105 protein-coding genes, 2 tRNA genes, 5 pseudogenes and 1 riboswitch (1 of these 113 only partly in view) are annotated in these 113,174 nt (G+C 68.6%); of the genes and pseudogenes, 50 read left to right on the top strand and 62 right to left on the bottom strand.

Features of this window, described 5'->3' with window-relative positions:
- The 4 genes in view from ACFYXB_RS06790 to ACFYXB_RS06775 are tightly spaced (at most 10 nt apart) and all read right to left on the bottom strand, a layout consistent with a single transcriptional unit that may run on beyond the window.
- A protein-coding gene (locus tag ACFYXB_RS06790) for an ABC transporter permease (RefSeq protein WP_351345905.1) crosses the window boundary here: on the bottom strand, nucleotides 1-536 show its 5' portion. Its footprint begins 184 nt before the window's first position; 536 of the gene's 720 nt are visible here — the first part of the coding sequence; its start codon is at nucleotides 534-536; its stop codon lies off the left edge, out of view.
- A 10-nt stretch (nucleotides 537-546) separates the two neighbouring features.
- Nucleotides 547-1,458, bottom strand: coding sequence for an ABC transporter ATP-binding protein (locus ACFYXB_RS06785; protein ID WP_389578466.1), 912 nt, complete (start codon nucleotides 1,456-1,458; stop codon nucleotides 547-549).
- A complete protein-coding gene (locus tag ACFYXB_RS06780) occupies nucleotides 1,455-2,363 on the bottom strand; it encodes an ABC transporter permease (RefSeq protein WP_351345911.1) in 909 nt (302 codons plus the stop codon). Before ACFYXB_RS06780 ends, ACFYXB_RS06785 begins: the two co-directional genes overlap by 4 nt.
- Nucleotides 2,353-3,327, bottom strand: a complete 975-nt coding sequence (locus ACFYXB_RS06775) for an ABC transporter ATP-binding protein (protein WP_389578463.1) — start codon at nucleotides 3,325-3,327, stop codon at nucleotides 2,353-2,355. The genes ACFYXB_RS06780 and ACFYXB_RS06775 overlap by 11 nt, the downstream gene beginning before the upstream one ends.
- Before the next feature lie 226 nt (nucleotides 3,328-3,553).
- Between ACFYXB_RS06775 and ACFYXB_RS06770 the strand changes: the two genes are divergently transcribed.
- The 5 genes from ACFYXB_RS06770 (at nucleotide 3,554) to ACFYXB_RS06750 (ending at nucleotide 8,963) form a co-directional block, all read left to right on the top strand.
- Nucleotides 3,554-4,396, top strand: a complete 843-nt coding sequence (locus ACFYXB_RS06770) for a M24 family metallopeptidase (RefSeq protein WP_389578461.1) — start codon at nucleotides 3,554-3,556, stop codon at nucleotides 4,394-4,396.
- A complete protein-coding gene (locus ACFYXB_RS06765; RefSeq protein WP_389578459.1) occupies nucleotides 4,393-6,153 on the top strand; it encodes an SDR family oxidoreductase in 1,761 nt (586 codons plus the stop codon). Before ACFYXB_RS06770 ends, ACFYXB_RS06765 begins: the two co-directional genes overlap by 4 nt.
- 271 nt (nucleotides 6,154-6,424) lie before the next feature.
- Nucleotides 6,425-6,973, top strand: a complete 549-nt coding sequence (locus ACFYXB_RS06760) for an RNA 2'-phosphotransferase (RefSeq protein WP_389578457.1) — start codon at nucleotides 6,425-6,427, stop codon at nucleotides 6,971-6,973.
- An 81-nt stretch (nucleotides 6,974-7,054) separates the two neighbouring features.
- Nucleotides 7,055-7,966 (top strand): LLM class flavin-dependent oxidoreductase, encoded by a 912-nt coding sequence (locus ACFYXB_RS06755; RefSeq protein WP_389578456.1) that lies wholly within the window; start codon nucleotides 7,055-7,057, stop codon nucleotides 7,964-7,966.
- Between the two features lie 70 nt (nucleotides 7,967-8,036).
- Nucleotides 8,037-8,963, top strand: a complete 927-nt coding sequence (locus ACFYXB_RS06750) for a Cof-type HAD-IIB family hydrolase (RefSeq protein ID WP_389578453.1) — start codon at nucleotides 8,037-8,039, stop codon at nucleotides 8,961-8,963.
- Nucleotides 8,964-8,978: 15 nt separating this feature from the next.
- On the opposite strand, the gene ACFYXB_RS06745 is transcribed toward ACFYXB_RS06750, so the two are convergent.
- From ACFYXB_RS06745 to hisC, 6 genes and pseudogenes are all read right to left on the bottom strand, one after another.
- Nucleotides 8,979-10,040 (bottom strand): peptidoglycan DD-metalloendopeptidase family protein, encoded by a 1,062-nt coding sequence (locus ACFYXB_RS06745; protein ID WP_389578450.1) that lies wholly within the window; start codon nucleotides 10,038-10,040, stop codon nucleotides 8,979-8,981.
- A 146-nt stretch (nucleotides 10,041-10,186) separates the two neighbouring features.
- Nucleotides 10,187-11,872, bottom strand: a pseudogene (locus ACFYXB_RS06740) (GAF domain-containing sensor histidine kinase).
- Between the two features lie 52 nt (nucleotides 11,873-11,924).
- Nucleotides 11,925-15,605: a thiol reductant ABC exporter subunit CydD gene (gene cydD, locus ACFYXB_RS06735; protein ID WP_389578665.1), complete on the bottom strand. Its 3,681-nt coding sequence runs from the start codon at nucleotides 15,603-15,605 to the stop codon at nucleotides 11,925-11,927.
- A 102-nt stretch (nucleotides 15,606-15,707) separates the two neighbouring features.
- Complete coding sequence (cydB, locus tag ACFYXB_RS06730) at nucleotides 15,708-16,715, bottom strand: cytochrome d ubiquinol oxidase subunit II (RefSeq protein WP_389578448.1); 1,008 nt, start codon at nucleotides 16,713-16,715, stop codon at nucleotides 15,708-15,710.
- Nucleotides 16,716-16,733: 18 nt separating this feature from the next.
- Nucleotides 16,734-18,242: a cytochrome ubiquinol oxidase subunit I gene (locus ACFYXB_RS06725; RefSeq protein ID WP_389578446.1), complete on the bottom strand. Its 1,509-nt coding sequence runs from the start codon at nucleotides 18,240-18,242 to the stop codon at nucleotides 16,734-16,736.
- A gap of 272 nt (nucleotides 18,243-18,514) precedes the next feature.
- Nucleotides 18,515-19,594 carry a histidinol-phosphate transaminase gene (hisC, locus tag ACFYXB_RS06720; protein WP_389578443.1) on the bottom strand — a complete coding sequence of 360 codons (1,080 nt, stop codon included), beginning with the start codon at nucleotides 19,592-19,594 and terminating at the stop codon, nucleotides 18,515-18,517.
- Nucleotides 19,595-20,035: 441 nt separating this feature from the next.
- Between hisC and ACFYXB_RS06715 the strand changes: the two genes are divergently transcribed.
- The 3 genes from ACFYXB_RS06715 (at nucleotide 20,036) to ACFYXB_RS06705 (ending at nucleotide 23,686) form a co-directional block, all read left to right on the top strand.
- Entirely contained in the window at nucleotides 20,036-21,148 is a 1,113-nt protein-coding gene (locus ACFYXB_RS06715) for a LacI family DNA-binding transcriptional regulator (protein WP_389578441.1), read from the top strand.
- A 413-nt stretch (nucleotides 21,149-21,561) separates the two neighbouring features.
- Nucleotides 21,562-22,638 (top strand): metallophosphoesterase, encoded by a 1,077-nt coding sequence (locus ACFYXB_RS06710; protein ID WP_389578438.1) that lies wholly within the window; start codon nucleotides 21,562-21,564, stop codon nucleotides 22,636-22,638.
- Nucleotides 22,639-22,819: 181 nt separating this feature from the next.
- Entirely contained in the window at nucleotides 22,820-23,686 is an 867-nt protein-coding gene (locus ACFYXB_RS06705) for a hypothetical protein (RefSeq protein ID WP_389578436.1), read from the top strand.
- Between the two features lie 113 nt (nucleotides 23,687-23,799).
- Here ACFYXB_RS06705 and ACFYXB_RS06700 read toward each other — a convergent pair whose 3' ends face one another.
- Nucleotides 23,800-24,699, bottom strand: coding sequence for a LysR family transcriptional regulator (locus tag ACFYXB_RS06700; RefSeq protein ID WP_389578435.1), 900 nt, complete (start codon nucleotides 24,697-24,699; stop codon nucleotides 23,800-23,802).
- Between the two features lie 161 nt (nucleotides 24,700-24,860).
- Between ACFYXB_RS06700 and ACFYXB_RS06695 the strand changes: the two genes are divergently transcribed.
- Nucleotides 24,861-25,247, top strand: a complete 387-nt coding sequence (locus tag ACFYXB_RS06695; protein WP_389578662.1) for a VOC family protein — start codon at nucleotides 24,861-24,863, stop codon at nucleotides 25,245-25,247.
- On the opposite strand, the gene ACFYXB_RS06690 is transcribed toward ACFYXB_RS06695, so the two are convergent.
- Together ACFYXB_RS06690 and thiC are read right to left on the bottom strand one after the other, a co-directional pair.
- Entirely contained in the window at nucleotides 25,184-25,423 is a 240-nt protein-coding gene (locus ACFYXB_RS06690) for a DUF4241 domain-containing protein (RefSeq protein ID WP_389578434.1), read from the bottom strand. The two genes, ACFYXB_RS06695 and ACFYXB_RS06690, sit on opposite strands and share 64 nt — an antisense overlap.
- A 50-nt stretch (nucleotides 25,424-25,473) precedes the next feature.
- Nucleotides 25,474-27,276, bottom strand: a complete 1,803-nt coding sequence (thiC, locus tag ACFYXB_RS06685) for a phosphomethylpyrimidine synthase ThiC (RefSeq protein ID WP_389578432.1) — start codon at nucleotides 27,274-27,276, stop codon at nucleotides 25,474-25,476.
- Nucleotides 27,269-27,446: riboswitch (TPP riboswitch) on the bottom strand. It overlaps the preceding gene by 8 nt.
- A gap of 71 nt (nucleotides 27,447-27,517) precedes the next feature.
- Between thiC and ACFYXB_RS06680 the strand changes: the two genes are divergently transcribed.
- A complete protein-coding gene (locus ACFYXB_RS06680) occupies nucleotides 27,518-28,966 on the top strand; it encodes a YibE/F family protein (protein ID WP_389578430.1) in 1,449 nt (482 codons plus the stop codon).
- 121 nt (nucleotides 28,967-29,087) lie between these two features.
- On the opposite strand, the gene ACFYXB_RS06675 is transcribed toward ACFYXB_RS06680, so the two are convergent.
- From ACFYXB_RS06675 to ACFYXB_RS06660, 4 genes are all read right to left on the bottom strand, one after another.
- Nucleotides 29,088-29,525 carry an SsgA family sporulation/cell division regulator gene (locus ACFYXB_RS06675; RefSeq protein WP_389578427.1) on the bottom strand — a complete coding sequence of 146 codons (438 nt, stop codon included), beginning with the start codon at nucleotides 29,523-29,525 and terminating at the stop codon, nucleotides 29,088-29,090.
- Between the two features lie 99 nt (nucleotides 29,526-29,624).
- Nucleotides 29,625-30,482: an IclR family transcriptional regulator gene (locus tag ACFYXB_RS06670; RefSeq protein ID WP_389578424.1), complete on the bottom strand. Its 858-nt coding sequence runs from the start codon at nucleotides 30,480-30,482 to the stop codon at nucleotides 29,625-29,627.
- Between the two features lie 195 nt (nucleotides 30,483-30,677).
- Nucleotides 30,678-30,890 carry a DUF5326 family protein gene (locus tag ACFYXB_RS06665; RefSeq protein ID WP_351345968.1) on the bottom strand — a complete coding sequence of 71 codons (213 nt, stop codon included), beginning with the start codon at nucleotides 30,888-30,890 and terminating at the stop codon, nucleotides 30,678-30,680.
- Nucleotides 30,891-31,021: 131 nt separating this feature from the next.
- The gene (locus ACFYXB_RS06660; protein WP_351345971.1) at nucleotides 31,022-31,339 is read right to left on the bottom strand and encodes a cupin domain-containing protein; all 318 of its coding nucleotides are present in this window, start codon (nucleotides 31,337-31,339) and stop codon (nucleotides 31,022-31,024) included.
- Nucleotides 31,340-31,399: 60 nt separating this feature from the next.
- Here ACFYXB_RS06660 and ACFYXB_RS06655 point away from each other — a divergent pair, with 60 nt between their 5' ends.
- From ACFYXB_RS06655 to ACFYXB_RS06635, 5 genes are all read left to right on the top strand, one after another.
- Nucleotides 31,400-31,780: a phage holin family protein gene (locus ACFYXB_RS06655; RefSeq protein ID WP_351345974.1), complete on the top strand. Its 381-nt coding sequence runs from the start codon at nucleotides 31,400-31,402 to the stop codon at nucleotides 31,778-31,780.
- Between the two features lie 7 nt (nucleotides 31,781-31,787).
- Nucleotides 31,788-32,279, top strand: coding sequence for a low molecular weight protein-tyrosine-phosphatase (locus ACFYXB_RS06650; RefSeq protein WP_389578420.1), 492 nt, complete (start codon nucleotides 31,788-31,790; stop codon nucleotides 32,277-32,279).
- Nucleotides 32,276-33,424, top strand: a complete 1,149-nt coding sequence (locus ACFYXB_RS06645; protein ID WP_389578417.1) for a cystathionine gamma-lyase — start codon at nucleotides 32,276-32,278, stop codon at nucleotides 33,422-33,424. Before ACFYXB_RS06650 ends, ACFYXB_RS06645 begins: the two co-directional genes overlap by 4 nt.
- 225 nt (nucleotides 33,425-33,649) lie before the next feature.
- Nucleotides 33,650-34,555 (top strand): LysR family transcriptional regulator, encoded by a 906-nt coding sequence (locus ACFYXB_RS06640; RefSeq protein WP_388500723.1) that lies wholly within the window; start codon nucleotides 33,650-33,652, stop codon nucleotides 34,553-34,555.
- Between the two features lie 87 nt (nucleotides 34,556-34,642).
- Nucleotides 34,643-35,125 carry an NUDIX hydrolase gene (locus tag ACFYXB_RS06635; RefSeq protein WP_351345986.1) on the top strand — a complete coding sequence of 161 codons (483 nt, stop codon included), beginning with the start codon at nucleotides 34,643-34,645 and terminating at the stop codon, nucleotides 35,123-35,125.
- Nucleotides 35,126-35,129: 4 nt separating this feature from the next.
- On the opposite strand, the gene ACFYXB_RS06630 is transcribed toward ACFYXB_RS06635, so the two are convergent.
- Together ACFYXB_RS06630 and ACFYXB_RS06625 are read right to left on the bottom strand one after the other, a co-directional pair.
- Nucleotides 35,130-36,848, bottom strand: coding sequence for a globin domain-containing protein (locus ACFYXB_RS06630; RefSeq protein WP_389578413.1), 1,719 nt, complete (start codon nucleotides 36,846-36,848; stop codon nucleotides 35,130-35,132).
- Between the two features lie 346 nt (nucleotides 36,849-37,194).
- A complete protein-coding gene (locus tag ACFYXB_RS06625) occupies nucleotides 37,195-37,827 on the bottom strand; it encodes an HAD family hydrolase (RefSeq protein ID WP_389578410.1) in 633 nt (210 codons plus the stop codon).
- A gap of 195 nt (nucleotides 37,828-38,022) precedes the next feature.
- Here ACFYXB_RS06625 and ACFYXB_RS06620 point away from each other — a divergent pair, with 195 nt between their 5' ends.
- A complete protein-coding gene (locus ACFYXB_RS06620; protein WP_389578407.1) occupies nucleotides 38,023-38,889 on the top strand; it encodes a GNAT family N-acetyltransferase in 867 nt (288 codons plus the stop codon).
- A 73-nt stretch (nucleotides 38,890-38,962) separates the two neighbouring features.
- Here ACFYXB_RS06620 and ACFYXB_RS06615 read toward each other — a convergent pair whose 3' ends face one another.
- Nucleotides 38,963-39,382: a heme-binding protein gene (locus ACFYXB_RS06615; protein WP_389578404.1), complete on the bottom strand. Its 420-nt coding sequence runs from the start codon at nucleotides 39,380-39,382 to the stop codon at nucleotides 38,963-38,965.
- 116 nt (nucleotides 39,383-39,498) lie between these two features.
- A complete protein-coding gene (locus ACFYXB_RS06610) occupies nucleotides 39,499-40,710 on the bottom strand; it encodes an MFS transporter (RefSeq protein ID WP_389578401.1) in 1,212 nt (403 codons plus the stop codon).
- 141 nt (nucleotides 40,711-40,851) lie between these two features.
- On the opposite strand from ACFYXB_RS06610, the gene ACFYXB_RS06605 reads away from it, so the two are divergent.
- Both ACFYXB_RS06605 and ACFYXB_RS06600 read left to right on the top strand, forming a co-directional pair.
- Nucleotides 40,852-41,310: a MarR family winged helix-turn-helix transcriptional regulator gene (locus ACFYXB_RS06605; RefSeq protein ID WP_389578398.1), complete on the top strand. Its 459-nt coding sequence runs from the start codon at nucleotides 40,852-40,854 to the stop codon at nucleotides 41,308-41,310.
- A 9-nt stretch (nucleotides 41,311-41,319) separates the two neighbouring features.
- Nucleotides 41,320-41,772 carry a GNAT family N-acetyltransferase gene (locus tag ACFYXB_RS06600; RefSeq protein WP_389578395.1) on the top strand — a complete coding sequence of 151 codons (453 nt, stop codon included), beginning with the start codon at nucleotides 41,320-41,322 and terminating at the stop codon, nucleotides 41,770-41,772.
- Between the two features lie 85 nt (nucleotides 41,773-41,857).
- Here the strand turns inward: ACFYXB_RS06600 and ACFYXB_RS06595 are convergent, their stop codons facing one another.
- From ACFYXB_RS06595 to ACFYXB_RS06585, 3 genes and pseudogenes are all read right to left on the bottom strand, one after another.
- On the bottom strand, nucleotides 41,858-43,243 hold the full coding sequence (locus ACFYXB_RS06595; protein ID WP_389578393.1) for a serine hydrolase domain-containing protein: 1,386 nt from the start codon (nucleotides 43,241-43,243) through the stop codon (nucleotides 41,858-41,860).
- Nucleotides 43,244-43,280: 37 nt separating this feature from the next.
- Nucleotides 43,281-43,957 (bottom strand): annotated as a pseudogene (locus ACFYXB_RS06590) (M15 family metallopeptidase).
- The gene (locus tag ACFYXB_RS06585) at nucleotides 43,954-44,592 is read right to left on the bottom strand and encodes a hypothetical protein (RefSeq protein ID WP_389578391.1); all 639 of its coding nucleotides are present in this window, start codon (nucleotides 44,590-44,592) and stop codon (nucleotides 43,954-43,956) included. The pseudogene ACFYXB_RS06590 and the gene ACFYXB_RS06585 overlap by 4 nt, the downstream one beginning before the upstream one ends.
- Before the next feature lie 63 nt (nucleotides 44,593-44,655).
- Here ACFYXB_RS06585 and ACFYXB_RS06580 point away from each other — a divergent pair, with 63 nt between their 5' ends.
- Entirely contained in the window at nucleotides 44,656-45,219 is a 564-nt protein-coding gene (locus tag ACFYXB_RS06580) for a dihydrofolate reductase family protein (protein ID WP_389578389.1), read from the top strand.
- A 191-nt stretch (nucleotides 45,220-45,410) separates the two neighbouring features.
- Here ACFYXB_RS06580 and dnaB read toward each other — a convergent pair whose 3' ends face one another.
- Entirely contained in the window at nucleotides 45,411-46,886 is a 1,476-nt protein-coding gene (gene dnaB / locus ACFYXB_RS06575; RefSeq protein WP_389578386.1) for a replicative DNA helicase, read from the bottom strand.
- Between the two features lie 459 nt (nucleotides 46,887-47,345).
- Here dnaB and ACFYXB_RS06570 point away from each other — a divergent pair, with 459 nt between their 5' ends.
- Complete coding sequence (locus ACFYXB_RS06570; protein ID WP_389578383.1) at nucleotides 47,346-48,683, top strand: MATE family efflux transporter; 1,338 nt, start codon at nucleotides 47,346-47,348, stop codon at nucleotides 48,681-48,683.
- Between the two features lie 137 nt (nucleotides 48,684-48,820).
- Here ACFYXB_RS06570 and rplI read toward each other — a convergent pair whose 3' ends face one another.
- The 4 genes from rplI to rpsF form a co-directional block, all read right to left on the bottom strand.
- A complete protein-coding gene (gene rplI / locus ACFYXB_RS06565) occupies nucleotides 48,821-49,267 on the bottom strand; it encodes a 50S ribosomal protein L9 (RefSeq protein WP_351346025.1) in 447 nt (148 codons plus the stop codon).
- Nucleotides 49,268-49,285: 18 nt separating this feature from the next.
- A complete protein-coding gene (gene rpsR / locus ACFYXB_RS06560; protein ID WP_003949403.1) occupies nucleotides 49,286-49,522 on the bottom strand; it encodes a 30S ribosomal protein S18 in 237 nt (78 codons plus the stop codon).
- Between the two features lie 82 nt (nucleotides 49,523-49,604).
- A complete protein-coding gene (locus ACFYXB_RS06555; RefSeq protein ID WP_389578379.1) occupies nucleotides 49,605-50,195 on the bottom strand; it encodes a single-stranded DNA-binding protein in 591 nt (196 codons plus the stop codon).
- 76 nt (nucleotides 50,196-50,271) lie between these two features.
- On the bottom strand, nucleotides 50,272-50,562 hold the full coding sequence (rpsF, locus tag ACFYXB_RS06550; RefSeq protein WP_111001138.1) for a 30S ribosomal protein S6: 291 nt from the start codon (nucleotides 50,560-50,562) through the stop codon (nucleotides 50,272-50,274).
- Nucleotides 50,563-50,826: 264 nt separating this feature from the next.
- On the opposite strand from rpsF, the gene ACFYXB_RS06545 reads away from it, so the two are divergent.
- The 3 genes from ACFYXB_RS06545 to ACFYXB_RS06535 all read left to right on the top strand — a co-directional run bounded on the left by ACFYXB_RS06545 (nucleotide 50,827) and on the right by ACFYXB_RS06535 (nucleotide 53,535).
- Nucleotides 50,827-51,138, top strand: coding sequence for a hypothetical protein (locus tag ACFYXB_RS06545; RefSeq protein ID WP_389578376.1), 312 nt, complete (start codon nucleotides 50,827-50,829; stop codon nucleotides 51,136-51,138).
- A gap of 178 nt (nucleotides 51,139-51,316) precedes the next feature.
- Nucleotides 51,317-52,438 (top strand): peptidoglycan bridge formation glycyltransferase FemX, encoded by a 1,122-nt coding sequence (gene femX / locus ACFYXB_RS06540; protein WP_351346036.1) that lies wholly within the window; start codon nucleotides 51,317-51,319, stop codon nucleotides 52,436-52,438.
- A 65-nt stretch (nucleotides 52,439-52,503) separates the two neighbouring features.
- The gene (locus ACFYXB_RS06535; protein WP_351346039.1) at nucleotides 52,504-53,535 is read left to right on the top strand and encodes an alanine racemase; all 1,032 of its coding nucleotides are present in this window, start codon (nucleotides 52,504-52,506) and stop codon (nucleotides 53,533-53,535) included.
- A gap of 112 nt (nucleotides 53,536-53,647) precedes the next feature.
- Here ACFYXB_RS06535 and ACFYXB_RS06530 read toward each other — a convergent pair whose 3' ends face one another.
- A complete protein-coding gene (locus tag ACFYXB_RS06530) occupies nucleotides 53,648-55,156 on the bottom strand; it encodes a glycosyltransferase family 87 protein (protein WP_389578373.1) in 1,509 nt (502 codons plus the stop codon).
- A gap of 341 nt (nucleotides 55,157-55,497) precedes the next feature.
- Nucleotides 55,498-58,185 carry a transglycosylase domain-containing protein gene (locus ACFYXB_RS06525; protein ID WP_389578371.1) on the bottom strand — a complete coding sequence of 896 codons (2,688 nt, stop codon included), beginning with the start codon at nucleotides 58,183-58,185 and terminating at the stop codon, nucleotides 55,498-55,500.
- A 364-nt stretch (nucleotides 58,186-58,549) separates the two neighbouring features.
- On the opposite strand from ACFYXB_RS06525, the gene ACFYXB_RS06520 reads away from it, so the two are divergent.
- The 4 genes from ACFYXB_RS06520 (at nucleotide 58,550) to ACFYXB_RS06505 (ending at nucleotide 62,365) form a co-directional block, all read left to right on the top strand.
- A complete protein-coding gene (locus ACFYXB_RS06520) occupies nucleotides 58,550-59,233 on the top strand; it encodes a PadR family transcriptional regulator (protein WP_389578369.1) in 684 nt (227 codons plus the stop codon).
- A 43-nt stretch (nucleotides 59,234-59,276) separates the two neighbouring features.
- A complete protein-coding gene (locus tag ACFYXB_RS06515; protein ID WP_389578366.1) occupies nucleotides 59,277-60,359 on the top strand; it encodes an inositol-3-phosphate synthase in 1,083 nt (360 codons plus the stop codon).
- A 117-nt stretch (nucleotides 60,360-60,476) separates the two neighbouring features.
- The gene (locus ACFYXB_RS06510; RefSeq protein WP_389578364.1) at nucleotides 60,477-61,754 is read left to right on the top strand and encodes an MFS transporter; all 1,278 of its coding nucleotides are present in this window, start codon (nucleotides 60,477-60,479) and stop codon (nucleotides 61,752-61,754) included.
- 101 nt (nucleotides 61,755-61,855) lie between these two features.
- Nucleotides 61,856-62,365: a DUF3824 domain-containing protein gene (locus ACFYXB_RS06505; protein ID WP_351346055.1), complete on the top strand. Its 510-nt coding sequence runs from the start codon at nucleotides 61,856-61,858 to the stop codon at nucleotides 62,363-62,365.
- A gap of 134 nt (nucleotides 62,366-62,499) precedes the next feature.
- On the opposite strand, the gene ACFYXB_RS06500 is transcribed toward ACFYXB_RS06505, so the two are convergent.
- Nucleotides 62,500-63,942 carry a CCA tRNA nucleotidyltransferase gene (locus ACFYXB_RS06500; protein WP_389578361.1) on the bottom strand — a complete coding sequence of 481 codons (1,443 nt, stop codon included), beginning with the start codon at nucleotides 63,940-63,942 and terminating at the stop codon, nucleotides 62,500-62,502.
- 252 nt (nucleotides 63,943-64,194) lie between these two features.
- Here ACFYXB_RS06500 and ACFYXB_RS06495 point away from each other — a divergent pair, with 252 nt between their 5' ends.
- The 7 genes from ACFYXB_RS06495 to trxA all read left to right on the top strand — a co-directional run bounded on the left by ACFYXB_RS06495 (nucleotide 64,195) and on the right by trxA (nucleotide 74,000).
- Nucleotides 64,195-66,558 carry a DUF6049 family protein gene (locus ACFYXB_RS06495; RefSeq protein ID WP_389578358.1) on the top strand — a complete coding sequence of 788 codons (2,364 nt, stop codon included), beginning with the start codon at nucleotides 64,195-64,197 and terminating at the stop codon, nucleotides 66,556-66,558.
- A gap of 46 nt (nucleotides 66,559-66,604) precedes the next feature.
- On the top strand, nucleotides 66,605-68,971 hold the full coding sequence (gene murJ / locus ACFYXB_RS06490) for a murein biosynthesis integral membrane protein MurJ (RefSeq protein WP_389578355.1): 2,367 nt from the start codon (nucleotides 66,605-66,607) through the stop codon (nucleotides 68,969-68,971).
- Nucleotides 68,972-69,089: 118 nt separating this feature from the next.
- The gene (locus ACFYXB_RS06485) at nucleotides 69,090-70,805 is read left to right on the top strand and encodes a protein kinase family protein (protein WP_389578353.1); all 1,716 of its coding nucleotides are present in this window, start codon (nucleotides 69,090-69,092) and stop codon (nucleotides 70,803-70,805) included.
- Nucleotides 70,806-70,831: 26 nt separating this feature from the next.
- Nucleotides 70,832-71,557 carry an RNA polymerase sigma factor SigM gene (gene sigM, locus ACFYXB_RS06480; RefSeq protein WP_389578350.1) on the top strand — a complete coding sequence of 242 codons (726 nt, stop codon included), beginning with the start codon at nucleotides 70,832-70,834 and terminating at the stop codon, nucleotides 71,555-71,557.
- Complete coding sequence (locus tag ACFYXB_RS06475; protein WP_389578347.1) at nucleotides 71,554-72,486, top strand: anti-sigma factor family protein; 933 nt, start codon at nucleotides 71,554-71,556, stop codon at nucleotides 72,484-72,486. The genes sigM and ACFYXB_RS06475 overlap by 4 nt, the downstream gene beginning before the upstream one ends.
- A 169-nt stretch (nucleotides 72,487-72,655) precedes the next feature.
- A complete protein-coding gene (trxB, locus tag ACFYXB_RS06470) occupies nucleotides 72,656-73,624 on the top strand; it encodes a thioredoxin-disulfide reductase (RefSeq protein ID WP_351346081.1) in 969 nt (322 codons plus the stop codon).
- Nucleotides 73,625-73,667: 43 nt separating this feature from the next.
- On the top strand, nucleotides 73,668-74,000 hold the full coding sequence (gene trxA / locus ACFYXB_RS06465) for a thioredoxin (protein ID WP_103545205.1): 333 nt from the start codon (nucleotides 73,668-73,670) through the stop codon (nucleotides 73,998-74,000).
- Nucleotides 74,001-74,107: 107 nt separating this feature from the next.
- Here trxA and ACFYXB_RS06460 read toward each other — a convergent pair whose 3' ends face one another.
- The 9 genes from ACFYXB_RS06460 to rpmH all read right to left on the bottom strand — a co-directional run bounded on the left by ACFYXB_RS06460 (nucleotide 74,108) and on the right by rpmH (nucleotide 81,156).
- A complete protein-coding gene (locus ACFYXB_RS06460) occupies nucleotides 74,108-74,725 on the bottom strand; it encodes a GNAT family N-acetyltransferase (RefSeq protein ID WP_351346085.1) in 618 nt (205 codons plus the stop codon).
- Between the two features lie 318 nt (nucleotides 74,726-75,043).
- Nucleotides 75,044-76,153 carry a ParB/RepB/Spo0J family partition protein gene (locus tag ACFYXB_RS06455; protein ID WP_389578342.1) on the bottom strand — a complete coding sequence of 370 codons (1,110 nt, stop codon included), beginning with the start codon at nucleotides 76,151-76,153 and terminating at the stop codon, nucleotides 75,044-75,046.
- Nucleotides 76,150-77,223 (bottom strand): ParA family protein, encoded by a 1,074-nt coding sequence (locus tag ACFYXB_RS06450; RefSeq protein ID WP_351346195.1) that lies wholly within the window; start codon nucleotides 77,221-77,223, stop codon nucleotides 76,150-76,152. The genes ACFYXB_RS06455 and ACFYXB_RS06450 overlap by 4 nt, the downstream gene beginning before the upstream one ends.
- 386 nt (nucleotides 77,224-77,609) lie before the next feature.
- On the bottom strand, nucleotides 77,610-78,326 hold the full coding sequence (rsmG, locus tag ACFYXB_RS06445) for a 16S rRNA (guanine(527)-N(7))-methyltransferase RsmG (RefSeq protein WP_351346091.1): 717 nt from the start codon (nucleotides 78,324-78,326) through the stop codon (nucleotides 77,610-77,612).
- 116 nt (nucleotides 78,327-78,442) lie between these two features.
- Entirely contained in the window at nucleotides 78,443-78,955 is a 513-nt protein-coding gene (locus ACFYXB_RS06440) for a R3H domain-containing nucleic acid-binding protein (RefSeq protein ID WP_351346094.1), read from the bottom strand.
- A 15-nt stretch (nucleotides 78,956-78,970) separates the two neighbouring features.
- The gene (yidC, locus tag ACFYXB_RS06435; RefSeq protein ID WP_389578338.1) at nucleotides 78,971-80,272 is read right to left on the bottom strand and encodes a membrane protein insertase YidC; all 1,302 of its coding nucleotides are present in this window, start codon (nucleotides 80,270-80,272) and stop codon (nucleotides 78,971-78,973) included.
- Between the two features lie 3 nt (nucleotides 80,273-80,275).
- The gene (yidD, locus tag ACFYXB_RS06430) at nucleotides 80,276-80,629 is read right to left on the bottom strand and encodes a membrane protein insertion efficiency factor YidD (RefSeq protein WP_351346100.1); all 354 of its coding nucleotides are present in this window, start codon (nucleotides 80,627-80,629) and stop codon (nucleotides 80,276-80,278) included.
- Nucleotides 80,626-80,997, bottom strand: coding sequence for a ribonuclease P protein component (rnpA, locus tag ACFYXB_RS06425; RefSeq protein ID WP_078630330.1), 372 nt, complete (start codon nucleotides 80,995-80,997; stop codon nucleotides 80,626-80,628). Before rnpA ends, yidD begins: the two co-directional genes overlap by 4 nt.
- Nucleotides 80,998-81,018: 21 nt before the next feature.
- Entirely contained in the window at nucleotides 81,019-81,156 is a 138-nt protein-coding gene (rpmH, locus tag ACFYXB_RS06420) for a 50S ribosomal protein L34 (RefSeq protein ID WP_003956500.1), read from the bottom strand.
- A 396-nt stretch (nucleotides 81,157-81,552) separates the two neighbouring features.
- Here rpmH and dnaA point away from each other — a divergent pair, with 396 nt between their 5' ends.
- From dnaA to ACFYXB_RS06375, 9 genes are all read left to right on the top strand, one after another.
- Nucleotides 81,553-83,478 carry a chromosomal replication initiator protein DnaA gene (gene dnaA / locus ACFYXB_RS06415; protein ID WP_389578335.1) on the top strand — a complete coding sequence of 642 codons (1,926 nt, stop codon included), beginning with the start codon at nucleotides 81,553-81,555 and terminating at the stop codon, nucleotides 83,476-83,478.
- A gap of 883 nt (nucleotides 83,479-84,361) precedes the next feature.
- Complete coding sequence (gene dnaN / locus ACFYXB_RS06410; RefSeq protein ID WP_388504823.1) at nucleotides 84,362-85,492, top strand: DNA polymerase III subunit beta; 1,131 nt, start codon at nucleotides 84,362-84,364, stop codon at nucleotides 85,490-85,492.
- A 142-nt stretch (nucleotides 85,493-85,634) separates the two neighbouring features.
- Nucleotides 85,635-86,510 (top strand): phosphogluconate dehydrogenase (NAD(+)-dependent, decarboxylating), encoded by an 876-nt coding sequence (gene gnd, locus ACFYXB_RS06405; protein WP_389578332.1) that lies wholly within the window; start codon nucleotides 85,635-85,637, stop codon nucleotides 86,508-86,510.
- Between the two features lie 54 nt (nucleotides 86,511-86,564).
- Entirely contained in the window at nucleotides 86,565-87,686 is a 1,122-nt protein-coding gene (gene recF, locus ACFYXB_RS06400) for a DNA replication/repair protein RecF (protein WP_351346112.1), read from the top strand.
- A complete protein-coding gene (locus ACFYXB_RS06395; RefSeq protein WP_389578328.1) occupies nucleotides 87,683-88,228 on the top strand; it encodes a DUF721 domain-containing protein in 546 nt (181 codons plus the stop codon). Before recF ends, ACFYXB_RS06395 begins: the two co-directional genes overlap by 4 nt.
- Nucleotides 88,229-88,602: 374 nt before the next feature.
- Nucleotides 88,603-90,663 carry a DNA topoisomerase (ATP-hydrolyzing) subunit B gene (gyrB, locus tag ACFYXB_RS06390; RefSeq protein ID WP_389578325.1) on the top strand — a complete coding sequence of 687 codons (2,061 nt, stop codon included), beginning with the start codon at nucleotides 88,603-88,605 and terminating at the stop codon, nucleotides 90,661-90,663.
- 42 nt (nucleotides 90,664-90,705) lie between these two features.
- Nucleotides 90,706-93,300, top strand: a complete 2,595-nt coding sequence (gene gyrA / locus ACFYXB_RS06385; protein ID WP_389578323.1) for a DNA gyrase subunit A — start codon at nucleotides 90,706-90,708, stop codon at nucleotides 93,298-93,300.
- An 18-nt stretch (nucleotides 93,301-93,318) separates the two neighbouring features.
- Nucleotides 93,319-94,101 (top strand): DUF3566 domain-containing protein, encoded by a 783-nt coding sequence (locus ACFYXB_RS06380; protein WP_351346122.1) that lies wholly within the window; start codon nucleotides 93,319-93,321, stop codon nucleotides 94,099-94,101.
- 124 nt (nucleotides 94,102-94,225) lie between these two features.
- Nucleotides 94,226-94,302, top strand: a tRNA-Ile gene (locus tag ACFYXB_RS06375).
- 55 nt (nucleotides 94,303-94,357) lie between these two features.
- On the opposite strand, the gene ACFYXB_RS06370 is transcribed toward ACFYXB_RS06375, so the two are convergent.
- Both ACFYXB_RS06370 and ACFYXB_RS06365 read right to left on the bottom strand, forming a co-directional pair.
- Nucleotides 94,358-94,753, bottom strand: coding sequence for a tyrosine-type recombinase/integrase (locus tag ACFYXB_RS06370; protein ID WP_389578320.1), 396 nt, complete (start codon nucleotides 94,751-94,753; stop codon nucleotides 94,358-94,360).
- A pseudogene (locus ACFYXB_RS06365) lies at nucleotides 94,750-94,932 on the bottom strand (DNA methylase); the annotation flags it as partial. The pseudogene ACFYXB_RS06365 and the gene ACFYXB_RS06370, both read right to left, overlap by 4 nt.
- A 346-nt stretch (nucleotides 94,933-95,278) precedes the next feature.
- Between ACFYXB_RS06365 and ACFYXB_RS06360 the strand changes: the two are divergent.
- Nucleotides 95,279-95,722 (top strand): hypothetical protein, encoded by a 444-nt coding sequence (locus ACFYXB_RS06360; protein ID WP_389578317.1) that lies wholly within the window; start codon nucleotides 95,279-95,281, stop codon nucleotides 95,720-95,722.
- A 693-nt stretch (nucleotides 95,723-96,415) separates the two neighbouring features.
- Here ACFYXB_RS06360 and ACFYXB_RS06355 read toward each other — a convergent pair.
- The 4 genes and pseudogenes from ACFYXB_RS06355 to ACFYXB_RS06340 all read right to left on the bottom strand — a co-directional run bounded on the left by ACFYXB_RS06355 (nucleotide 96,416) and on the right by ACFYXB_RS06340 (nucleotide 99,467).
- Complete coding sequence (locus tag ACFYXB_RS06355; RefSeq protein WP_351346134.1) at nucleotides 96,416-96,964, bottom strand: carbonic anhydrase; 549 nt, start codon at nucleotides 96,962-96,964, stop codon at nucleotides 96,416-96,418.
- A gap of 828 nt (nucleotides 96,965-97,792) precedes the next feature.
- Nucleotides 97,793-97,966: pseudogene (locus tag ACFYXB_RS06350) on the bottom strand (AzlD domain-containing protein); the annotation flags it as partial.
- A 793-nt stretch (nucleotides 97,967-98,759) separates the two neighbouring features.
- The gene (locus ACFYXB_RS06345) at nucleotides 98,760-98,930 is read right to left on the bottom strand and encodes a hypothetical protein (protein WP_389578683.1); all 171 of its coding nucleotides are present in this window, start codon (nucleotides 98,928-98,930) and stop codon (nucleotides 98,760-98,762) included.
- 210 nt (nucleotides 98,931-99,140) lie between these two features.
- Entirely contained in the window at nucleotides 99,141-99,467 is a 327-nt protein-coding gene (locus tag ACFYXB_RS06340) for a DUF6344 domain-containing protein (RefSeq protein WP_389578314.1), read from the bottom strand.
- A 348-nt stretch (nucleotides 99,468-99,815) separates the two neighbouring features.
- On the opposite strand from ACFYXB_RS06340, the gene ACFYXB_RS06335 reads away from it, so the two are divergent.
- On the top strand, nucleotides 99,816-99,944 hold the full coding sequence (locus ACFYXB_RS06335; protein WP_217788237.1) for a DLW-39 family protein: 129 nt from the start codon (nucleotides 99,816-99,818) through the stop codon (nucleotides 99,942-99,944).
- Nucleotides 99,945-100,153: 209 nt separating this feature from the next.
- The gene (locus tag ACFYXB_RS06330) at nucleotides 100,154-101,563 is read left to right on the top strand and encodes a hypothetical protein (protein ID WP_389578660.1); all 1,410 of its coding nucleotides are present in this window, start codon (nucleotides 100,154-100,156) and stop codon (nucleotides 101,561-101,563) included.
- Here ACFYXB_RS06330 and ACFYXB_RS06325 read toward each other — a convergent pair.
- Nucleotides 101,527-102,828 carry a protein kinase gene (locus ACFYXB_RS06325; protein WP_389578311.1) on the bottom strand — a complete coding sequence of 434 codons (1,302 nt, stop codon included), beginning with the start codon at nucleotides 102,826-102,828 and terminating at the stop codon, nucleotides 101,527-101,529. The genes ACFYXB_RS06330 and ACFYXB_RS06325 overlap by 37 nt on opposite strands.
- 176 nt (nucleotides 102,829-103,004) lie before the next feature.
- Nucleotides 103,005-103,553, bottom strand: coding sequence for a DNA-binding protein (locus ACFYXB_RS06320; RefSeq protein WP_389578310.1), 549 nt, complete (start codon nucleotides 103,551-103,553; stop codon nucleotides 103,005-103,007).
- Nucleotides 103,554-103,735: 182 nt separating this feature from the next.
- On the opposite strand from ACFYXB_RS06320, the gene ACFYXB_RS06315 reads away from it, so the two are divergent.
- Nucleotides 103,736-103,808: transfer RNA gene (locus tag ACFYXB_RS06315), tRNA-Ala, on the top strand.
- Between the two features lie 205 nt (nucleotides 103,809-104,013).
- Here the strand turns inward: ACFYXB_RS06315 and ACFYXB_RS06310 are convergent.
- Together ACFYXB_RS06310 and ACFYXB_RS06305 are read right to left on the bottom strand one after the other, a co-directional pair.
- A complete protein-coding gene (locus ACFYXB_RS06310) occupies nucleotides 104,014-104,151 on the bottom strand; it encodes a hypothetical protein (protein WP_389578308.1) in 138 nt (45 codons plus the stop codon).
- A gap of 334 nt (nucleotides 104,152-104,485) precedes the next feature.
- Nucleotides 104,486-105,037 (bottom strand): annotated as a pseudogene (locus tag ACFYXB_RS06305) (RHS repeat protein); the annotation flags it as partial.
- Nucleotides 105,038-105,428: 391 nt separating this feature from the next.
- On the opposite strand from ACFYXB_RS06305, the gene ACFYXB_RS06300 reads away from it, so the two are divergent.
- The gene (locus ACFYXB_RS06300; RefSeq protein ID WP_389578305.1) at nucleotides 105,429-105,602 is read left to right on the top strand and encodes a CsbD family protein; all 174 of its coding nucleotides are present in this window, start codon (nucleotides 105,429-105,431) and stop codon (nucleotides 105,600-105,602) included.
- A gap of 204 nt (nucleotides 105,603-105,806) precedes the next feature.
- On the opposite strand, the gene ACFYXB_RS06295 is transcribed toward ACFYXB_RS06300, so the two are convergent.
- A complete protein-coding gene (locus ACFYXB_RS06295) occupies nucleotides 105,807-105,980 on the bottom strand; it encodes a hypothetical protein (protein ID WP_351368266.1) in 174 nt (57 codons plus the stop codon).
- Between the two features lie 449 nt (nucleotides 105,981-106,429).
- Between ACFYXB_RS06295 and ACFYXB_RS06290 the strand changes: the two genes are divergently transcribed.
- Together ACFYXB_RS06290 and ACFYXB_RS06285 are read left to right on the top strand one after the other, a co-directional pair.
- Complete coding sequence (locus ACFYXB_RS06290) at nucleotides 106,430-107,218, top strand: histone protein (protein ID WP_389578303.1); 789 nt, start codon at nucleotides 106,430-106,432, stop codon at nucleotides 107,216-107,218.
- Nucleotides 107,219-107,222: 4 nt separating this feature from the next.
- Nucleotides 107,223-108,164, top strand: a complete 942-nt coding sequence (locus tag ACFYXB_RS06285) for an SRPBCC family protein (RefSeq protein WP_389578301.1) — start codon at nucleotides 107,223-107,225, stop codon at nucleotides 108,162-108,164.
- A 198-nt stretch (nucleotides 108,165-108,362) separates the two neighbouring features.
- On the opposite strand, the gene ACFYXB_RS06280 is transcribed toward ACFYXB_RS06285, so the two are convergent.
- The 10 genes from ACFYXB_RS06280 to ACFYXB_RS06235 all read right to left on the bottom strand — a co-directional run bounded on the left by ACFYXB_RS06280 (nucleotide 108,363) and on the right by ACFYXB_RS06235 (nucleotide 113,174).
- Nucleotides 108,363-108,620 carry a CDGSH iron-sulfur domain-containing protein gene (locus ACFYXB_RS06280; protein ID WP_389578298.1) on the bottom strand — a complete coding sequence of 86 codons (258 nt, stop codon included), beginning with the start codon at nucleotides 108,618-108,620 and terminating at the stop codon, nucleotides 108,363-108,365.
- Nucleotides 108,601-109,284 carry a HemK2/MTQ2 family protein methyltransferase gene (locus tag ACFYXB_RS06275; protein WP_389578295.1) on the bottom strand — a complete coding sequence of 228 codons (684 nt, stop codon included), beginning with the start codon at nucleotides 109,282-109,284 and terminating at the stop codon, nucleotides 108,601-108,603. The genes ACFYXB_RS06280 and ACFYXB_RS06275 overlap by 20 nt, the downstream gene beginning before the upstream one ends.
- Before the next feature lie 162 nt (nucleotides 109,285-109,446).
- Nucleotides 109,447-109,854 carry a gas vesicle protein K gene (locus ACFYXB_RS06270; protein WP_351365221.1) on the bottom strand — a complete coding sequence of 136 codons (408 nt, stop codon included), beginning with the start codon at nucleotides 109,852-109,854 and terminating at the stop codon, nucleotides 109,447-109,449.
- Nucleotides 109,844-110,086: a gas vesicle protein gene (locus tag ACFYXB_RS06265; protein WP_389578292.1), complete on the bottom strand. Its 243-nt coding sequence runs from the start codon at nucleotides 110,084-110,086 to the stop codon at nucleotides 109,844-109,846. Before ACFYXB_RS06265 ends, ACFYXB_RS06270 begins: the two co-directional genes overlap by 11 nt.
- Entirely contained in the window at nucleotides 110,083-110,883 is an 801-nt protein-coding gene (locus tag ACFYXB_RS06260; RefSeq protein ID WP_389578290.1) for a GvpL/GvpF family gas vesicle protein, read from the bottom strand. Before ACFYXB_RS06260 ends, ACFYXB_RS06265 begins: the two co-directional genes overlap by 4 nt.
- A 4-nt stretch (nucleotides 110,884-110,887) precedes the next feature.
- Nucleotides 110,888-111,295, bottom strand: a complete 408-nt coding sequence (locus tag ACFYXB_RS06255; RefSeq protein WP_389578289.1) for a gas vesicle protein — start codon at nucleotides 111,293-111,295, stop codon at nucleotides 110,888-110,890.
- Nucleotides 111,296-111,324: 29 nt separating this feature from the next.
- Nucleotides 111,325-111,576, bottom strand: coding sequence for a gas vesicle protein GvpG (locus ACFYXB_RS06250; RefSeq protein WP_389578287.1), 252 nt, complete (start codon nucleotides 111,574-111,576; stop codon nucleotides 111,325-111,327).
- Between the two features lie 12 nt (nucleotides 111,577-111,588).
- A complete protein-coding gene (locus ACFYXB_RS06245) occupies nucleotides 111,589-112,302 on the bottom strand; it encodes a GvpL/GvpF family gas vesicle protein (RefSeq protein ID WP_389578285.1) in 714 nt (237 codons plus the stop codon).
- A 21-nt stretch (nucleotides 112,303-112,323) separates the two neighbouring features.
- Nucleotides 112,324-112,794 (bottom strand): gas vesicle structural protein GvpA, encoded by a 471-nt coding sequence (locus tag ACFYXB_RS06240; RefSeq protein ID WP_389578283.1) that lies wholly within the window; start codon nucleotides 112,792-112,794, stop codon nucleotides 112,324-112,326.
- Between the two features lie 29 nt (nucleotides 112,795-112,823).
- Nucleotides 112,824-113,174: a gas vesicle protein gene (locus ACFYXB_RS06235; protein WP_389578281.1), complete on the bottom strand. Its 351-nt coding sequence runs from the start codon at nucleotides 113,172-113,174 to the stop codon at nucleotides 112,824-112,826.

Below are 113,174 nucleotides of genomic sequence, written 5' to 3'. Positions count from 1 at the left end.
CCCGGCACCAGGGAGCCGAACAGGGCCTCCCAGACGAGGGCGTAGACGAGTCCGAAGACCACCGCGTGCCGGGACACCGTGCCCAGGAGCAGGAAGACCGCCGCGTAAGCGATCGACGCGACCAGTGCCGCCACCGTGTACGCCACGGCGATCTGCTGGCCGTTGCCGTTCAGGATCAGGCCCGCGATCAGGGTCGGCACGGCCGAGAACACCATGGTCACCGCGATCGCCACGATCAGCTTGGTGAAGATGATCGTCGGCCGCTTCAGCGGCTTGGACAGCAGGTACACCACGGAGCCGTCGTCGATCTCCGGGCCGATCGCCCCGGTGCCGGCGATGACACCGATGATCGGCACCATGGTGGCGAGCGCGAGCCCGCCCAGCAGGTCGGACGCCGTCTGGTCGTCGGCCCCGGCGAGGCCGCGCACGACCACGGAGATGGCGATCAGCAGCAGGGGCAGTGCGCCGAGGATGAGGGCCCGGCGACGGCCGAGCAGGGCCCGGTAGGTGAGCCGGGCGACTGTGGGGTCGTACATCTTCGGCCTCCTACGCCGTGACCAGGTAAGAGAAGACGGACTCGAGGGACTCGTCGGACGGCGAGACCGTGTGCAGCCGGATGCCCTGGTCACGGGCGACTCTCGGCAGCAGGGCGGTGAAGCGGCCGAAGTCGACGGCCTGGATGCGCAGGGCGCCCTCCGTGAGGTCGACCTCGATACCGGACGTCGACGGGTCGGCGATCAGCGCGGCCGCGAGGGTGCGGTCGTCGCTGGAGCGCACCAGATAGCGGTGCGGCCGGTCGGTCATCAGGCGGCGGATCCTGCGGAAGTCTCCGCTGGCCGCGTGCCGGCCCGCGACGACGACCTCGATGTGCCGGGCGAGCTGCTCGACCTCTTCGAGGATGTGGGACGAGAACAGCACCGTGCGGCCCTCGTCTCCCATGCGCCGCAGCAACTCCATGAGCTGCATGCGCTGGCGCGGGTCCATGCCGTTGAAGGGCTCGTCGAGCAGGAGCAGCGAGGGGTCGTGGACGAGGGCGCTCGCCATCTTCACGCGCTGGCGCATGCCCTTGGAGTACGTGGAGATCTTCCGGTCCTGCGCGTACTCCATCTCGACCGTGGCGAGCGCTCGCCCGGCGGCCTTGGCGCCAAGCCCGTGCAACTCGGCGTTGGCGACGACGAATTCGCGGCCGGTGAGGAAGTCGTACATCGCCTCGCGCTCGGGGACGATGCCGATGTGCTTGTAGATCTCCTCGTTGCGCCACACCTGCTGTCCGTCGAGGGTGACGGTGCCGGTGGAGGGGGCCAGGAAGCCGCCCATCATGTTGATGAGGGTGGACTTTCCGGCGCCGTTGGGGCCGAGCAGGCCGGTGACGCCGGGGCCGATGGTCATGGTGATGTCGTTGACGGCGACCACGTTGCCGAACCAGCGGGAGACGTGGTCGATGGAGAGCGTGGTCACAGTCCCACCTTCCGGTAGCGGCGCAGCAGGAGGCCGTAGGCGGCGGCGATGAGGCCGAGGACGACGAGGACGTACACCACGCCCTCCCCGTGCGAGGGGCCGATCCCGCCGGGGTAGGCGGAGGTGGCGCCCAGGAACGCGGACTGCACGCCGTCGATGAGGGTGATCGGCGAGAACAGGCCGATCCAGGGGATGGCGTCGCCGCTGCCCTGGGCGTCGGCGATGGCCTGGAGGGTGGAGACCGCGCCGTAGGAGATGACGAGTACGGCGATCACGGCCGCGATGCCGAAGCCGCGGCGCGGGGTGGCGGCCGCGATGACCAGGCCGATCCCGGCGAACAGGAGGGACAGCAGCGCCACGGAGACCAGCCCCTGGGCGAATCCCTCGGTCTGGTCGGCGAAGTCGAGTTTGGCGAGCAGCGCGCCCACGTAGAGCACGAGCAGCGGGGCCGCGGTGAGGATGAACAGCGCGGAGGCCAGCGCCGCGAACTTGGCGCGTACGTAGTCGGCGGTCTCGATCGGCCGGGAGAAGTACAGCGGCACGGTCTTGAAGCGCAGGTCGCGCGAGACGGACTGGGGCGCCTGCGAGGCGACGTACAGGCTGATGACGGCCTGCATGATGATCGCGTAGCGCGTGTAGTCGACGGGCAGTTCCTTCGCCTTGGTGGCGACGGCGACGGCCACCATGATGGCCGCGGGCACGCACATCACGACGAACAGCAGCATCGGCAGCACCTTGGACTTCACCGAGCGGCCGAGGCCGTAGGCGCCGCGCAGGGACTGCGAGTAGAGGGAGCGGGTGGCGTAGGTGCGGCCGAGGCGGGGGCCGTCGTAGGTGCGGTAGCCGATGTTGTGGATACGGGACTGGTCACCCGTGGGCGCGGCTGCAGGGTGCTCAACTGCCATGGCCGACCGCCTCCTTCCGCTGCTCGTCGCGGTCCGCGTCGTTCTTGAAGACCTCGTAGATGTGGTGCCTGCGCTGCTCCATGCGTACGAGGCCGAGGCCGAGGTCGGCGACGACGTCGCGGACGAGGTCGTACGTCTGGTCGCCGGACGCGGTGAGCAGCAGGATGTGTCCGGCGCCGGGCAGCCCGCCGGCCTCGTCGTGGAGCTCCACCCCGCGCGCGTGCAGCGCGTCGCGCAACGCGCGCGTGCCGTCGGGGTGTTCGTCGGTGTCGGTGACCTCGACCGCGAGGGTGGTCGTGGTCTGGGTGAAGTCCCGGGTGGAGCTGGAGCGCAGGAGCTTGCCGCCGTCGACGACCACGACGTGGTCGCAGGTGCGCTCGAGTTCGCCCAGCAGATGGGAGGTGACCAGGACCGAGATGCCGAAGTCGGTGTGGATGCGGCGGATCAGGCCGAGCATGTCGTCGCGGCCGACCGGGTCGAGGCCGTTGGTCGGCTCGTCCAGGAAGACCAGCTGGGGGTCGTGGACGAGGGCCTGGGCCAGTTTCACGCGCTGCTTCATGCCGGTCGAGTAGCCGCCGATGGGGCGGTAGCGCTCCTCGTACAGGCCGACGTGGCGCAGCGTGTCCGCGGTGCGCTCGCGGGCGGCGGCCGGCGGGAGGCCGGACATGCGGGCCATGTGGACGACGAACTCGGTGGCCGAGACGTCGGGCGGCAGACAGTCGTGCTCGGGCATGTAGCCCACGCGCTCACGGATGGCGGCGCCCTTGGTGGCGACGTCGAGGCCGAGCACCTCGGCGCGGCCCTCGGAGGCGGGGGACAGACCCAGCAGGATCTTGATCAGTGTGGACTTGCCGGCTCCGTTGGCACCCACGAGCCCCGTCACACCGGGTCCCACGTCCATGGAGAGCCGGTCAAGCGCGGTCACCCGGGGGAACCGCTTGCTCAGGCTTTCGGTCGCGATCACAGTCACATCGTCGACCGTAGTGACATGCGCCACGGGGGTCGTCAGACCGGAGAGCTGTCTTCGCGTCCGCCTGCAGTCGTACGGGTTCCTGGGGGGATGCCCTGCCTGAGGGCTACGGGACGTGATCCACAGCTCTCCGCGCACCCTATTGACGCTTTCTCTAACAAGTGCCAGATTCGGCGAAGTCAAGTTACGAGCACGTACGGCAACCGTGGGACGAGGTGCCATGACGACGGCAGTGACACGCGAACTCTCCGCCGACCTGCGGGGATTCAGGCGGGTGCAGCGCCTCGCCTACGAATGCGCGGAGGCGGTGGCGGCCCGGCTGGAACCGGGTGTGACCGAGCGCGAGGCCGCGCGGATGCAGCGGGAGTGGCTGCGCGAGCGCGGGGTGCGGGACTGGTTCCATCTGCCGTTCGCCTGGTTCGGCGACCGTACGGCGTTCGTGAACTTCCGGATACCGCTGCAGTTCTTCCCCACCAGTCGCCGCCTGGAGCCCGGGATGCCGTTCATCCTCGACATGGCCCCGGTGTTCGAGGGGTACACGGCCGACATCGGATACTCGGGCTCGCTCGGCATCAACCCGGTGCAGGACCGGCTCATGGCCGATCTGGAGGCGCACCGCGAGCTGATCCTGCGCGAGGTGCGCGAGCGGCGCCCGCTGCGCGAGATCTACGAGGACGTGGACCGCCTCATGGTCCGCCAGGGCTACGCCAACCGGCATCGCGCCTACCCCTTCGGCGTGATCGCCCACAAGGTCGACCGGGTCGCGCAGCGTCGCTTCTCGCCGCATGTGTTCGGGTTCGGGACGCAGTCCCTGGAGGGCCTGGCGGCGGACGCGCTGCACGGTCACCGCGAGGGCTGGTCGCCGCTGTGGTCGCCGTACCGCTTCTCCGACCACCCGCCGCAGCCGGGCCTGTGGGCGGTCGAACCGCACCTCGGTTTCCGCGGCACGGGCGCGAAGTTCGAGGAGATCCTGGTCGTCACCGACTCCACGGATCCCGAGCAGAGCGCTTTCTGGCTGGACGACGATCTGCCGCACGTGCGGCGCTGGGCGGAGGACAAGTGACGACGCTGAAGGGCGCGCGGGAGCGCCGGATCCGCACGGGCGGGGTCGAGCTGTGCGTGGCGGAGCTGGGGGACCCCAGCCGGCCGACGGCCGTCCTTGTGCACGGCTATCCGGACAGCAAGGAGGTGTGGTCCGAGGTCGCCGTCCGCCTCTCCGAGCGCTTCCATGTCGTGCTGTACGACGTCCGGGGCCACGGCCGTTCGACCGCGCCCAAGCCGCTGCGCGGGGGCTTTACGCTGGCCAAGCTCACGGACGACTTCCTCGCGGTCGTGGACGCGGTCAGCCCGGACCGGCCGGTCCATCTGGTGGGCCACGACTGGGGTTCGGTGCAGTCGTGGGAGTTCGTCACGGTCGGGCGCACCGAGGGCCGTATCGCTTCCTTCACCTCCATGTCGGGTCCGTCCCTCGACCACTTCGGGCACTGGATCAACGCGCGCGTGAAGCGGCCGACGCCCCGCCGGGTCGGCCAACTCCTCGGCCAGGGCGCAAAGTCCTGGTATGTCTACCTGCTGCACACCCCGGTCCTGCCCGAGCTCGCCTGGCGTGGCCCGCTCGGCAAGCGCTGGCCGAAGATCCTTGAGCGGTTGGAGAAGGTCCCGGGCGGCGACTACCCGACCTCGTCCCTGCCCTCGGACGCGGCCAACGGCGCCTGGCTGTACCGGGACAACGTCCGCGCCCGGCTGCTGAGGCCGCGCCCGGACGCGTACGCGCACGCGCCCGTGCAGCTCATCACGCCCCTGGGAGACGCGTTCCTCTCGGAGCGCCTCTACGACGAACTGGACCAGTGGGCTCCGCAGTTGACCCGCCGGACGCTCCCGGCCAAGCACTGGGTCCCGCGCACCCGTCCCGACCAAGTGGCGGCGTGGATCGAGGAGTTCGTCACGGGTGTCGAGGGCGGGCGTCCCGAGCCGGCGAAGGCGTCCGGCCGGCACGCCGACCGCTTCGGCGGCCAGCTCGTGCTGGTCACCGGTGCGGGCAGCGGTATCGGGCGGGCCACGGCGTTCGCCTTCGCGGAGGCGGGCGCCCGAGTGGTGGCCGTCGACCGGGACGCCGAATCCGCGGTCCGTACCGCCGAGTTGTCTCGTCTGCTCGGCGCCCCCTCGGCGTGGGCCGAGACCGCCGACGTCGCCGACGAGCAGGCCATGGAGAAGCTCGCCGAGAAGGTCGCGACCGAGTACGGCGTGGTGGACGTGCTGGTGAACAACGCCGGAATCGGGCTGTCCGGCTCGTTCTTCGACACGACGCCGGACGACTGGCGCAAGGTCCTGGACGTCAACCTGTGGGGTGTCATTCACGGGTGCCGACTCTTCGGCAGGCAGATGGCCGAACGCGGTCAGGGCGGACACATCGTGAACGTGGCGTCGGCGGCCGCGTTCCAGCCCTCGCGGGCGCTGCCCGCCTACAGCACCTCCAAGGCGGCCGTGCTGATGCTCAGCGAATGCCTGCGCGCCGAACTCGCGGACCAGGGCATCGGGGTGAGCGCGATCTGCCCCGGACTCGTCAACACCAACATCACCTCCACGGCGCGCTTCGCCGGCGTGGACGCCGAGGAGGAGGGCCGTCTCCAGAAGCGCACGGCCCGGCTGTACGGGATGCGCAACTACCCGCCGGAGAAGGTGGCTCAGGCGATCATGCGCGCAGTGGTGCGCAACGAGGCGGTGATTCCTGTGACCCCGGAGGCCCGCGGGGCTCACCTCATGTCCCGGTACCTGCCTGGGGCGTTGCGGAGATTCGCGCGGGTCCAGCCGCCGCTGTGAGGCGCAAGGCGGCGAGCGGCGTGTCCTGTTGCGCCGCCACCGCCGAACTCCGCTGATACACACAGTCCTTGTCCACTCGGCCCGCAAGTCACGGCCATGTTAACGATCTTGACGAATCGCCCTCAATCGCCCACGAGTTGTCCACACCTTCGTCAATTTCCCTGTGGATAACGGAACTTGGCTGTGGACCAAACCTCCACACGAAAATGACCTGCGTGATCCGCGTCTCTCCCGGCACGCTGGTGGAGTGAATACGAGAGACACGAGAGAGATGGACGAGAGACGCACCGTGAAGGTGTCGAAGTACCTCTCCAAGCACCTGCGCCACCAGCCGGAGCGGATCGGCCTCACGCTCGACGAGAGCGGCTGGGTCGAGATCGACACGCTGATCGCCGCCGCGGCCGCCCACGGATTCCGGTTCACCCGTGCGGAACTCGACCACGTGGTGGCCGCAAACGACAAGAAGCGCTTCGCGATCGAGGGCACCCGAATCCGCGCCAGCCAGGGCCACAGCGTCGAGGTCGACCTCGGCCTGCCCCCGGCGACCCCGCCGGCATATCTCTACCACGGGACGGTCGCCCGCAGCCTGGACGCGATCCGCACTGAGGGGCTCAGGCCCATGAACAGGCACGACGTGCATCTGTCGGCCGATCGCGAGACCGCGACCCGGGTGGGCGCGCGACGCGGCCGCCCCGTCGTGCTGTCGGTCGACGCCGCCGCCATGCACCGCGACGGCCACGTCTTCCACGTCAGCGCGAACGGGGTGTGGCTCACCAAGGCCGTACCGCCTCGCTATCTGCGGTTTCCCGAGGCCCACTGACGCCCTGCCGGGCCGTGGCCGAACGGCCGCGCACGGTGACCGTTTCGTCCGTTGTCGGTGGGGCCCTTTAGTCTCGGACGCATGAGTCTGCGCCTGAGCACCGTGATCCTCCCGTACCGCCGCTGGCACGAGGGCGGCCGTTCGGCGTGGACACGCGCCGAGGAACTCGGTTTCCACACGGCGTACACGTACGACCACCTGTCCTGGCGCAGCTTCCGCGACGGTCCGTGGTTCGGCGCGATACCGACGCTGACCGCCGCCGCGGCCGCCACCGAGCGACTGCGTCTCGGCACGCTGGTGACCTCGCCGAACTTCCGGCACCCGGTGACCCTCGCCAAGGAGTTGATCTCCCTCGACGACATCTCCGGCGGCCGGATCACCCTAGGCATCGGCGCGGGCGGAACCGGCTTCGACGCCACGACCCTGCTGAAGAACGGCCAGGACCCGTGGACGCCGCGCGAGCGGGCCGACCGGCTGGCCGAGTTCGTGCCGCTGCTCGACCGGCTCCTCACCGAGGACTCGGTGTCGCACGCGGGCGAGTTCTACTCGGCGTACGAGGCCCGCAACATCCCGGGCTGTGTGCAGCGCCCCCGGCTGCCCTTCGCGATCGCCGCGACCGGCCCGCGCGGGCTGCGGCTCGCCGCGCGGCACGGGCAGGCGTGGGTGACCACGGGCGACCCCAAGCTGTTCGAGAACGGCACGCCGGAGCAGTCGGTCCAGGCCCTGCGTGGGCAGACCGAGAAGCTGACCGAGGCGTGCGATCAACTCGGGCGGGACGTGAACGGGCTCGACAAGATCCTGCTCACCGGCTTCACCCCGGACCGCGGTCGCCCGCTGGAGTCCCTGGACGCGTTCGTCGACTTCGCGGGCCGCCACCAGGAGCTGGGCTTCACCGAGATCGTGATCCACTGGCCGATTCCCGACTCGGACTTCGCCGCCGACGAGAAGGTGTTCGAGCAGATCGCCATGGAGGCCGTGGCCCAGCTGGGCTGATCTTCGTCATCCACCGCCGTCGGTCATCTCTGTCTCATATGTGCGGACTCCCGCACGGGCGTGCTGGCATATGCGCGAGAATGACCCGGTGACCTCAGCGACCCGACAGCCCGAGACCCCTTCCTCTCCCCAGCTCTCGACCGCACCCGGACGGGCAGGCACGCCCCTCGTCCAGCCGCGGCTGATCGCCACCGATCTCGACGGCACCCTGCTGCGCGACGACAAGTCGGTCTCCCCGCGGACGGTCGCCGCGCTGGCCGCCGCCGAGGAGGCGGGCATCGAGGTCTTCTTCGTCACCGGCCGCCCGGCACGCTGGATGGACGTCGTCAGCGACCATGTCCACGGGCACGGCCTGGCGATCTGCGGCAACGGCGCGGCCGTGGTCGACCTGCACGGCGGGCCCGGCGCCCACCGTTTCGTCAAGGTGCGCGAACTGGCCCGGGACAACGCCCTGGACGCGATACGGCTGCTGCGCGAGGCGGCGCCGGGCACGGTGTACGCGGTGGAGCAGACGTACGGCTTCTACCAGGAACCGGCGTATCCCGAGCTGCACATGGAGCGGCCCGACCACCGCGCGCCCGCCGAGGAACTGCTCACGGACTCCGGCCCCGGGACCGGTGAGCCGGTGCTCAAGATCCTCGCCTATCACCCGGAGTTCGACCCGGACGCCTTCCTCAAGCTCGCCCGCCTCGCCATAGGCGACCGCGCCAACGTCACCCGCTCCAGCCCCAGCGCCCTGCTGGAGCTCAGCGGCCCGGGCGTCTCCAAGGCCAGCACCCTCGCGCTGTGCTGCGCGGAACGCGGTATCTCTCGCGAGGAGGTCGTGGCCTTCGGGGACATGCCCAACGACGTGGAGATGCTGACCTGGGCGGGCCGGTCGTACGCCATGGGCAACGCCCACCCGGCCGTCGTCGCGGTGGCCTCGGGACAGACCGCCGCCAACAACGAGGACGGGGTAGCGGTGATCATCGAACGGATGCTGGAGGAACGGGAGTAGCGGAACACCGCGCTCCTAGGGTCTGTCCGGGCGCACCTTGACGCCGTGCCGGGCCAGCCACGGCACCGGATCCACCGCCGAGCCCGCCTCCTGCGTGCGGCGCACCTCGAAGTGCAGATGCGGTCCGGTCGAGTTGCCCGTGGTGCCGGACTGGCCGATCCAGCGGCCCGTGGTCACCTGGTCCCCCTCGTCGACCGCGACAGCGGCCAGATGGGCGTACTGCGTGCAGGTCCCGCCGGAGTGCCGGATTACGACCTCCATACCGAAGGGGCCCCCGCAGGACACCTTCACCACCCGGCCCGCGCCGACCGCCCGAACCGGCGTGCCGATCGGGACCGCGAAGTCCTGCCCGGTGTGCCGGTGCGCCCAACGCGCACCGCCGCTGCCGAATCCGGCGGACAGCGTGTACGTCTCCACGGGCGCGACCCAGGCCCGCCCGACGTGGGTGCGCGGCTGGTGCAGCCGTACCGCGCCACCGCACGTGCCGGCCGCCGCCGAGGCGTCGGCCCGGCGCTGCAACTCCTCGCGGGCGGCTTCCAGCTTCCGCGCGATGTCCTTCTTCAACCCGGCGAGCCGGGTCGTCCGCATCCGTGCCGCCTGCCTGGCCGTCTCGGCCTTGGCCTCGTCCGCGGCCAGCCGCGCCTCGGCCCGGCGGCTCCTGCCGAGGGCGTTGCTCACCGCGAGATCCGTCTGCGAGAAGACGTGCTGACCGCGCATCAGCTCGTCCGGGCCGTCCGCCAGGAGGATCTGCGCGGTGAGCGGGAGCCCGCCGCCCGTGCGGTACTGGGCGCGCGCGATACGGCCCAGGTCGGCGTGGAGTACGGCCACCTGCCTCCGCTCACGGACGAGCAGCCGCTCGGCCCGCCGCGCCTCGCCCCACTGCGCCCCGGCCTCACGCTGCCCCGCCTCGTACTGCCGGCTCGCCACGGCGGCCTCCTGGTACAGCCGCACGACCCGAGCACTGACGCCCGCACCGGAACCAGCGCCGTCCCCCTGCCCGTCAGGCCGGGCCGCGAGCACGGCGAGCGCGCACAGCAGCAGCGCGACGATCGGCGGACGACGGCGGGCTGAAGGCATGCCGGCGATCGTGACCCGCCCAGCCGTCCCGAGTCACGTACGACTGGTACGCCTGGGGGACCTGGCTGCTGCGGACGGGTCAGGAGGGCGCGGCTGATGGCTCAGTCCCACGGGGCCGGTGCCTCCCTGTGGCCGGAGCCCGTGGCTCAGTGCGGTACCTGCCACACCACCGTCGTGCCGCCGCCGTCCTCGCCGAGACCCGGTCCGTGCCAGCTGGCGCCGCCCAGTGACTCCGCGCGACGTTCGAGGTTCTTCAGGCCGCTGCGGCGGCCGCCCTCGGGGATGCCGACGCCGTCGTCGGCGACGCTCAGCCGTACGCCTGGCCGGCCGTCCGCCAGGGTCACGGTCGCGTCGACGACGACGTCGATCCGCGAGGCGCCGGCGTGCCGGAACGCGTTGGAGAGGGTCTCGCGCAGGGCCGCGATCAGGTTCTTGCCACTGAGTTCGCCTACGACGGTGTCGACCGGTCCGACGACTCGGTGCGACGGTTTGAACCCCAGGGGCACGGCGGCCATGCTGATCTCGCGCAGGACACGCGTGCGCAGTCCGGACGGCACCTCGGCGGGGCCCTGCTGGAGCGCGAAGATCGCGGTGCGGATCTCCTGGATCGTGACGTCGAGTTCTTCGACGGCCTTGCCGATGCCGTCCCGCACCGTCGGCACGACCGACCCTCGCTGGGCGCTCTCCAGCATGATCCCGGTGGCGAACAGCCGCTGGATGACCAGGTCGTGCAGGTCGCGGGCGATCCGGTCACGGTCCTCGTACACCGCGAGCCGCTCCCGGTCGCGCTGTGCCTCGGCCATCACCAGGGCGAGCGCGGCCTGCGAGGCGAACTGGACGGCGAGAGTGCGCTCGGCCCGGCTGAACGGCCGCTCCCCCCCGAGCGCGGGGCATGACGAGGGTGCCCATGACGCGGCCGTCGCTCAGCAGGGGCAGCAGCAGGGTCGGCCCGAAGCCGGTCGCGTACTCGGTCAGCATCCTCCGGTCGGTGGCCGCGTCCTCCACGAACACCACCTGTCCGTCGAGGAGTTCGGCGACGATCTCGCTATCCGGCGGAATCACCGCCCCCAGCAGACGCGGCGTCCGGTCCGAGGCAACGGCGACGACCTCGAGACCGCCATCGTCGGCGGGCAGCAGGACGACCCCGGCCGCCGAACCGGACAGGCGGCGGGCCTGCTCCGCGACGACCTGGAGGGCGTCGTCGGCGTCCCCGCCGGACAGCAGCGCGGTGGTGACGGCCACGGAACCGTCGATCCAGCGCTCCCGCTGCCGGGCGGCTTCGTACAGCCGGGCGTTGCCGATGGCGATGCCCGCCTCGGTGGCCAGCACCCGGACCATGTCGAGGTCCTGGTCGTCGAACGGCTCGCCCCCGTGCTTCTCGGTCAGGTAGAGGTTGCCGAAGATCTCCCCTGCACCCGGACCGGGACTCCGAGGAAGCCGCGCATCGGCGGATGGTGCGCGGGAAGGCCGCAGGAGCGCGGATCGTCGGCCAGTTCAGTGAGCCGTACCGGCACCGGGTCGTGGATGAGCGCGCCGAGCAGCCCCTGGCGCCCGTCCGGGTGCCGCCCGATCCGGCGTGCGGTGGCCTCGTCGACGCCGTGGTACACGAAGTCGACCAGTCCCTGGCCGTCCTCGGCGACGACACCGAGGGCCGCGTACCTGGCACCGATCAGGTCGGCCGCGGTCTCACAGATCCGGTCGAGCGTGGAATGCAACTCGAGACCACTGCCTACGGCCCGCATCGCGGCCAGCAGCTGCGGGACTCGCGGAGCTGGTCCGTCCGCCGCGCTCGCGGCGGACCGCTCGGGGCCAAAATGCGGTGCGCCGGACATACCCCGAGCGTAGACAGTCCCTTTTGTCAGGAAAAGTCGACCTGAGCCCGGCTCACTGGACTGTCACCAGCAGCTCCGCCCGTGCCTCCCGCTCCGCCATCCCCCGCAACGGACCGTCCACGGCGGCGAGCTCGGCGTACGGCCCGCGCTGCACCACCCGGCCCGCGTCCAGCACGATCACCTCGTCCACGGCGTCGAGCCCGGCCAGCCGGTGCGTAATGAGCACAGTCGTACGACCCTCGGTGGCGGCCAGCAGATCGGCGGTGAGCGCGTCGGCCGTGGGCAGGTCCAGGTGCTCCGCGGGCTCGTCGAGCACGAGCACCGGGAAGTCGGCGAGCAGGGCCCGGGCGAGCGCCAGCCGCTGCCGCTGCCCTCCGGACAGCCGCGCGCCGTGCTCGCCGACCAGCGTGTCCAGTCCGTCGGGCAGGCCGTCCACCCAGTCGAGCAGCCGGGCCCGCGCCAGCGCGTCCCGCAGTTGCGTCTCGGTGGCGTCCTTTCTCGCGAGCAGCAGGTTCTCGCGCACCGAGCTGTCGAAGAGGTGCGCGTCCTGGGCGCACAGCCCGACGAGGCGCCGAACGTCGTCGCTGTCGAGCGCGTATGCGTCGACGCCGGCCAGCGTGTAGGAACCGGCCGCCGGGTCGAGGAAGCGCAGCAGCACCTGGGCGAGGGTGGTCTTGCCGGATCCGGACGGCCCGACCACCGCGATACGGCGGCCCTGCTCGAGGGTCAGGTCGAGCCCGGCGAGCGCGTCCCGGTGCTGTCCGGTGTGCCGGGCCGTCAGCCCCTTCACGACGACCGGGAACGGGTCCGTGGGCGCCTGCCGCGGCCGCTCCGGCTCCCGTACGGGCGCGGGGGCGTCCAGGATCTCGTACACCCGCTCCGCGCTCCGGCGCACCCGCTGCCGGTACCGCACGGCGACCGGCAGCCCCAGTACGGCCTCGAACGCGGCAAGCGGCGTGAGGACGACCACGGCCGTCGCCACGCCGTCGAGCCGTCCCGCGGCGACCGCCTGGGCGCCCAGCAGCGCGGCTGCGGCGACGGTCAGCCCGGAGACCAGCGCGGTGAGCCCGTCGCCGAGCGCGGTGGCCGTGGCGGCGCGCGAGGCGATCCGGGTGAGCGTGCCGTCGGCCCGGCGGGCGTCGTCCGTACGGGAGGGCAGCGCGCCGGCGACCGTCAGCTCGGCAGTGCCGGTGAGCAGGTCGGTGACCCGTGTCGCGAGCACCCCTCGGGCGGGCGCCAGCCGCCGCTCGGCACGGCGCGCCACAGCCGCGGTCAGCAGCGGTACACCGGCTCCGGCCAGAAGCAGCCCGGCCGCGAGCACGGCACCGGCCTCGGGCAGCAGCCATGCCGTGAACGCCACGGAGGCCGCGGAGACGGCGACCGCCACACCGGCGGGCAGCAGCCAGCGCAGCCAGTAGTCCTGGAGGGCGTCCACGTCGGCGACGAGCCGGGAGAGCAGGTCGCCCCGGCGGGCCGTACGGAGTCCGGCGGGCGCCAGCCGCTCCAGCCGCCGGTACACCGCGACCCGGGTGTCGGCCAGCATCCGCAGCACGGCGTCGTGCGACACCAGCCGCTCCGCGTACCGGAACACGGCCCGCCCGATCCCGAAGGCGCGCGTCGCCGTCACGGCCACCATCAGATACAGCACCGGCGGCTGCTGCGAGGCCCGCGAGATGAGCCACCCGGAGGTCGCCATCAGCCCGACAGCACTCCCGAGCGCCAGGCTCCCCAACAACAGGGCGAGAGCGAGCCGCCCACGCCGGGGTCCGGAGAGGGCACGGACCCGGGCGAGGACCCGCCCCCGGGACGTAGTGGGGCCGGTCTCGGGAGCGGCCTCGGCAGGCGCCTCCTCGGTGGAGCGAACCTCCCGGGGATGGTCGCCGCCGGAGGCCGGGAACTCAGCCGACCCGGCGACGGAGACCGGCAACTCGGCCGGCGCGGCGTCGGAGGCCAGGGACTGAGCAGGCACGGCAACGGAAGCCGGAAACGCACCCTGCGCGACGCCGGAAGCGAGGGACGGGGCCGATGCGGCCACGGAAGCCGGGAACTCAGCAGGCACGGCGACCGAGACCGGGGACTCGCCATGCGCGGTGCCGCGCGCCTCGGTTCCGGCCAGACGCACCACCCGGTCCGCCACATCCAGCAGCGCCGGCCGGTGGACGACGAGCAGCACCGTGCGCCCCGCCGCCAGCCGCCGCACCGCCGCCACGACCTCGGCCTCGGTCGCCCCGTCCAGCGCGGCCGTCGGCTCGTCGAGCAGCAGGACAGGCCGGTCCGCGAGGAACGCGCGGGCCAGCGCCAGCCGCTGCCGCTGGCCCGCGGACAGCCCGGCCCCGTCCTCACCGAGCACGGTTCCGGCACCCTCGGGCAGCGCGTCCACGAACTCCAGCGCGCCCGCGTCGCGCAGCGCCCGCCGCACGGCGTCATCGTCCGCGTCGGGGCGCGCCAGCCGTACGTTCTCCGCGATCGTCCCGGCGTACAGGTGCGGCCGCTGCGGCACCCACGCGATCCGTGACCGCCACTGCTCCAGGTCGACGTCGGCGAGGTCGGTCGCACCGATCCGCACCCGGCCCTCGGTGGGCCGTACGAACCCCAGCAGGACGTTCAGCAGCGTCGACTTGCCCGCGCCGCTCGGCCCGACGAGGGCGACGGTCTCCCCCGGCTCGACGGTGAAGGACACGTCCGCCACCGCGTACGAGGAACGCCCGGGGTAGCGGACCGCGACCCCTTCGAAGGCCAGTGCGCCCGAGGGGACAGAAGCGTTCCCGGACTCGGGAACCGGCGTCTCCAGCACGGCGAAGATCTCCTCGGCCGCCGCGAGCCCCTCCGCCGCCGCGTGGAACTGCGCGCCCACCTGGCGCAGCGGCAGATAGGCCTCGGGCGCCAGCACAAGGATGACGAGCCCGATGTACAGGTCCATGTCGCCGTGGACGAGCCGCATGCCGATCGTCACGGCGACGAGGGCGACGGAGAGCGTCGCGAGCAGTTCCAGCGCGAAGGAAGACAGGAAGGCGATCCGCAGGGTCCGCATGGTCGCCTGCCGGTACTCGCCGGTGATGCGCCGGATGGAGTCGGCCTGCGCCTTGGCCCGTCCGAACACCTTGAGCGTGGGCAGCCCCGCGACCACGTCGAGGAAGTGGCCGGACAACCGGGACAGCAGTCGCCACTGACGGTCCGTCCGGGACTGGGTGGCCCAGCCGATCAGGACCATGAAGAGCGGGATGAGGGGCAGCGTGCCGACGATGATCGCCGCCGACACCCAGTCCTCGGTGACGATCCGCGCGAGCACCGCCACAGGTACGACCACCGCGAGCCCCAATTGCGGCAGATAGCGCGAAAAGTAGTCATCGAGCGCGTCGACTCCCCGCGTGGCGAGGGTGACCAGCGAACCGGTCCGCTGACCGCTCAGCCACCCGGGACCGAGCGCGGCGGCCCGGTCGAGGAGCCGCCCGCGCAGCTCCGACTTCACCGCCGCGCTCGCCCGGTGCGCGGAGAGTTCGGTCAGCCAGGAGACGAGCGCCCGTCCGGCCGCGATGGCTACCAACAGCAGTAGGGGAGTGCGGAGTTCGGCGACCGGCATGTGGTGCTGGAAGGCGCCGACCACCACTTCGGCGATGAGCATGGCCTGGGCGATGACCAGGCCGGCCCCGACGGCTCCCAGGCCGACGACGGCCACCAGGAAGAAGCGTGTGGCGCGGGCGTAGCGCAGAAGACGCGGATCGATCGGTTTCACGTGAAACATGCCCTTCGGTCCCGGGAGGGGTGTTCACAGGGTGTTCGCGAAGTTTCACGTGAAACACCGTGAGCAGACACCGTGAACCCCCTCCCGCCAGACTCAGTGAGCGGCCTCGGCAGCGATGTGCTGCGTCCCGATCCGCTTGCGGAACACCCAGTACGTCCAGCTCTGGTAGAGCAGCACAATCGGCGTCGCGATCCCCGCACACCAGGTCATGATCTTCAGGGTGTACGGACTCGACGAGGCGTTGGTGACGTTGAGGCTCCAGGTCTCGTTGAGCGAGGACGGCATCACGTTCGGGAACAGCGACAGGAAGAGCATGGCCACGGCCGCCACGATGGTGACGCCCGACAGCGCGAACGACCAACCCTCGCGCCCGACTTGATTGGCGGCGAGCGCCGCGACCAGCGCGACGACCGCCACGATCAGGGCCACCAGACTCTTGCCGTCACCGCTGTCGAACTGCGTCCACAGCAGGAAGGCCAGTGCCAGTACGGCCGCGACGAGACCGACCCTCAGCGCGAGCGTCCGTGCCCGCTCCCGGATGTCCCCGAGGGTCTTGAGCGCGGTGAACACCGCTCCGTGGAAGGTGAAAAGCGTCAGCGTCACCAGTCCGCCGAGCAACGCGTAGGGATTGAGCAGGTCCCAGAAGTTGCCGACGTACTCGAAGTGCTGGTCGATCTTCACGCCGCGCACGATGTTGCCGAAGGCGACACCCCACAGGAACGCGGGGATCAGCGAGGTCCAGAAGATCGCCGTCTCCCAGTTGCGCTGCCACTTCTCCTCGGGCCGCTTCGCCCGGTACTCGAAGGCGACGCCGCGCACGATCAGGCAGACCAGGATGATCAGCAGTGGCAGATAGAACCCGGAGAAGAGGGTGGCGTACCACTCGGGGAAGGCGGCGAAGGTCGCGCCGCCGGCCGTGAGCAGCCACACCTCGTTGCCGTCCCAGACGGGCCCGATGGTGTTGATCAGCACTCGCCGCTCGGGCCGGTCGCGGGCGAGCAGTTTGGTGAGGATGCCGACCCCGAAGTCGAAGCCCTCCAGGAAGAAGTAGCCGGTCCACAGGACGGCGATCAGGACGAACCAGACGTCGTGAAGTTGCATGACTCGATCTCCCTCGGCCTAGTACGAGAAGGCCATCGGCTTGTCGGCGTCCGTGGAGTCGCCGCCGATCTTCGTGGGCGGGTTGAGATCGGCCTCGGTGAGCTCGGGCGGGCCGGCCTTGACGTACTTCACGAGCAGCTTGACCTCGACGACGGCGAGGATCGCGTACAGCGCGGTGAAGACGATCATCGAGGTGAGGACCTCGCCCTGGGAGACACCGGGGGAGACTGCGTGCCGGGTCTGCAGGACGCCGTAGACGACCCAGGGCTGACGGCCCATCTCGGTGAATATCCAGCCCCAGGAGTTGGCGATCAGCGGGAAGCCCAGGGTCCAGATCGCCACGAGCCAGTAGAGCCTGCCGAGCTTCGGGCTGAGCGCCTTGTTCTTGAAGAGGACCAGATGCGGCACCTCGTCGTCACCCACCCGCAGATGCTGCGGCAGCATGAACTTCTTGCGGGTCAGCCAGAGTCCGACAATGCCGATCGCGAAGGACGCCATACCGAAGCCGATCATCCAGCGGAAGGCCCAGAAGGTGACGGGGATGATGGGCCGGTAGTCACCCGGACCGTACTTCTGCTGCTCGGCCTTGTTGGTGTCGTTGATGCCGGGGACGTACGAGTTGAAGTTGTCGTCGGCGAGGAAGGACAGTATCCCGGGGATCGACAGCTCGACGGTGTTGTGCCCCTTGCTGACGTCGCCGTACGCGAAGACCGAGAACGGCGCCGAGTCCTGGCCGTCCCACAGCGCCTCGGCGGCGGCCATCTTCATCGGCTGCTGCTTGAACATGACCTTGCCGAGGGTGTCGCCGCTGATCGCGGTGAGCAGTCCGGCGATGACCACGGTGACCAGGCCCAGCCGCAGCGACGTCTTCATCACGGAGATGTGCTTCTTGCGGAACAGATGGAAGGCCGCGATGCCGACCATGAAGGCGCCGCCGGTCAGGAAGGAGGCGCTGAGCGTGTGGAACACCTGGGTGAGCGTCGTGTTCTGGGTCAGCACGAGCCAGAAGTCGGTGAGCTCGGCCCGGCCCTTGGCCTCGTTGATCCGGTAGCCGACGGGGTGCTGCATCCACGAGTTGGCCGCGAGGATGAAGTACGCCGACAGGATCGTGCCGATCGAGACCATCCAGATACAGGCCAGATGGAGCTTCTTCGGCAGTCTGTCCCAGCCGAAGATCCACAGGCCGATGAAGGTGGACTCGAAGAAGAAGGCGATCAGCGCCTCGAAGGCGAGCGGAGCGCCGAAGATGTCACCGACGAAGCGCGAGTAGTCGGACCAGTTCATGCCGAACTGGAATTCCTGCACGATGCCGGTGACGACACCCATCGCGATGTTGATCAGGAAAAGCTTGCCCCAGAACTTGGTGGCCCTGAGGTACTTCTCCTTCTCTGTACGCACCCAGGCGGTCTGCAGGATGGCCGTGAGGGCGGCCAGAGAGATCGTCAGTGGGACGAACAGGAAGTGATAGACGGTGGTGATGCCGAACTGCCAGCGCGCCAGTGTCTCCGGCGCCAGGGCCAATTCCACGTCGTCAGTCTCCTTACGTCGCCGCGGTACAGCGGCAGTTTGCCCCTTATGTCACACACATCATTGGAGCAACCAGGACACGCTTGTGAACGCGTTCACATTCACAAGCGATTATGACGCATGGCCGTTCGATCCCGCAGAGGCGGGGGGTCCCTAACACGGACCGGCAGGCCCCAACGGGCATGGACCGGTGGGCCCAATGACACGAAGGCCCCCTCCAGCCTGTTGTTGGAGGGGGCCCGACGGACCCACCGGAGCTCCTTGCGGGCCGCTCAGAGCTCCTTGCGGAACCCTTCCGTCACCTTCAGGAAAATGTCGTTCGCCTCGTTCTCCCCCACCGTCACCCGCACACCCTCGCCCGCGAACGGCCGCACCACGACACCGTGCTGCTCACACGCCTGCGCGAACGCGGTCGTGCGCTCCCCCAGGCGCAGCCAGACGAAGTTGGCCTGCGTCTCGGGCACGGTCCAGCCCTGGGCACGCAGGGTGTCGACCACGCGCGTGCGCTCGCACACCAGGGAGCCGACCCGGCCCAGCAGTTCGTCCTCGGCACGCAGCGAGGCGACCGCCGCGTCCTGCGCGAGCTGACTCACCCCGAACGGCACCGCCGTCTTGCGCAGCGCCGCCGCCACCGGCTCGTGGGCGATCGCGAAACCGACGCGCAGTCCGGCGAGGCCGTACGCCTTCGAGAACGTGCGCAGCACGCAGACGTTGGGCCGCTGACGGTAGATCTCCACGCCGTCCGGCACCTCGGGGTCGCGGATGAACTCCCGGTAGGCCTCGTCCAGCACCACCAGGACGTCACCGGGCACCCGGTCGAGGAAGCGCTCCAGCTCGGCCCGCCGCACCACCGTGCCCGTCGGGTTGTTGGGGTTGCAGACGAAGATCATGCGGGTCCGGTCGGTGATGGCGTCCGCCATCGCGTCCAGGTCGTGCACCTCTCCCGGCGTCAGCGGCACCCGCACCGAGTGCGCACCGCTGATCTGCGTGATGATCGGGTACGCCTCGAACGACCGCCAGGCGTAGATGACCTCGTCGCCGGGCCCGCTGGTGGCCTGGAGCAGCTGCTGCGCGACGCCCACGGAGCCCGTACCGGTGGCCAGATGGGAGACCGGGACACCGAAGCGGTTCGACAGCTCGTTCATCAGGCCGGTGCAGGCCATGTCCGGGTAGCGGTTGAAGTTCGAGGCGGCGCCGGTCACGGACTCCATCACGCCGGGCAGCGGCGGATAGGGGTTCTCGTTGGAGGACAGCTTGTAGGCGACCGGGCCGTCGGCCGCGGCGGGCTTGCCCGGCTTGTAGGTGGGGATACCCTCCAGCTCGGCGCGCAGCTTCGGGCTCGTCTCGCTCACCGCAGTCCTCCTCGCGACCACCGGCGGACCGTCAGCGCCGCCGGCATCCAATACTGCTCACCTTATGAGGATTCGGCCCGCCTGCGTACAGGTACGGAGGTGAGGGAAAGCGACGAGCGGGCAAACCCCACGCGCCTCACAGGCATCAGGGGCATCACCGTACGAAGGCGTACGAACCAGGGGGCGCGCCGCACATATATCTATGCGCCGGTGGCCCGCGCCGTGGCGCGCATCCCCCGTGAAGGTGAGTTGAGACCTCTTCGAAACATCGAGCCCTTGGCAGGCTCATGCGCGTCGACAAGTCACGTCCTGCCATTGGTTTAGTCAACCGACTTCGCTTCGAAGGCAGTTGACCCCTTATGACCATGCAGAAACGTGCCTGTCAACGAGTGCATATGCGTCCCTACTACCCCACTGCAAGAGCCCTACTATCGGCTCGCCATGACAGCAGCAGGGAAGCACCAGGTGAGCCGCGCGGAAACCTCACGTCGAGGCAGCCGGCCGAGTCGGGCGGGCATCAGGGACGTCGCCGCCGCCGCCGGAGTCTCCATCACGACCGTCTCCGACGCCCTGAACGGCAAGGGCAGGCTCCCGGACGCCACCCGCCGCCATGTCCGCGAGGTGGCCGAACGACTGGGGTACCGCCCTTCGGCCGCCGCCCGCACCCTCCGTACCGGCAAGTCGGGACTCATCGGCCTGACCGTGACTACGTACGGGGACGAACCTTTCACCTTCACCGAGTTCGCGTACTTCGCCGAGATGGCCCGGGCCGCCACCTCGGCCGCGCTCGCCCGCGGCTACGCGCTCGTCATCCTGCCCGCCACCTCGCGCCACGACGTGTGGTCGAACGTCGCCCTGGACGGCACGGTCGTCATCGACCCCTCCGACCAGGATCCGGTGGTCAGCGAACTGGTCCGGCAGGGTTTACCGGTCGTCTCCGACGGCCGCCCGGCCGGCTCGCTCCCGGTCACGGCGTGGGTCGACAATGACCACGAGGCCGCCGTACTCGGCATCCTCGACCACCTCGCCGACGCGGGCGCGCGGCGGATCGGCCTGCTCACCGGGACGACGACGGACACGTACACCCACCTCTCCACCACCGCCTACCTGCGCTGGTGCGAGCGGATCGGCCAGGACCCGGTGTACGAGGCCTACCCGGCGCACGACCCCTGTGCGGGCGCCGTCGCCGCCGACCGGCTACTGGCCCGCCCGGACCGCCCCGACGCCGTGTACGGCCTGTTCGACCCCAACGGCACCGACCTGCTCGCCGCCGCCCGCCGCTACGGACTGCGCGTCCCGGACGACCTGCTGCTGGTGTGCTGCAGCGAGTCCACCGTGTACGCCAACACCGAGCCGCCGATCACGACCCTGTCGCTGAAGCCGCGGCGGATCGGCACCGCGGTGGTCCAGCTCCTCATCGACGCCATCGAGGGCGTCGAGTCGGACCACCCGGTCGAGCAGGTGATACCGACCGAACTGATCGTGCGCACGTCCTCACAGCGCCGGCCGCCGCGCACGACGGTCAGCCCGCCGCGGACGCCCGAGGAGAAGTAGCGGGCGGGGCCGGAGACGCGGTTCGGTCCGGATACGGGCTCGGCACGGATGCAGGCCGCAGGTGGCGCGGCGATCGGTCGCCGGACATCGATCGCCGGGTGATACGGGAAACGCCAGGAGCGCCAAGCCGGCCGGGCGGCGAGGGACGCGGGGAGCGCCAGGGACGCAAGGGCCGGCGGGCCGCCGGGGGAGCGCCGAGGGACGTCAGCCCGTCGCCGAGGCGTCATCACACGGCGGAAGCCCTGCCCAAACGGGGCGAAAGCCGCGCTGAACTGCGGTCCTGCTCCGATTCACCACCCCTGGGTCATCACACGGCGCGATCCGCATTCCTATGATGGGCCCACGACACCGCGGGTCGCTGCGACCAGGCAGTCCGAAGCGGTGCAGCTGCGGCGTGATGGTGGAGGGGTCTGATGACTCAGGGGGCCGGTCAGGGACCCGAGGTGGAGCGGACGGCGACGTTGCGCGACTTCCGGGTGCCCGCGTACGTCCACGAGTCCGGTCCGTACGCCCCCAGCGCCCAACCCGGCAACGCCGCCGCGCCCGTCGAGGAGGACCACCCCGAGGGGTACACACCCACGCGGCGCGACCTGCCCGTCATCAACCGCGGTGACACGCTCCAGGTGGACGTCGATCCTGCGGCCGCCCCCGCCCCGCAGCCGGACAACGGCCCGGGTCCGCTGTATGTCGTCGGCGACGTCCACGGTTATCTCGACGAGCTGCTCGCCGCCCTCCGGGAGCAGGGTCTGATCGACTCCGCGGGCCAGTGGTGCGCGGGCACCGCCCGGCTGTGGTTCCTCGGCGACTTCACCGACCGCGGCCCGGACGGCATCGGCGTCATCGACCTCGTGATGCGGCTGTCCGCCGAGGCGGCCGCGGCCGGCGGCTACTGCAAGGCACTCATGGGCAACCACGAGCTGCTGCTGCTCGGCGCCAAGCGGTTCGGCGACACCCCGGTCAACTCCGGTGCGGGCACGGCCACTTTCCAGGCCGCCTGGCTGCTCAACGGCGGGCAGAAGAGCGACATGGACCGCCTCCAGGACCACCACCTACAGTGGATGGCCCGCCTCGACGCCATGGAGGAGGAGGACGGCTATCTGCTCGTGCACTCGGACACCACCGCCTACCTCGACTACGGCGACTCGATCGAAGCGGTCAACGACACCGTCCGCGAGACGCTCACGCGCAACGACGCGGACGAATGCTGGGACCTGTTCCGCAAGTTCACCAAGCGGTTCTCCTTCCGCGACGAGGGCGGCGCCGACGCCGTACGGTCCCTGCTCGATACGTACGGCGGCACCCGGATCGTTCACGGCCACAGCCCGATTCCCTATCTGCTGGGCGTGGTCGGCTCCGAGGACGGCGAGGACGGCAGCGGCCCCGTGGTCGAGGGACCGCACGTCTACGCCGACGGGCTCGCCATCGCCATGGACGGTGGCGTGACCATGGCCGGAAAGCTGCTGGTCCGGCAACTTCCCCTGGATACCTGAGCGTTCCGCGGGCAGCCGCCTTCCGACGGAATACGTGCAGGTCGGCACCGAATTTCCGGCAACCCCCTGTCACCGCGTGCCGTCACGGCTCTACCATCGGCTTATCCGTAGCAGGCTCCCCTCCGTTTCTGCCCGACGGCTCGCCGGCGTGCGAGCCCCAAGCCCTACGGAGCATCGGGGGATGCACATGAACAGCGTTCCGCAGCACCTGCTGAGCGAGGACCGCCAGGAATACGAGCGGATCCTCGACGAGGCGCTGCGCTCCGCACCACAACGCCCTGAACCGGCCGCTGCCGGACAGCGGCTCAACACCGAACAGCTGCGCACCATGGCGCTCAACGCCACCGCACTCATCACGGCGGCCGCGGCGACCGAGTACCAGCATTATGTGAAGGTCCGCGAGGAACTGCGCCGGCCGGCGCCGTCCACCCCGTCGTCCGTACACGAACCCGGCTCAGTGCAGCCGGGCTCGGGCGCGATGGGGCTCGCCACCACTCTCGGCGAGGCCGCCGAGACCGCAGGCCCGGGCGCCGTCGCCATCGTCGCGGTCCTCGCCCCCGTCCTCGCCGGAACCGCCGCGGCGATCTTCCTGCTCGTCGGTTACATCCTGAAGATGGTCGACCCCGCGCCGGCGTTCGCCCAGACCATGATCACCGCGGGCTGGGTGTTCGGTGTCGTCACCGCGGCCTCGATCCTCCTCGCCGGCGTCGGGCTGCTGCTCACTGCCCTGCGCAACAGTCCCTCGCTCGAGGCCGGAGCCTACGGCGAGGCCGGAGCGGAGGTGCTCCGGGCCAGGGAAGCGTGGCGGGAGGCCCTGCTGGAGCGCGGCATCCTGCCGTTCCTGCGCGACGCGCTGGCCGACCCCGCCGCGCCGATGGTGCACCGTACGGCCCCGTCGGCACCGGTCGGCCGCATGCCGCGCCTCGGCTACGACCGCCCGGGCTTCAGCAGCCCCGACGAAGGCTCCGCCACGGGCCCGCGCCCGAGCTTCTCCAGCCCGGACTACACGAGCCCGGACTTCGGAGGCCCGGAACACCAGCCGGAATAACCCGGCTTGCGCCCCCACCGGGGGCGCAGGCCGGCCACCCGGCGCCCTCCACCTCCACAAACAATGGTTTCCGGCCATGTACGAACCGTCGAACCACACCGCCGTCGGACCGCTCACGTAATCGTCGCCGGCATCGCGGCAACGTCCGCCACAGCCCGCACAAACGCACGGACCCGTTCCGTACTGTTCCGCTCCATCCAGACCGGTCCCCGCTCGATCGGCTGTGCGTCGTGAATGGGGATGTAGGAGACGTCGGGTCGAGGGTAGTAACGCCTTGCGTGCTCCCCGACGGGAAGGACGCCCCTGCCCATCGCGACCAGGGTGAGCATCTCGGAGAACGACCTTCCGGCCGGCCCTTTCGGAACCGGCCTGCCGGACGGAGTCCGGTCCGGCGTGCGGTCCCGCTTGAATCCTGCCGAGGTCACCTCCGGGTACTGCACCACGGGATGCTCCGCGAGCACTTCCAGAGACACCGACCGCTCGCCGGCGAGCGGATGCACCGCGCCGACGGCGAGCACCCGTGGCTCCGTCAGCAGCGCCGGTCCACAGGCCATTCCGTCGAACGGGTACGACGCGATCAGCACGTCCACCGAGCCGTCGCGGAGGCTCGCCCGCGAGTCGGACAGCTGAACCTCCCGCACCTCGACCCGGCAATCGGGGTGACGTCTGCTGAACAGACCGACCGCCCTCAGAAGTGCGGGTGCCGTCCACTCACCGAGGAACGCGACCCGCAGTTCGCCCGTGACACCACGACTGGCATCGGCGGCTCTTCGCAGCGCGTCCTCCATCGCGGTGACCAGGGGCACCAGGTCTTCGGCCAACTGCCGACCGACCGCCGTGAGTCGGACAGTTCTGCTGGTCCGCTCGAACAGCGGCCCGCCGATCCGCCGTTCAAGCTTCTTGATCAGCTGGCTGACCCGCCCGGTCGTCACGCGCAGCCGCTCGGCGGTACGGCCGAAATGCAGTTCCTCGGCGAGGGTCAGAAAGATCTCGATCTCGACCCGTTCCAGCATGGTGCCCCCGGCGTTGAGTCTGGCTCAACAATCGTGTTCCGATCCCGCCTTGATACCGTTTCCTCCCCGACGGATCGTAAGTGGCGACGGCTCTGCCCCTGTCCAGCCCCTGACATCCCCCGGGAGAAGAAGTGACTCCAGTGCCCCCTCCGGCAAGCCCTCTGCGCGTGAAGGCATTCGACCACCTGGTCCTCAACGTCGGGGACGTCGAACGGGCCCTGGCCTTCTACATCGGACGCCTCGGCCTGGAACCGGTACGCGTGGCCGAGTGGCGGTCCGGCAAGGTCCCGTTCCCCTCGGTGCGGATCACACCGAAGACCATCATCGACCTGGTCGGCCGCCCTCGGGGGGAGTCCAACGTCGACCACATCTGTCTCACCGTGGAACCGCTGGACTGGGACGAGTTCATCGAGACGGCGGGAGATCTCACGGTCCTCGAAGGCCCCGTCGAACGCTACGGCGCACGCGGCACCGCGACGTCGGTCTATGTCCAGGACCCGGACGGCAACACGGTGGAACTGCGCTGGTACCCGCAGGACGCAACCTGACGATGCTCCTGCTGCTGATCCACGAGGTAGCGCCGATATTCATGTGCGAGCACCTCCCGACCGGAGGAGTCGGCGAAGGAGCCCGCGGCGCCATCGGTGCCGAAACCGAAGATCTCGTGGTCCCGCAGAAGCCGAGCGTCCTCCCCCGCGGCCGACGCCATCTGCAGCCGAGCCAAGCGCCGCCCCGGGTTCCAGCACCCGGGGACGGCGCCCGTGCCCGCGTCGATCAGTCAGCCAGCGGCAGGTACACCCTGTTCCCGCTCGCCGCGAACTCCTTCGACTTCTGAAGCATCCCCTCGGCGATCTCCTCCTGCGACCTTCCCTCGGTCGCCGCACCGCCGAACCGCTCTGTGATGCTCTGGCTGATCTTCATCGAGCAGAACTTCGGCCCGCACATCGAGCAGAAATGTGCAGTCTTGGCCGGCTCCGCCGGGAGGGTCTCGTCGTGGAACTCCCTTGCCGTGTCCGGGTCCAGGGCGAGGTTGAACTGGTCCTCCCACCGGAACTCGAAGCGTGCGTCGGACAGCGCGTCGTCCCATTCCTGTGCACCGGGGTGGCCCTTGGCGAGGTCGGCTGCGTGGGCAGCGATCTTGTAGGTGATGACGCCGGTCTTGACGTCGTCACGGTTGGGCAGGCCCAGGTGTTCCTTGGGCGTGACGTAGCAGAGCATGGCCGTGCCCCACCAGGCGATCATCGCGGCACCGATGCCGGAGGTGATGTGGTCGTACGCCGGCGCGACGTCCGTCGTCAGCGGGCCGAGCGTATAGAACGGAGCTTCATCGCAGATCTCCTGCTGAAGGTCGATGTTCTCCTTGATCTTGTGCATCGGGACGTGTCCCGGGCCTTCGATCATGGTCTGTACATTGAAACGCTTGGCGATCCTGTTGAGTTCCCCGAGCGTGCGCAACTCCGCGAACTGCGCCTCGTCGTTGGCGTCCGCGATCGAGCCGGGGCGCAGGCCGTCGCCCAGCGAGTACGTGACGTCGTAGGCGGCGAGGATCTCGCACAGTTCCTCGAAGTTCTCGTACAGGAACGACTCCTTGTGGTGCGCGAGGCACCAGGCCGCCATGATCGAGCCGCCGCGGGAGACGATGCCGGTCTTGCGGTTCGCGGTGAGCGGCACATAGGGGAGGCGCACGCCCGCGTGGACCGTCATATAGTCCACGCCCTGCTCGGCCTGCTCGATGACCGTGTCCTTGTAGATCTCCCAAGTCAGTTCCTCGGCCCTGCCGTCGACCTTCTCGAGTGCCTGGTAGAGCGGCACCGTGCCGATGGGGACGGGGGAGTTGCGCAGCACCCACTCGCGGGTGGTGTGGATGTTGCGGCCGGTGGAGAGGTCCATGACCGTGTCGGCGCCCCAGCGGGTCGCCCAGGTCATCTTCTCGACCTCCTCCTCGATGGAGGACGTGACCGCCGAGTTGCCGATGTTGGCGTTGACCTTCACCAGGAACCGCTTGCCGATGATCATCGGCTCGATCTCCGGATGGTTGACGTTGGCGGGCAGTACGGCCCTGCCCGCCGCGATCTCTTCACGGACGACCTCGGGAGAAACGTTCTCCCGGATGGCCACGTACTCCATCTCCGGCGTCACCTCGCCCCGGCGTGCGTAGGCGAGCTGCGTGATCGCGTTGCCGTCGCGGCCACGGCGCGGCTGGCGCGGCCGTCCCGGGAAGACCGCGTCGAGGTTGCGCAGCCCGCCACGCGGCGAGGTGTGCTTGATCCCGTCGTCCTCGGGACGGACGGGGCGGCCCGCGTACTCCTCGGTGTCACCGCGGGCGACGATCCAGTTCTCCCGCAGCGGCGGCAGGCCCCTGCGGACATCCGTCTCGACGAGCGGATCGGTGTACGGGCCGGAGGTGTCGTACAGCGTGACCGACTGCCCGTTGGTGAGGTGCACCTGACGAACCGGCACGCGCAGGTCGAGGCGCGAACCCTCGACGTACCCCTTGTGCCAGCCGATGGACTTCCCGGCCTCCCCATTGCTGGAGATCTGTGTGGAGGCAGGCGTGCGTGCGTCCTTGTTGGTCATGAGACCTACTCCCTACGCCGGCATTACCCGGTAACAGGTTCGGCGGTCGACGCAGCGGTTTCCGTCGGTCGGTGTCACATGTGAAACATCACTTGTTCCACGTGAAACATCGCAAAGACGGAGGTCAGCGCCCTCTCAGCCCGGTGCTCCGAGCTCCCGCGTGTGCAAAGGAGCCTCCACGCTAGCGTCAATTCGGGCGCGGTGAACAGAGGGCCCCTGCCGTTCTTGCGATGATCGGTCGGTGACCACGACACATCAGCCCCCGTACCCGCCGCCCGAGCCGCCACGCAGACAAGGCTCCGGAAGACAAGGCGGCGGACACGGCCCCGGCGCCTCTGACGGCCATGACCTCGGCCCGGGGCATGGCGGCGGGCCCGGTCACGACGGCCACGGACATGGCCACTCGCACAGCCATGGCCCGGCCGCGCCCGTCTCCAAGCATCTCCGCAAGGTCATCGCGGCCATCCTGATCCCGTTCACCGCCGCGGTCGTGGTCGGGCTCGTGGTGCTCTGGCCCGGCGGAGCCCCGCCGCACGAGCGCACCGGGGTCGGCTTCGACCGGCAGACCCAGCAGGCCACGGTGACCACGGTCGTCGAGGTGAGCTGCAAGTCGGTGAACGCCTCGGGCGGCACCCCGACCGGTGACACCTCCACCGCCGCGGGCAACTCCGGGCAGGAGGAGGAGAACGGCACCTGCAAGAAGGCCACGGTCCGGGTCGACACCGGCAATGACAAGGGCCGTACGTTCACGGAGATCGTGCAGCCGGACCAGTCGCGGCAGTTGCACGAGGGCGAGAAGGTCGTGGTCGCGTACGAGCCTTCGGCGCCGAAGGACCTGCAGTACTCGGTCACCGATGTGGACCGCAAGTTCCCGATGGCGCTACTCGCCGGCATCTTCGCGCTCGCCGTCGTGGTGGTGGGCCGGCTGCGCGGTGTCATGGCGCTGGTCGCGCTGACCATCAGCTTCATGGTGCTGACCCTCTTCATCCTGCCGGCGATTCTCCAGGGCTCGAATCCGCTGGTCGTGGCGGTGATCGGGGCGAGCGCGATCATGTTGATCGCGCTCTACATGTGCCACGGGCTGTCGGCACGTACGTCGGTGGCGGTACTCGGAACGCTGGTCTCGCTCCTACTGATCGGCATTCTCGGCTCGGAGTTCATCGACTGGGCGGCGCTGACCGGCAACACGGATGACAACACCGGCCTGATCCACGGCCTGTACCCGTCGATCGACATGAGCGGTCTGCTGCTGGCCGGCGTCATCATCGGTTCGCTGGGTGTCCTGGACGACGTGACAGTGACGCAGACGTCGGCCGTCTGGGAGTTGCACGAGGCCAATCCGACGATGGGCTGGCGCGGGCTGTACCGGGCGGGCATCCGCATCGGCCGTGACCACATCGCGTCGGTCGTCAACACGCTCGTCCTTGCCTACGCCGGGGCCGCGCTGCCGCTGCTGCTGCTCTTCTCGATCGCGCAGAGCAGCGTGGGGGCGGTCGCCAACAGCGAACTGGTGGCCGAGGAGATCGTGCGCACACTGGTGGGCTCGATCGGGCTGGTCGCCTCCGTGCCGCTCACCACGGCGCTCGCGGCCCTGGTGGTGTCGGCCGACCGGCCGGGGCGGGAAACGGCGCCCGAAGGGGCCCAGCCGGCCGCGGCGCGCGGCGGAAGGGGCCGACGCCGCAAGCGCTGACACCCCGGCAGGGCATCGCCATAAGCGGTGACACCGCCCGGAGGGCGGGCGCGGGGGCGCAGAAGCGTTCCTGCACCGCGCACACGCATAGCGGAACGCCACGCTCTCACGGCCGTACCGCTCAGCCCGCGCTCTGCTCCTCGGCCAGGATGCGGTCCAGGGCCTCGTCGAGGTGGGCGTCGAAGTCCGCGAGCGCCCCCTCCTGCCCCAGCGGCACCAGCTTGTCCGTACGGTCCAGGAAGGCCACCAGGGGCGGCGCCGAGGAGCGGAACACCGCTTGGTCGCCGCCGACCTGAAGCCGGATCAGCACCTCACCCAGCGTCTCGGGGTCGGTGGGCGCGATGTGCACATCGCCGTCACCGCACGCTCGGCCCACTCCGTCGATCAGCAGCTCGCGCCCGAACGCCCAGGTCACCGGGGCATCCCCCGGCAGATGGAAGGTCAGCCGCACGGCATAGGGATCAAAGGTCTCGTAACGCAGTTCCACCGGGATGCGGAAGGAGAGCTCCTCGGAGACGAGAAAGCTCATCATGACCTCTGCCTGTACGGACTCGCGCATCGCCTACCCCGTCATGTGACACCGACTGGCCTGGAATGACCCCTTTGGCACTGGTGGCATCTTGCTGAAAGTACACACCAGATCACAAGGAGTGAGTTTTCAGATACTGATAGAGAGCGCGAGCAACCCCAGCCGACGCCCCACCTCGGTCTGCAGCCGCTGAGCCGCGGGCAGCAGCCGGTCGGCCTGATGGGCGGGCAGGGAGATGGCCATCGTGGCCGCCTTGGCGCCGAAGGTGATCGGGACTGCCGCGCAGACCGTCCCGAGCGCGTACTCCTGACGCTCCGTCACCGGCTCCATCCGCCGCATCCGCTCCAGACGCCGCAGCAGGCCCTGCCCGTCACGCACGGTGTAGGGGGTGAGGGACCGCGCCGGGTAGCGGTCGAGGTGGTCGCGGCGCGCACCCTCGTCCAGCTGGGACAGCAGGCACTGCCCGATCGCGTGTGCGTGCCCGGTCTCGCGGAAGTCGACCCACTCCTCGACCGCCGGACTCCCCGGGCTGTCGGAGACGCACATGACCTCGATCTCGCCGTCGCGGTACGCCGCGTAGTAGACAGGCGCACCGATGGAATCGCGCCATTCCGCGAGCACGGTGGCGACCGTGCTGCGACGTTTCTGCTGCGCCCCACTGCTGCCCAGCCGCTCGGCCGCCTCCCCCAGGAAGAACAGGCCCTTGTCGCGCCGCAGATAGCCCTCGTGAACAAGCGTGCGCAGCAGGTGGTACGCCGTGGGGAGCGCGAGGCCGGTCTCGCGGGCAAGTTGTTTGGCGGGGGCGCCGTACTCGTGCTCGGCGACCGATTCCAGCAGACGCATCGCGCGCTGCACGGATCCGATGAGGGTCACGGAATTCGGCTGCTCGGAGTCCGCCGACGACGGTGGCCGCTGCACAGGGGGCGCCGAGGAGCGCGGGGCGGGGGGTGCGTGCGGTTCTGCGGGTGCGGTGTCGACCGTGGCCAAGGGGCACTCCCGGAGCGGAGGGGGCGGCCCGTGCGGAGGAACACGGGTGGGGTGTACGCCGCCCGCGGGGCTGGACCCCCGCGTGGAATTCCGGACTCTAACCGCCTGCCACCCCCGCAGACGGCCCGTCCGGAAAACTTCCCTCGCCCGAGGGAACCGGTGATTTCCGTTACCGTCACCGGTGTCCCACGGTGCTCACCAGTCGCTGCGCGACGAGGACCCCGACGTGAACTTCCGCACGATGTAGATCAGGCCGCCGACCAGCGCCACGAAGATCAGTGCCTTGAAGAGCAGGCCGATCACAAAGCCGACCACGGTGGCTATCAGACCGCCGAACACGACCAGGGCGATGACCGGCACCGCGACCCACTTCACCCACCACGGCAGTCCCGTGAAGATCTCTCGCATGGCCCTCGTCCTTTGCAGCTCGTACGTACCGATGTCCTGCATTCGATGCTAGGGCCGCGAGGGGCCCGGCGGGCGCCCCGCGTCCCTTGTCCTCCCCTGAGCGTTCCCCTAGGGAACCCTGAGCCGCGGGGTCAGGCCTCAGGCGGAGAGAAGATCACCAGAACCCTCAGGTCCTCGCTGATGTGGTGGAACTTGTGGGCGACCCCGGCCGGGACGTACACCACGCTGCCGCGCGCCACCTGGGTCGTCTCCAGGCCGACCGTGATCGAGGCGCGGCCGCTCACGACGAAGTACACCTCGTCCTGGTTGTGCGGTGTCTGTGGGTCATGCTCGCCCGCGTTGAGGGCGTAGAGCCCGACCGACATGTTCCGCTCCCGCAGAAACTGAAGGTAGGCCCCGTCGTTGGCGGCTCTTTCCGCCTCCAGTTCGTCCAGTCGGAATGCCTTCATCGCGCTTGTCCGCCTTCGCCCCACTGCTCGTCGCCGATCTCGTCTGCCACGATCAGACACATGAAGAATTTCGTAGTCAAGACGATCGCCAACGCGGGCGCCCTGGCGGTCGCCGTCTGGCTGCTCGACAAGATCACCCTGACCGGTGACAGCACGGGCAAGAAGGTCGGCACGCTGCTCCTCGTCGCCCTGGTCTTCGGCCTGGTCAACTTCCTGGTCAAGCCGATCGTCAAGGTGCTGACCTTTCCCCTGTTCATCCTGACGCTGGGCCTGATCACCCTGGTGGTCAACGCGCTGATGCTGCTGCTGACCTCGTGGGTGAGCGACAAGCTCGACCTGAGCTTCCATGTGGAGGGCTTCTGGACCGCCGTCTGGGGCGGCCTGATCATCTCGATCGTCTCCTGGGCGCTCAACGTCGTCCTGCCCGACGGCAAGGACTGATCTCCCGATGACCTACCGCGTCTGCTTCGTCTGCACCGGCAACATCTGCCGCTCCCCGATGGCCGAATCCGTCTTCCGCGCGCGGGTGGCCGAGGCGGACCTCGACGGCCGGGTGGAGGCCGACAGCGCCGGCACCGGCGACTGGCACGAGGGCGACGGCGCCGACCCGCGCGCCGTCTCCGTCCTCGAGGAGCATGGCTACGACAGCGACCACACGGCCCGCCAGTTCCAGGCGTCGTGGTTCTCCCGCCTCGACCTCGTGATCGCCCTCGACTCCGGCCACCTCAGGGCCCTGCGCGACCTCGCGCCCACGGAGGAGGACGCGCGGAAGGTGCGGCTGCTTCGTTCGTACGACCCCGCCGCCGGCGACGACCTCGACGTCCCGGACCCGTACTTCGGGGGACTGGACGGCTTCGAGGAGTGCCTTGAGATGGTGGAGGCGGCGAGCGAGGGCCTGCTCGCCGCGGTACGGGAACAACTGAAGGGACGGGCCGCATGAACGATTCGACCAGGGACGGCGTCGGTAGCGGCGAGGGCACGCGCGCGGTGCGCGCAGGGCTGCCCGAGACGGCCAGGAACGAACCGACGCTGCCCGGGCCGGTGTTCGCCGCCCATTTCCATCTGCCGGGCGACGTGGCCGGGCCGTACACCTACGGCCGTGACGACAACCCGACCTGGACCCTGCTGGAGCGCGCCATCGGCGAGCTGGAGGCGCCCGGACAGGACGGCGTCGAGACGCTGGTGTTCGCCTCCGGCATGGCCGCGATCTCCGCGACGCTGTTCTCCCAGCTGAGCGCCGGGGACACCGTCGTGCTGCCCTCCGACGGCTACCAGGTGCTGCCCTTGGTACGCGCCCAGCTGGAGGCGTATGGCATCGAGGTGCGCACCGCGCCGACCGGCGGTGACGCCCAGCTCGAGATTCTCGACGGCGCGAAGCTGCTGTGGATCGAGTCCCCGTCGAACCCCGGGCTCGACGTGTGCGACATCCGGCGGCTGGTCGAGGCGGCACACGCGCGTGGCGCCCTGGTCGCCGTCGACAACACCCTCGCGACGCCGCTCGGGCAGCGGCCGCTGGAGCTGGGCGCCGACTTCTCCGTGGCCAGCGGCACCAAGCAGCTCACCGGGCACGGTGACGTGCTGCTGGGATACGTCACCGGCCGCGACGCCGAGGCGATGGCCGCCGTACGCCGCTGGCGCAAGATCGTCGGGGCGATCTCCGGGCCCATGGAGGCCTGGCTCGCGCACCGCTCCATCGCCACGCTCCAGTTGCGCGTGGACCGGCAGAACGCCACCGCACTCGTGCTGGCGGAGGCCCTGCGGCAGCGGCCGGAGGTGACCTGGCTGCGCTATCCCGGTCTGCCCGACGACCCCTCGCACAAGATCGCCTCGCAGCAGATGCGGCGCTACGGTTCCGTGGTCTCCTTCACGCTGCCCACGCGCGCGCGTGCCGAGCGTTTTCTCGACGCGCTGCGGCTGGTGGAGGACGCGACGAGCTTCGGCGGGGTGCGGTCCACGGCCGAACGGCGCGGCCGCTGGGGCGGGGACGCGGTCCCGGAGGGCTTCATTCGGTTCTCGGTCGGCGCCGAGGACGCCGAGGATCTGGTGGCCGACGTACTACGAGCGCTGGACGAGTCGGCGGAATGACCGGATGAACGGACGCCGGACCGGGGCCGACTACGTACGACGGACGGTCCGAGCCTCCCCCCTCGTGGCTCGGACCGTCCCGGTTCCTGCGCCAAGAACCGTGCGAACTAGGCTAGTTGACTCTCTGTCAGTGTCCAATCACCGTGGCGACAGCGACCTATCGACTTATTTATAGTTGGGCCCTGCCTGGGGGCCGGGGACAGGCAGGGAAAGGGGGGGCGTGCCATGGATCTGGCCTTGCTGCGCACGTTTGTGACCGTGCACCGAGCCGGCTCCTTCACTCGCGCCGCCGCGCTGCTCGGTCTCTCCCAGCCGGCCGTCACATCACAGATCCGGGCGCTGGAAAGACAGGTGGGCCGGCCGCTCTTCCTGCGGCAGGCCCGCGGAGTGACTCCCACGACCATCGGCGACGAACTCGCCCACAAAGCGGCACCCCACCTCGACGCCCTGGTGGAGATAGCCGAGACGGGCCTCGACGACGAGTCCTCGCTACGGACCCTGCATCTCGCCGGTCCGCCCGAATTCACCGCCGAACGCGCTCTTCCCGTCCTCACGGAGCTCATCGGGGACGACGGCCAGGGCTTCGCACTGCGTGCCTCCTTCGGAAACGCCGAGGAGACCCTGGAAGGGCTGGCCGCCGGACATCACGATCTGGCCATCAGCACGGCGCGGCCGCGTGGCGCCCTGCTCACCGCGACTCCGCTCTGCGACGAGGAACACGTGCTGGTCGCCGGTCCGCGCTGGGCCGCGGAGGTCGGCTCCGAGCACCTGCGCCGCAACGGGGCGCCCGTGCTGGAGAACCTGCCCGTCGTCGAGGTCCATGAGTCGCTGCCGTTCGTCTCCCGTTACTGGGCGTCGGTGTTCGACTGCCGTCCTGCGGCCACCGGCACCGTCATTGTTCCCGATCTGCGTGCGGTGCTCGCGTGCGCGATCGCCGGCGCGGGCCTCGCGGTGCTGCCCCGCTACTTGTGCGCCCCGGCCATCGCGTCCGGCGACGTGGTCGCGCTGCATGAACCGGCGGTGCCGCCACTGCGGACGTACTTCCTGGTGGTGCGCACCGGCACGCTCGCCATGCCCCATGTCGCGCGGGCGCACGAGTGGCTCCAAAGGGCAGCCGCGGACTGGGGCTGAGGGCCTTGACGCGCGGGTGACGCCAAGCGGTCGAGCGATGGCCGTTTGCGATGTTTCACGTGGAACCAGCCGGGCCACATTCCATCCATGACCGTCCGACCCGTGGTCAAGCGCACCGCCCGCGCCGTTCTGCTCGACGGTGACGACCTGATCCTCATCAAGCGCACCAAGCCCGGTGTCGATCCCTACTGGGTCACTCCCGGTGGTGGGGTCGAGCCGGAGGACCCGACTGTCGTCGACGCCCTGCACCGCGAGGTGCACGAGGAGCTCGGCGCCAAGATCGCCGACGTGGTGCCCTGCTTCGTGGACACCGTGGAGCACATCGGTGAGGACGGTGGCGCGACCGGCGTGAAGGTGCAGCACTTCTTCGTCTGCCGGCTGGAGTCCATGGACCCGGCTCTGCGCCACGGTCCCGAAGTGGACGAGCCGGCCGGTGAGTACGAGATCGTGCGCGTACCGTTCACCCGGGTCGGCATCGCCTCCGTCCATCTCGTTCCGCTGTCGCTGCGGCACTATCTGGACGGCAACATCGAGGGCGTACGCGCCATGCACGCCCCGGATCTCGGCTGACGGTTCAGTCGCCGACGACGACCAGTTCCTCGACGGAGTCGTGCCGGATGCGCTCCGAGGGGATGCCGACGTCCCGCAGCGCGTGGACGCCGCTACGGATCATTCCGGGCGGCCCCGACAGATAGGCGTCGTACTCGTCCCACGGGCCGAACTCGCGTACGGCGTCGGGAAGCTGGATGTGCGCCTGCTGGTCGATGATCGCCCGGACCGCGAGCCATGGGTGGGCCTGCTGGAGCCGCAGCATCGTGTCGATGTCGTACAGGTCGTGGTCGGTGCGTGCGCCGTAGAACACCTCCACGGGGCGGCGGTCGCCGTGTTCGGCCACGTCCTCGACGAGCGCCTTGATGGGCGCTATGCCGGTGCCGCCGCCCAGACAGAGCAGGCCACTGTCGGTGGTGTGGTCGACCGTCATGGAGCCGGCGGGCGGGCCGAGCCGGATGACGTCACCGGGGCGGGCACGGTGGACCAGCGCGTTGGAGACCCAGCCCGCGGGAACGGCCTTCACATGGAACGTCAGCAGTCCGTCCGAGCGGGGCGCCGAGGCGAAGGAGTAGTGCCGCCAGATCCGCGGCCACCAGGGAGTCTCCACACTCGTGTACTGCCCGGCCAGGAAGGGGTACGGCTGGTCCGGGCGGACGGTGACGACCGCGACGTCCGGGGTTCTGAGGTCGTGGGCGACGACCTCCGCGTACCACCAGGCGGGCGCGCGCAGTTCGTCCACGGCCGCCGCGTCGATCATGACCTGCGAGATTGTCGTGTACGCCCGTACCCAGGCCGCTTCCATCTCCGGATTCCAGATGGCGGCGGCGTACTTGCTGAGCGAGCCTATGAGGCACTCGCCGACGGCCGGGTAGTGCTCGGCCCGCGTGCCGTACTTGCGGTGACCGCGGCCGAGGTTCTGCAGGTAGTCGACGAGGACGGGTGTGTTGTCGATGTGCTCGGCCGCGGTGAGCAGCGCCTTCAGCAGCCGGTCCCGCTGGGTGTCCATGGCGGCCGGGAACAGCGACCGCAGGTCCGGGTGGCGGACGAACAGGAGCGCGTAGAAGTACGAGGTGACCTTGTCGGCGACGGGCGCGACCTCGGCCATCGTGCGGCGGATGAGGATCGCGTCCGGCGAGGCGTTCTCGGTGACGGGCGCCGGACGCTGAGCGGGCACACGGTTTTCGGCGGGCGGGGCGGCGGAGTGCTGCTCGTGGGGGGCCGTGCGGGGCGGCGGAGCGGCGGAGTACTGCTCGTGGGTCGCCGCCCGGGAAGGCGGGGCGGCGCCGTGCGGCTCATGCGGGGCCGTGTGGGGCGGCGGTGGGGCAGGGTGCTGCTGATGGGTCGCCGCCCGGGAAGGCGGGGCGGCGGGGTGCTGCTGATAGGTCGCCTCGTGCGGCGGCGGTGGGGCGACGGGGCTGTGCTCGGGGCGCGGCGCGCCGGGAGGTCGCTGTACGCCGGCCTGTGCGGGCGTGGGAGGTCCGGGCGCCGGTATTCGCTCCTGCGTCCTCGGAGCCGCGCTCGGGGGAGCCGAAGCTCCGGGAGGGGCTGAGGCGTCCGTGGAGGGGTGGGGAGCCGCGTCGGACCCCGGGCGACCCACCGGTCGTACGACGGCCGGACGGCGGACCTCGTCGGGCTGCCGATCATCGGTCGGTGACGCGTCGGGCGGCGGTTTGCGCGGGGTGAACCAGCCGCCCCCGCCGGACGTGCCGTTGTCCGCCGACGTCGTGGTCGGAGCGTCCATGGTGTGCCTCGCCTCGAACATCTTTCGGTCGGTCTGGCCACTTCCTCGATCGGAAGGTGCCTGCTTTCCCCCGCGGACGGCTTGCCATTCACGCTCCGGCCAAGCGGCCGATAAGGCCACCGCAGCATCGCATCCAGAGCGGTTGTCCCGGCCGCATACCCGGAAATTCGGGTCTTCGATCTCTCCGTCCCGTTAGGCTGCCTTGCCCTGCTCTCGGCCCGCTCGGGATGAGTGCAGCGCATCCCGGACATGAACCGGAGTCGACCATACCGGCCGTCGCCCCGCACACAAGTCCCCCCTCGCTCCCCCACGAATCGAACAAGGGGCGAACCAACGATTCCCTCAACTACCAGGCGCGGCACACCAATTCATAGGCATCCCACAGATCCTGGCCCGTGTAGGAGTGCGTCGCCAGACCGGCGAGATGACTGTCCGCATTGACCGCGACGGACACCGGCACCGCGGCGAACAGGTCCCTGTCCGACAGGGAATCCCCATAGGCGACACAGTCGGCCCGCTCCACTCCGAACCGCTCGCACAGCCGGTCCGCGATCCGTACCTTGGCCGCGGCATTGAGGACTCCGGCCGGGTCCACGGGCTCGGTGAACGGTACCGAGGGAAAACGCGATCCGAACGCCGCGTGCGCGCCCCAGCCGAGGAGCCGTTCCACGAAGAAGGACGGGGAGAGCGACACCACTGCGCAGTAGTCACCCGCTCTTCGGATCTCTGCCCAGACCTCTCGGATACGGGCCAGCCAGGGAGCTCCCTCGAAGGCCGACGTCACATGCGCCTCGGTCAGATCGGCCCAGAGGGCGTACACCTGCGCCGCATACTCCGGCGGGCCTATCCGTCCGGCCGAAATGGCTTGATCCAGCGCCACCGTCTCGGCTTCCCGGCCCAGTTGCCGGGAAATCTCCACGGGCGCCGAGGTGCCGTGCAGCAAAGTGCCGTCGAGGTCGAAGAGATGAAGTCTCGTCATGGGCCGAGAGGCTAGTCAGGAGCGCTCGCGTTTCCTCCGTGAGGCCGCAGGTCGCTCACCGTTCGCCGGTGTTTCACGTGAAACACCCCGAGCCCGTCCGCATGCTGTGCGGACGACCAGGACATGGCCAAAAGGTCGCACGTCTGCACCGAAACGGGTGGACGCAGGGGGTGCCGGTCGGACAGCCTGACCTGCGTGCCCACTCCTTTCCTCGCCGCACTGCCCATCCGCCGTCTGACGCATCGCGATCTCCCCGCCTGCGCGGACCTCTCAGAAGACCGGGGGTGGCCTCGGGAGGAACACAAATGGGGCTTCCTGCTCACCGCAGGAAAGGGTTACGGCATCGACGACCCCGACGGCGGCCTCGTCGCCGCATGCGTCGTCACGGAGTACGGCCCGCAAGACCATCCGGATCTGGGTGCCATCGGCATGGTCCTGGTCGCCGAGCGGTATGCCCGCCGGGGCGTCGGACGCCGGTTGATGCGCCACGTCGTCTCGGCGATGGGGACAACGCCACTGACGCTGCATGCGACACCGTACGGCCGCCCGTTGTACGAGGAGTTGGGCTTCAAGGTCACCGGTCGGGCGGAGATGCTGTGGGGGCACTTCACGCCAGGTGGGCCGGAACCCCGGGTGGCGACCCGTGCGGCCAACGCCGAGGACCTCACCTCGATCCTCCGGCTCGACGAGGAGGTGTTCGGCGCGGATCGCACGCACATCATCACGCGGCTCCCCGCCTTCGCCGACCGGCTCCGCGTGGCCGAGGACAACGGCCGGATCATCGGATACGCCGCGGTCTGGCCGAACATGGACACTCATGTCGTCGGTCCGCTGACCGCTCGTGACACGGAGACGGCCAAGGCGCTCATCGCCGCGCTCGCCGCCCACACCGAGCGCCCGCTGCGCACCGACATCGACGTACGGCACGAGGACCTGCTGGCGTGGGCGAAGGAGCGCGGGCTGGCGTCCGTGGCCTTCAACGCCGTCATGACCTACGGCACCACGGAGTTGCCCGGCGACTGGACCCGGCGGTTCGCGCCGCTGACGGTTGCGGCGGGCTGAGCGGTCCTGGTACGGCGCACGCCGGGCCCCACTCCACGGTGGGGACCGGCGTTGTCGCTGTGGGCGCGGAAACTCAGGCGAGCGTCTCCACGGCGGCGAGCGCGAAGCCGTGGTCCTGCTCTGGCGCACCGCCGCCCACACCGATCGCGCCGATCAGGCGGCCATCGCGGTGGATCGGGATGCCGCCCGCGATGAACAGCAGGGGCCGGTCGAGCACGGTGGGCAGAGTGTGGAAGAGGCCGCCGGGCTGGACGGCGTCGACGAGGTCGGCGGTGGGCGCGTTCAGTTGGAGGGCCGTGTAGGCCTTACGCGTGCTGGTCTCTCCGGAGATCAGCACGGCCCGGTCGTCCCGCCGGAAGGCGAGCAGGTGGCCGCCGGCGTCCAGGACAGTGACGCTGATCGTGACTCCGGCGGCCTCCGCCGCGCGACGTGCCGCGGTGACGAGGATCTCGGCGTCGTGAGTGGTGAGCGGGGCGACGGTGGTCGTGCTCATGGCTGTTTCTCCTTGGGGTGTTGCTGAGGGGGGGTGTTTGGGGGGTGTTTTCGGGGTGAGGGGGCTGCCGGATCGGGTCGTTCGCGGAGTCGGGAGCGGCCCTGATCCGGGGTGGCTCAGTGCCGGACCGCCGACCGCTGCTCGGTGGGCGTGCCACCGGCCACCACCACGGCGCCGGGCGCGCCGTCCCGGCGCTCCAGGGCAGCCGAGAGGACGGCGAGGACGAGCGCGGCCGCGGCGAGGGCGGCGCCGACCCAGTTGGGTGCGGTGTATCCGAAGCCGGCCGCGATCACGATGCCGCCGAGCCAGGCAGAGAGGGCGTTGCCCAGGTTGAAGGCGCCGATGTTGACCGCGGATGCCAGCGTGGGCGCGCCGTGTGCCTGGTCGAGGACCCGTTTCTGCAGCGGCGGGACGGTCGCGAAGCCCAGGGCGCCGATCAGGGCGATGGTCACGGCTGCCGCGATCTTGTTGTGCGCGGTGAGCGTGAAGAGGGCCAGCACGACGGTCAGGGCGCCGAGCGAGACGTACAGCATGGGCATCAGGGCACGGTCGGCGAATCTGCCGCCGACGAGGTTGCCGCCGACCATGCCGAGACCGAAGAGGACCAGCAGCCAGGTGACGGAGCCGTCGGCGAAGCCGGCGACGTGGGTCATCATCGGCGCGATGTAGGTGATGGCCGCGAAGACCCCGCCGAAGCCGAGGACGGTCATCGCCATGGCGAGCAGGACCTGGGCGTTCTTGAAGGCGGCCAGCTCATGGCGCAGCTGCACTCCCTCGGGCCTGGGCAGCTCGGGGACCAGCTTGGCGACGCCCGCCAGGCCGACGACGCCGAGCGCGGCCACGATGCCGAAGGTGACGCGCCAGCCGACCTGCTGTCCGACGAGCGTGCCCAGCGGGACGCCGACGACGTTGGCCACGGTCAGACCGGTGAACATCATCGCGATGGCGCCGGCCTTCTTGTCGGGCGCGACCAGCTCGGCCGCGACGACCGAGCCGATGCCGAAGAAGGCGCCGTGGGCGAGGGAGGCGACCACGCGGCCGATCAGCATCACCGCGAAGGCGGGGGCGACGGCGGACAGCAGGTTTCCGGCGATGAACAGGCCCATCAGCAGCATCAGCATCCGCTTGCGCGAGACCTTGGTGCCGAGCACGGTCATCAGCGGAGCGCCGATCACCACGCCGAGCGCGTATCCGGTCACGAGCAGGCCGGCGGTGGGGATGGAGACCCCGAAGTCGCCCGCGACTTCGGGCAGCAGACCCATGATGACGAATTCGGTCGTTCCGATCCCGAAGGCCCCGATCGCGAGGGCCAGAAGCGCGAGAGGCATGGGGGGTACACCTTCCCAGACGATTGCAGGAGCGCTTTGCGTGCGTTCACAATAATTGCAGACGCGGGCTATGTGCAACCGCAGGATATTGCGGAGGTGCTCTATTCTGGTTTCAGCCGCTCCAGGACGGAGGAAACGCCAATGACAGCGACGGCCCCCGCACTCACCGCCCTCGCCCAGGGCTGGTCCGCCCTTGCCCTGCTGCACGGGAGGATCGAGGCGCACATCGAGCGCGCCCTGCAGGGGGGGCACGACCTGAGCGTGCGGGAGTACTCCCTGCTCGACGTGCTCAGCCGCCAGCACGACGGCGACGGGGGCCATCTGCAGATGAAGCAGGTCGCCGATGCGGTCGTCCTCAGCCAGAGCGCCACGACCCGACTGGTCACACGCCTCGAGGACCGCGGCCTCCTCGAGCGCTATCTGTGCCCCACCGATCGTCGAGGCATCTATACGAACGTCACCGAGGCCGGCCTCACCCTGCTCGAAGAAGCCCGACCGACCAATGACGCCGCCCTGCGCGAGGCTCTCGACGAGGCTGCCAGGAACCCGGAACTGGCTCCGCTGGTCCGTGTCGTGGAGTCCCTGAACGTGCCCGCATAGGCTGCGGGCATGGGAGATCTTGAGATACGAGCCGCCGTCGCCGACGACATCTCCGCCATCGTCGGCATGCTCGCCGACGACCCGCTGGGAGTCCGGCGCGAGTCACCCGACGACCTCACCCCGTATCTGACGGCCCTGAAGCGGCTCGAAGGGGATCCGAATCAGCACCTGGTGGTCGCAGTGCGCGAGGGCCGCGTGATCGGCACGCTCCAGCTCACGATCATTCCGGGACTCTCCAGGCGCGGCGCGACGAGGTCGATCATCGAAGCGGTGCGCATTCACGCCGACGAGCGCGGCAGCGGGCTGGGGACGCGTCTCATCGAGTGGGCGATCGACGAATCACGGCGCCTGGACTGCCAGTTGGTGCAGCTGACCTCCGACACCTCACGAACCGACGCTCACCGTTTCTACGAGCGGCTCGGCTTCACGGCCTCGCACGTGGGCTTCAAGCTCCAACTCTGAGCCAGGACCGCCCCGGCGACAAAAGAAGCGGCATGTTTCACGTGAAACATGCCGCTTCCTCGGCTATCAAGACACTCGAAGTCGCCTAACCAACCCCACGCCAACCCTCCGGATCCACGCCGCCCGGCACCGGAGCCCCCTCGTCGTACGGCTGACGCGTGAACACGAACGAACCGAGGTCAAGGTGGCTCACAGACCCGTCCGGGCGCTGTACGGCCCGCAGGAGCTCCCCTGCGTAGTAACCCTCCAGTCCCACCCAGGTGCCATCACCGTTGGCCCTGAAGCGCGAGCGGCGGCCCCTGCCGGACAGCGGCTCCAACGCGACGAGCCCGTCGGCCGTCACCCTCAAGGCGAAGCCGTACGTGCCCCAGTACCACTGGCCCGCCAGCTCCAGTACGGAACGGTCGACTTCACGCGGCGGCCGCCAGGGCTCGGGGATCCTCGGCTCGGCCTCGGCGACGATACGGACGAGATCGGCGCCGACCACGGACACCAGGGGGCCCGAGGTGCAGTTGGCCAGGACGACGGCGGCCACGTCGTCCTCGACGCTGATCGTGAGGCTCGCCAGGAAGCCCGGCAGCGATCCGGAGTGGCCCACGAGCAGGCGGCCGTCGCGGTGCTGGAGCTGCATACCGAGGCCATAGGCGGCGCCGTCCACGACGTCGGCGGCCTCGGCCGGGGCCGCGGGCGTCCGCATCTCCCGTACGGACTCCGCGCTCAGCACCCGGTCGTCCCCGTCGGCCAGGAAGACCGCGAACCGGGCCAGATCCCCAGTGGTCGACCACAGTTGACCGGCCGGCGCCATACGGCCGAGGTCCTCCACAGGCTCCGGAAGGAGCGCATCAGCCCAGGGATGAACGGCCCAGCCGCCCGCGTGCGGTGCCTGCGGCTGCGCGCTGGTGCGGCCGAGACCGAGAGGTTCGAGCACCTCGCGCCGCAGCACCTCCTCCCAGGGAGCACCGCGCAGCTCCTCCACGAGCGCGCCCAGCAGCGTGTAGCCCGGGTTCGAGTAGTGGTGCCGCCGGCCGACGGGATGCAGGAGCGGCTGCTCACCGAGTACGTCGCTCAACTCGGGGCGCAGCGACCCCGGCGTCCGCTCCCACCAGGGCGCGGGCGATTCGGCCGCCAACCCGCCCGTGTGCGAGAGCAGTTCGGCGATGGTGGCCTCTCCCGCACCGGTGCCCGGCAGATGCTTCTCCAGCGGATCGCCGAGGTCGAGCACGCCCTCGTCACGCAGCCGCAGCACGAGCACGGCGGTGAACGTCTTGGTGATCGACCCGATCCGGTACTGCACATTCTCGTCGGGCCCATGCCCGTCCACAGAGGTCCGCGCTCCGTGCCACACCACCCGACCACCACGCACGACCGCCGCCACCAACGACGGCGCCCGTCCTTCGGCCTGCGCCACGGCAATCCGATGCACCAACGCCCGCCGCGTACCGGGAAGCAACTCTTCCGAAGATGTCGTCATGCCCCCAGTCCATCCGCTGGGACGACACACGTCGAGTTCATTTACCCGCGCCGGGCAGCCCGTCGAGTTCCCTGGGGCCGTAGTGAGCGGCTTGCGCTCCTGTCATCAAGGCCCAGTAGCGGTCTCCGTACGACCAGTGCCACCACTCGGTGGGGTAGTTGACCAGGCCGGCGGCGGTGAGCGCCGTACTCAGGATGTCCCGATGAGAACGAGCCTCCTGACTGATGTCGACGGCCTGCGTGTAACAGGCACCGGCGCTCTCCTCCGGAGTCGCGTTCATACGGGTGCCCATGTAGAGCTCACGGCCGTCGTCATCAGCGAGCGTCAGGTCAACGGCCGCCCCGGCACTGTGCGGTGCGATCTCGGGCGGGGACACATAGCGGCTGGCGGCGGAACGGACTCGCTCAGCGGACCATTCCGGTTGATCGGCTCGCAGTTGGGCGGCGTATTCGTCGAAGTAGTGACGTTGAAGCGACGGCTGCCGATACTCCTCGACGAACAGCAGCCGCAGCCCTCGGGGAAGCTGTGCCTGCGCTTCGAGAAGTCGATCGAGCACCCCTTCCCGTAGTGGGCGAAGGCGCCGGCGGCGTCCTGCCACTTCCGCTCGTCAACCAGCAGGCGGCCGTGCTGCCGTACATCCATGAGTCGTTCACCACACTCCTGAACAGGCACGGCTGCGACCTTCGGGTCGGACATCAGAACGATCTCGGTCATGCCGCGATCATCTCCCGAACCACTGGAGACGAGACAGACCCGCGACCGACTGCAGGGTCTCGCAGCCCGCGTCCTAGCCCGGCGCCCTGACCTGGCCCTTCCCAGCCCGTCTCCCTGTCTGGCCGCAGCAGCATCGCGAGCCGCTCCGCGACATCCTCGACCAGCACCGTGTCGAGGCCGGTCCAGCTCCGGAACAGCCCACCGATCGCCTGCTCGACCAGGTCCTGTGCGACGTCAGGTATACCCCCCTCCGGGGCCCCGCGGGCCCCGTCGGTTCGTCGGTGAGCAGCAGCATGGGGGCTCCCCCGCGCGAACAGCACGACCAGCGCCGGGTCGGTGCTCTCTGCGTAGCCCACGAACCTCGGAGGAAGCTGGGAGCCGAGGTGTCCCGTACTACGGGCGAAGAGGTGGTCGGACTGCCCGTCCGCGAGCATGCCGGAGTGCTTCTCGGCCCCACGACTGTAGGGTCTCGCCGCCGATGACATGTCGATCTTCTGTGACCTGCTGGTTCTCTGTTGTCTCACCGCGATGTCACCCAAGATCAGTCTCAGATCGATGCCATTTCCTCGGCGGAACGATGAGTCTGCGGCTGAGCCACCGAGCACGAGGACTACATGTGAGCTCAGATCGCGCATCGATGAGTTTCCCGCGCCGCGCCGGTCTGTACGCGTGAGACCGACTCACGGAAGGCTGGCGCCATGCGGAAACTGATCTACGGCATGAACCTGACCCTGGACGGCTACATCGCCGCGCCCGGCGACGACATCGGCTGGAGCGTGCCGAGCGACGAGCTGTTCCAGTTTTGGTCCGACCAGTTGCAGGCGACCGACCTGTCGCTGTACGGGCGCAAGCTGTGGCAGACGATGAGCTCCTACTGGCCGACCGGCGACCAGCAGCCCAACGCCACCCCGGCGGAGATCGAGTTCGCGCGCCGCTGGCGGGACATGTCGAAGGTGGTGTTCTCCTCGACGATCGACAAGGTCGACTGGAACACCCGCCTGGTCACCGGCGACGCGGTCGCCGAGATCACCCGGCTCAAGGCCGAGGACGGCGGCCCGATGGACATCGGCGGCGCGACGCTCGCCGGGGCGGCCATGCGGGCCGGGCTGATTGACGAGTACGTGCTGGCCACCGCGCCGGTCCTGGTGGGCGGCGGCACGCCGTTCTTCACCGCGCTGGACAACTGGGTGAACCTGAACCTGGTGGAGACGCGGACGTTTCCCCGCGGCGTGATCCTGACCAGGTACGAGACGAGGCGCTGAGCGCCCGTCCGGGAGTCACGGGCCATATGCTCCGCGGGTGACACCCCCTGGGTGACCCGGACTACCGCCCGAGCCACCCAAACGAGTGATGCCCCTGAACTGCAAGTCTCATGGCAGTGGCATTTCTGCCATCCATCTGCCAACTGCCGTGAGATTCTGCCAAGGCTTTTGAGACCCTACAACGACGACCGTCAGGTCTGCGCCATGTCCACAAAGCGTGAGTAGTGGCCCTGGAACGCGACCGTGATCGTCGCGGTGGGACCGTTTCGGTGCTTGGCGACGATCAGGTCGGCCTCGCCCGCGCGGGGAGACTCCTTCTCGTACGCGTCCTCGCGGTGCAGCAGGATGACCATGTCGGCGTCCTGCTCGATGGAGCCGGACTCACGCAGGTCGGAGACCATCGGCTTCTTGTCGGTGCGCTGTTCGGGGCCACGGTTGAGCTGGGAGAGCGCGATGACCGGGATCTCCAACTCCTTGGCGAGCAGCTTGAGGTTACGGGACATGTCCGAGACCTCCTGCTGACGGCTCTCGGAGCGCTTGGAGCCGCCGGACTGCATCAGCTGGAGGTAGTCGATGACGACCAGCTTGAGGTCGTTGCGCTGCTTCAGGCGGCGGCACTTGGCGCGGATCTCCATCATCGACAGGTTCGGGGAGTCGTCGATGTAGAGGGGAGCCGCGGACACGTCGGGCATCCGACGGGCCAGCCGCGTCCAGTCCTCGTCGGTCATCGTGCCGGACCGCATGTGGTGCAGGGCGACACGGGCCTCGGCGGACAGCAGGCGCATCGCGATCTCGTTGCGGCCCATTTCGAGCGAGAAGATCACGCTCGGCAGGTTGTGCTTGATCGAAGCCGCCCGCGCGAAGTCGAGCGCCAGCGTGGACTTACCCATGGCAGGACGAGCCGCGATGACGATCATCTGGCCCGGGTGCAGCCCATTGGTGAGCGAGTCGAAATCGGTGAAGCCCGTGGGCACACCCGTCATCTCGCCGCTGCGCGAGCCGATCGCCTCGATCTCGTCGAGCGCGCCCTCCATGATGTCGCCGAGCGGGAGGTAGTCCTCACTCGTGCGCTGCTCGGTGACCGCGTAGATCTCGGCCTGCGCGCTGTTGACGATCTCGTCGACGTCGCCGTCGGCCGCGTATCCCATCTGCGTGATGCGCGTCCCGGCCTCCACCAGGCGGCGCAGGACGGCCCGCTCGTGGACGATCTCCGCGTAGTACTCGGCGTTCGCCGCCGTAGGCACCGTCTGGACGAGACTGTGCAGATACGACGCGCCGCCGACCTTGTTGATCTCGCCGCGCTTGGTGAGTTCGGCAGCGATCGTGATGGGGTCGGCCGGCTCGCCCTTCGCATAGATGTCGAGGATCGCCTGGTAGATCGTCTCGTGCGCGGGCTTGTAGAAGTCGTGGCCCCTGAGGACCTCGACCACGTCCGCGATGGCGTCCTTGGACAGCAGCATGCCGCCGAGAACGGACTGCTCGGCGTCGAGATCCTGCGGCGGCACGCGCTCGAACGACGAACCCCCGCCGTCCCAGGCGCCGTTCTCCCGGCCCCGGTCGTGCTGGTCGTCACGGATTCGGCCACCGTCGTGTCGGCGGGAGGCGGGCAGACGATCACCGGGTCCGCTGTCGGCCCACGGGTCGTCCAAGGGCTCGGAAATAGTCACCGAGCCACCTCCTCCCGTCCGCCCGGCGGACCTCGTCATGCCCCTCTGTTCTACGGCACGACACTGACAATTGAGAGGCCCAACTCCGGTTCAGACGCGTCGGGTTTATGACGTTTCCGAGTCCGTCGCACAGAGCGGGCACCGCACCACGTTAGGCCCCTCGGCACCTTCAGCCAATCTGGTTATCCACAGGGCATGTGGACGACGGCCCGGATGCTGTGGAGAACCTGGCAAAACCTGTGCACGACCCGGTGGACAGCGCTGTGAACAAGCCCTCGATCACCTCAAGATGACCGCCCTGACCTGCATGTTTCCCATCCACCGGCTGTGCAGAAGAAAAACTTCCCCGGTCGGACCAAGATCGGTTCGAACAACGCACAAGAGGACACGGCCCAAGACTCACAGTAAGGGGCGCAAGCAGATTGCATCTCTTACCTGTGGACGATTAGATTAGTGCTCATGCCACAGGCTTCCGTGATCCCCAGGGCCAGCCGCCGTCGGCACGACCGGGAGATCGTCGCGCTGGCCGTCCCCGCCTTCGGTGCGCTCGTCGCCGAGCCCCTGTTCGTCATGGCCGACAGCGCGATTGTCGGCCATCTCGGCACATCCCAGCTCGCCGGCCTCGGCATCGCGTCGGCTCTGCTCACCACCGCCGTGAGCGTCTTCGTCTTCCTCGCCTACGCCACCACCGCATCCGTCGCCCGAAGCGTCGGCGCGGGCGACCTGCCATCGGCCATCCGCCAGGGCATGGACGGCATCTGGCTGGCCCTGCTGCTCGGCGCGGCCGTCATCGCCGTGGTGCTGCCCCTGGCACCCGACCTCGTCGACCTCTTCGGCGCCTCGCACACGGCCGCCCCGTACGCGACGACGTACCTTCGGATCTCCGCCCTCGGCATCCCGGCCATGCTGGTCGTACTCGCTGCCACCGGCGTACTGCGCGGGCTCCAGAACACCAGGACCCCCCTGTACGTGGCCCTCGCGGGCTTCATCGCCAACGCGGCCCTCAACCTCGTACTCGTCTACGGCGTCGGCCTCGGCATCGCCGGCTCCGCCTGGGGCACGGTCATCGCTCAGTGCGGCATGGCGGCCGTCTATCTCACCGTGGTCGTCCGCGGCGCCCGCAGATACGGAGCGTCCCTCCGTCCCGACGCCGCCGGGATCCGGGGCTCGGCACAGGCCGGAGTTCCCCTGCTCGTCCGGACGCTCTCGCTGCGGGCGATCCTCATGATTGCCACGGCAGTCGCAGCTCGCCTCGGCGACGCGGACATCGCCGCCCACCAGATCACCCTGTCCCTGTGGAACCTGCTGGCCTTCGCCCTCGACGCCATCGCGATCGCGGGGCAGGCCATTATCGGACGCTACCTCGGAGCGGACGACCCCCAGGGCGCACGAGACGCCTGCCGTCGCATGGTCCAGTGGGGCTTCGCGACCGGCATGGCACTCGGTCTCCTCGTGGTGGCCGCCCGGCCGCTCTTCCTGCCCCTGTTCACCAGTGACACCGTGGTCAAGGAAACCGCTCTGCCCGCCCTCCTCCTGGTGGCGCTCTCCCAACCCATCTGCGGCGTCGTCTTCGTCCTGGACGGCGTACTGATGGGCGCCGGAGACGGTCCGTACCTGGCCTGGGCCATGGTGGTCACCCTCATGGTGTTCTGCCCGATGGCGGTGCTCGTGCCCGCGCTCGGAGGCGGTCTCGCCGCGCTCTGGGCTGCGATGACACTGATGATGACGGTCCGGATGCTGACTCTCTGGCTGCGTGCGCGCTCTGGACGCTGGGTCGTGCCTGGCGCGACGCGCTGACCGTTTCACGTGAAACACCGCGGGCCCGCACGTTTCACGTGAAACACGCTCGCCCGCACGTGAGTTGAGCCAAAGACAAGGGGCCGCACCCGGGAAGGGTGCGGCCCCTTGCGCAACTGCTCAGGCCGAGCGCGGCGTCAGGCCGAGATGACCTCGATGTTGACCTTGGCGGCAACCTCGGGGTGCAGACGCACGGACGTCTCGTGGGCGCCCAGGGTCTTGATCGGCGCACCGAGCTCGATGCGACGCTTGTCGACCTCGGGGCCACCGGAAGCCTTGATCGCGGAGGCGATGTCGGCCGGGGTGACGGAACCGAAGAGACGGCCGGAGTCGCCCGAACGGACGGCCAGGCGGACCTTCACGCCCTCGAGCTGGGCCTTCACGACGTTGGCCTGCTCGATGGTCTGGATCTCGTGGATCTTGCGAGCACGACGGATCTGCTCGACGTCCTTCTCGCCACCCTTGGTCCAACGGATCGCGAAGTTCCGCGGGATCAGGTAGTTGCGAGCGTAACCGTCCTTGACGTCGACGACGTCACCAGCGGCACCGAGGCCAGAGACCTCGTGGGTGAGGATGATCTTCATGAGTCGGTCACCCTTCCCTTAGCGCGCAGTGGAGGTGTAGGGCAGCAGCGCCATCTCACGGCTGTTCTTGACGGCCGTGGCGACGTCACGCTGGTGCTGCGTGCAGTTGCCGGTCACGCGGCGGGCACGGATCTTGCCGCGGTCGGAAATGAACTTCCGCAGCATGTTCGTGTCCTTGTAGTCCACGTACGTGACCTTGTCCTTGCAGAAAGCACAAACCTTCTTCTTCGGCTTGCGCACAGGCGGCTTCGCCATGGTGTTTCTCCTGTGTGATCAAGAAGTTTGGGTAACGACCCGCCCTCGACCTCAACCGGCCCGGAAGTCCGGGCCCGAAGGCCTAGAAGGGGGGCTCGTCCGAGTAGCCGCCACCGCCACCGGAGCCTCCGCCCCAGCCGCCGCCGCTCTGACCCTGGTTGCCACCGGCGGGAGCGCCGGTCGCCCACGGATCGTCGGCGGGAGCGCCGCCGCCCTGCTGGCCGCCACCGGGGCCTCCGCCCCAGCCGCCGCCACCCTGGCCCTGGCCGCCACCGCCGCCGTAACCACCCTGGCCACCGCGGCCGCCACCGGCGGTCTTGGTGACCTTGGCCGTGGCGTTGCGGAGGCTGGCGCCGACTTCCTCGACATCCAGCTCGTAGACCGTGCGCTTGACGCCCTCACGGTCCTCGTAGGACCGCTGCTTCAGCCGGCCCTGCACGATGACGCGCATGCCTCGCTGGAGCGACTCGGCGACGTTCTCCGCCGCCTGACGCCAGACCGAGCAGGTCAGGAAGAGGCTTTCGCCGTCCTTCCACTCGTTCGTCTGGCGGTCGAAGGTGCGGGGAGTGGACGCGACGCGGAACTTCGCGACCGCCGCACCGGACGGGGTGAAGCGCAGCTCGGGGTCGTCGACAAGATTGCCGACGACCGTGATGACGGTCTCGCCTGCCATGGGGAACCTCTCGGCGGGTTTGCTCTGGCTGCTTGCTTGCTGCTACTCGAATCCCGAGATCAGCTGAGCCGGAGGCTCAGTGGGTCTCGGGGCGGAGGACCTTGGTCCGGAGGACCGACTCGTTCAGGTTCATCTGGCGGTCGAGCTCCTTGACGACCACAGGCTCGGCCTGCAGGTCGATGACCGAGTAGATGCCCTCGGGCTTCTTCTTGATCTCGTACGCGAGACGACGACGGCCCCAGGTGTCGACCTTCTCAACCTTGCCGCCGCCATCACGGACGACAGACAGGAAGTTCTCGATCAGCGGGGAGACAGAGCGCTCCTCGAGATCGGGGTCGAGGATGACCATCACCTCGTAGTGACGCATGTGGAACCCACCTCCTTTGGACTCAGCGGCCACGGTCGATCCGTGGCAGGAGGGTTGTGATGCGTTCGCAACGGTATCGGCCGCCACTGACAATCGGGGGGTCCCGCTGGGATTCCCCTCCATGGCCTGGGCAGACACCGATGCAGAGGGTACAGAGTACCCGCACAGCGGCTTCCGGTTGAAATCCGGCCCTGGGGCCCGTCAATCTGTACACATCGGGTGTGTACGGCGCTACCATGCGCCGCCTTCCGCAGGAGGTGCCCCATGGCACAGGCATTGCGACCCAACACCGCCGGATCCCTCTTCGCCACGGACGACAGGCCCCATCCCCTCCAGAACGCGCTGCTCGGCGTGACGGTGGCGCTCGGGCTGACGGCCTTCATCACGTCTTTCTTCCACAGCCTGCATCTGCTCAGCTCCTGGGCGGGACTGGTGGGCATCCTCACCGGCCTGTACGGACAGTGGATCTCGGAGACCACGCGTGAGCGCTTCGGCCTGATCCTGGGTCTCGGTGCCGCCGGCGTCGGCTTCTTCCTCGGCATGGCGAACGGAGGCCTGTTCGGCGGGCTCTTCTGACCCTCCGGACACGCCCTCCGCACAGCACGTCACCCCCCTCGCTTCGCCCCGGCGGCCCACAGGCCGGGGCGAAGCCCCCGTACGCCCAGTCGGGGCGCTCGACAGGCGCAGTAGGCTTCGGCGCGAGAGCCGGAGCCCCTGTACCCATGGGGACACACCAGCCCGAGGAGCGCCCCGAATGAGCCTGACCCTGAGGACGATCAGCCGCGAGCAGCATCTGGCGTACATCCAGAGCCTGCCGGCGGCGAGCCACATGCAGGTCCCGGCATGGGCCGACGTCAAGGCGGAATGGCGCTCGGAAAACCTCGGCTGGTTCGACGACCGCACCGGCGAACTGGTCGGCGCGGGTCTGGTCCTCTACCGGCAGCTCCCCAAGATCAAGCGCTATCTCGCCTATCTCCCCGAGGGCCCGGTCATCAACTGGTTCGCGCCTAATCTGGACGACTGGATCCAGCCGATGCTGGCGCACCTCAAGCAGCAGGGCGCTTTCTCCGTGAAGATGGGCCCGCCGGTGATCATCCGGCGCTGGGATGCCAACACCATCAAGCAGGGCATCCAGGACCCGGATGTGAAGCGCCTGCGCGACCTGGAGGCCGACTTCATCGAGCCGCGCGCCTTCGAGGTGGCCGACAAACTGCGCCGCATGGGCTGGCAGCAGGGCGAGGACGGCGGCGCCGGGTTCGGCGACGTCCAGCCCCGCTACGTCTACCAGGTGCCGCTCGCGAACCGCTCCCTGGAAGAGGTCCACAAGAACTTCAACCAGCTGTGGCGACGCAACATCAAGAAGGCCGAGAAGGCCGGCGTCGAGGTCGTCCAGGGCGGCTACCAGGACCTCGAGGAATGGCAGCGGCTGTACGAGATCACCGCCGTGCGTGACCACTTCCGGCCGCGTCCGCTGTCGTACTTCCAGCGCATGTGGACGGCCCTCAACACCGAGGACCCCAACCGTATGCGGCTGTACTTCGCCCGGCACAACGGTGTGAACCTGTCGGCGGCGACGATGCTGATCGTCGGCGGACACGTCTGGTACTCCTACGGCGCCTCCGACAACATCGGCCGTGAGGTCCGGCCCTCGAACGCGATGCAGTGGCGGATGCTGCGCGACGCCTACGCTCTCGGCGCCACCGTCTACGACCTGCGCGGCATCTCCGACTCGCTGGACGAGACCGACCACCTCTTCGGTCTGATCCAGTTCAAGGTGGGCACGGGCGGGCAGGCGGCCGAGTACCTCGGCGAGTGGGACTTCCCGCTCAACAAGCTGCTCCACAAGGCGCTCGACATCTACATGTCGCGACGCTGACGTCACGTTCAGTGTTTCCATACCTCTGATACACCGCAGCCACGAGAAAGGTTCCGGGTCCGGCCATGGCGCTCACGCTCTACGTCGACACCGCGCGCTGGCGGGCGCACCACAAGCACGTGCAGGAGCAGTTCCCGGGACTCGTCCCGGTCTGCAAGGGCAACGGCTACGGCTTCGGGCACGAACGGCTGGCGGAGGAGGCGACGCGGCTCGGCTCGGACGTCCTCGCCGTCGGCACCACGTACGAGGCCGCACGCATCAAGGACTTCTTCGGCGGCGACCTGCTGGTGCTGACGCCGTACCGGCGCGGCGAGGAGCCCGTCCCGCTGCCCGATCGGGTGATCCGGTCGGTGTCGTCGGTGGACGGTGTGTACGGCCTCGTCGGTGCCCGTGTGGTCATCGAGGTGATGTCCTCGATGAAGCGGCACGGCATCAGCGAGCAGGACCTGCCGCAGCTGCACGCCGCCATAGAGAACGTCCGGCTGGAAGGCTTCGCCATCCACCTGCCGCTGGACCGCACCGACGGCTCGGACGCCGTCGAGGAGGTCATCGGCTGGATGGACCGGCTGCGCGCGGCCCGGCTGCCCCTGCACACGATGTTCGTCAGCCACCTCAAGGCCGACGAACTCGCCCGGCTCCAGCAGCAGTTCCCGCAGACCCGCTTCCGCGCCCGCATCGGCACCCGGCTGTGGCTGGGGGACCACGAGGCCACCGAGTACCGCGGCGCGGTCCTGGACGTCACGCGCGTGGCTAAGGGGGACCGGTTCGGCTACCGGCAGCAGAAGGCGGCCTCCGAGGGCTATCTGGTGGTCGTTGCGGGCGGTACGTCGCACGGGGTGGGCCTGGAGGCGCCGAAGGCCCTGCACGGCGTCATGCCGCGCGCCAAGGGTGTCGCACGGGCCGGCCTCGCCACGGTCAACCGGAACCTTTCTCCGTTCGTCTGGGGCGGCAAGCAGCGCTGGTTCGCGGAGCCCCCGCACATGCAGGTGTCGATCCTGTTCGTGCCGGCGGACGCGCCCGAGCCGAAGGTCGGTGAGGAACTGGTGGCCCATCTCCGGCACACCACCACGCAGTTCGACCGCCTGGTGGACCGCTGACGACAGGCCGTAGGGCTTCAGGGCAGGCGAAAGGCCGTACACGAACGTCCGCGTACGGCCTTTTCCATGGCCGGAAGCAGGTCCAATACCCGGCCCGGGACGGCCTGTTCGCTCAGAGCGAACCGTCCGCGGAGGAATCCCGTCCGCGGCTGCCCCACTCCACGGCGGGAGCATCGAAGTGGGCGGCGTGGCGGGCCGGATGGGCGGCCGCGCCGAGCACGAAGACGTCCTCGGCACCGTCGAGCACTCCGCCCGACGGGTCGTCGTCACCGGAGCGGCGCACCACGTCCCGTTCCGGCATGAGGATGTCCCGGACGACCACGGCGCACAGGTAGAGCGTGCCCAGCAGGTGCACGACGATCGCCCAGTGGTAGCCGTGGGTGGGCAGGCCCTTGTGGGCGTCTCCGCTGGTCGTGTACGCGAGGTACATCCAGATCCCGAGGAAGTACGCCACCTCGCACGCCTGCCAGATCAGGAAGTCCCGCCACTTCGGCCGGGCGAGGACCGCCAGTGGAACGAGCCAGAGGACGTACTGCGGGGAGTAGACCTTGTTGGTGAGGATGAAGGCCGCCACGATCAGGAAGGCGAGCTGGGCGAATCGCGGCCGGCGCGGAGCGGTGAACGTCAGGGCCGCGATGCCGAGGGAGCACGCCACCACCAGCAGCATGGCCGCGTTGTTCGCGAAGTCGGTGGTGGGTGGCTTGCTGGAGTTCTGCGCCCAGATCAGCCAGAAGGAGCCGAAGTCGATGCCCCGGTCGTGGCTGAACCTGTAGAACTTCGACCAGCCGTCGAAGGCGAAGAGCATCACCGGCAGGTTCACGACGAGCCAGGCGATGACCGCACCGCCCACCGCCTGGAAGAACTCCCGCCACTTTCCGGCCCGCCAGCACAGGACGAACAGCGGGCCGAGCAGCAGGAAGGGATAGAACTTGGCGGCCGTGGCGAGCCCCAGGAGGACACCGAAGGCCAGGGAGCGGCCCCGTGACCACATGAGCATCGCGGCGGCCGTCAGAGCCACCGCCAGCAGGTCCCAGTTGATGGTGGCGGTCAGCACGAAGGCGGGCGCCAGAGCGACCAGCAGACCGTCCCAGGGGCGCCTGCGGTGCGTACGGGTCACACAGACGGCGACGACCGCCGCACACACCATCAGCATTCCGGCGTTCACGAACCAGTACCACTGCTCCTGGTGCTGGATGCTGCCGCTGCTGGGCGTGAGCCACGCCGCCACCTGCATGAACACACCGGTCAGCACCGGGTATTCGAGGTAGTCCATGTCGCCCGGGAGCTTGTCGAAGTAGGGCACGAGCCCGTCGGCGAAGCCACGCCCCTGGTAGAGGTGCGGGATGTCCGAGTAGCACGCGTGCGTGTACTGGGAACTCGCGCCGAAGAACCAGGCGCCGTCGTAGCAGGGCGCCTTCTGGACCAGGCCGAGGGCGAACATGCCGATCGCCACGAGCGCGACGACCCGTACGGGCGTCCACCAGGACGTCCCGAGCAGGGCGCGCCGCCCGATGGGGCCGCCGAACAGCTCACTGCCGGCTGCGGCGACCTCGTCCTCCCTGGTCGGCCGCACCGGCTCGGGCTCGTGCACGCTCGCGGGCGTCGTTTCTGCACTGGGCATGGGCCACATACTGCCGTACCCGCCCATGAATACGCCGAGGGCCGCCGCACCTCACAGGTGCGGTGGCCCATGTTTCACGTGAAACACCCTTGGCGGGCGATATGACCGCCAACCGGTCGGGCTCCCGGACTAGCCGGTGGACCCGCGGAAGATGCCGCCATTGCCCTGGTACTGGTGCGGGGGTGTCGGAGGCCGGGCCGGCCGCAGCAGGCCGGAGCCGGGCGAGCAGGCGGTTCCGCCCGCCCAGCTCGGTAGACAGCACTCACGACAGAAGCCGGGCCCCGGATCGATCCGGGGCCCGGCTTTCCGTGCCGTTCCGCGCCTGGTTACGTGCGGCGGAACTACCCTGTCTGGCCTCCGAAGATGCCTCCGTTGCCGTTTCCTCTGGTGCCGGTCCCGCTCGTATCCGTAACGGTCGGAGTCGGGGACGAGCTTCCGCCAGTGCCGCCGTTTCCGGTGCCCCCATTGCCGTTTCCGCCATTGCCACAGCCGAAGAAGCCACAAGGCTGGCTGGCCGACGGCGACGGCGAGATCCCGGACTCGCTCGGCGAAGCGCTCGGCGAGGGAGTCGCGCTCTCGCTCTCGGTGACCGAGGGGGTGGGCGTCGGGCTCGGCTCGGCGTTGACGACCTTGCCGATGGGCTCCGGGGTCGGGAACGACTCCGGCTGCGTACCCTGCAACGCCTCCGCCATGTAGTCGTGCCAGATCTCCGCCGGGAACGAGGCGCCGTGGATCTTCTCCTGACCACCCGTCCCGTACATCTCCAGGAACTTGCGGTGCTTGTTGTTCGCGTTGTCGTCCATCCGGAACATGCTGATCGCGGTGGACAGCTGCGGGGTGTAGCCGACGAACCAGGCCGACTTGTTGCCGTCGGTGGTACCGGTCTTGCCCGCCACGTCACGCCCCGGCAGCCGGGCGCTGGTGCCCGTACCCTTGTCGACCACGCTCTTCAGGATGTCGGTGACGTTGTCGGCCACCAGCGGCGTGAAGGCGTCCTTGGACTTCACCTCGTGGGTGTAGACCGTCCCGTCCTTGTCCTTGACCTCGCTCACGGAGAAGGGGTCGTTCTGCTGACCGCTGGCCGCGAAGGTGGAGTACGCACCGGCCATGCGGATCGCACTCGGGTCGGACGTGCCGATCGAGAACGACGGATAGTTGGCGCTGGCCAGGCTTCCCTCCAGGATGCCCGCGTCGAGCGCGCTCTCCTTGACCTTGTCCAGACCGACGTCCATGCCCAGTTGGACGTAGGCGGTGTTGACCGACTGCTCCATCGCATAACGAAGGTCGATCTTGTAGTCAGGCGGGCTGCCTTCCGACTTGTTGCCGTCGTTGGTCTGGAGCCACTCCTTGCCCTTCTTGTCGGTCCAGACCGACCCGTCGTACATCTTGATCTTGAGCTTGTTCTTACCGCTGTAGATGCTCTTGGGCGAGACGACGGTGCGCTCGTCCTGCGCCTGCGACTCGAGACCGTCGGGGTTCCGCACGCCCCACTTCATCGCCGCAGCCAGAACGAACGGCTTGAAGGTCGAACCCACCTGGGCACCGGTCGCGTCGGCGTTGTTGGTGAAGTGCTTGGTCGCGTCCTCACCGCCGTAGATGGCCTTGATGGCACCCGTCTTCGGATCCACGGACGCGCCGCCGAACTGGACGTACTTGTCGGTCTTCGGGCGCTCGCCAGGCTTGATGTTCGTCTTCCGAACCTGCTGGATGGCCTTCTCGAGCGCGTTGACCTTCTTCTTGTCGAAGGTCGTCCTGATCGTGTAGCCGCCCCGCTGAAGGTCGTCAGCGGTGATGTCCGTGTTGTTGACGATGTAGCCCTTGGCGAGGTCGACCAGATAGCCGATCTGACCGCCCAGCTGGCTGTTCGAACGCGGGCTCTGGACCTTGGGGAGCGTCTTGTACTTGGCCCGCTGCGCGGCGTCCAGGTGGCCGTACTCGACCATCTTGTCGAGCGTGTCCTGCATCTGCGCGAGAGCCCGCTTCTGGTTGGCCTCGGGAGTGGCGGCAGGGTCGAGCGATGTGGCGCCCGCGGGGTCGTAGTACGTGGCGCCCTTGACCATCGCCGCCAGGAAGGCGCACTCGCCCGGGTTCAGGTCCTTGGCTTCCTTGTTGAAGTACGCCCGCGCGGCCGCCTGGACGCCGTAAGCCCCACGGCCGAAGTACGCCGAGTTCAGGTACCCAGCCATGATCTCGTCCTTGGGGACCGTGGCGCCCACCTTGATGGAGACGAAGATCTCCTTGAACTTCCTGGAGATCGTCTGCGACTGGTCGTTCAGCATCGCGTTCTTGACGTACTGCTGGGTGATGGTGGAGCCACCCTGCGTCTCGCCGCCCTGGGCCATGTTGAGGACGGCGCGCGCGATGCCGTTCGGGTCGATGCCGCTGTCGGTCTCGAAGGTCTTGTTCTCCTGGGAGATCACGGCGTACCGCATCTCCTTGGGGATCATCGAGTAGTTGATGATCTGGCGGTTGGTCTCACCACCGGTGGCGACCATGACCGAACCGTCGGACCACTCGAAGACGTTGTTCTGCGCCTTGGCGGTCTGCGCGACGTTCGGCACACTCACCATGGCGTACCCGATGCCCGCCACGGCCACCAGGCTCCCTATGAAGCCGATGAACGTGCCGGTGACGAGCCTCCAGGAAGGCACCCAGCGGCGCCATCCGTATCTGCCCGCCCTGGGGTAGTCGATCAGGCGCTTCTTGGCGGGCGTGGCCGCACGGCCTCTGCCGCGCCCGGGCCCGGCCGGTCCACCCGGACCGCGCCCCGCGTTGTCGGCCGCCCTCCGGCGGCCCCCGCCTCTCTGCGCCGCCCGGCGAGCCTCGGCACGGCCGCCGTAAGGACGCTCTTCACCTCCCGAGCCAGGGGAGTCCGACCCATAGGAACGTGCCCCATAGGAGTCGGTAGGAGACCCGGTGGCGCCTCGCGGTGCCGCACGGCGGCCGGCGGACGAGCCGGGCTGGCCGCGTCGGGCCGCGGCACGTCCGCCTCCCTGCGGCTGCGGCGGTTTGCGACGGTGCTCGCTCATCGAACGACTACTCCTCGGGCAGGCGCACCCTTGCGCGCCTGGAAACGGCGGCTGGTTTCCGGTCCCCCCGAAGTACGGATGTGGTCGGTTCTGCATTCACCCGTACTGCTCCGACGACGAAGACGTCCTCAGGCGTCACTTGGTTCCCGGCAGACTGCATGCCGCACAGACTACGCACCGTCAAAACCCACCTAGTCCTGAAGTTCACCCCAAAACAGGCAACTTGCCTCCAACGAATCGGTGATGTGATCCCGTTCACCGTCCTCCCTCTTGTCGCATCCGGCAGGCCGTTCTATCGTCTGGATGTATCGAGTCGATACATCAGCGCGAGATAAGCAAGCACCATGACCGAGAGGAGGCGACGATGAGCCGGCGTTCCGGCATCCTCGAGTTCGCCGTACTCGGCCTGCTCCGCGAATCTCCGATGCACGGCTATGAACTGCGCAAACGACTCAACACGTCACTGGGTGTATTCCGGGCGTTCAGCTACGGCACGCTCTACCCCTGTCTCAAGACGCTGGTCGCCAACGGCTGGTTGATCGAGGAACCGGGCAACACCCACGAGGACGCCCTCGCCGCACCCCTCGCGGGGCGCCGCGCCAAGATCGTCTATCGGCTGACGGCGGAAGGTAAGGAGCACTTCGAGGAACTGCTCTCGCAGACGGGCCCGGACGCGTACGAGGACGAGCACTTCGCCGCCCGGTTCGCCTTCTTCGGGCAGACCTCGCGGGATGTGCGCATGCGCGTCCTCGAGGGCCGCCGCAGCCGGCTGGAGGAGCGTCTGGAGAAGATGCGCACCTCGCTGGCGCGCACCCGGGAGCGCCTCGACGACTACACGCTTGAGCTCCAGCGCCACGGAATGGAGTCCGTGGAGCGCGAAGTGCGCTGGCTGAACGAGCTCATCGAGAGCGAGCGGGCCGGGCGGGACCTTCACGGTTTTGCGTCCGGAAGGTCCGCTCAGCAGGACATCACATCTGGAGCGACGGGCGGCCTGCCCCGTCCCGGGGACATCCCCGGGACGGATACGCCCGGCGACACCGCCACGTGAAGCCCACTCAGGGCCTCACTCGTACACACAGGGAGCAACCGGAATGGGTTCGGTTCGCGTAGCCATCGTCGGCGTGGGCAACTGCGCCGCGTCGCTGGTGCAGGGAGTCGAGTACTACAAGGACGCCGACCCGGCGTCGAAGGTCCCCGGCCTGATGCACGTGCAGTTCGGTGACTACCACGTGCGTGACGTCGAGTTCGTCGCCGCGTTCGACGTCGACGCGAAGAAGGTCGGCCTCGACCTCGCGGACGCGATCGGCGCCTCCGAGAACAACACGATCAAGATCTGCGACGTGCCGAACACCGGCGTGACCGTCCAGCGCGGCCACACCCTCGACGGCCTCGGCAAGTACTACCGCCAGACCATCGAGGAGTCCGAGGCCGAGCCGGTCGACGTCGTCCAGGTCCTGAAGGACAAGCAGGTCGACGTCCTCGTCTGCTACCTGCCCGTCGGCTCCGAGGACGCGGCGAAGTTCTACGCCCAATGCGCCATCGACGCCAAGGTCGCCTTCGTCAACGCCCTCCCGGTCTTCATCGCCGGCACCAAGGAGTGGGCGGACAAGTTCACCGAGGCGGGCGTCCCGATCGTCGGTGACGACATCAAGTCGCAGGTCGGCGCGACCATCACGCACCGCGTCATGGCGAAGCTGTTCGAGGACCGGGGTGTCGTTCTGGACCGCACGATGCAGCTGAACGTCGGCGGCAACATGGACTTCAAGAACATGCTCGAGCGCGAGCGCCTGGAGTCCAAGAAGATCTCCAAGACGCAGGCCGTCACCTCCCAGATCCCCGACCGGGACCTCGGCGAGAAGAACGTCCACATCGGCCCGTCCGACTACGTGCAGTGGCTCGACGACCGCAAGTGGGCCTACGTCCGCCTCGAGGGCCGCGCCTTCGGCGACGTCCCGCTGAACCTGGAGTACAAGCTCGAGGTCTGGGACTCCCCGAACTCCGCGGGTGTCATCATCGACGCCCTGCGCGCCGCGAAGATCGCCAAGGACCGCGGCATCGGCGGCCCGATCCTGTCGGCGTCCTCGTACTTCATGAAGTCCCCCCCGGTCCAGTACTTCGACGACGAGGCCCGCGAGAACGTCGAGAAGTTCATCCGCGGTGACGTCGAGCGATAGGCCGACACAGCGCTGAGCGCCAGTACCGGCCGCTCGTCGAGAACGCTCCTGCCAGGGCTGTGAGGGTCCCCGGGTTCCATGACCCGGGGACCCTCCCCGTGTGTGAGGCTGTGCCCCATGCCCGTCGTCCGCGACCTGCGCGTCCTGCTCCGCTTCCGGGACTTCCGCCGCCTGCTCGCCGTACGCCTGCTCTCGCAGGGCGCCGACGGCGTCTACCAGGTCGCGCTCGCCACGTACGTCGTCTTCTCCCCGGAGAAACAGACCTCGGCCGCCGCGATCGCCTCCGCGATGGCGGTACTGCTCCTGCCCTACTCGCTCGTCGGCCCCTTCGCGGGCGTCCTGCTGGACCGCTGGCGGCGTCGCCAGGTCTTCGTGTACGGCAACCTGCTGCGCGCCGTGCTCGCGTCGGCCACCGCCGTCCTGATGGTCGGCCAGGCTCCCGACTGGCTGTTCTACGTCTCCGCGCTGTGCGTCACTGCCGTCAACCGGTTCGTCCTCGCCGGTCTGTCCGCCGCCCTGCCGCGCGTGGTCGACACCGAACGCCTGGTGATCGCCAACTCCCTCTCCCCGACCGCGGGCACGCTCGCCGCGACCGCGGGCGGCGGCCTCGCCTTCGTCGTACGACTGGTGGTGTCGGACTCCGACGCCGCGGTGGTCCTACTGGGCGCCGCACTGTATCTGTGCGCGGCACTGGCGTCGTTGAGCATGGCTCCCGGCCTCCTCGGCCCCGACCGGACGTCGCTCCAGCCGCGCCTGGCTTCGACGCTCGTCGGCACGGCACGGGACCTGCTGGCGGCCGTACGACATCTCGCCGCGCCCCGGCGCCGGGAGGCGGCCTGGGCGCTGCTCTCGATGACGCTGATGCGCTTCTGCTACGGCGCTCTGCTGGTCCTCCTGCTGATGCTGTGCCGGTACGCCCTCTCCTCGACCCCGGAGGACGGGCTCCGCCTCCTGGGGCTGGCGCTGGGTATCTCCGGCGCCGGCTTCTTCACGGCAGCCGTGGTGACTCCCGGGGCCGTGGGACGCCTCGGTCCCTGCCGCTGGATCGTCGTCTGCTCGGCCGCGGCAGCGGTGCTGGAACCCGCGCTGGGCCTCCCGTTCGCCACCGTCCCCATGCTCGTCGCGGCCTTCGTCCTCGGTCTGATCACCCAGGGCGCGAAGATCGCCACGGACACGATCGTGCAGTCCTCCGTCGACGACAGCTTCCGGGGCCGGATCTTCTCCGTGTACGACGTCCTGTTCAACGTGGCGTTCGTCGGCGCCGCAGGCGTGGCCGCCCTCATGCTCCCGCCGGACGGCAGGTCGACGGTCCTGGTGGTCACGGTGGCGCTGGTCTACGGAGCGGTTGCTGTGGCTATGGCCCGCTTTGGACGGCGGAAAGTGTCACAGCAATGACACAGCGTCCCTCCCGGATGCAGGGCTGTCAGTGGTAGCCGCTAACTTACGTGGGTCTTATCTCGCGCCATGCGCACCGACGTTCTAGGGGGACTCCCGAAGTGACCACTCCGACGCCGCCCCAGGGCCAGAACCCGTACGCCCAGACGCCGCCTCCGCCGGCGGGGCAGCAGCCCTACGGGCAGCCGGGGGTGCCGCCGCAGCAGCCGTACGCGCCGTTCCCGAACCAGACCGTGCCGGGTGGGCCGGGTGCACCGGTTCCGCCGATGGCCGCTCCGCCCAAGCGGAGCAAGAAGGCGGTCCGCATCATCGGCGCCATCGTCGTCGCCGTCATCATCGCCCTCGTGAAGTTCGGCGCCGGCTGGTTCCTGACACGGGACGACGCGGAGACGACCTCCGTGGGCTCCTGCATGCACAACGACGGCTCGTACTCCAAGCCGGACCTCAACGAGGTCGACTGCACCTCCGGCGACTCGCAGTACAAGGTTGTCCAGAAGTTCGACGACTCCAGTGACGAGAACAAGTGCCAGTCCGTCACGGAGTCCACGATCTACTACGTGCAGTCCGGCGGCGGCCACGACGTGGTGCTGTGCCTGAAGGAGACCAAGTAGCACCCGGGTCGATCTGACAGCGGAGGGGCGATGTTTCACGTGAAACATCGCCCCTCCGTATGCGCCTCGGCTGTATGCGCCTCGGGGTCATGTTTCACGTGAAACATGACCCCGTTTCTGTGCGCGCTCCGGCCTCAGCCCTGTTCGGCCCACCACTCCTTGAGTGCCGCCACCGCCGCATCGTGTTCCATCGGCCCGTTCTCCAGACGAAGCTCCAGCAGGTGCTTGTACGCCTTGCCCACGACCGGGCCGGGGCCGACGCCCAGGATCTCCATGATCTGGTTGCCGTCGAGGTCCGGACGGATCGCGTCGAGCTCCTCCTGCTCCTGGAGCTCGGAGATCCGCTCCTCCAGCCCGTCGTACGCACCCGACAGTGCGACCGCCTTGCGCTTGTTGCGGGTGGTGCAGTCGGAGCGGGTCAGCTTGTGCAGGCGTTCGAGCAGCGGACCCGCGTCACGGACGTAGCGACGAACCGCCGAGTCCGTCCACTCCCCGGTCCCGTACCCGTGGAAGCGCAGATGGAGTTCGACCAGACGTGAGACGTCCTTCACCAGCTCATTGGAGTATTTCAGAGCCGTCATGCGCTTCTTGGTCATCTTCGCCCCGACCACCTCGTGGTGGTGGAACGAGACGCGGCCGTCCTGCTCGAAGCGACGGGTACGGGGCTTGCCGATGTCGTGCAGGAGCGCGGCCAGCCGCAGAGTGAGGTCGGGCCCGTCCTCCTCCAAGGCGATGGCCTGTTCCAGGACGATCAGCGTGTGGTCGTAGACGTCCTTGTGCCGGTGGTGCTCGTCACGCTCCAGGCGCAGGGCCGGCAGCTCGGGCAGAACATGGTCGGCGAGCCCGGTGTCGACCAGCAGGCGCAGGCCCTTGCGCGGGTGTGTGGAGAGGATCAGCTTGTTCAGCTCGTCCCGCACCCGTTCGGCCGAGACGATCTCGATCCGCCCGGCCATCTCCCTCATCGCGGTGACGACCTCGGGGGCCACCTCGAAGTCGAGCTGGGCGGCGAAGCGCGCGGCCCGCATCATCCGCAGCGGGTCGTCGGAGAACGACTCCTCGGGCGTACCCGGCGTGTGCAGCACCCGCGCCGCGAGGTCTTCGAGACCGCCGTGCGGGTCGATGAATTCCTTCTCCGGCAACGCCACGGCCATCGCGTTGACCGTGAAGTCACGCCGGACGAGGTCCTCCTCGATGGAGTCGCCGTAAGACACCTCGGGCTTGCGTGAGGTGCGGTCGTACGCCTCCGACCGGTAGGTGGTCACCTCGATCTGGTAGCCGTCTTTCTGTACTCCAACGGTGCCGAAGGCGATCCCGACCTCCCACACGGCGTCCGCCCACGGGCGCACGATCTTCAGTACGTCCTCGGGACGGGCGTCCGTGGTGAAGTCGAGGTCGTTGCCGAGCCGGCCGAGCAGCGCGTCCCGGACCGAGCCGCCGACCAGGGCGAGCGAGAACCCGGCCTCGTGGAAGCGGCGTGCGAGGTCGTCGGCGACAGGGGCCACCCGCAGCAGTTCGCTCACCGCGCGCTGCTGCACCTGGCTCAGGGCAGTGGGAGTGTCTTCGTTGGCGTTCGGCACAACAGAACAGGGTACGTGGCCCGCGCGCCCCCGAGCACCTCAATTGAGCGCGCGGACGCCTCCCCTCATACCCGCACAAGGGCTGCTCTCACGGCGTACGAACACTCCGCACTCGATACTGGACATAACGAATGGCCGCTGGTGTCAGCCGGATCTTGGGGACCGGACCGCGGCACTTCCCCTCAGCGGGCCTCGTTACCATGCGTGGACGCACATTCCAACGACCACTGACGACGAGGGACGGACGAGCGCGTGGCCGAGGCGGCAGACTTCCAGGGGATGGGTCCCTCACCTGCCCGTCGGTGGCTGCGGCGCACCGGGGCACTGTTGGCCGGGGCGCCGCTGCTGGCCGGCCTGCTCCAGCTGCCGGCCGCGACACCCGCGCGGGCGGCCTCCTCCGGCACGGTGTCCGTCTCGGTGGACTCCCTCAGCCCCAGCACCCCGATCGACGGCGACACGCTTACCGTCTCGGGCACGGTGACCAACGAGGGCAAGCAGACGGTCACCAGCGCCCATGTGGGACTCCGCCTGGGCTCCCTGCTGAACACCCGCTCGGCCATCGACACCGTCGCCGGGGACGCCGACGACACCTCCGCCTACCTCGGCACCGAGGTGGGCGGAAAGTACGTCGAGGAGTTCGCCAAGCTCTCCCCGGGCGTCTCCGAGCCCTTCAGCATCTCCGTGCCGGTCGACAAGCTCGACCTGGGTCAGGACGGTGTGTACGAGTTCGACGTGTCCCTCTCCGGCGAGACTTCGGCGCAGCCCTGGGAGCAGGTGCTGGGCGTGCAGCGGACCTTCCTGCCCTGGCAGGCCGAGGAAGCCGACACGAAGACGAAGACGACGTACCTGTGGCCGCTGGTCTCCGATGTCCACGTGACGGCGAAGACGGGTGCCGGTGAGCAGCAGACGCCGGTCTTCCTCAACGACGACCTCGCCAAGGACATCGCCCCCGGCGGCCGCCTGGCCCAGATGGTTGACCTCGGCAAGGATCTCGACGTCACCTGGGTGATCGACCCGGACCTGCTGGCCTCGGTGGACGCGATGACGCGCAACTACCGCATCGAGGGCGACGGAGGCACCACCACGGCCGGCACCCACCAGGCGGTCGCCAAGACGTTCCTCGCCGACCTGCAGAAGGCCGTGGCGGACCGGGAGGTCGTCGCCCTGCCCTTCGCCGACCCGGACCTCGCCTCCCTCGCGCACAACGGCACGAGCGTCACCGGCTCGCTGAGCCACCTCAAGGACGCCACCGTCGTGGCCGCCACCACGGTCAAGACAGTGCTTCACGTCACACCGAGCACCGACTTCGCCTGGCCCGTGGAAGGCGCCGTGGACCCATCGATCATCAAGGTCGCCACGTCCGCGGGCGCCGACAAGGTGATCGCCCGCAGCGACAGCCTCCAGGAGACCGGCGGTCTGCCCTTTACGCCGTCCGCGGCCCGCCCGATCGGCGGCGGCACGACGGCAGTCGTAGCCGACGCCCGGCTCTCCACGGCGTTCGAGGGCGACCTCACGAGGGCAGGACCTGCCACGCTCGCCATCCAGAAGTTCCTGGCACAGAGCCTGGAACTCAACCTGCAGACGAACCAGCAGCGCAGCATCGTCGTCGCCCCGCAGCGCATGCCGTCCGCCGGCCAGGCCAAGGCGATGGCCCAGGCCATCACGGCACTCCAGAACGGGAACTGGGCCGAGTCCCAGGGGCTCACCGCGGCCGCCAAGGCCAAGCCCGACCCGGGCGCCACCACGCGGGTCCCCTCGACGTCGGAGTACCCCTCCTCGCTGCGCAAGAAGGAACTGCCTCGGTCGGCCTTCGAGCAGATCGCGCGGACGCAGGACAAGCTCGACAACTTCCAGGTGATCCTCACCGACGAGTCCCGGGTGGTGACCCCCTTCGGGCGGGCCATGAACCGTGGGATGTCCACGTCGTGGCGGGGCCGGGCGTCCGAGGCAGTCATCTTCCGGGCCGGTGTGGAGGCGTGGCTCGACGACCTCACGGACCAGGTCAGGCTGATCGACAAGTCCGAGACGAAGCTCTCCGGCCGCAGCGCCACCATCCCGGTGACTGTCCAGAACAACCTGGTGCAGGGCGTGGACCACCTGGTCCTGCGGCTCACGTCGACCATGCCGACCCGCCTCAAGATCGGCGGCAAGGCCTACTCGGAACAGCCCGTCGAGGTCTCCGGCGGGCACAGCCAGTCCGTGAAGTTCACCACCTCGGCCAACGCCAACGGCCGTGTGACGGTCATCGCCCAGCTGTACACCGAGGACGGCCAGGAGTACGGCACGCCGGTCACCTTCGACGTGAAGGTCACCGAGGTCACGCCCACTGTGATGCTGGTCATCGGCGGCGGCGTCCTGCTGCTCGTTCTCGCCGGGTTCCGCATGTACACGCAGCGCAAGCGCGCCGCGGCCCGGCAGGCCGAGGACGAGGGCCCCGACGAGGCGGGGGAGGACACCGGGGGACCTGAGAACCCCGAGGGCCCCTCGGACCGTCTTCAGGAGGAGTCCGACGCCCGCTCCCGGGCAGACGACCCGGAGCAGCCGAGTGACCCGACACCGGACACCGCACCGGAAAGCGCCGACCCGTCCGGGACGGGTGAGAGAGTGGACCGTTGAGCGATGTCGTGGCCGGTGGGCCCGGGGACGATGAGGTGGGGTAACCATGAACGCGCCGTACGACGGTGACCGTGGCCAGGCCGCGGCCGGTTCGGGCTACCCCGAACCGCCACCCGAGCCCGGCCAGGTGCCGCCGCAGCACGCGGCGGACATGTACCTCCAGGACGCCTACGACGAGGACCCCTACCGGGCGCAGGATCTCTCCGCCCAGGATCCCGTCGCCGAGGCGCTCTACGACCGTGCCGCGCACCCGCCGCCGCCCCCGGGCACGTACCCGCAGCAGCCGCTGTACGGACAGCCGGAGCAGTCGCCGTACGCACCCGACCCGCGCGTGTGGGCTCACACCCCTGCGCCGGAGCCCGAGGGACCGACGCATCACCTGCCGTACGGCGACCACCCCAGCACAACCCAGTTCGTGGGCGTGGACGACCTGGTCACGCACTCCAGCGACGAGCACCACGAGCCGGACGCCTTCGCCCATCTCTTCCAGGACCAGCAGCAGAGCGGCGGACGCCCGCGCATGGAGCCCCCGGCGGTACCGGGCCCGGCGGGCCCGCCGGGCACCGGGCAGGGCCCGGTGGGCCAGTACCAGGCGACGCCGTATCCCGCCAACCCGAACCCCGCCAACCCGAACCCCGGCGGCCAATACCCCGCCGCCCAATACCCCGGCGGCCAGTACCCCGGCGGCCAGTACCCCGCGACGCAGTATCAAGCGGCCTCGCCGGCGGCCGCGGCACCGGCGCCCGTCGCCCCCGCAGCCCCCGCCCCGGCCGCTCAGAAGGGCGGGCGGGCCTCGGGACTGCTGAAGTCCAGTGCCGTCATGGCAGCGGGCACGATGGTCTCCCGCCTCACCGGATTCGTCCGTTCCGCGATGATCGTCGCGGCGCTGGGTGTCGGTCTGCTGGGTGACACCTTCCAGGTCGCCTACCAGCTGCCGACGATGATCTACATCCTGACCGTCGGCGGCGGCCTCAACTCCGTCTTCGTGCCGCAGCTCGTGCGCGCCATGAAGGAGGACGAGGACGGCGGCGAGGCCTACGCCAACCGTCTGCTGACCCTGGTGATGGTGGCACTCGGCGCGCTGACCATGCTCGCGATCGTCGCCGCGCCCGCCCTGATCCGCCTGCTGTCCAACCCCATCGCGAGCGACCCGGCGGCCAACGAGGTCGGCGTCACCTTCGTCCGCTACTTCCTGCCCTCGATCTTCTTCATGGGCATCCACGTGGTGATGGGTCAGATCCTCAACGCCCGCGGGAAGTTCGGCGCGATGATGTGGACCCCGGTCCTGAACAACATCGTCATCATCGTGACGCTCGGCATGTTCATCTGGGTGTACGGCACCGCGGCGGACTCGGGCATGAAGGTCACGAACATCCCGCCGGAGGGCCAGCGCCTGCTCGGCATCGGCGTGCTGCTCGGCCTCGTCGTCCAAGCCCTGGCGATGATCCCGTACCTGCGTGAGACCGGCTTCCGGCTGCGGCTGCGCTTCGACTGGAAGGGCCACGGCCTCGGCAAGGCCGCCACGCTCGCCAAGTGGACCGTCCTGTTCGTCCTCGCCAACCAGGCGGGTGCGCTCGTCGTCTCCCAGCTGTCCACGTCGGCCGGCAAGGCCTCTCCCGTCGACGGCACCGGCTTCGCCGCCTACGCCAACGCCCAGCTGATCTGGGGCCTGCCCCAGGCCATCATCACGGTGTCCCTGATGGCGGCCCTGCTGCCGCGCATCTCGCGTTCGGCCGCTGAGAACGACGCGGGCGCGGTCCGCGACGACATCTCGCAGGGCCTGCGCACGACGGCCGTGGCGATCGTGCCCATCGCCTTCGGCTTCCTGGCCCTCGGCATCCCGATGTGCACGCTGATCTTCGGCTCCTCGGGCACCAGCGAAGCCACCAACATGGGCTACATGCTGATGGCCTTCGCCCTCGGCCTGATCCCGTACTCCGTTCAGTACGTCGTCCTGCGCGCCTTCTACGCCTACGAAGACACCCGCACCCCCTTCTACAACACGGTCATCGTGGCCGTGGTCAACGCCAGTGCCTCGGTGCTCTGCTACTTCCTGTTCCCCGCCCGCTGGGCCGTGGCCGGCATGGCCGCCGCGTACGGCCTCGCCTACGCGATCGGTGTGGGCGTCGCGTGGAGGCGGCTGCGCAAGCGGCTCGGCGGCGACCTGGACGGCACCCGGGTCCTGCGGACGTACGCCCGCCTGTGCATCGCCTCCGTCCCGGCCGCCCTCCTCAGCGGCGCCGCCGTCTACGGCATCGGCCACATGCTCGGCCAGGGCGTCCTCGGTTCCTTCGCCTCGCTCGTGGTCGGCGGGGCCGTCCTGCTCGGCATCTTCTTCGTCGCGGCCCGCCGTATGCGCATCGAGGAACTCAACTCCCTCGTGGGCATGGTCCGCGGGCGTCTGGGACGCTGAGGCGGGGGTACGCGCACAACCATCGTCCGCCGCCGTGTGTCGTGCATAGCAGCGGACTGTGGGCACAATTGGTTTCGGCGTCGGACAGCGCGCAACGGATGGGGAGGCAGGGACGACGGTGGCGGAACGGAGCACGGCTGCCGTCGACGTGGCAGACAACAGCGGTGACGAGCCGCTGACCGCCAAGGCGGACCAGGCCACGGCCGACGGGGTGGCCCAGAACCCGGAGCGGGACACGGAAAACAACGAGGCACAGAGGAGCGGCGGGACCGAGAGTCCCGGACAGAAGGCCTCACCTCCCGAACTGCACAGCGGTCACAAACTCGCCAGACGCTACCGTCTCGAGGAGTGCGTCACCCGTCTGGACGGATTCAGCAGCTGGCGTGCGGTCGACGAGAAGCTCCGTCGCGCCGTCGGCGTCCACGTCCTTCCCGCGGACCACACACGGGCCCGTTCCGTGCTGGCGGCGGCACGCTCATCGGCCCTGCTCGGCGATCCCCGCTTCGTCCAGGTCCTCGACGCCGTCGAGGAGAACGACCTCGTCTACGTCGTGCACGAGTGGCTGCCCGACGCCACCGAACTGACCACGCAGCTGTCTTCGGGCCCGCTGGAACCGCATGACGCGTACCAGATGGCCAGTCAGGTCTCCTCCGCGATGGCCGCCGCCCACCGCGAGGGCCTCGCCCATCTCCGGCTCAACCCGAACGCCGTGCTGCGTACGTCGTCCGGCCAGTGGCGCATCCGCGGCCTCGCGGTCAACGCCGCTCTGCGCGGCATCAGCTCCGACACCCCGCAGCGCACGGACACCGAGTCGATCGGCGCCCTGCTGTACGCGACGCTCACCCAGCGATGGCCGTACGAGAACGACGCCTACGGCCTGTCCGGCCTGCCCAAGGGCGTCGGTCTGATCGCACCGGACCAGGTGCGTGCGGGTGTCCACCGCGGCCTGTCCGAGCTGGCCATGCGGGCCCTCGCCAACGACGGCGCCACCGCCTCCCGCCATGAGTCGGCGTGCACCACGCCGGAGGAACTGGTCAAGGCGATCGGCGAGATGCCCCGCATCCGCCCGCCGGAGCCCGCGTTCACGGCCCCGCCGGAGTACCAGCGCACGACGTACCAGCAGGGCACGTACGGCCGCCCGGCCCCACGCGCCACCCAGCCCATGCAGCCCCCGCCGCCCCCGCTCCAGAGCCGCACCGGCAAGGCGCTCAAGTGGGCGGTCTCGGCCCTCCTGATCGCCGCCCTGGGCCTGGGCAGCTGGCAGCTCGCCGACGCGCTGATGGACCAGGGCAGCTCCGACGACACGAACAACACGCAGACGACGGACGGTGGCGACAAGGGCGCGGGCAAGACCAAACCCGCCACGCCACTCCCGATCAAGGGTGCGCAGGAGTTCGTCGCGAAGGGCGACGCCCAGCACCCCGGCGACGTCGCCAACACCTACGACGGCGACGCCTCCACGTCCTGGCGGACCAAGACCTTCACCGGCGGCCCCTCCATCCCGCCGTACAAGCCGGGCGTGGGCATCGCGTACGACCTCGGCTCGGCGAAGGAACTCTCCTCGGCGAGCATCGGGCTTCGCTACTCTGGCGATCACACCACGGTCAAGCTGTACGCGTCCGACTCGCTGACACCTGGGTCACTCGACTCACTGACGCAGATCGGCAGCGTCGACACGAGCGGGACCACCGCCACGGTGAAGCTCAAGAAGCCCGTGAAGAGCCGGTACGTCCTCGTGTGGCTCACGGCCGTGCCGTACTCGGGTGAGGACGCGGCCTCGTACAGCGGCGCCGGATTCAAGCAGGCCATCACCGAGGTGAAGTTCACAGGCTGACGTCTCACCGGAGGCGAGGGGGTCAGATGGCGGAGGGCGCCGGATTCGACGGTGCGAGCGATCAGGAACTGCTCGCCCGGCACGTCGCGGGTGACCCCGAGGCCTTCGGTGAGATCGTGCGGCGTCATCGGGACCGGCTCTGGGCGGTGGCGCTGCGGACGCTGGGGGACCGTGAGGAGGCCGCTGACGCGGTGCAGGACGCTCTCGTGTCCGCGTATCGGGCCGCCCACACCTTTCGGGGACAGTCGGCCGTCACCACCTGGCTGCACCGGATCACGGTGAACGCCTGCCTGGACCGGGCCCGCAAGGCGGCCTCCCGGAAGACGGCACCCGTCGACGACACCGAACGGCTGGAGCAGTTGCTGGAGCCGCACGAGTCGGCCTCGGCGCCGGCCGAGCGCAACGACCTCCACCGCCAACTCCTCGAAGCCCTCGGCACACTGCCGCACGACCAGCGGGCCGCCCTCGTCCTGGTGGACATGCAGGGCTACCCCGTCGCCGAGGCCGCCCGCATCCTCGACGTGCCGACCGGCACGGTCAAGAGCCGGTGCGCGCGTGGCAGAGCCAGACTCCTCCCGCTCATCTCCCACCTACGGCCGGAGAACAGCCGTGACGGGAAAGAGCCGGACCCCGCACGGAACCGGGCGCAGGGGACATCCGTCCCACCCGCAGCAGGGCCTGAGGACAGAAGTTCACCAGGAACGGGGCCGAGCGATTCAGCCGCAGTGAAGGGCGGAGGTGGGCGAGCGTGACTCCCACGACGGACGCGACCGGGCACCCGGACGTCGCCGAGATCTCCGACCTCACCGAGGGCCTCCTCCCGCCGGCCCGGACCGCGGACGTACGGCGCCATCTCGACGAGTGTGAGCTCTGTGCCGACGTCTACGCCTCACTCGAGGAGATCCGGGGACTGCTGGGCACGGTGCCCGGTTCGGCCCGCATGCCCGACGACGTCGCAGGTCGTATCGATGCCGCCCTTGCCGCCGAAGCTCTGCTGAGCACCACGGCTCCGGAATCCGTGGACGCACCGGTCCTGGCCTCCGTCTCCCCCGCACCCTCCGACGAGGATGCCGAGGCCCATGTTTCACGTGAAACATCGGCTCCCCCGGACCGGCCCGCCGGACGGCCGCACGCCGCGACCGGCCCTGGCCGCAAAGATCGCGGGCGGGGCCGGCGTCGCAGGACCGTCGTCCTGGGTGCTGTCCTTACCGCCGCTGTCCTAGGGGCCGGATCCCTCTTCCTCCAGTCACTCGGTGACGACAAGTCCCACTCGACGGCTCAGGCCAGCCCCTCCGGTACGTTCTCCGGGAGCCCGCTCAAGAACGAGGTGAAGAACCTCCTCTCCACGCGCCCGAACTCACAACGCGGCGCCGACAGCCCGAAGCCCCGGCTTGGCATCGAGTCCCAGTCCGACCCCCCCGGCTCGACGGAGAGCGCGAACACACTGATCCAGCCCTCCGTCCCAGTCCCGGACTGCGTCCGGCAGGGCATCAATCGCGAAGCCGATGTCCTCGGCGCCAAGAAGGGGACCTACGACGGCAAGGAGGCGTACCTCGTGCTCCTCCCGGACGCCTCCGACAGCACGCGGGTCACCGCCTATGTCGTCGACACGGGCTGCATCGACAAGCAGCCCATCTCGCCCGGGAAGGTTCTGCTGAAGCAGTCCTTCGCTCGTCCCTGAGTGTCTTCATCACGTCTCGCCCCCGCGTGCGATTCCCTACTACGCAGCATCCCCGTGTGCCCGGACACAGCGGGAATGCGGACCCCCTAGGATCCGTTGGGTGGGGTGGGAGTTCTGAGAGGAGCTCGCACCGGTCGAATGACGCAGACCAGAGACGAGGAAACCAGCCGTGAGCGACGTCCGTAACGTGATCATCATCGGCTCCGGGCCCGCCGGTTACACGGCGGCGCTTTACACTGCACGTGCGTCGTTGAAGCCCCTGGTGTTCGAGGGGGCTGTCACCGCGGGCGGTGCGCTGATGAACACCACCGAGGTGGAGAACTTCCCCGGCTTCCGCGACGGCATCATGGGCCCCGAGCTCATGGACAACATGCGCGCGCAGGCCGAGCGCTTCGGCGCCGAGCTCATCCCAGACGATGTCGTCTCCGTCGACCTGACCGGTGAGATCAAGACGGTCACGGACACCGCGGGCACGGTCCACAAGGCGAAGGCCATCATCGTCACGACCGGCTCGCAGCACCGCAAGCTCGGCCTCCCGAACGAGGACGCGCTCTCCGGCCGCGGTGTCTCCTGGTGCGCCACCTGTGACGGGTTCTTCTTCAAGGGCCAGGACATCGCCGTGATCGGCGGCGGTGACACCGCGATGGAGGAAGCCACCTTCCTCTCGCGGTTCGCCGAGTCGGTCACCATCGTCCACCGCCGCGACAGCCTGCGCGCCTCCAAGGCGATGCAGGAGCGCGCCTACGCCGACCCGAAGATCAAGTTCGTCTGGGACAGCGAGGTCGCCGAGATCCAGGGCGACCCGAAGCTCTCCGGACTGAAGCTCCGCAACGTCAAGACGGGCGAGCTCTCCGATCTCCCGGTGACGGGCCTGTTCATCGCGATCGGCCACGACCCGCGCACAGAGCTTTTCAAGGGTCAGCTGGACCTCGACGAGGAGGGCTACCTGAAGGTCGTCGCGCCCTCCACCCGGACCAACCTGACCGGTGTCTTCGGCGCAGGCGACGTGGTCGACCACACCTACCGCCAGGCGATCACCGCAGCCGGTACCGGCTGCTCCGCCGCTCTCGACGCCGAGCGTTTCCTCTCCGCCCTCGCGGACGAGGAGAAGGCCGAGCCCGAGAAGACCTCCGTCTGACCCCCCTTCCTCCCCACCGCACGATCGAGTTAAGGAGCCCGCCGTGGCCGGCACCCTGAAGAATGTGACTGACGACAGCTTCGAGCAGGACGTCCTCAAGAGCGACAAGCCCGTCCTGGTGGACTTCTGGGCCGCCTGGTGCGGTCCGTGCCGCCAGATCGCCCCGTCCCTCGAGGCCATCGCCTCCGAGTACGGCGACAAGATCGAGGTCGTCAAGCTCAACATCGACGAGAACCCGGGTACAGCCGCCAAGTACGGCGTCATGTCCATCCCGACCCTGAACGTGTACCAGGGTGGCGAGGTCGCCAAGACCATCGTCGGTGCCAAGCCGAAGGCCGCGATCGTTCGCGACCTCGAGGACTTCATCGCCGAGTAATCGGCTGTGCCGTCACGTCGACGGGCGCATGTTTCACGTGAAACACGAATGGGCCAACCCCTGCGGGTTGGCCCATTCGTATGTGAGCCGAATACGGCGTTCGGCCGCTAGAGCGGCCGAAGCGCTGGTTCCTTCTGTACGGCCCCCAGCAGCCGGTCGATGGCCATCTCCACGTCTTCCTTCCAGGAGAGCGTCGTACGCAGCTCCAGCCGAAGGCGCGGGTACGTGGGATGCGGGCGTACGGTCTTGAAGCCCACCGCCAGCAGATGGTCGGCCGGCAGCACGCAGGCGGGCTCCTTCCACCGGGCGTCTCCGAACGCCTCGATCGCCTTGAAGCCGCGCCGCAGCAGATCCTTGGCAACCGTCTGGACCATCACCCGGCCGAGCCCCTGGCCCTGATAGCCCGGCATGATGAAGGCGGTCATCAACTGCACCGCGTCCGGAGACACAGGGCTCGTCGGGAACGCCGTGGCGCGGGGGACGTACGCGGGCGGAGCGTAGAGCACGAAACCCACCGGCACGTCGTCGACGTAGACAACCCGGCCACACGATCCCCAGTCCAGCAGGACGGCGGAGATCCAGGACTCCTTCTGCAAGGCGGCCGTGCCCGCTCTTACCGCGGCCTCGCCGCTGACTGGGTCCAACTCCCAGAAGACGCACGAGCGACAGCGCTTGGGAAGGTCTTGAAGGTTGTCCAGCGTGAGCGGTACGAGCCGACGGCCCATGAAGGCTGATCCTCGCTTCCTTCGCCCGCGGCGTCGCGAGCGGCTGTCAGAGCGTTCCGTTCCTTCAGCAGACTGCCGACGAACCCGCCCACGGCGCCCAGTCCCAGGGCCGCGCTGACCAGTCCGGTGCGGCTCATCGTTCGCATGGCCCCCGCCTCCCACTCGAAGGTGCTGCCAGGTAGATGCGCCATACCCGAATCGCATCGTATCCACGATGCGATTCCGCCGATACCGCCTGAAAGCAAAGAGCGGACCGTGTTCCGGTACACACCGGACACGATCCGCTCCGCCGCCCGACCGGGCGGGTTCACCCGAGGCTCAGTCCTCCGCGTCCTCGGCGTCCTCGCCGTCCCCGTTGTGCAGGCCCGTCGAAAGGACCGGCCCCTCGCCCGGGGCGAGGGTGCCGAGGATCCGCTCGAGGTCGTCCATGGAGGCGAACTCGACAGTGATCTTGCCCTTCTTCTGACCGAGGTCGACCTTCACACGCGTCTCGAAGCGGTCCGAGAGACGGGTCGCGAGGTCGGTAAGCGCCGGAGACACTCGCGCTCCGGCGCGCGGTCCCTTGGAGCGCTGTGCCGTCTGGGGCCGCGAGCCCATCAGGGTCACGATCTCCTCGACAGCCCGCACCGAGAGTCCCTCGGCCACGATCCGGTGGGCCAAGCGGTCCTGCTCCTCCGAGTCGTCCACAGAGAGCAGTGCCCGCGCGTGCCCGGCGGACAGGACACCGGCGGCAACCCGACGCTGAACGGCCGGCGAAAGCTTCAGCAGACGCAGCGTGTTGGAGACCTGCGGACGGGAGCGCCCGATGCGGTCCGCCAACTGGTCGTGCGTGCAGTTGAAGTCCTTGAGCAACTGGTCGTAAGCGGCTGCCTCTTCCAGCGGGTTCAACTGCGCGCGGTGCAGGTTCTCCAGGAGCGCGTCCAGGAGAAGCTTCTCGTCGTCTGTGGCACGCACGATCGCCGGGATCGCCTCGAGCCCCGCCTCACGGCAGGCCCGCCAGCGCCGCTCACCCATGATGAGCTCGTAGCGTCCGGGACCCAGCTGCCGTACGACGACCGGCTGGAGAAGACCGACCTCCTGGATGGAGGTGACCAGCTCCTGCAGCGCGTCCTCGTCGAAGACCTCACGCGGCTGCCGCGGGTTGGGCGTGATGTCGTCGAGGGGAATCTCGGCGAAGTGGGCACCCACCGGAGAGGGCGGCACCTCCGCGAAGCCACTCCCCGAGAGCTCCTCGGTTTCATGTGAAACCGGTGGCAGCGTGGCCACCTTCGCCGCGGCCACCCCACGGTCGGTCGTCAGGACCGGGACCGCCGCGGGAGAGGCGGAAGCCTGACCCCCCACCGCGGCGGAGGCCGGGTTCTTCTCGGTTGGAGCCGCTGGGATCAGTGCGCCGAGACCACGGCCCAGCCCCCTCCGTCGATCACTCACTGGATCCCCTCCACCATGTTCGGGTTGCTCTGTGCGCTGATGTGGGCCTGCGTCGGGTCGTAGTTGACGCCGACGCCCCTCAGCGCGATTTCTCGTGCCGCCTCAAGGTAGGAGAGGGCACCGCTCGAACCAGGATCGTAGGTCAGAACCGTCTGCCCATAGCTGGGTGCCTCGGAGATACGGACCGAGCGGGGAATGCTCGTCCGCAGCACCTCGTCGCCGAAATGGCTGCGCACCTCTTCCGCGACCTGGGAGGCAAGACGCGTCCGGCCGTCGTACATGGTGAGCAGGATGGTCGACACATGCAGGGCGGGGTTGAGGTGCCCCCGCACCAGGTCGACGTTGCGCAGCAGCTGGCCGAGGCCCTCCAGCGCGTAGTACTCGCACTGAATCGGGATGAGCACCTCTGCGCCGGCGACCAGCGCATTGACCGTCAGCAGGCCGAGCGACGGCGGGCAGTCGATGAGGATGTAGTCCAACGGCTGCTCGTACGCCTGGATGGCCCGCTCCAGCCGACTCTCCCGTGCCACCAGCGACACCAGCTCGATCTCCGCACCGGCGAGATCGATCGTGGCAGGGGCACAGAAGAGGCCTTCGACATCCGGGACCGGCTGCACGACCTCGGCGAGAGGCTTGCTCTCGACCAACACGTCGTAGATGGACGGAACTTCGGCGTGATGGTCGATCCCCAGAGCAGTGGACGCGTTGCCCTGCGGGTCGAGGTCGATCACCAGGACACGGCCACCGTGCAGCGCCAGCGAAGCGGCAAGATTGACGGTCGTCGTCGTCTTGCCCACGCCGCCCTTCTGGTTGGCGACCACCATGACTCGGGTCTGCTCCGGCCGCGGCAGACCCTCGCCGGCACGACCCAGAGCTTCCACCGCCAGTTGGGCAGCACGACCGATGGGAGTGTCGTCCATCGGAGGCGGTGTTTCACGTGAAACATCCGCCCCCATCGACTCGGTACGGGGACCGGGGACCGGATCGGTCATCGGTCCCGCGATGTTGGCGTCGGACCGCAAGGATTCACTCTCCTCGACTTCAGGCTCGCAATGAACAGAGCCTCCCATGCCTTCGGGGTCGCGAACCAGTGAGGCCTGGTGTTCTGTGGGGAAATCCTCCTCTGTGGACAACTCGGCAGCCCCTCCGAGTGACCCGAGAGGCTTCCGCTCGTGCGGTTCGGCCGCAGCGCGACCCCGACTGATGATGCCGTGCAGCAGTGAGCGACGTTTCACGTGAAACACGATGACAACAATTTGCCCTTTATGTGAGCGACACTCCGCCGAGGAACCCCACCTGGACGCTCCCCGTGGAACAAGAAGGGCAACAGCGAGACCCCGTGCAGCGGTGACGGCGGCACTGTGACGAAGTCGTCATAGGCGCCGGCACCGCACACAGCCTGAGGGGCCCTCCTCACCGCAGGAAAGCCCTCAGGCTTGGCCCGGGACCTCCGCGGTCAGCGGCGCCGACGCGCCCTGCCCGCCCGCGCCGCCTTGGCGCGCTTCGCCGCGAAGCGGACACCACCCGGCGACTCCCCGACCTCCACCCGCACCACAGTGGACAGCGGATCCACGACCCCCTCACCCACATGCAGGATGGACGTCTCGACCGCACCGAGCTTGCTCAGCGCAGTGGCCGCGTTCTTCAGCTCCTCCTCGGCGGTGGCGCCCTTGAGCACCAGCATCTCGCCGTAGGGCCGCAGCAGCGGGATGCCCCAGGTGGCCAGCCGGTCCAGCGGAGCAACCGCACGAGCCGTCACCACGTGGACCGGCGGCAGCTTCCCCATGACCTCCTCGGCACGGCCACGAACGACCGTCACATGGTCGAGCCCCAGCAGCTCGACGGCCTCCATGAGGAAGTTCGTGCGCCGCAGCAGAGGCTCCAACAGCGTGATCTTCAAGTCGTCCCGGACGAGAGCCAGGGGAATGCCCGGCAGCCCGGCACCGGACCCGACGTCACAGACCGTCACACCCTCGGGCACGACCTCAGAAAGCACCGCACAGTTCAGCAGATGCCTCTCCCACAGGCGAGGAACCTCACGCGGGCCGATGAGCCCGCGCTGCACTCCTGCCTCGGCGAGGAGCTCGGCGTACCGGACCGCATCCGCGAAGCGATCACCAAATACGTCGCGCGCCTGCTCAGGCGCAGGGGGGAGCTCCACTGCCTCCGTCACGGGGACCGTCCTTCCGTACCGCATCAGCGCACCGAGCGCCGACCACCAGAACTACCAGGCTGACAAACTTCGGCCCCGCCTGCGGGCAGACGGGGCCGGTGGAACGTACGTACCGATCAGGCGGGAAGCACAACGACGAACCGCTGCGGCTCCTCGCCCTCGGACTCACTCCGCAGCCCCGCTGCCTTGACCGCGTCGTGCACGACCTTGCGCTCGAACGGGGTCATCGGATTGAGCTTCACCGGCTCACCGGTGCTCCTGACCTCGGCGGCGGCCTTGGCGCCCAGCTCGGAGAGCTCGGTGCGCTTCTTGGCCCGGTAGCCCGCGATGTCCAGCATCAGCCGGCTGCGGTCCCCGGTCTCCCGGTGCACGGCCAGGCGCGTCAGCTCCTGCAGCGCCTCCAGCACCTCGCCGTCACGGCCGACCAGCTTCTGCAGGTCGCGGCCGCCCGCATCGCTGATGATCGACACGGAGGCGCGGTCGGCCTCAACGTCCATGTCGATGTCGCCGTCGAGATCGGCGATGTCCAGCAGACCCTCGAGGTAGTCCGCCGCGATCTCGCCCTCCTGCTCCAGGCGGGTCAGGGTGTCTGCACCCTCGGCAGCGGCGGAGGTGGTGCCTTCCGTCACGGGATGGACTCCTTCTTACTTCTTGGACGGGGATTTGGGCCGCTGCGGACCCTTGCGCTGGCCGGACTGAGCCTTGCTGCGGCCGGCGGAACCCGGCTTCGCGGGCTGCCTCGCCGCGGGCTTGGCATCCCGCGGCTCAGCGGTCTGCGGCTCGTCGTCCTGCGGCTCGTCGGACTTCTCGAGCGACGTGGACGGCGCGGGGTCGTCGGCCTGCCGCTGACCACCGGACTGGCGCTGGGCCTTGCTCTGACGCTTGGGCTGCTGGCGCCGGGGGGTGGTGGTCGTCGTCGTGCTCATGCCGTCCTCGGCCTGGGCGACGGCCTGGCTCTCGCTCGTGGCCACGGTGCCGTCGGCCTGCGCGGCGAGACCCGCCTTGGTCAAGCCGTTGATGAACTTGCGCTCGAAATCGTTGCGGTCGCGGCCCTTCGAGACGATCGCCTTGACGATGGCCTTCTCACGCCGGTTGCGCGTCTTGCCGTGGTTCGTCACATGCTTGGTCAGGCGCTCCAGGTACGCGGCCTGGGCCTTGGAACCCGGGGTCGGGTTGTTGTGGATGACGTACATCTGCTGGCCCATGGTCCACACGTTGGTGGTCAGCCAGTAGACGAGGACACCGACCGGGAAGTTGATGCCGAAGACGGCGAACATGACCGGGAAGACGTACATCAGCATCTTCTGCTGCTGCATGAACGGCGTCTTCACCGTGGTGTCGACATTCTTCGTCATCAGCTGGCGCTGCGTGTAGAACTGCGACGCCGACATCAGGACGATCATGACCGCGGTGACGACCCGGACATCGGTCAGCGAGGCACCGAGGGCCTCGACCTTGGCCTGGCCATCCGTGAACTTCGCGGCCAGCGGGGCGCCGAAGATGTGCGCCTTACGAGCGCTGGCCAGCAGCGATTCGTTGATGACGCCGATCGTCGAGCCGGTCGCGATGCCGTTGAGCACGTGGTACAGGGCGAAGAAGAACGGGGACTGCGCCAGGATGGGAAGGCACGAGGAGAGCGGGTTGGTACCCGACTCCTTGTACAGCTTCATCATCTCTTCGGACTGGCGCTGCTTGTCGTTCTTGTAGCGCTCCTGGATCTTCTTCATCTCGGGCTGCAGTGTCTGCATGGCCCGGGTCGCCTTGATCTGCTTCACAAAGAGCGGGATCAGGCAGATACGGATCAGGATCACCAGGGACACGATGGACAGGCCCCAGGCCCAGCCGGTGTCGGGACCGAAGATCTGCCCGTACACCGAGTGGAACTGGACGATGACCCAGGAGACGGGTGTGGTGATAAAGCTGAAAAGGCTGGCAATCGTGTCCACTAATCATGCTCCTTGGGCATGGGACGAGGTCTCTGCGGCCGGGCTCGACGGGAGGCTCCCGTCGGTGGCCGGTTCGGCGGCGGAGGGCCCGCCCTTGCGTGCACGCCAGGCGTTGCGCAGCATTTCGTGCCACCGCGGACGCTTGCGCTGGGGAACATGGTCCACACCGCCGAGCGACCACGGGTTGCACCGCAGGATCCGCCAGGCAGTGAGTGCCGTCCCCTTGATCGCACCGTGTCGGTCGATGGCCGTATAGCCGTAGTGAGAGCACGACGGGTAGTACTTGCACACCGGCCCGAGCAGCGGACTGATCGTCCACTGGTAGAGCTTGATCAGAGCCAGCAGCGGGTACTTCATCGCGCGCCCCCTCCCAGCAGCCGTTGAAGGGCGGCATCCAGGTCTCGGGCCAGCTGTGCATGGTCTGCGTCGCCCGCTCCGGGCAGCGCTCGTACGACTACCAGGCTACCGGGGGGGAACAGGGCGACTCGGTCACGCATCAGATGGCGAAGTCTGCGCTTCACTTTGTTGCGCACGACCGCACCACCCACCGCCTTGCTCACGACGAAACCCGCACGTGTCGGGGGAGCGCTCTCCCCAGGCGCGTGCGGGTCCGTGGCACCGCTACGAAGGTGGACGACGAGCGTCGGGCGTCCAGCCCGGCGGCCCCGTCGTACCGCGGTCGCGAAGTCCTCGCGCCGCCTCAGCCGGTTCTCGGTGGGCAGCACGACGTCATGACCTGATCGGGATCAGGCGGACAGGCGGGCGCGACCCTTGCTACGGCGAGACGCGAGAATCGCGCGGCCGGCACGGGTGCGCATACGCAGCCGAAAGCCGTGGGTCTTCGCGCGACGACGGTTGTTCGGCTGGAAGGTGCGCTTGCTCACTCGGGGGCTCCAGAAACTAATCGGTGGTGGCGGGGTGCCGTCCTGGCTGTCACCGTGCGCCCACGAGTAGCTCGCGTCACGCCCGAGTGCACCGCTTACCGATCACCTGAAGTGACCTGTGCCCATCGGAGGCAGGCGGCAGCAGCCATCGACAACTCGACCTGGTTACGGTACGCGGGGCTACGCCATCCGGTCAAACCAGCGGTCGCCGGGAGACACTATCCACAGGCTGGGGACAACAACTTGAACCGCACCCGCCCCGCTGACTACCGTGACTGGACTCCGATTCGTTCCCTTATCCCTGCCCGAGCGGGATTGTTCCCGCCCGTACACCGGATTCCATCCCAACCCGTCCGCGAACCACACGTTCGTGGGACCCGTGAGAGAGCGTGCCCTGTGGCTGACGTGCCTGCCGATCTTGCCGCAGTGTGGCCACGCGTACTCGAGCAGCTCCTCGGAGAGGGCCGCGGCCAGGGTGTCGAGGCGAAGGACGAGCACTGGATCCGGCGCTGCCAGCCCCTCGCGCTGGTCGCGGACACCGCTCTACTCGCCGTACCGAACGAATTTGCGAAAGGCGTACTGGAGGGCCGTCTCGCCCCGATCGTCAGCGACACCCTGAGCCGCGAGTGCGGCCGCCCGATCCGCATCGCGATCACCGTCGACGACTCCGCCGGCGAACCCCCCGCGCCTCCCGTGCAACAACAGTCGCGCTACGAAGAACCCGAACTCCCCTCCGGACAGGGACAGTACGAGGGATACGGCCGCCACCGCGCCGACCAGCTGCCAGGCACCTCCGCCGACCAGACCGGCCGCCCCGATCCGCTCCCCACCGCACGCCCGGCCTACCCCTCCGAATACCAGCGCCCCGAACCCGGCGCCTGGCCGCGCCCCACGCAGGACGAGTACAGCTGGCAGCAGCAACGACTCGGCTTCCCGGAGCGCGACCCCTATGCCTCCCCGTCGCAGGACTCCTACAGATCGCGCCCACGCGACACCTACGGAGCGCCGTCACAGGACTCGTACACCTCGGGCCAGGACTCGTACGGCTCCTCCCAGGACTACCGCCCGCAGCCGATGGACCGCCCGTCGTACGAACAACAGCGCTCCGAGTACGACCCCTCGCGCGTCGACTACGACCAGCGCGACCCCGCCCGCCGCGAGCTGCCCGAACCGCCGTCCGGCTCCGGCCAACCGCACCGCGGCGGCCCCGGGGGCGCCAACCTGCCGACGACCGGCGCCCCCGGGCCGCTGGCAGCCAAGCCCGCGCCGGCGACCGGCCCCGGCGAGCCGACCGCGCGACTGAACCCGAAGTACCTGTTCGACACGTTCGTCATCGGCGCCTCGAACCGGTTCGCGCACGCGGCCGCCGTCGCCGTCGCCGAAGCGCCCGCGAAGGCGTACAACCCCCTCTTCATCTATGGGGAATCGGGACTCGGCAAGACACACCTGCTGCACGCCATCGGGCACTACGCGCGCAGCCTCTACCCCGGCACGCGCGTGCGCTACGTGAGCTCCGAGGAGTTCACCAACGAGTTCATCAACTCCATCCGCGACGGCAAGGGCGACAGCTTCCGCAAGCGCTACCGCGAGATGGACATCCTGCTCGTCGACGACATCCAGTTCCTGGCGGACAAGGAGTCGACGCAGGAGGAGTTCTTCCACACCTTCAACACGCTCCACAACGCCAACAAGCAGATCGTGCTCTCCAGCGACCGGCCGCCCAAGCAGCTGGTCACGCTGGAGGACCGGCTGCGGAACCGTTTCGAATGGGGCCTGATCACCGACGTCCAACCGCCCGAACTGGAGACGCGCATCGCGATCCTGCGCAAGAAGGCGGTCCAGGAACAGCTCAACGCCCCGCCGGAGGTCCTCGAGTTCATCGCCTCCCGCATCTCGCGCAACATCCGCGAACTGGAGGGCGCGCTGATCCGCGTCACGGCGTTCGCCTCGCTCAACCGGCAGCCGGTGGACCTGGGCCTCACGGAGATCGTCCTCAAGGACCTGATCCCCGGCGGCGAGGACTCCGCCCCCGAGATCACCGCGTCGGCCATCATGGCGGCCACCGCCGCCTACTTCGGCCTCACCGTCGAGGACCTGTGCGGCACCTCGCGCGGCCGCGCCCTGGTGACGGCCCGCCAGATCGCCATGTACCTGTGCCGCGAGCTGACCGACCTGTCCCTGCCGAAGATCGGCGCGCAGTTCGGTGGCCGCGACCACACGACCGTGATGCACGCCGACCGCAAGATCCGCGCGCTGATGGCCGAGCGCCGCTCCATCTACAACCAGGTGACCGAGCTGACCAACCGCATCAAGAACGGCTGACAGCCGCGTCTGTACGGCACTGAGGGCGCCCTCGGGAGAGATCCCGAGGGCGCTCTTCGTCGTTCCGGCGGGCTGTCGCCGGTCGGTTCGCCGCCACCCGCTGTTCGAATAGTGGCCGGGTTACGGCCACTCTCCACAGATTCCGGTACTTTCTTCTGCCCACAGCCTGGGGACCGTGAAGTTTTCCAGATTGTGTCCACAGGCTGTGCCGCTGAACGACGATCACCCCAGCTCAGCTGGTTGTGGATTCGTGGACGAACGATCTCCACAGACTGTGGACGACGAAAAGATCCACAAGCTGTGCACCAAGTTGTCCACCGGCGACCCACAGGCTGGGGCACGTTGTCCCCAGCGCTGGTGATCTTCTCCACATGCCTGTCCACTGTTCGGCAACGGGACGCGCCTCCTCACCGTGTCGAGTGAAAGGCGTCACACCGAGGTGCCGGATTGGCCTGTGGGCAAGGTGGCCAAAGCTGGGGACGGTGCTGGGGAGAAGTCACCGTCGGCTGTGCACGGCGTGTGCAAAACTTTCCGTTCTCCACAGATACGCCAAGTTGTCCACTGCCACCGCCCACAGGGTCGGTGGACAAAATCTTGGCTCTGAGCTGGGAAAACGTGGTTATCCACCGTTTCCACAGGCCCTACTACTACTCCCAACTAGAGAGAGCTGGGAATCCGTTTCGAAGTGGGTCCTGTGCACAACTCGGCGTCCGGTGTCCGAGCGCGCCTCGTCACGACTTGACCCGGAGCGGCAACGACTGTCAGTGCGGTGCGTCAGACTGTTCCCCGGTGTCCTTCCCCTCCCAGGGGCTTGCGACACCGAGTCAGACGACGAAGGCGAAGCAGGGCGAGAAGCGCCGGCAACAGCAGGAGGCGGCTTACGGTGAAGATCCGGGTGGAACGCGACGTACTCGCGGAGGCAGTGGCCTGGGCGGCACGCAGCCTCCCGGCCCGTCCGCCGGCTCCGGTCCTCGCGGGCCTGCTGCTGAAGGCCGAGGACGGCCTGCTGAGCCTGTCCAGCTTCGACTACGAGGTCTCCGCGCGCGTGTCGGTGGAGGCCGAGGTCGAGGAGGAGGGCACGGTTCTCGTCTCCGGCCGCCTCCTCGCGGACATCTCCCGCGCTCTCCCCAACCGGCCGGTGGAGATTTCCACAGACGGTGTACGGGCGACCGTGGTCTGCGGCTCCTCGCGGTTCACACTCCACACCCTGCCTGTGGAGGAGTACCCGTCGCTGCCTCAGATGCCGAACGCGACGGGCACCGTCCCCGGCGAGGTCTTCGCCTCTGCCGCCGCCCAGGTCGCCATCGCCGCCGGCCGCGACGACACGCTGCCCGTCCTCACCGGTGTGCGCATCGAGATCGAGGGCGACCGGGTCACGCTGGCCTCCACCGACCGCTACCGCTTCGCGGTCCGCGAGTTCCTGTGGAAGCCGGAGAACCCGGACGCGTCCGCGGTCGCCCTGGTGCCCGCCAAGACGCTCCTGGACACCGCCAAGGCGCTGACGAGCGGCGACAGCGTGATTTTGGCGCTGTCCGGCTCCGGTGCGGGCGAGGGCCTGATCGGTTTCGAGGGCGCCGGGCGGCGGACGACGACGCGTCTTCTGGAGGGCGACCTCCCGAAGTACCGGACGCTGTTCCCGACGGAGTTCAACTCCGTCGCGGTGATCGAGACCGCCCCCTTCGTGGAGGCCGTCAAGCGCGTGGCCCTGGTCGCCGAGCGCAACACCCCGGTGCGGCTCAGCTTCGAGCAGGGCGTGCTCATCCTGGAGGCCGGTTCCAGCGACGACGCACAGGCTGTGGAACGGGTGGATGCGCAGCTCGAAGGCGACGACATCTCGATCGCCTTCAACCCGACCTTCCTGCTGGACGGTCTGAGCGCGATCGACTCTCCGGTGGCCCAGCTGTCGTTCACGACGTCCACGAAGCCCGCGCTGCTGTCCGGCAAGCCCGCGCTGGACGCGGAGGCGGACGAGGCCTACAAGTACCTGATCATGCCCGTCCGGCTGAGCGGCTGACGGCTCCATCCTACAAAGCCCCAGGTGAGGGCCTACGCATGAGCGCGTATGCCCACAGGTGTGCGTGAGGGGCCGGGTCTAGGCTCGGACACAGGTACGAAGGTGCCTCTCACGTCACACCGCAACCTAAGGAAAACAACTGATGGAGCTCGGTCTCGTCGGCCTCGGCAAGATGGGCGGCAACATGCGCGAGCGGATCCGCCGCGCGGGCCACACCGTCATCGGGTACGACCGCAGCGCGGACCTCGCCGATGTCCACAGCCTGGAAGAACTTGTGGGCAAGCTGACCGGCCCGCGTGTCGTCTGGGTCATGGTCCCGGCCGGCGAGGCCACGCAGTCCACGATCGACGAGCTGGCGAAGCTGCTCGAGCCCGGTGATGTGGTCGTCGACGGTGGCAACTCCCGCTGGACGGACGACGAGAAGCACGCCGAGGAGCTGGCCGCCCAGGGCATCGGCTTCGTCGACTGCGGCGTCTCCGGCGGCGTCTGGGGCCTGGAGAACGGCTATGCGCTGATGTACGGCGGCGACGCCGAGCATGTCGCCAAGGTGCAGCCGGTCTTGGACGCGCTCAAGCCGGAGGGCGACTTCGGTGCGGTGCACGCGGGCAAGGTCGGTGCGGGCCACTTCGCGAAGATGGTCCACAACGGCATCGAGTACGCGATGATGCAGGCCTACGCCGAGGGCTGGGAGCTCCTGGAGAAGGTCGACTCCGTGACGGATGTCCGAGAGGTCTTCCGTTCCTGGCAGGAGGGCACGGTCATCCGGTCCTGGCTGCTGGACCTCGCGGTGAACGCCCTCGACGAGGACGAGCACCTGGACGGCCTGCGGGGTTATGCACAGGACTCCGGCGAGGGCCGGTGGACTGTGGAAGCCGCCATCGACAACGCGGTGCCGCTGCCCGCGATCACCGCGTCGCTGTTCGCGCGGTTCTCCTCCCGGCAGGAGGAGTCGCCGCAGATGAAGATGATCGCGGCGCTGCGGAACCAGTTCGGCGGCCACGCGGTCGAGAAGAAGTAGTCCACAGGACCGGTTACGCGGTCCACAACCTCTGGGGGAGGTCGGCGAACGATCATGCACGTGACGCATCTGTCGCTTGCCGACTTCCGCTCGTACGCCCGGGTCGAGGTCCCGCTCGATCCGGGCGTGACGGCTTTCGTCGGCCCCAACGGCCAGGGCAAGACGAATCTCGTGGAGGCCGTCGGCTATCTCGCCACGCTCGGCAGTCACCGCGTCGCCTCGGACGCGCCGCTGGTCCGTATGGGTGCCGACCGCGCGATCATCCGGGCTCAGGTCCGGCAGGGCGAGCGGCAGCAGCTGGTCGAGCTGGAGCTGAGCCCCGGCAAGGCGAACCGCGCCCGGATCAACAGGTCTTCGCAGGTCAGGCCGCGTGATGTGCTGGGGATCGTGCGGACCGTGCTGTTCGCGCCGGAGGATCTCGCGCTGGTCAAGGGCGATCCCGGTGAGCGGCGGCGCTTCCTCGACGAGCTGATCACCGCGCGCTCTCCGCGTATGGCGGGTGTCCGCTCCGACTACGAGAGGGTTCTCAAGCAGCGCAACACCCTTCTCAAGACGGCCGCGCTCGCTCGCAGGCACGGTGGCCGGTCCATGGACCTGTCCACGCTCGACGTCTGGGACCAGCACCTCGCGCGTGCGGGTGCGGAGCTGCTTGCCCAGCGGCTCGATCTGATCGCGGCGATCCAGCCGCTGGCCGACAAGGCGTACGAACAGCTGGCTCCCGGCGGCGGTCCGGTGGCGCTGGAGTACAAGCCGTCGGCGCCGGGCGAGGCGCACGCGCGCGAGGAGCTTTACGCCCAGCTGATGGCGGCGCTCGCGGAGGCGCGCAAGCAGGAGATCGAGCGGGGTGTCACCCTCGTAGGCCCTCATCGGGACGATTTGATTCTCAAACTCGGTCAGCTGCCGGCCAAGGGGTACGCCTCGCACGGTGAGTCCTGGTCGTATGCGCTGGCGCTGCGCCTGGCGTCGTACGACCTGCTGCGCGCGGAGGGCAACGAGCCGGTGCTTATCCTCGACGACGTCTTCGCGGAGCTGGACACCCGGCGCCGGGAGCGACTCGCCGAGCTGGTCGCGCCCGGTGAGCAGGTCCTGGTGACGGCGGCGGTCGAGGACGATGTGCCGCATGTCCTGGCGGGGGCGCGGTACACGGTGTCCGAAGGGGTGGTGGAGCGCGTATGAGCGGCGACGAGCCCGGCCCGAAGAAGGACGCGAAGGCCCCCGAGCCGTCCGGTGTCGATCTCGCGCGTGTGGCGTTGCGCGCGGCGAAGGAGCAGGCACGCGCGCGTGGGGACGCGGCGCGGCAGAAGAAGCAGGCGCGCCGGGGCGGCGGCCTGCGCTCCGGCGCACGCGCCGACGGCCGCGACCCGATGGCGTTGGGCACGGCCATCAACCGGTTGATCACCGAGCGGGGCTGGGAGACGCCGGCCGCGGTGGGCGGGGTCATGGGCCGCTGGCCGCAGATCGTCGGCGAGGACCTGGCGAAGCACTGTGTGCCGCAGCGGTACGACGAGGACGAGCGTGTCCTGGCCGTGCAGTGCGACTCCACGGCGTGGGCCACTCAGTTGCGGCTGCTCGCCCCGGCCCTTGTCGCGCGCCTGAACGAGGATCTGGGCCACGGCACGGTGAAGTTGCTGAAGGTCTACGGTCCCGGCGGTCCCGCCCGTCGCTACGGTCCCCTGCGTGCCCCGGGCAGCACGGGACCCGGCGACACCTATGGGTGACGTACCTCACGTGACCTGGGTGGTGTGACGCTCCGTCCATCACCGCACGCGGTTGCGAATCGTGATCTGACCCCGGAGTAGCCAAGGGTTGACAGCCGGAAGCGCTGAGTGCCGCTGTGAGCCTCCTGGAGCCCCCATCCACATATCGGGACCCGTTCGAGACCGGTTCAGGGCGGCACATGGGGACTCAGGTACCGGCAAACCCCCATCACTGTCGGCGCTACCGGTAGACTGAAGGCAATCCCGCCCCGCACGTGGGGACCGCCCGGGAAAAGCTGAGCAACGCTGATCAAGGCTTACCAACGCAACATGCCGCAGCCGCTCCGGCAACCCGCCGACGAGCCCGGCTCGTGCTGTGCCAGAAAGGGCGCTTCGTGGCCGATTCCGGCAACCCCAACGAGAACATCCCGTCCACCGACGCCGGCGTGAGCGGCGCGGTGACCTCGTCGAACGGCGAGGTCACCGCCTCGTACGACGCCAGCGCCATCACCGTCCTCGAGGGCCTGGACGCGGTTCGCAAGCGACCCGGTATGTACATCGGCTCGACCGGCGAGCGCGGTCTGCACCACCTCGTGTACGAGGTCGTCGACAACTCGGTCGACGAGGCGCTGGCCGGCTACGCGGACACGATCGACGTCACGATCCTCCCGGACGGCGGTGTGCGTGTCGTCGACAACGGCCGTGGCATCCCGGTGGGCATCGTCCCTTCGGAGAACAAGCCGGCCCTCGAGGTCGTGCTGACCGTGCTGCACGCGGGCGGCAAGTTCGGCGGCGGCGGTTACGCGGTTTCCGGCGGTCTGCACGGCGTCGGTGTCTCCGTCGTGAACGCTCTGTCCAGCAAGGTGTCCGTCGAGGTGAAGACCGACGGTCACCGCTGGACGCAGGACTACAAGATGGGCGTCCCGACGGCTCCGCTCGTCGAGCACGAGGCGACCGACGAGACCGGTACGTCGGTCACGTTCTGGGCCGACCCGGACATCTTCGAGACGACCGAGTACTCCTTCGAGACGCTGTCGCGGCGTTTCCAGGAGATGGCGTTCCTCAACAAGGGTTTGACGATCAAACTCACTGATGAGCGCGAGTCGGCGAAGGCCACGGCCGGGGCGGACGAGGCAGGTGCGGACGAGAAGGACGAGGTCAAGTCCGTCACGTACCACTACGAGGGCGGCATCGTCGACTTCGTGAAGTACCTCAACTCCCGCAAGGGCGATGTGGTGCACCCCACGGTCATCGACCTGGAGGCGGAGGACAAGGACAAGAGCCTGTCCCTCGAGGTCGCGATGCAGTGGAACAGCGGCTACAGCGAGGGTGTGTACTCGTTCGCGAACATCATCCACACCCACGAGGGCGGTACGCACGAGGAGGGCTTCCGCGCGGCCCTCACGAGCCTGATCAACAAGTACGCGCGCGACAAGAAGCTGCTGCGCGACAAGGACGACAACCTCACGGGCGACGACATCCGCGAGGGTCTGACGGCGATCATCTCGGTCAAGCTGAGCGAGCCGCAGTTCGAGGGCCAGACCAAGACCAAGCTGGGTAACACGGAGGCGAAGACCTTCGTCCAGAAGGCGGTCTACGAGCACCTCAACGACTGGCTGGACCGCAACCCGGTCGAGGCCGCGGACATCATCCGCAAGGGCATCCAGGCGGCCACCGCGCGCGTGGCGGCCCGCAAGGCCCGCGACCTCACGCGCCGCAAGGGCCTCCTTGAGTCGGCGTCCCTGCCGGGCAAGCTGTCGGACTGCCAGTCCAACGACCCGACCAAGTGCGAGATCTTCATCGTCGAGGGTGACTCCGCCGGCGGCTCGGCCAAGTCGGGCCGTAACCCGGAGTACCAGGCGATCCTCCCGATCCGCGGCAAGATCCTCAACGTCGAGAAGGCCAGGATCGACAAGATCCTGCAGAACCAGGAGATCCAGGCGCTGATCTCCGCGTTCGGCACGGGCGTGCACGAGGACTTCGACATCGAGAAGCTCCGCTATCACAAGATCATCCTGATGGCGGACGCCGACGTCGACGGCCAGCACATCAACACCCTGCTGCTGACCTTCCTGTTCCGCTTCATGCGGCCGCTGGTCGAGGCCGGGCACGTGTTCCTGTCGCGTCCCCCGCTATACAAGATCAAGTGGGGCCGGGACGACGTCGAGTACGCGTACTCGGACCGCGAGCGCGACGCCCTGATCGAGCTGGGCCGCCAACGCGGCAAGCGCATCCGCGAGGACTCGATCCAGCGCTTCAAGGGTCTCGGCGAGATGAACGCCGAGGAGCTGCGCGTGACGACGATGGACCAGGAGCACCGCGTCCTCGGCCAGGTCACTCTCGACGACGCCGCCCAGGCCGACGACCTGTTCTCGGTCCTGATGGGCGAGGACGTCGAGGCCCGGCGCCAGTTCATCCAGCGCAACGCCAAGGACGTCCGCTTCCTCGACATCTGAGTCGGTCTCAGCTGACCGCACCAGGAAGGATCCCCACCAGCAATGGCCGACGAGAACACTCCTGCCACGCCTGAAGAAGGCGGCGAAATCGTCCTCCGTGTAGAGCCCGTCGGGCTCGAGACGGAGATGCAGCGCTCGTACCTCGACTACGCGATGTCCGTCATCGTGTCCCGTGCGCTGCCCGACGTCCGTGACGGTCTCAAGCCCGTCCACCGTCGTGTGCTGTACGCCATGTACGACGGCGGTTACCGCCCCGATCGCGGCTTCTACAAGTGCGCGCGCGTGGTCGGCGACGTCATGGGCAACTACCACCCGCACGGCGACAGTTCGATCTACGACGCGCTCGTCCGTCTCGCCCAGCCGTGGGCGATGCGGATGCCGCTGGTGGACTCCAACGGCAACTTCGGCTCTCCGGGCAACGACCCGGCGGCCGCCATGCGCTACACCGAGTGCAAGATGGCGCCGCTGTCGATGGAGATGGTCCGCGACATCGACGAGGAGACCGTCGACTTCACGGGCAACTACGACGGCCGCTCCCAGGAGCCGACCGTACTGCCCTCCCGGTTCCCGAACCTGCTGATCAACGGCTCGGCCGGTATCGCGGTCGGTATGGCGACCAACATCCCGCCGCACAACCTGCGCGAGGTCGCGGCCGGCGCCCAGTGGTGCCTGGAGAACCCGGAGGCCTCGCACGAGGAGCTCCTGGACGCGCTGATCGAGCGCATCAAGGGCCCCGACTTCCCGACCGGCGCGCTGGTGGTGGGCCGCAAGGGCATCGAGGAGGCGTACCGCACGGGCCGCGGCTCGATCACCATGCGCGCGGTCGTCGCGGTCGAGGAGATCCAGAACCGCCAGTGCCTGGTGGTGACGGAGCTGCCGTACCAGGTGAATCCCGACAACCTGGCGCAGAAGATCGCCGACCTGGTGAAGGACGGCAAGGTCGGCGGCATCGCCGACGTCCGTGACGAGACCTCGTCGCGCACGGGCCAGCGTCTGGTCATCGTGCTGAAGCGGGACGCGGTCGCCAAGGTCGTCCTGAACAACCTGTACAAGCACACCGACCTACAGACGAACTTCGGCGCCAACATGCTGGCGCTGGTCGACGGTGTGCCGCGCACGCTGTCGCTCGACGCGTTCATCCGCCACTGGGTGACGCACCAGATCGAGGTCGTCGTCCGCCGTACGCGCTTCCGGCTGCGCAAGGCGGAGGAGCGCGCGCACATCCTGCGCGGCCTGCTGAAGGCCCTGGACGCCATCGACGAGGTCATCGCGCTGATCCGGCGCAGCGACACCGTCGAGATCGCGCGCACGGGCCTGATGGGCCTCCTGGAGATCGACGAGATCCAGGCGAACGCCATCCTCGAGATGCAGCTGCGCCGACTGGCCGCCCTGGAGCGCCAGAAGATCGTCCAGGAGCACGACGAACTCCAGGCGAAGATCACGGAGTACAACGCGATCCTCGCCTCCCCGGTCCGTCAGCGCGGGATCGTCAGCGAGGAACTCGCGGCGATCGTCGAGAAGTACGGCGACGACCGCAAGACCATGCTGGTGCCCTACGACGGTGACATGTCCATCGAGGACCTCATCGCCGAGGAGGACATCGTCGTCACCGTCTCCCGTGGCGGCTACGTCAAGCGGACGAAGACGGACGACTACCGGGCGCAGAAGCGCGGCGGCAAGGGCGTGCGGGGTACGAAGCTGAAGGAAGACGACATCGTCGACCACTTCTTCGTCTCCACCACGCACCACTGGCTGCTGTTCTTCACCAACAAGGGCCGGGTGTACCGGGCGAAGGCGTACGAGCTTCCGGACGCCGGCCGGGACGCGCGCGGCCAGCACGTGGCGAACCTGCTGGCCTTCCAGCCGGACGAGTCGATCGCGGAGATCCTCGCGATCCGTGACTACGAGGCCGCGCCGTATCTGGTCCTGGCCACCAAGGCGGGCCTGGTCAAGAAGACGCCTCTGAAGGATTACGATTCGCCGCGCTCCGGTGGTGTCATCGCGATCAATCTGCGGGAGCGGGAGGACGGTTCCGACGACGAACTGATTGGTGCCGAGCTCGTCTCCGCCGACGACGATCTGCTTCTGATCAGCAAGAAGGCGCAGTCGATCAGGTTCACCGCCTCGGACGACACCTTGCGGCCCATGGGCCGTGCCACCTCGGGTGTCAAGGGGATGAGTTTCCGCGAGGGCGACGAGCTGCTCTCGATGAATGTTGTTCGACCCGGTACGTTCGTGTTCACTGCCACGGACGGTGGGTACGCAAAGCGGACCCCCGTCGACGAGTACCGCGTCCAGGGTCGCGGCGGCCTCGGTATCAAGGCCGCCAAGATCGTGGAGGACCGCGGTTCGCTCGTCGGCGCGCTGGTGGTCGAGGAGAGTGACGAGATCCTCGCCATCACCCTCGGCGGCGGTGTGATTCGTACGCGAGTCAACGAGGTCAGGGAGACGGGCCGTGACACCATGGGCGTCCAACTGATCAACCTGGGCAAGCGCGATGCCGTGGTCGGTATCGCACGTAACGCCGAGGCCGGTCGCGAGGCGGAGGAGGTCGACGGCGAGGATGCCGGGGACGAGACCGCCGAGGGTGCCGTGACCACCGGCACGGACGAGGGTGAGGAGCCCTCGGCCGAGTAGCACGAGGAGTGAGTCATCGTGAGCGGAGCCACGGGCGCGGGTCCGGTCGGTACCTCGACCGGTCCTTCTTCCGGCAACGGAACGGACGGCGGTGGCCGTGGCTCCGCCGCGCGTGCGGCGGACCCGCACACGACCCAACTGCGCAAGGTCGACGCAGGCGCGACCGACTCCCACTCGCCCGATATGCATGGATCCCAGGGGGGAACTGTGACGGACACCCGAGGCCCGCAGACCCAGCAGTACGCGGCGGGCGCCCAGGCGCATCCGCCGGCCCAGCCCCCGGCTTCCGGGGCGCAGGCCGGCTCGCCGCTGCCGGGCGAACGCCAGCCGCAGCAGCCCGCCGGGCCCTACCACCCGCCGCAGGCCTATCCGGCGCAGGCCCCGACGAGCGCCGTACGCCGTCCACGCACCGGCGCGCGGACCACACCCCGCACGCGCAAGGCGCGGCTGCGCGTGGCCAAGGCCGACCCGTGGTCGGTGATGAAGGTCAGCTTCCTGCTGTCCATCGCGCTCGGCATCTGCACGATCGTCGCGTCAGCGGTGCTGTGGATGGTCATGGACGCGATGGGCGTGTTCTCGACGGTCGGCGGCACGATCTCGGAGGCGACCGGCTCGAACGAGGCGAACGGCTTCGACCTCCAGGCCTTCCTGTCGCTCCCGCACGTGCTGACGTTCACGGCGATCATCGCGGTCATCGACGTCGTCCTCGCGACGGCGCTGGCCACGCTGGGCGCGTTCATCTACAACCTGTCCGCGGGCTTCGTCGGCGGCGTGGAGCTGACGCTGGCCGAGGACGAGTGACGTACCGCGTCGGAGCGGTTCCAAACGTCCGCTGACGGCCCGGTGACAACCGATTTTGGGACTGCCCCGGTCGTGCGCTAATCTTCAGGAGTCAGCGCGCGGGACACACACCGCAGAGCGCGGCGGGGCTATAGCTCAGTTGGTTAGAGCGCATCCCTGATAAGGATGAGGCCACAGGTTCAAATCCTGTTAGCCCCACCAGCGAAAAGACCCCCAGGCGGTTACGTCTGGGGGTCTTTGACATCTACGGCTGACATCAGCCGATGAGCGGATCTTCCAGAAGTTCGGCGAGCATGCCAACCGCTTCCCGTTCGCTGTCGCCGATCACGTGCGTGTAGACGTCCATGGTCATGCTGATCTGGCTGTGCCGGAGGATCGCCTGAGCGACCTTGGGGTGCACCTTCAGGAAGGCGAGCAGAGTTCCGCAGGTGTGCCGGGCGAGGCGGACCGTGTTGCGGCGGACGCCGGCCCGCTTGACGAGCCGATCGAACCTACGAGAGAAGCCGACCGGGTCAATCATGCCGCCATGCTCGGAGGAGAAGGTCAGGTCATGGTCCGGCTGCTGCGACCAGTGGTCGCCGGCAGTCTTCAGCCTCAGCACGTCGTTGAGGGTGGCCGGGTCCAGGCCCGCCATCGTGGCGGTGTAGGTCACGCGAACACCTCCTGACGGGCGGTCAGGAAGGCGGTGGCGATGCACTTCGTGCAGGCGGGCGGGATGGCCTCGGTCAGTTCCTCGTGGACGTCGGTCCACGTGATGCCCATGGCGTGCTGCATCTCCGCGACCGACGCCTTGCCGCCGCCCTCGCCGTAGGCAGCCACGCAGGGGCCGTCGCATCGGTATGCGGTGAGTGCTGCGTTTCCACCTGTCTGGACTCATGGCGTCACACCTTGGACACGTCCGAAATGACAGCTATGAGGGCTGTCGTTACGTTCATCGCAGGTCGGTCGCCCGGCCGACGTTCGTGAGACAGAGAGAAGTGACATGCCCACGCGTACCTTTGCTGTGGCCGCTGCCGGAGTAGGCGCGGCGGTCCTTGCAGCCACCGGTATCACCTACGCCTCAACCGCCGGATCCACCCCGGCGTCCCCGTCTGTCCACCGAGCGGCCGCACCTGTCCAGCGGGCGGCCGCACCTGTCCACCGAGCGGCCGCACCTGTCCAGCGGGCGCCCCAGCCTGTGCAACGAGCCGCCCCTGACACGGCTCCCTCGGGCGGCGGCAGCGCAAGCGGAGAGAAGGACGAGGGCCGCGACCGCGAGGGCGGCGGCAACGCAAGCGGAGAGAAGGACGAGGGCCGCGACCGCGAGGGCGGCGGACGCGGCAACGGCCATGAGGAACAGGGAAGGATCTACTTCAACGAACGTACGTACTCCGCCTTCGCTGAGGGTTGCATCACTGCGGCCAGCGGACTGGGCTCCAGTAGTTTCAGTGTTTTCAACGACAGCCGGAAGACTGTCGAGGTCTTCCGCGGCTTTACCTGTGACAACGGCGCTCCGGTCGCCACCGTGGGTCCCCACGGCGCCACCAATGGCGTTGTAACTCGTACCGTCGACGGGGGCCTGTTCGGTGACGACGGCGTCGTGGGCAGCTTCCTGGTGATCGGCAACCACGACGAGTGGTGACAGCGCCGCCCGGAGCACAGGAAAGATCCCGGCCCGCTGGAATCGGGCCGACATTCCCGGCTTCGTGGATGTACGCAAGGGCCGCGGCTGGCACTGAACACCGACAGGCCAGATCGGCAAGCAAGGCCATATGAGCGCCAACCAGCGCCGTACCAGACCCCGGGGGGCACGCAAGGCTACGAGCGCGGCAGAGAGCCAGGCGTGCCCCCCCACGTGCCCGATTCAGCAGTATCAGACGGGGAACAGCGGGGAGTCACAGCGACCACGCCAGGAACGCACAGTTCAACCCTTCGCCAGGTCAGCCCTCACCCGCATACGCGAACTTCCAAGCTGGTGCTCCAGGTCGGGCAGCGGCGCTTGGCTGGGTCATTGAGGCTCCAGTCCAAAGCCGTTCCGTTGATCGCGTGAGTAGGCGCGACGTTTCACGTGAAACACTCTGATTTGCCTCAAGTTCTGCTCATCGTCTACAACTTGAAGTGCTTGTAGCTCAGTGGATAGAGCAGCTCTTTGCCGAAGGGCAGGTCACGGAGTTTCGACAGCATCGGGCCGTGCCCGCAGGTGATGGCGCCCATCGAATCCGCATCGGGTCGCGCGAGGCATTGCCGTGGTGAGCGCTGCGTGTGGTACTGGCCGGCAGTTGGTCCAGGTCGCACGGGGGAAGGTGATTTCCCTGGCTCGTCTCTCCCGGTCGGTCTAGGAAGGGGCACCCGCCAGGACTTCCACCTTGCCGGTGTCGAGTGAGTAGTAGGCGCCGACCACGGCAAGGGCGCCCTTTTTCACGAGTGGGGCGAGGTCCTGGTTGGAGCGCAGATCGGTCGCGGTCAACGTGACCTGGGCGCGGGCCATGGTCTCGACCGGGTCCGCGCCGCCTTGGCGGACTGCCTGCTGGTATGCCGGCTGTAGAGCCTTGACGATCGCCTGCAGGTTGCCGGGCAGCGGTTTCCCGTCTCGAAGGGACTTGTACGCCGCCTCGACGGCGCCGCAGCGCTGATGGCCGAGGACCACGATGAGCGGGGTGCCACTCGTCATGGGCCCGTACTCGACAGAACCGGTGACCACCGGCTCGACCGCCTCTCCGCCCGTGCGCATCACGTAGAGGTCTCCGAGGCCGGTATCGAAGAGGAGTTCAGGCGGCACTCGGGAGTCGATGCACGCAAGGATCGCTCCAAACGGTTCCTGCTGCTGGGCTACGAGCTGACGCCGGTCCGGATCCCGGTCGGGGTGCTGGAGGTTTCCGCTCACCCATCGTTTGTTGCCTTCCATCAGTCTCGCGAATGCGGCCTCAGGCGTGGTCGGCCGCTCTTGTGGCGTTGCGCTGGTGGTCGGCGTGGCGGCGCTGGTCGATGAGCACCCCGCAAGCGCGACCGTGGCGCTCGCAAGTGCGCCGCCGAGCAAAGCTCTACGATCCGGACGTTGTGCTGTGCCCACCGGTAGTTCCCCTCAATGCCGTTCGAACACGCCCATGCCTCCTGACAAGGGCAATTGTTCGGCGTGGTGCGGGTGACCTGGCGGCAGGCGCAAGCGGGCGCGGGCTACTTTTCCACCCACGGCCTACAGAGACGGGCTCGGGCGGCAGCTTGAGCGCCTGATGTCGAGGTCTGCCCTGCCCCGACGGGGCCGGGTGCTGCTCGTTCTTGTGAACATCGAGCTCGGCCCGGACTGGGTGCCTCCCGCAGCGCTGAGCATCCGCCGTCGGGAAGTCGTGAACAGAACCACCCATCCTTGTCTGTGGGCGTTCTGCTCACGGGGATTACCTGAGGGGAGTGTCGCCGGGCTCTACTTCTAATAACCCAGCTCGGCATCTCGGCCTGCCTGAGCCGCCTGTGTCGGTGGGATCCTGAAGACGATCGGTGACCCCGGCCGCTCGGGGAGTTCACGTCTGGGCCAGGTGTCCCTCGCCCGGATGGCGTGCGTGCGGGGCGTGCTGGGGGCCAGTGCCATCGAGGCACATCAACTGCACAGTGCCATTCGGCGGGTGAAGAACCTTCCCCGGAGAGGCCTCTGGGCAGGCAGGAGGCCCTGCCCTTCGGCGCCGCCGCTCGTGCTGCCGATTCTGGGGCATGCATGAAGTCAGCGGGCGAAGACCGTGCTCGCCAGGAGGACGTGGGTGGCTGTGCCGCCGAGGATGCTCAGAAGCGCGTTGCGGCGCCACAGGTGCAGGCCGATGATGACGCCGAGTGCGGCGAGGGCGCGCGGTTCGACGAGGGGCAGGCCGCGCAGGCAGTAGACGTCCAGGATCACAATGAACTCCGGCTCGACATCCCCGACGGCATCGCCCCCGCCTACGCCCCCGACCTGACCCTGGGCTCCTGCGCGAGCGGCATCCGGGCGACCGCCACCGACAACACGCCGACCCCGATCCGCGACTTCATCGGATTCGAGATCGAGCGCCGCGAGGCGGGAGCGAGCGCCGCGAGGCGGGAGCGAGCACATGGTCGGTCGTCCTGCACCAGGGATTCGATCCGCGCTTCGCCACGGCAACGGCCACCGTCTGCGACCCGCTGCCCGCCGACGGGCGCACCTATGAGTACTGCGCCCGCACCTATGACGCGGCCGGGAACCACTCGCCGAACAGCGAGATCCGTGCCATGACAGTGCCGGTCGGCTGACCACCAACAGGGGTGAACGGATCGGGTCTCCCTCCCGGTACGGATAACGCCATGGCGTTCCACCGTCAGGGACCCGGGTCACCCATGCGTACTACAACAGCTACAACGGGGACCTGGCCGCCGCCTTCGACCGGTACATCTCGAAGGACCTGGTGCTCCACGGGTTCAACGGCTCCGAGGAGATCGTCGAACTCGCGGCCTTGCTCCGGTCCGACCGGGCGGCGTACATATCTGGCCCCAACTAACCGGTCGACGGCGGTGCGACCGCTTGGTAGAGGCGCCGAACGCTTCGATCCCCCTTCGGTGGGGGGAGGGTGGTCCAGCTCTCGTGGAACGCAAGCGCCCGATTGCCGGCGACGGGGGATGCGCGGCAATCGGGCTGGGGCAACAGTAACAACGTCGCTCAGCTGTGGCAGTCAAATGGTCAACTACATGTGGGGGTTGTTGCTTCCGCCGGTGCCGCACGGAGGGTCGTACGAGAGGCGGGGCAGGTATTCGTGCCATGTGGACGGGGTCAGGACGCCTCGTGCCGTCGAGCAGATGTGGCGGATGGCCTTGTCGACGTCGAGGTTCCACAGCCGTACCGATGCGGCGCGCATCGACGCCGCCCCGATCGTCTGGCACCGGTCCCCATATGGGGGACGACGGGGGGTGGGAACGCACCTCGTCCCCCCGACCGGCTCCGGTCGGGGGGGTTTCGTCATGCGGGGCGCTGTACGCAATTCGCCGGTACTTCGATGGTTCGGTGGTTCGTTACTTCGTTACGTCGCTACTTCTCGGGTCCGTCTCTGCTTCGCTGCCTCATGCCCTCAGCAGTTGAGCAGGGCCATGGGCTCGAACGCGCTGTCCGACTCGGTGTCGCTGAGGGGGTGGTGCCGGCAGCTGGGGGTCTTGCCGTGGGCCTCGGCCCGGATCCGTTGCTTCATCGTGGGGGGCAGGTCCCTGGCCTGGGGCCAGACCCAGTGGGGTGTCGTCGGCACCGTGGCTTGTGCGGTGGTGCTGCTCGGGGTCTCGGTCTGCAGTACGGCCGCGGCGGCGGTCGTCGTGGCGATGGTGACGAGTCCGAGCGCCGTGCACAGCGCGAGGAAGGCGGTGACGATGGCGGTCCACAGCTTCATGACCTTGTTCTCGGTCATGGCCCCTCACTTTCGGGTTGGGCGATTTGCGTACTTTCCTCATGATGTGTATGTGGGTCGCGAAGTGTTGGATCTAGGTCCGTGGCGCGGCGATGTTCAGATGAACACCACTCGGATGGGCCTATGGGGCGGCGAAAGCTCATAGAAAGCACCGAGAATGGGTGAATAGCGAGCAAAGTTACCGTCCGTGGGAGTGTGATCACCCTCTGGTCGGAGTGGCCGGGCCCGCTCGTACTGCGTTCACGCGGGCGGGAGTTGGGGCCCGACGCAGGTCACCGGCTGATATCGGTCGGTGTGTATAGTCGGGCGCCAGAGGTCCCCTACGTCAACGAAAGACGAGGTCGCGCGGTGAAGAAGCTTCTCCTGGTCGTACTGGCCGCCATCGGCGGGCTCCTCGTGTACCGCCAGATCCAGGCGGATCGCGCCGAGCAGGATCTGTGGACGGAGGCGACTGACTCCGTGCCCACGGGTTCGTGAGTACCGATACCGGAAACTGATCAGACCCCGACCGCCCCTTGCGGTCGGGGTTTTGTGTTGCCCGGGGAGGGGCTGTCAGGGGCTGTGCCCCGCGTGAGCAGCGGGTTTCGGACGGTCGTGGGGAATGCGCCGATGTCGCCCGGTGGGCCGGGGCAGGATGGCCACCGGCCGGTGGACGGGCCGGGAACGACGACGAGGGGTGGCGCGTGATGGAGCCGAGGTGTACGGCGTGGTGGCGGGCCGGGGCACGTCAGCGCCGCCGGCTGTCGCCAGGCGCCGCGCGCGGTTCCGTGGTAGGGGCAGTGCTGTGCGTCGTCGCAGCCCTGCCGGGTGCGGGCGCGGCGGCCTCCGGTACGGCGCCTGGAGTACCGGGCGGCTACGACTTCGCCGAGGGCGCGCGGACCGTCGCCGGAGCCAGCGGCACCGCGGACGCCGTACGGCTCGAGCCGGGAGAGACCTACCGAAGCTCCATCCCCGCGAACGCCACGCTCACCTACCGCCTGGAACTCGACGCCACGACCACCGCGTACGTCCCCGTCACCGCCGTACCCTCCGCCGACGCCACAGTCACCGCCACCGACGGCATCAGGGTGCGGATGCAGAACGCCGACGGCGACTTCTGCTCCTACGGCTCCGCGCGCTTCGGCGCCGGACTGAGCCCTCGTCCCGTCACCGCGCTCGCGATGCGCGAGGCAGGCAAGACGCTCTGCCAGGGGGCCGGCACCTATTACGTGGTCGTCGAGCACGTCGCCGCGAGCGGGGCGGACGAGGCGCCCTCGGGCGACTGGGGCCTGGAGCTCGCCCCCGCCGAGGAGCCGCGGCTGGTGCAGGCCGGGGCCACGAACGCGCCCCAGGCCTGGGACTCCGCCTCGCCCGAAGCCGTCACGGGCGAACCCCGGCGCCGCGACGGCGGAGCGGGCTTCGCCTCGGCGCGGGCCCTGGGACAAGGGGTCTGGCAGGCCGAGGCCGAACCCGGACAGACCCTCTTCTACAAGGTCCCCGTCGACTGGGGCCAGCAGCTCCACGCCACCGCCGAGCTGGACGCTTCGACCGGTGACGGCGGAACCGGCGGACACGGCGGCTATGTCAGCGGCGCGCTGAACCTGTCGCTGTACAACCCCGTCCGCGGATACGTCGACGACATGGCCCTCGGCTACAGCGGCACCCGGAAGACGGCCGCCCTCGAACCCTTGCCGCCCGTCGAGTACCGCAACCGGTACGGCGTCCTCGGGGAGGTGCGGAGCACGCGGTTCGCCGGTGCCTATTACCTGGTCGTACATCTCAACGGGCAGATGGGCGGCACGTTCGGCCAGGGGCCGTTCGCGGTGACGCTGCGGGTGCGCGTGAGCGGCGCTTCCCATGCCGGCCCCGGATATGCCGGGCCGTCCGACCCGCGAAACCTCTTCGAGGTGACGGCCGCGGACCGGGCCGCCGCCGTCACGGGGAGCGGAGGTGCGGGCGGTGTCACCGCGGGCGACGACCCGGCGATGAAGGTGCTCGCCGCGGCCGGCATCGGCACAGGGAGCGCGCTGCTGCTCGGGCTCGGGGCGTGGACGGTGGTGGCCCGGCGGCGGGCCGGAATTCAGATGCGGGTCAACGCCCAGAAGCCCACGGCGTAGCAGGCCAGCGCGAGGAGCAGGATCGGGATCGCCGCCTTCGCGGGGGGACCTGGGCGGCGCCGTGCACGGCGTCCGGCGCGGTGCGACGTGATTGCCGACACGGGATGCGGAACCTGCGGCGTCCGAGCGGTGTATGAAGCAGTAGAGGCCTGTTGCTGGAATGCCTGTGGCCGAGGGGTTTGTGGCTGAAAGGTTTGTGGAGGGGGGAGGTGGAAGCTGCCGGTGTCCGACATGGTGGAGGGCTGCAGGTCGGGTCCCTGCTGCGGATCGATGGGTACGGCCGTGGATGCGGGCGGTATGGGCGGTACGGCGGTCGAGGTTTCTCCGGGCGCTGCTTCTCCGTCCCCATGGGAAATCTCCTCGATGCGCACTCCCGAAGCCTTGGTGAGGGGACCCGAGGGGGCGAAACCCGGTGGGAGCGGGCCGAGTTGGTCGAAGATCTCGATCAGCTCGTCGTCAGGGCCGGGCTCCGGCAGAAGTTCCACGGCCGCGGCCAGAGCCTTGCGCGCCCCGGTTGCCGTGCGGAATCGGGCGTGCGGGTCCGGTTGCAACAGCGTGGCCACGACCTGCCAGAGAGGTTCGGGGATGCCCTTGGGAGCCCCCGGGGTGCCGTGCTCGGCGAAGTACTCGACCAGGGCCTTGGCGTCGGGCTTGGCCCCCTCCAGCAGATACAGCGCGACCAGGCCCACGGCGAACAGATCGGCCGTGAAGTCCGGGTCCGCGCCCAGCATCTGCTCCGGCGCAAGATAACCCGGAGTCCCCACCACGAGGTTGGTCTCCGTCAGACGCGGCTCGCCCAGCCGCATCGCAATGCCGAAATCGGACAGCCGCAGCCGCGGCCTGCCCGTACCGGTCGCTTCCAGAAGGACATTGGCCGGCTTGACGTCCCGGTGCACGACCCCTTCCGCGTGCACCGCGCCCAGCCCGGAAAGCAGTTGGTCGAGAAGCGTGCACACGAACGACGGTGGCAGGGGGCCGTAGTCCCCGACGAGGTGGACCAGCGAGCCGCCGGCGACCAGGTCCATGGTGAACAGGACCTGGTCGTCGTCGGCGGCCCAGCTCGCCGGTGCGAGCACATGGGGGTGATCGATCCGGAGGGCCTGTTCCCGCACGAAGCGCAGGAGCGAGTGGGCGTCGCGCTGCTGGAGCACCTTGGCCGCCACATAGCGGCGCCGGCGGTGGTCCCAGACGCGCCAGACGGCGCCGACCCCTCCGCGTCCGATCGGGTCGGCCAGTTCATAGCGCCCGGCGAAGACCTCACCCATGGCTGTCCGTCGCTCCTCCCCCTGCGGTCACCCCCCTTGCCTCCCCCGCGATGAGTGATACGACCCCTCTCGTGCCAGGGACCCCTCCCGAGAGCCCGCCCGGTCCGATGCCCGCAGGCACCGACCTCGGCGTCGGCCCGGCCGCCGGACCCCCTCCGGTGGACCGGGCCGTGGGCTCAGTTCTGGTGGGACTGGTAGTGCGTCACCGCGTCGGACGTACGGCCCGCGCCGTAGACCCGGAGGAACTCTGCCAGTTCCGGGTGGGTCGGGGCGAGGGAGTCGGCGGCGTCGATGATGTCCCCCGCGGCGGCCACCGAGCGCAGCAGCGACTGGATCTCGCGGACGACCCGCTTGACCGTGGGCGCCCCCGAACTGCTGGTCGTCTGCGTGGTGTTGTTGAGCACAGAACCCCCCTGCGACTTCTTGATCTCCTCCATGCGCTCGGTTGCCTCGGCCGCGCTGACACTGCCGTCCGTGACCTGTGCCGCCAGGTCCTGCAGCTGCTGCACCCGCTGTACCACCGCGGGATTGCCGATCTTCGCCCGCTGCCCGCTCATCAGCTGCGACAGCATCGGTGCGGACAGCCCCAGGGCCGCCGCGAGACGGGCCTGATTCAGGCCGAGATCGTCGATGAGCTTACGGAAGAGCGCCCCCAACGGCTCCCCGTACCAGTTCCGCTGCAGCTCCCGCGCTCTCGCGGTGGCTTCCTGCTGTGCGGCATCCATTTTGCGTCTCCCCATCGCTTCCCCAAAGACGTGGTTCGCTGTCGCGAACCACGTCGAGCATCTTACGGAGAGTGGTCGTTTCCAGGGAGCCCCATCTTTTTTGCGAGATCCCGGGGGTGACCCGGTACTCTGGTCTGCGGCGCCCTTCCGTGAGCGAGGCTCACGGTGGACGCTTCTCTCACGGGGCCTTAGCTCAGTTGGTAGAGCGCTGTCTTTGCATGGCAGATGTCAGGGGTTCGACTCCCCTAGGCTCCACGTGTATGACCCCTCTGACCTGCGGAAACGTGGTTGGAGGGGTCTTTTGTCCCGGCTTTCTGTGCTGACGTGTCAGCACGGCGGTGCTGACAAAGGTCTGCGGAGGCCCGTGGTTGAGGGGCTTCGGGGTCGTGCTTCTCCCCTGAGGGTCCCCTGCCCCTGATGGCACGGCGGTGGAACTGATTCTTTTGCCGTGGGCGTGGTTTTACAGGCGGTTGAGGGCGGTCACGCGTACCGGCTCTGCGAGGACGGCACGGGCTCCCTTCTCGTCCGCGGTGCGCGCAGCGAGTGTCGCCTCGGCCAGACGCGCAGGGTGTGCTTCGCCGAACTTCAGGCCGCGCACCGCCCGACCGTCGACTTCGGGCAGGCACAGCCGTGCCGTGGCGTCCGTTACGGCGGTCCTCCAGCGGGTCGGCGTCAGGTCGTCGCGTAGGCGGATTTAGTGCTCCTCGGACCGGCGCTGCGGAGCTGCGACGGACGACAGCGAGGCGGCCGGCGTGGCGTTGGCACGATGCCCGGCCCACGTCCACCAGCGGATGTCGCCGTCCGCGTGCCGGGCGATGACCGTCCCGCCGGGGTGCACGGTGTGCAGGCGTCTCTCGCGGGCTCGGTGAGCCGGACGGTGGCCACCACTCCTGCCACAGGTTCTCCCGACCCGGTGTTCCTGGAGGCACAGGGCGACTTGTCGCCACGGCCGTTCGTGTGGTTGAGGATGTTGCCAGCGCTGTCGTACGTTCAGCTCTCCGAGTACCCGAGAGATGAGGGCGCACTGCCGGAGAGCATGTTCCCGGCGCTGTCATACGTCATCGAGGTGACGTTGCCGCGCTGGTCGGTGATGTCGACCGGGCGCAGATAACGGTCGTAGTCGTACGACACGCTCTTGCCGTACGGGGCGATGCTCTCCACCAGAACGTTGCCGGAGTAGACATCGGTCCACATCCCGCCGTCCGGGGCGGTCGCGTGCGACTCGCCGCTGCTGTCCCAGGTGAAGGTCGTGGTCTTGTTGTTCTGGTCCGTCTGGGACTTGATCCTGCCGTCCGAGAGGTGTTGCGGACCGTACTGCCTGCCGGATCGGTGTACGAGGACAACCGCTTCTCCGCGTCGTAAGCGTACGAGGAACTCTTGCCCGCCGGGTCGGTGACCGAGGTCAGCAGGCCGTCCGTGTAGCCGTATGACACCGAGGTGCTGTCGGGCAGGCTCACCTTGCTCAGCAGGCCGTTGGAGTTCAGCCTGATCTTGCAAGGAACCCCGGTCTTCAGACCCGGGATGTACCGGCGTGCGGTCTCCACCGTGTCGATCTGCTTCCGGGCCCGGTCCAGCAGCCAAGGCGGCATCGCGGTACAACCTCTCACCTGGGCAATGAGGCGTCACTTGTGTTCCATGTTTTCACCAAGACGGCGTTGCTGAGGCAGGCGGTGAGGTGGTCACGAGGGAGAACTTCCAGAACTTTCCTCGCCTGGTCTGTGCGGCACCGGCTTCTTTCACGGGAAGCTCCGTCTCTGCCGCTGGCGACGTCCGCTGCGATGGCTCCCGCTTCGTACGCGGTCCTTCGTTTAGATTTCCGCCCACGGATCACCCGTACACATGGCAAAACATCGAGTCTGAGTTGGGGTGAGTGGCGTGGCCAAAGACCAGAAGGCAAAGGCGAAAGTACAGCAGGTGAAGGGCAAGGCCAAAAAGACGGTCGGTGAGGCCCTGGGCAATGAGGGGATGACTGCCAAGGGCCAGGCCGAGAAGTCGGTGGGCGACGCCCGCCAGGCCAAGGAGAAGACTAAGGACGTATTCAAGGGCTGAATCTGGAACGAACACGTGGTCGCGGTCCCGGCTGTCAGGCGAGGATGCGGCCACGTGTGCCCACCTGTGCGTCGCGGAAAGTTCCGTACACGCCCAGGCGATACGGTTGACGGCCTCGGACGCCGGCGGAAGCTGTCGTGGCGGACGACCAACAGCAATGGTGCGCTGCCACGCGTCCACGGTGCACGCAATGTTATGAAACTGTCAGCGCTTGAAGGGGCCCTTGGTCCTCTCTTTCGCGCCCCGCATCATGCCGCGTGCTTCGAGGGCGGCGCCTTTTGCTTCGAGGGTATTTTTGTGCACCGCGTGGGCCGCCTTACGCACGGTCTTTCCGACGACCTGCTCGGCCTTTGCCTTGGCTTTCTCTCCCGCACTCATCTCAGTACCTCCGCACAGTCTCACCAGCCTACTGCCCTCAAGGCATGGGGTAAAACCCAGGACCGGGAAGTTGGTCTCGATCTTGCGTGAGGGTGCCTCGGCAAGCTGACGCACCCTCATGCAAGATCGAGGCCAAAACAGCGGCATTGGTCCCAGTCCCGTACTTCGCAGGTCGTTGATTTGTATGCTTCGAAGCGCGGAGCGGTGTCGGGGACGGAAACTTTTGACAATTCCATCATATGTAGTCATCCCGGCTCAGTGAGGCGAGCCTGCGGCTTCTGCTCTCCGCGTGCGGCTCCTTGAACCACCGCCCAGACTGGAAAGAGGCGGAGTGATGAGCGAGGCCAGCGGTTGCTGCACCATTCGGATCCTCCGTTTGCGAGGTATGGGGGCCCTTGTGCGGGCCCGGCCGGAGCGTCTGCTCGGTAGCCCTTTGGAAGGGAAATCTGATGGCTGATGTACCCAAGATCGCTTTTGCCGCCGCGGTTCTCGGCGGGTATGTCCTGGGCCGGACAAAGAAGGGACGGGTCGCCCTCGGGATGGCGACCTACCTGGCCGGCCGTCAGTTCGGACTGGAACCACAACAGCTGCTGACGGAGGGGGTCAAGAGGTTGCGGGAGCTTCCCCAGCTCGCCGACCTCAACGAGCAGCTCCGCGGTGAGGTCCTCGATGCAGGGCGCAAGGCGATGAGCGCGGTGGCCGACCGCAAACTTGCTGATCTGGCTGACTCTCTGCACCAGCGCACAGAGCGTATAGGCAGCAAGGGCAAGGAGGAGCCGCAGGGCGAGGACGAAGAGCCGGAGGACGAGTACGAAGAAGACGAGGAGCCCGAAGAAGAGGGGGAGGAAGCCGAGGACGAGTACGAAGAGGACGAGGAAGAAGAACCTGAGGAGGAGCTGGAGGAGGAAGAGGAAGAGCCTGAGGACGAGCAGGAGCAGGAAGAAGAGGAGCCGGAAAAACCCTCGCCCCGGCGTCGCCACGCAGCCCGGAAGCCGGACGAGGGCCACGATGGGGGTGCCCGGCGGGGTCGCGAGCGTCGTCCCGAGAGGGCCGCTGCTCGCAAGGCACCTGCCAAAAAGTCGGCCCCCACGAAGAAGGCAACGGCGCAGAAGACGGCACCCGCCAAGAAGACATCAGCGGCGAGGAAGTCCTCGGCTCCGCCGAAAAGGACCGCCGCGAAGAAGACGGCAGCTGAGAAGACGACGGCAAAGAAGGCATCCCCACGGCGGCGGAGGTAGATCCATGGCCGACACGGCACGTGACACGAAAAGCGAGCAGGGCTCGGGGCTGGACCAGTTGCGCGGCGCGTTCACGAGCTATCTGGGCGCCCAGGTGGAAAACCTGGCGGACAAAGCCGGCGACAAACTGGGTGACATCACCAGCGGACTCACGGGTGTGGCGGAGAACGGCGGCGTGCTCCCCAAGGCAGGTCTGCGGATGCTTCAAGGTGATTCACCGTTCAAGGCTCTGATCAGCGAGGGAGCGAAGAGCGTCAAGGACAGCGTGTTCGGCAAGATCAAGGGGGTGTTCGGCGGCGGAGGTGGCAAGGGCCGCAAGTCCGGCACGACCAAGGTCATGAACATGGTCGAAGTGCTGGATGTAGGTGTGCCGCTGCGCTTCGCTTACGACCACTGGACCCAGTACGAGAAGTTCAGCAGCTTCACCAAGGGCGTCCGCAGTGCGTCACGGGGCAAGGAGGCGGACAGCGACTGGAAGGTCAAGGTGGGCCCGTCAACCCGCGGGTGGAAGGCCACGACGCAGGAACAGGTGCCGGACGAGCGCATCGTTTGGACCTCGGAGGGCGCCAAGGGCACCACGCGCGGCTGCGTCAGCTTCCACGAACTGACTTCCACACTGACGCGCATCGTCCTGGTCGTCGAGTACTACCCTTCCGGTTTCTTCGAAAAGACCGGCAACATCTGGCGCGCCCAAGGGCGGCGCCTGCGGCTGGATTTCAAGCATTTCCAGCGCTACGTCACCCTGACCGACGAGGAACCGGAAGGCTGGCGCGGCGAAATCCGTGACGGTGAGGTGGTCCGTACCCACGAGGAAGCCATCGAGGAAGAGGAACAGGCCGCCGACGAAGAGGAAGACACCGACGAGGAAGAAGAGGAGAGCGAATACCCCGAAGACCAGGAGGAAGAATACGAGGAATACGAAGAAGATGGAGAGGGCCGGCCCTGAGGGGCTGCGGCGGGGGACCATCGTCGAACTCGGCGAGCTGCTGACCGCCTTGGGCATCACCCGGGTGGGCGCTTCCCCTGAGTCTGGGCAAACCGCTGAGTGCCGCCGTGTCGTATTGTACCGGGCGATCCAGCGGAAGAACGCCAGTCGGCAGGCGCGGGGGCCGTCCTAGCGGCCGTGCCTTGCAGGGCTCCCGTTTCAAGTTGGCGTTGAATCCAATTCACGCTTCGGATCGGATCCCGCTCCCGGATGCCCGAGCCGCTCGGACTTGCGATGGCTGGTGTCGCACCACGGGTAGATCTGGCTGCGCCGACAAGTGCACAGGGCAACGCGGAACCGGTCGGACGACACGGTGGTGCCGTCCTCAAGGGTGACTTCCACCGGGCCCTCGACCAGGAGCGGCCGTGCACCCTGAGCCACTATGCGGCAGCGGCGTTCAGCCGAGTCGTACAGCACGGATTATCACCAACTCTTCCTTCGCGTCGTCGCTTTCGACCAGGCCGCGGCAGCGCAGCCAGCCGCTCCGAGAACGCACGACGAGACCGAGGGCGATGTGGTGGTGTTCCACGATCCCGGCGCGCAGGTCCGCCGCCCGCAACTGCCGCAGCGACTCTTCCGGACCGCTCAGGGCGGACTGGACCAACAGCAGCGCCCCGTCGGGCCGCAGGAGCGCGGGCGCTTCTTGGCATAGCCGGTCCAGCACGGGGCGGCCGTCGTGCCCGGCGTCCCAGGCCCGTGCCGCACCCCGCCGGGGACACGAAGCGGCGGGGGCCGGCACGTACGGTGGGTTGGACAGGATGAGGTCGAAAGACTGGCCCGACACCGGACCCAGCAGGTCGCCACGTCTGACGCGCAGCGGGAGGCGGGCCAGCACCGCGTTGACCCTGGCGTTGAGAGCCGCTCGCCAGGAGATGTCGACGGCGGTGACGTGCGAGCCGAGCCGGGCCGCGGCCAATGCGACAGCGCCTGCTCCAGTGCCCACGTCGAGGACTTCAGCCTGCGAGGGAAGGGGCGCGTGGTGCAGGGACTGGACGAGTAGGTCTGGGCTTCGCCCTGTCCCGCAAGCACCTGAGAAACGGCTGCTCCATGGCGCCCCGGACCTTGAGCAGTTCGGGGGCACCGAGTACCCGCGATCCAGAACGTCTCACGTCAGCAGCTTGCGGTGGGATCGGCGTCGGTTACGCGGCGCAAATTCTCTGGTGGGTTGATCCGGCCGACTGGTCGTCCTGCTACTGGGATTCCTGACGCGCGCGGGACGAAAAGCCGAGTACCCCTTCGGGCTTCAGTCGGCGGGCGGGAGCAAGGTGCCCAGCGGACCGAGGTCGAGGTTGAGGTCCGCCATGGTCAGTCCGTACTGGGCGCACAGGTCGCGCATGCGGTCGTGGAGGACCATGAGCGTCGCACCCAGGCGTTCCTCCTGTTCCTCGGTGAGGTCCCCTTGGTCGACACGGTGCAATGCCTGGCGTTCCATGAGCTGGCGCAGCAACTCGACCAGAGTGAGAACCAGCCTGATGAGGTCCCGTTCCACAGTGTCGGGGTCAGAGCTGATCCGCCGGGCCGGGGACCGAGAACGCCCGTCGGCCGGAGCCAGGTCGCGTGGTGCTGCAGGCAGCAGACGGAAGGCTCGTGCGGCGGCATCCGCGACCTCGCCGTAGCGCCGCGTCGGCTCGTTCCTTCCCTCACTCTTCATGGTCGCCCCCTCTCGAAGGAGGGTTGTCCGTACCCATTGGTGAGGGATTCTGCGCACTGATAGAAACGATCAGGGCACGCAGCGAAACACGTACAAGGTCGATATCTGCGATGGACAGCACGACATCACCGGTGAGCACGACTCCACCACTGAGAAGTCGATCCAGCAGATCGATGAGCGCGACCTGCCGCTGAGGCAGACTCTCCACCGGTGGCGGGCCGGGCGCGATCACGGGGGCTCACTCTCTGCGGCGGCGTCAGATGTGCCAGGTGGCATGGCGAAGGAGTACGGCGCCCAAGGCCCGGTGACGTCGATCCGGACCCCCTGCAGCCCGTCGGCGGCATGCTTCACGTCCGCCTGAAACTCGTCGCAACGCTCCAGCGACACGAGGTACGCGTCATTGACGACGTTCTCGCCCGACCCCTTGGCGAGAACGCCCTGCTGTACACGGTGCCGGACCTGTTCGGAGGCGTGCTTGCGCCCTACGGCCTCTATTCGCTCCGCGGCAGTCTGCGCTGCCCGATAGACGCTGTCGCGAACGCCCTGCTGTTGCCTGCGGTTGCGGAGATAGGCGCGCCCTGGGCTCTGGCCTGTCGCGGGAGGAGCCGGGGCGGCGGAGACCGCGGATGGCTCGACATAGATTTTGACCCCCCACTCGACGTGCTCGGCGAGCATGGCCAGGCGCTCCGTGAAGATGTCCCGGCCGGCTTTTAGCACGTCCCGCGCCCTGCCGTCGTCGAGGTAAACGGTTGCCAAGCGCAACGGAAGAACGGTGGTGCGCGCTGCCAAGGCCTCTATGACGCCGTGGTGCCCGCGGGCCACCACCTCCAGCCAATCCAGGTCCTCGAGGTGTTGCTTGAGTGCCTCCTCCTGGAAGTCGAGTGCGGGCACGTGGCTCACTACGAGCGTCAACTGATCGTCGCGGGCGTCGTGGACGAGACAGACGGGGGCGCCGGTGACACCACGAAGCTCGGCAGTTCGCTCCTGCAGTCCGTCAGCGTTGCGTGCCACGGCGTACACGTAGGTCATGAAGTCACTCATCATGAGCACGTCCTCGACGACGGCCGGCCTTGTCCTGCAGCGCCTCTTCATACGCGGGGAGCGACCTGTCCTGGCGGAGAATGTCGATCTCGTCGCGCAATCGGCGGTTCTCCTCGGCGAGGGACCGCTCATCTCTGGCCCGGGACGACAGCGCGGGGTCGTGCTCCCACCAGTCGATGCCCATTTCCTTCGCCTTGTCGACCGAGGCGACCAGGAGGCGCAGTTTGATGGTCAACAACTCGATGTCGAGGAGGTTGATCTGGATGTCACCCGCGATGACGATGCCCTTGTCGAGTACACGTTCGAGGATGTCGGCAAGATTGGCGGACGAGCCCTGCCCATACGGCGGCCCCGCTCTGGACGGGGCGGAACCAAGCCTGTTGGCCAGGGGTTCAGTCACGATGGCGCCTCATGTTCCCTCGTACCGGATCAGGCCTGTCCACCCTGCTGGTAGGCCCGAATCTCCTCCAGCCGGTCGAGCAGTTCGTTCTCCTGCCGGTCGAACGTCTCCTCGTCGATGTCGCCTGCAAGGAGCCGCTGCTCCAGCTCCGCGAGTTCGCGATGCACCGGGGCCGGGTCGTAGTACTCGTTCTCGGCTGCCTCCAGGACGCGTTCCACGACCCACCCGACGCCGCGTACGGGCGCCAGGGGAAGGGTGACGAGCTGTGTGAACAAACCCATGAGGATTTCCCTTCAGACGAAGCTGTAAGGGGGGAGAGGGCCGTTCAACCGGAAGGTGAAGTCGCCGCCCAACTGTTCGGCAACGCTCATCTCCGTGCTGAGGAAAGCCTCTTCCTGGTCCTCGGTCACCAGGAACGACGCGCTGACGAAGTCCGCACCGGTCGGCTGGGAGGACTCAAACTCCAGGGCGAGCGGCCGTAGTGCTCCGACGACATCCGCGGCCAGCGTCTCCTGCCGTGCCTGCACCTCCTGGGCCACCAGCTCACCCAGTCGGAGCGGCGCGTCTGGGCCCGCGGTACCGCTGCGGATCTCGGCATTGAGTTCTCGCGCCACGTTCGACTCCCGAAGGATCTGACGCAGCAGCGCGTCTTCGTCCTGCGACGCCTTCAGGTGGTACTCCACGCAGCCCTCCAGTGCTTGGAGCCGCTCGGTGTATTCCTCGTCATGCTGCTTCAGGGCGAGCCGGACGGCGTCGTCGTCCGCGGCCATGAGGCCGAACCTCATCGGCAGCACGGTGCCGTCTGCCATCAGGCGCTCCTGCACCTCTTGGTGAGCGTTGAGATCCCGGCGCTTGGGGCGCAGATCCTCAGGGGCGTCGCTGACGACAGCGCACAGCGATCCGGCCGTCACCGTCCGCAAGTCGGCCGGCGACTCTCCGACGCTACTGAGATCGCTGAGACGGAGTGGATGCTGCCTGCCCGTGATCGAGTAGATGTATACGGCCATGACTCAGTCCTTCTCGCGGGGCTAGCCCCTTTCGCGCTCATGGCGTGAGCTGCTCCGAACCGGCCGCCGGCGCTTCTGCACGGGTTCCCTTTCTAGGCCCTCGTCTTCTTCCTCCTCGCCGCCGTCACGGTCGGTGACACCTTTGAGGGAATCGGTGACCGCTTCCACGGCGCCGGAGAGGGCACCTTTGGCCTTGCCTTTTGCTCCGCTCTCCACCGACTCCCCGATGATGTCGGTGAGCTGGGTCGGCGCCTTTCTCCCGGCTTCGAGATCGAGGCGGTTGCATGCTTCGGCGAAGCGCAAATAGGTGTCGACGCTGGCCACGACGATACGAGCGTCGATCTTGAGGATTTCGATCCCCACCAGCGACACGCGGACGAAGACATCGATCACAAGCCCGCGATCAAGAATGAGTTCCAGGACGTCGTAGAGGCTGCCGGTGCCACCGCCGCGGGCGACACCACCACCTGCACCTTGCGGCACCAATGTCATGGTGCCTCCCTTCACCGGCTCTGCCTTCCTCAGCCTCGCCGGTCGATCTGTCCCCGGGTGTAGCGATGTGTCCTTTCGTACCCCACGAGATCACCTTCCTTGTCGAGGATGACTCGGTAGGTGGCCATCACGCTTGTGGTTTCGGGTACGCGTTCCAGTTCGAGTACCTCCACGTGGGCTTCCCAACCGTCCTCTGTCGGTTTCAGTGCCGAGACGGACTCGGGGGCGCGTCCGAGCAACTCCGTCAGCTGTTCAGCGGCGGAACGCATGGCCCAGGCTGCATTCCCCTTGCCGGAGCGGTGGCGGGAGTCACCCGTGGCGCCCCGGTCGGTGCGGCGGCTGCCACTGGACCGCCGCTTGGCGGGATCTGCTTCAGCCAT

The sequence above is a fragment of the Streptomyces sp. NPDC002619 genome (assembly GCF_042889305.1).
Classification (GTDB): Bacteria; Actinomycetota; Actinomycetes; order Streptomycetales; family Streptomycetaceae; genus Streptomyces.
The sequence above is the reverse complement of the archived record's forward strand: the minus strand, read 5'-3'. Positions and strand labels throughout refer to the sequence as shown.

Coding starts and splice junctions, on each gene's coding strand:
- ACFYXB_RS06595 (WP_389578393.1), bottom strand. CDS start 43,243: ATGACGACATCTTCGGAAGAGTTGCTTCCCGGTACGCGGCGGGCGTTG.
- rpsR (WP_003949403.1), bottom strand. CDS start 49,522: ATGGCGAAGCCGCCTGTGCGCAAGCCGAAGAAGAAGGTTTGTGCTTTC.
- ACFYXB_RS06515 (WP_389578366.1), top strand. CDS start 59,277: ATGGGTTCGGTTCGCGTAGCCATCGTCGGCGTGGGCAACTGCGCCGCG.
- ACFYXB_RS06615 (WP_389578404.1), bottom strand. CDS start 39,382: ATGAGCACGACCACCGTCGCCCCGCTCACCACTCACGACGCCGAGATC.
- ACFYXB_RS06460 (WP_351346085.1), bottom strand. CDS start 74,725: ATGGGCCGTCGGCTCGTACCGCTCACGCTGGACAACCTTCAAGACCTT.
- ACFYXB_RS06285 (WP_389578301.1), top strand. CDS start 107,223: ATGGCCGACACGGCACGTGACACGAAAAGCGAGCAGGGCTCGGGGCTG.
- ACFYXB_RS06600 (WP_389578395.1), top strand. CDS start 41,320: ATGGGAGATCTTGAGATACGAGCCGCCGTCGCCGACGACATCTCCGCC.
- ACFYXB_RS06510 (WP_389578364.1), top strand. CDS start 60,477: ATGCCCGTCGTCCGCGACCTGCGCGTCCTGCTCCGCTTCCGGGACTTC.
- ACFYXB_RS06605 (WP_389578398.1), top strand. CDS start 40,852: ATGACAGCGACGGCCCCCGCACTCACCGCCCTCGCCCAGGGCTGGTCC.
- sigM (WP_389578350.1), top strand. CDS start 70,832: ATGGCGGAGGGCGCCGGATTCGACGGTGCGAGCGATCAGGAACTGCTC.
- ACFYXB_RS06710 (WP_389578438.1), top strand. CDS start 21,562: ATGACTCAGGGGGCCGGTCAGGGACCCGAGGTGGAGCGGACGGCGACG.
- ACFYXB_RS06580 (WP_389578389.1), top strand. CDS start 44,656: ATGCGGAAACTGATCTACGGCATGAACCTGACCCTGGACGGCTACATC.
- ACFYXB_RS06345 (WP_389578683.1), bottom strand. CDS start 98,930: ATGCGCGCCGCATCGGTACGGCTGTGGAACCTCGACGTCGACAAGGCC.
- ACFYXB_RS06700 (WP_389578435.1), bottom strand. CDS start 24,699: ATGCTGGAACGGGTCGAGATCGAGATCTTTCTGACCCTCGCCGAGGAA.
- ACFYXB_RS06555 (WP_389578379.1), bottom strand. CDS start 50,195: ATGGCAGGCGAGACCGTCATCACGGTCGTCGGCAATCTTGTCGACGAC.
- ACFYXB_RS06270 (WP_351365221.1), bottom strand. CDS start 109,854: ATGAAGAGTGAGGGAAGGAACGAGCCGACGCGGCGCTACGGCGAGGTC.
- yidD (WP_351346100.1), bottom strand. CDS start 80,629: ATGAAGTACCCGCTGCTGGCTCTGATCAAGCTCTACCAGTGGACGATC.
- ACFYXB_RS06610 (WP_389578401.1), bottom strand. CDS start 40,710: ATGCCTCTCGCGCTTCTGGCCCTCGCGATCGGGGCCTTCGGGATCGGA.
- ACFYXB_RS06715 (WP_389578441.1), top strand. CDS start 20,036: ATGACAGCAGCAGGGAAGCACCAGGTGAGCCGCGCGGAAACCTCACGT.
- cydB (WP_389578448.1), bottom strand. CDS start 16,715: ATGCAACTTCACGACGTCTGGTTCGTCCTGATCGCCGTCCTGTGGACC.
- ACFYXB_RS06660 (WP_351345971.1), bottom strand. CDS start 31,339: ATGAAGGCATTCCGACTGGACGAACTGGAGGCGGAAAGAGCCGCCAAC.
- ACFYXB_RS06525 (WP_389578371.1), bottom strand. CDS start 58,185: ATGAGCGAGCACCGTCGCAAACCGCCGCAGCCGCAGGGAGGCGGACGT.
- ACFYXB_RS06450 (WP_351346195.1), bottom strand. CDS start 77,223: ATGGGAGGCTCTGTTCATTGCGAGCCTGAAGTCGAGGAGAGTGAATCC.
- ACFYXB_RS06645 (WP_389578417.1), top strand. CDS start 32,276: ATGAACGATTCGACCAGGGACGGCGTCGGTAGCGGCGAGGGCACGCGC.
- ACFYXB_RS06320 (WP_389578310.1), bottom strand. CDS start 103,553: ATGGATGCCGCACAGCAGGAAGCCACCGCGAGAGCGCGGGAGCTGCAG.
- ACFYXB_RS06755 (WP_389578456.1), top strand. CDS start 7,055: ATGAGTCTGCGCCTGAGCACCGTGATCCTCCCGTACCGCCGCTGGCAC.
- ACFYXB_RS06260 (WP_389578290.1), bottom strand. CDS start 110,883: ATGACCTACGTGTACGCCGTGGCACGCAACGCTGACGGACTGCAGGAG.
- ACFYXB_RS06340 (WP_389578314.1), bottom strand. CDS start 99,467: ATGACCGAGAACAAGGTCATGAAGCTGTGGACCGCCATCGTCACCGCC.
- murJ (WP_389578355.1), top strand. CDS start 66,605: ATGAACGCGCCGTACGACGGTGACCGTGGCCAGGCCGCGGCCGGTTCG.
- rplI (WP_351346025.1), bottom strand. CDS start 49,267: ATGAAGATCATCCTCACCCACGAGGTCTCTGGCCTCGGTGCCGCTGGT.
- ACFYXB_RS06745 (WP_389578450.1), bottom strand. CDS start 10,040: ATGCCTTCAGCCCGCCGTCGTCCGCCGATCGTCGCGCTGCTGCTGTGC.
- ACFYXB_RS06760 (WP_389578457.1), top strand. CDS start 6,425: ATGGACGAGAGACGCACCGTGAAGGTGTCGAAGTACCTCTCCAAGCAC.
- ACFYXB_RS06635 (WP_351345986.1), top strand. CDS start 34,643: ATGACCGTCCGACCCGTGGTCAAGCGCACCGCCCGCGCCGTTCTGCTC.
- gnd (WP_389578332.1), top strand. CDS start 85,635: ATGGAGCTCGGTCTCGTCGGCCTCGGCAAGATGGGCGGCAACATGCGC.
- ACFYXB_RS06640 (WP_388500723.1), top strand. CDS start 33,650: ATGGATCTGGCCTTGCTGCGCACGTTTGTGACCGTGCACCGAGCCGGC.
- ACFYXB_RS06295 (WP_351368266.1), bottom strand. CDS start 105,980: ATGAGTGCGGGAGAGAAAGCCAAGGCAAAGGCCGAGCAGGTCGTCGGA.
- ACFYXB_RS06520 (WP_389578369.1), top strand. CDS start 58,550: ATGAGCCGGCGTTCCGGCATCCTCGAGTTCGCCGTACTCGGCCTGCTC.
- ACFYXB_RS06665 (WP_351345968.1), bottom strand. CDS start 30,890: ATGCGAGAGATCTTCACGGGACTGCCGTGGTGGGTGAAGTGGGTCGCG.
- ACFYXB_RS06585 (WP_389578391.1), bottom strand. CDS start 44,592: ATGCGCGATCTGAGCTCACATGTAGTCCTCGTGCTCGGTGGCTCAGCC.
- ACFYXB_RS06625 (WP_389578410.1), bottom strand. CDS start 37,827: ATGACGAGACTTCATCTCTTCGACCTCGACGGCACTTTGCTGCACGGC.
- ACFYXB_RS06325 (WP_389578311.1), bottom strand. CDS start 102,828: ATGGGTGAGGTCTTCGCCGGGCGCTATGAACTGGCCGACCCGATCGGA.
- ACFYXB_RS06570 (WP_389578383.1), top strand. CDS start 47,346: ATGCCACAGGCTTCCGTGATCCCCAGGGCCAGCCGCCGTCGGCACGAC.
- ACFYXB_RS06655 (WP_351345974.1), top strand. CDS start 31,400: ATGAAGAATTTCGTAGTCAAGACGATCGCCAACGCGGGCGCCCTGGCG.
- ACFYXB_RS06250 (WP_389578287.1), bottom strand. CDS start 111,576: ATGGGTTTGTTCACACAGCTCGTCACCCTTCCCCTGGCGCCCGTACGC.
- femX (WP_351346036.1), top strand. CDS start 51,317: ATGAGCCTGACCCTGAGGACGATCAGCCGCGAGCAGCATCTGGCGTAC.
- ACFYXB_RS06330 (WP_389578660.1), top strand. CDS start 100,154: ATGGAGCCGAGGTGTACGGCGTGGTGGCGGGCCGGGGCACGTCAGCGC.
- ACFYXB_RS06750 (WP_389578453.1), top strand. CDS start 8,037: ATGCGCGAGAATGACCCGGTGACCTCAGCGACCCGACAGCCCGAGACC.
- ACFYXB_RS06535 (WP_351346039.1), top strand. CDS start 52,504: ATGGCGCTCACGCTCTACGTCGACACCGCGCGCTGGCGGGCGCACCAC.
- rpsF (WP_111001138.1), bottom strand. CDS start 50,562: ATGCGTCACTACGAGGTGATGGTCATCCTCGACCCCGATCTCGAGGAG.
- ACFYXB_RS06630 (WP_389578413.1), bottom strand. CDS start 36,848: ATGGACGCTCCGACCACGACGTCGGCGGACAACGGCACGTCCGGCGGG.
- recF (WP_351346112.1), top strand. CDS start 86,565: ATGCACGTGACGCATCTGTCGCTTGCCGACTTCCGCTCGTACGCCCGG.
- ACFYXB_RS06245 (WP_389578285.1), bottom strand. CDS start 112,302: ATGGCCGTATACATCTACTCGATCACGGGCAGGCAGCATCCACTCCGT.
- ACFYXB_RS06770 (WP_389578461.1), top strand. CDS start 3,554: ATGACGACGGCAGTGACACGCGAACTCTCCGCCGACCTGCGGGGATTC.
- ACFYXB_RS06780 (WP_351345911.1), bottom strand. CDS start 2,363: ATGGCAGTTGAGCACCCTGCAGCCGCGCCCACGGGTGACCAGTCCCGT.
- ACFYXB_RS06235 (WP_389578281.1), bottom strand. CDS start 113,174: ATGGCTGAAGCAGATCCCGCCAAGCGGCGGTCCAGTGGCAGCCGCCGC.
- gyrA (WP_389578323.1), top strand. CDS start 90,706: ATGGCCGACGAGAACACTCCTGCCACGCCTGAAGAAGGCGGCGAAATC.
- thiC (WP_389578432.1), bottom strand. CDS start 27,276: ATGACCAACAAGGACGCACGCACGCCTGCCTCCACACAGATCTCCAGC.
- ACFYXB_RS06240 (WP_389578283.1), bottom strand. CDS start 112,794: ATGACATTGGTGCCGCAAGGTGCAGGTGGTGGTGTCGCCCGCGGCGGT.
- ACFYXB_RS06395 (WP_389578328.1), top strand. CDS start 87,683: ATGAGCGGCGACGAGCCCGGCCCGAAGAAGGACGCGAAGGCCCCCGAG.
- ACFYXB_RS06675 (WP_389578427.1), bottom strand. CDS start 29,525: ATGCGCGAGTCCGTACAGGCAGAGGTCATGATGAGCTTTCTCGTCTCC.
- ACFYXB_RS06530 (WP_389578373.1), bottom strand. CDS start 55,156: ATGCCCAGTGCAGAAACGACGCCCGCGAGCGTGCACGAGCCCGAGCCG.
- ACFYXB_RS06705 (WP_389578436.1), top strand. CDS start 22,820: ATGCACATGAACAGCGTTCCGCAGCACCTGCTGAGCGAGGACCGCCAG.
- ACFYXB_RS06545 (WP_389578376.1), top strand. CDS start 50,827: ATGGCACAGGCATTGCGACCCAACACCGCCGGATCCCTCTTCGCCACG.
- ACFYXB_RS06650 (WP_389578420.1), top strand. CDS start 31,788: ATGACCTACCGCGTCTGCTTCGTCTGCACCGGCAACATCTGCCGCTCC.
- ACFYXB_RS06290 (WP_389578303.1), top strand. CDS start 106,430: ATGGCTGATGTACCCAAGATCGCTTTTGCCGCCGCGGTTCTCGGCGGG.